Source organism: Paenibacillus polymyxa (assembly GCF_018614975.1).
GTDB lineage: Bacteria > Bacillota > Bacilli > Paenibacillales > Paenibacillaceae > Paenibacillus > Paenibacillus polymyxa_E.
In genome coordinates this window covers 173015-288357 of record NZ_JAGGNR010000010.1, presented here as the reverse complement: position 1 = coordinate 288357, position 115343 = coordinate 173015, and the positions used below count along the sequence as shown (strand labels likewise).

Annotated in this window: 107 protein-coding genes, 2 tRNA genes, 2 pseudogenes and 2 other annotated features (1 of these 113 cut by a window edge); of the genes and pseudogenes, 12 read left to right on the top strand and 99 right to left on the bottom strand. The window is 47.1% G+C overall.

The annotated features are described in order from the left end of the window. Window positions 1–102 precede the first annotated feature (102 nt). The 41 genes from J7E78_RS08660 to J7E78_RS08460 all read right to left on the bottom strand — a co-directional run bounded on the left by J7E78_RS08660 (window position 103) and on the right by J7E78_RS08460 (window position 45770). Window positions 103–1389 (bottom strand): homoserine dehydrogenase, encoded by a 1287-nt coding sequence (locus J7E78_RS08660; RefSeq protein WP_215075817.1) that lies wholly within the window; start codon window positions 1387–1389, stop codon window positions 103–105. 58 nt (window positions 1390–1447) lie between these two features. Further along, window positions 1448–1885, bottom strand: a complete 438-nt coding sequence (locus J7E78_RS08655; RefSeq protein ID WP_017692625.1) for an ACT domain-containing protein — start codon at window positions 1883–1885, stop codon at window positions 1448–1450. Between the two features lie 226 nt (window positions 1886–2111). Next, window positions 2112–3422 (bottom strand): GTPase ObgE, encoded by a 1311-nt coding sequence (gene obgE / locus J7E78_RS08650; protein ID WP_076216952.1) that lies wholly within the window; start codon window positions 3420–3422, stop codon window positions 2112–2114. A 17-nt stretch (window positions 3423–3439) separates the two neighbouring features. Further along, on the bottom strand, window positions 3440–4177 hold the full coding sequence (locus J7E78_RS08645) for a Spo0B domain-containing protein (RefSeq protein WP_215075816.1): 738 nt from the start codon (window positions 4175–4177) through the stop codon (window positions 3440–3442). Between the two features lie 150 nt (window positions 4178–4327). Beyond that, window positions 4328–4639, bottom strand: coding sequence for a 50S ribosomal protein L27 (gene rpmA / locus J7E78_RS08640; protein WP_017692622.1), 312 nt, complete (start codon window positions 4637–4639; stop codon window positions 4328–4330). Window positions 4640–4662: 23 nt separating this feature from the next. After that, window positions 4663–4992, bottom strand: a complete 330-nt coding sequence (locus tag J7E78_RS08635; protein WP_036605912.1) for a ribosomal-processing cysteine protease Prp — start codon at window positions 4990–4992, stop codon at window positions 4663–4665. Between the two features lie 14 nt (window positions 4993–5006). Next, window positions 5007–5318: a 50S ribosomal protein L21 gene (gene rplU / locus J7E78_RS08630; RefSeq protein ID WP_091037543.1), complete on the bottom strand. Its 312-nt coding sequence runs from the start codon at window positions 5316–5318 to the stop codon at window positions 5007–5009. A gap of 14 nt (window positions 5319–5332) precedes the next feature. After that, window positions 5333–5417: a sequence feature (ribosomal protein L21 leader region), on the bottom strand. 56 nt (window positions 5418–5473) lie between these two features. Then, window positions 5474–6724 (bottom strand): Rne/Rng family ribonuclease, encoded by a 1251-nt coding sequence (locus J7E78_RS08625; protein WP_091037546.1) that lies wholly within the window; start codon window positions 6722–6724, stop codon window positions 5474–5476. Window positions 6725–6830: 106 nt separating this feature from the next. Next, on the bottom strand, window positions 6831–7691 hold the full coding sequence (locus J7E78_RS08620) for a M50 family metallopeptidase (RefSeq protein ID WP_215075815.1): 861 nt from the start codon (window positions 7689–7691) through the stop codon (window positions 6831–6833). Further along, the gene (locus J7E78_RS08615) at window positions 7684–8532 is read right to left on the bottom strand and encodes a M23 family metallopeptidase (RefSeq protein ID WP_215075814.1); all 849 of its coding nucleotides are present in this window, start codon (window positions 8530–8532) and stop codon (window positions 7684–7686) included. Before J7E78_RS08615 ends, J7E78_RS08620 begins: the two co-directional genes overlap by 8 nt. Before the next feature lie 149 nt (window positions 8533–8681). Next, window positions 8682–9476 (bottom strand): septum site-determining protein MinD, encoded by a 795-nt coding sequence (minD, locus tag J7E78_RS08610; RefSeq protein ID WP_110001376.1) that lies wholly within the window; start codon window positions 9474–9476, stop codon window positions 8682–8684. A gap of 3 nt (window positions 9477–9479) precedes the next feature. Continuing rightward, window positions 9480–10142: a septum site-determining protein MinC gene (minC, locus tag J7E78_RS08605; RefSeq protein WP_215075813.1), complete on the bottom strand. Its 663-nt coding sequence runs from the start codon at window positions 10140–10142 to the stop codon at window positions 9480–9482. A gap of 74 nt (window positions 10143–10216) precedes the next feature. Then, a complete protein-coding gene (gene mreD / locus J7E78_RS08600; protein WP_036605906.1) occupies window positions 10217–10750 on the bottom strand; it encodes a rod shape-determining protein MreD in 534 nt (177 codons plus the stop codon). Continuing rightward, window positions 10750–11622, bottom strand: coding sequence for a rod shape-determining protein MreC (mreC, locus tag J7E78_RS08595; RefSeq protein WP_215075812.1), 873 nt, complete (start codon window positions 11620–11622; stop codon window positions 10750–10752). Before mreC ends, mreD begins: the two co-directional genes overlap by 1 nt. Window positions 11623–11807: 185 nt before the next feature. Continuing rightward, entirely contained in the window at window positions 11808–12842 is a 1035-nt protein-coding gene (locus tag J7E78_RS08590) for a rod shape-determining protein (protein ID WP_017692612.1), read from the bottom strand. Window positions 12843–13025: 183 nt separating this feature from the next. Next, the gene (radC, locus tag J7E78_RS08585) at window positions 13026–13715 is read right to left on the bottom strand and encodes a RadC family protein (RefSeq protein WP_036673540.1); all 690 of its coding nucleotides are present in this window, start codon (window positions 13713–13715) and stop codon (window positions 13026–13028) included. A 37-nt stretch (window positions 13716–13752) separates the two neighbouring features. Further along, window positions 13753–14364 (bottom strand): Maf family protein, encoded by a 612-nt coding sequence (locus J7E78_RS08580; protein ID WP_251034904.1) that lies wholly within the window; start codon window positions 14362–14364, stop codon window positions 13753–13755. Window positions 14365–14458: 94 nt separating this feature from the next. After that, the gene (locus J7E78_RS08575; RefSeq protein ID WP_047841183.1) at window positions 14459–14701 is read right to left on the bottom strand and encodes a DUF4321 domain-containing protein; all 243 of its coding nucleotides are present in this window, start codon (window positions 14699–14701) and stop codon (window positions 14459–14461) included. Between the two features lie 145 nt (window positions 14702–14846). Further along, a complete protein-coding gene (locus tag J7E78_RS29800; protein WP_215075810.1) occupies window positions 14847–16076 on the bottom strand; it encodes an SPOR domain-containing protein in 1230 nt (409 codons plus the stop codon). Window positions 16077–16192: 116 nt separating this feature from the next. Continuing rightward, on the bottom strand, window positions 16193–17512 hold the full coding sequence (murC, locus tag J7E78_RS08565; protein ID WP_062837803.1) for a UDP-N-acetylmuramate--L-alanine ligase: 1320 nt from the start codon (window positions 17510–17512) through the stop codon (window positions 16193–16195). A 56-nt stretch (window positions 17513–17568) separates the two neighbouring features. Further along, on the bottom strand, window positions 17569–18945 hold the full coding sequence (locus J7E78_RS08560; RefSeq protein WP_215075809.1) for a bifunctional folylpolyglutamate synthase/dihydrofolate synthase: 1377 nt from the start codon (window positions 18943–18945) through the stop codon (window positions 17569–17571). A 78-nt stretch (window positions 18946–19023) separates the two neighbouring features. Beyond that, complete coding sequence (locus tag J7E78_RS08555) at window positions 19024–21690, bottom strand: valine--tRNA ligase (RefSeq protein ID WP_215075808.1); 2667 nt, start codon at window positions 21688–21690, stop codon at window positions 19024–19026. Window positions 21691–21751: 61 nt separating this feature from the next. Then, window positions 21752–22033 (bottom strand) — a binding site (T-box leader). A gap of 155 nt (window positions 22034–22188) precedes the next feature. Next, on the bottom strand, window positions 22189–23724 hold the full coding sequence (locus J7E78_RS08550) for a LysM peptidoglycan-binding domain-containing protein (protein WP_215075807.1): 1536 nt from the start codon (window positions 23722–23724) through the stop codon (window positions 22189–22191). A gap of 355 nt (window positions 23725–24079) precedes the next feature. Next, window positions 24080–24985 carry an RluA family pseudouridine synthase gene (locus J7E78_RS08545; RefSeq protein WP_215075806.1) on the bottom strand — a complete coding sequence of 302 codons (906 nt, stop codon included), beginning with the start codon at window positions 24983–24985 and terminating at the stop codon, window positions 24080–24082. Then, window positions 24982–26286, bottom strand: a complete 1305-nt coding sequence (hemL, locus tag J7E78_RS08540; RefSeq protein ID WP_215075805.1) for a glutamate-1-semialdehyde 2,1-aminomutase — start codon at window positions 26284–26286, stop codon at window positions 24982–24984. The genes J7E78_RS08545 and hemL overlap by 4 nt, the downstream gene beginning before the upstream one ends. A gap of 26 nt (window positions 26287–26312) precedes the next feature. Beyond that, complete coding sequence (gene hemB / locus J7E78_RS08535; RefSeq protein ID WP_215075804.1) at window positions 26313–27314, bottom strand: porphobilinogen synthase; 1002 nt, start codon at window positions 27312–27314, stop codon at window positions 26313–26315. 105 nt (window positions 27315–27419) lie between these two features. After that, the gene (cobA, locus tag J7E78_RS08530) at window positions 27420–28982 is read right to left on the bottom strand and encodes a uroporphyrinogen-III C-methyltransferase (RefSeq protein ID WP_215075803.1); all 1563 of its coding nucleotides are present in this window, start codon (window positions 28980–28982) and stop codon (window positions 27420–27422) included. Window positions 28983–28986: 4 nt separating this feature from the next. Further along, window positions 28987–29943, bottom strand: coding sequence for a hydroxymethylbilane synthase (gene hemC, locus J7E78_RS08525; RefSeq protein WP_215075802.1), 957 nt, complete (start codon window positions 29941–29943; stop codon window positions 28987–28989). Window positions 29944–29945: 2 nt separating this feature from the next. Further along, a complete protein-coding gene (locus J7E78_RS08520; RefSeq protein WP_215075801.1) occupies window positions 29946–30596 on the bottom strand; it encodes a precorrin-2 dehydrogenase/sirohydrochlorin ferrochelatase family protein in 651 nt (216 codons plus the stop codon). A gap of 5 nt (window positions 30597–30601) precedes the next feature. After that, on the bottom strand, window positions 30602–31429 hold the full coding sequence (ccsA, locus tag J7E78_RS08515; RefSeq protein WP_397330523.1) for a cytochrome c biogenesis protein CcsA: 828 nt from the start codon (window positions 31427–31429) through the stop codon (window positions 30602–30604). 14 nt (window positions 31430–31443) lie between these two features. After that, a complete protein-coding gene (gene hemA / locus J7E78_RS08510) occupies window positions 31444–32829 on the bottom strand; it encodes a glutamyl-tRNA reductase (RefSeq protein WP_215075800.1) in 1386 nt (461 codons plus the stop codon). 341 nt (window positions 32830–33170) lie between these two features. Then, complete coding sequence (gene speD / locus J7E78_RS08505; RefSeq protein ID WP_215075799.1) at window positions 33171–33572, bottom strand: adenosylmethionine decarboxylase; 402 nt, start codon at window positions 33570–33572, stop codon at window positions 33171–33173. Between the two features lie 325 nt (window positions 33573–33897). Continuing rightward, window positions 33898–34485, bottom strand: coding sequence for a non-ribosomal peptide synthetase module (locus J7E78_RS08500; protein WP_215075798.1), 588 nt, complete (start codon window positions 34483–34485; stop codon window positions 33898–33900). Between the two features lie 266 nt (window positions 34486–34751). Further along, a complete protein-coding gene (gene yihA / locus J7E78_RS08495; RefSeq protein ID WP_215075797.1) occupies window positions 34752–35408 on the bottom strand; it encodes a ribosome biogenesis GTP-binding protein YihA/YsxC in 657 nt (218 codons plus the stop codon). A 156-nt stretch (window positions 35409–35564) separates the two neighbouring features. Further along, window positions 35565–37904, bottom strand: a complete 2340-nt coding sequence (gene lon / locus J7E78_RS08490) for an endopeptidase La (protein WP_215075796.1) — start codon at window positions 37902–37904, stop codon at window positions 35565–35567. Window positions 37905–37990: 86 nt separating this feature from the next. Continuing rightward, entirely contained in the window at window positions 37991–39748 is a 1758-nt protein-coding gene (gene lonB / locus J7E78_RS08485) for an ATP-dependent protease LonB (protein ID WP_215075795.1), read from the bottom strand. Window positions 39749–39913: 165 nt separating this feature from the next. Beyond that, a complete protein-coding gene (ispG, locus tag J7E78_RS08480) occupies window positions 39914–41011 on the bottom strand; it encodes a flavodoxin-dependent (E)-4-hydroxy-3-methylbut-2-enyl-diphosphate synthase (RefSeq protein ID WP_017692591.1) in 1098 nt (365 codons plus the stop codon). Window positions 41012–41131: 120 nt separating this feature from the next. Then, a complete protein-coding gene (gene clpX / locus J7E78_RS08475) occupies window positions 41132–42385 on the bottom strand; it encodes an ATP-dependent protease ATP-binding subunit ClpX (RefSeq protein WP_036605887.1) in 1254 nt (417 codons plus the stop codon). Window positions 42386–42397: 12 nt separating this feature from the next. Beyond that, window positions 42398–42988, bottom strand: coding sequence for an ATP-dependent Clp endopeptidase proteolytic subunit ClpP (gene clpP, locus J7E78_RS08470; protein WP_215075794.1), 591 nt, complete (start codon window positions 42986–42988; stop codon window positions 42398–42400). 367 nt (window positions 42989–43355) lie between these two features. Continuing rightward, complete coding sequence (tig, locus tag J7E78_RS08465; RefSeq protein WP_215075793.1) at window positions 43356–44696, bottom strand: trigger factor; 1341 nt, start codon at window positions 44694–44696, stop codon at window positions 43356–43358. A 138-nt stretch (window positions 44697–44834) separates the two neighbouring features. After that, the gene (locus J7E78_RS08460) at window positions 44835–45770 is read right to left on the bottom strand and encodes a hypothetical protein (RefSeq protein WP_215075836.1); all 936 of its coding nucleotides are present in this window, start codon (window positions 45768–45770) and stop codon (window positions 44835–44837) included. Between the two features lie 233 nt (window positions 45771–46003). On the opposite strand from J7E78_RS08460, the gene J7E78_RS08455 reads away from it, so the two are divergent. Both J7E78_RS08455 and J7E78_RS08450 read left to right on the top strand, forming a co-directional pair. Next, a tRNA-Arg gene (locus J7E78_RS08455) sits at window positions 46004–46077 on the top strand. A gap of 373 nt (window positions 46078–46450) precedes the next feature. Further along, window positions 46451–47680, top strand: a complete 1230-nt coding sequence (locus J7E78_RS08450) for a CynX/NimT family MFS transporter (RefSeq protein WP_215075792.1) — start codon at window positions 46451–46453, stop codon at window positions 47678–47680. 117 nt (window positions 47681–47797) lie between these two features. Here the strand turns inward: J7E78_RS08450 and J7E78_RS08445 are convergent, their stop codons facing one another. From J7E78_RS08445 to J7E78_RS08435, 3 genes are all read right to left on the bottom strand, one after another. Continuing rightward, entirely contained in the window at window positions 47798–51811 is a 4014-nt protein-coding gene (locus J7E78_RS08445) for a S8 family serine peptidase (protein WP_215075791.1), read from the bottom strand. 273 nt (window positions 51812–52084) lie between these two features. Then, entirely contained in the window at window positions 52085–52855 is a 771-nt protein-coding gene (locus tag J7E78_RS08440; RefSeq protein ID WP_215075790.1) for a class I SAM-dependent methyltransferase, read from the bottom strand. A gap of 433 nt (window positions 52856–53288) precedes the next feature. Continuing rightward, window positions 53289–53362, bottom strand: a tRNA-Arg gene (locus tag J7E78_RS08435). A 291-nt stretch (window positions 53363–53653) separates the two neighbouring features. Between J7E78_RS08435 and J7E78_RS08430 the strand changes: the two genes are divergently transcribed. Beyond that, a complete protein-coding gene (locus tag J7E78_RS08430) occupies window positions 53654–53947 on the top strand; it encodes a magnetosome magnetite crystal formation protein family (RefSeq protein ID WP_017692583.1) in 294 nt (97 codons plus the stop codon). A 178-nt stretch (window positions 53948–54125) separates the two neighbouring features. Here the strand turns inward: J7E78_RS08430 and J7E78_RS08425 are convergent, their stop codons facing one another. Together J7E78_RS08425 and J7E78_RS08420 are read right to left on the bottom strand one after the other, a co-directional pair. Beyond that, window positions 54126–54482 carry a hypothetical protein gene (locus J7E78_RS08425; RefSeq protein ID WP_215075789.1) on the bottom strand — a complete coding sequence of 119 codons (357 nt, stop codon included), beginning with the start codon at window positions 54480–54482 and terminating at the stop codon, window positions 54126–54128. 31 nt (window positions 54483–54513) lie between these two features. Next, window positions 54514–54813 carry a hypothetical protein gene (locus J7E78_RS08420; protein WP_215075788.1) on the bottom strand — a complete coding sequence of 100 codons (300 nt, stop codon included), beginning with the start codon at window positions 54811–54813 and terminating at the stop codon, window positions 54514–54516. 193 nt (window positions 54814–55006) lie between these two features. On the opposite strand from J7E78_RS08420, the gene asnB reads away from it, so the two are divergent. Continuing rightward, window positions 55007–56851: an asparagine synthase (glutamine-hydrolyzing) gene (gene asnB, locus J7E78_RS08415; RefSeq protein WP_215075787.1), complete on the top strand. Its 1845-nt coding sequence runs from the start codon at window positions 55007–55009 to the stop codon at window positions 56849–56851. Between the two features lie 141 nt (window positions 56852–56992). Here the strand turns inward: asnB and J7E78_RS08410 are convergent, their stop codons facing one another. The 9 genes from J7E78_RS08410 to J7E78_RS08370 all read right to left on the bottom strand — a co-directional run bounded on the left by J7E78_RS08410 (window position 56993) and on the right by J7E78_RS08370 (window position 67260). Next, a complete protein-coding gene (locus J7E78_RS08410) occupies window positions 56993–58687 on the bottom strand; it encodes a methyl-accepting chemotaxis protein (RefSeq protein ID WP_215075786.1) in 1695 nt (564 codons plus the stop codon). Between the two features lie 335 nt (window positions 58688–59022). After that, entirely contained in the window at window positions 59023–59886 is an 864-nt protein-coding gene (locus tag J7E78_RS08405) for an STM4011 family radical SAM protein (RefSeq protein ID WP_215075785.1), read from the bottom strand. Continuing rightward, window positions 59883–61271 carry an STM4012 family radical SAM protein gene (locus J7E78_RS08400; protein ID WP_215075784.1) on the bottom strand — a complete coding sequence of 463 codons (1389 nt, stop codon included), beginning with the start codon at window positions 61269–61271 and terminating at the stop codon, window positions 59883–59885. The genes J7E78_RS08405 and J7E78_RS08400 overlap by 4 nt, the downstream gene beginning before the upstream one ends. 47 nt (window positions 61272–61318) lie before the next feature. Beyond that, entirely contained in the window at window positions 61319–62104 is a 786-nt protein-coding gene (locus J7E78_RS08395; protein WP_215075783.1) for an STM4013/SEN3800 family hydrolase, read from the bottom strand. A 1-nt stretch (window position 62105) separates the two neighbouring features. Continuing rightward, the gene (locus J7E78_RS08390; RefSeq protein WP_285229352.1) at window positions 62106–63362 is read right to left on the bottom strand and encodes an STM4014 family protein; all 1257 of its coding nucleotides are present in this window, start codon (window positions 63360–63362) and stop codon (window positions 62106–62108) included. Window positions 63363–63364: 2 nt separating this feature from the next. Beyond that, the gene (locus J7E78_RS08385; protein WP_215075782.1) at window positions 63365–64207 is read right to left on the bottom strand and encodes an STM4015 family protein; all 843 of its coding nucleotides are present in this window, start codon (window positions 64205–64207) and stop codon (window positions 63365–63367) included. A 315-nt stretch (window positions 64208–64522) separates the two neighbouring features. Then, entirely contained in the window at window positions 64523–65146 is a 624-nt protein-coding gene (locus tag J7E78_RS08380) for an XTP/dITP diphosphatase (protein WP_215075781.1), read from the bottom strand. A gap of 1 nt (window position 65147) precedes the next feature. Next, window positions 65148–65903: a ribonuclease PH gene (rph, locus tag J7E78_RS08375; RefSeq protein WP_017692572.1), complete on the bottom strand. Its 756-nt coding sequence runs from the start codon at window positions 65901–65903 to the stop codon at window positions 65148–65150. 301 nt (window positions 65904–66204) lie between these two features. Continuing rightward, complete coding sequence (locus J7E78_RS08370) at window positions 66205–67260, bottom strand: GerMN domain-containing protein (protein ID WP_215075780.1); 1056 nt, start codon at window positions 67258–67260, stop codon at window positions 66205–66207. A 158-nt stretch (window positions 67261–67418) separates the two neighbouring features. On the opposite strand from J7E78_RS08370, the gene J7E78_RS08365 reads away from it, so the two are divergent. Next, window positions 67419–67985 (top strand): phosphatidylglycerophosphatase A family protein, encoded by a 567-nt coding sequence (locus J7E78_RS08365; RefSeq protein WP_215075779.1) that lies wholly within the window; start codon window positions 67419–67421, stop codon window positions 67983–67985. A 161-nt stretch (window positions 67986–68146) separates the two neighbouring features. Here J7E78_RS08365 and J7E78_RS08360 read toward each other — a convergent pair whose 3' ends face one another. The 5 genes from J7E78_RS08360 to J7E78_RS08340 all read right to left on the bottom strand — a co-directional run bounded on the left by J7E78_RS08360 (window position 68147) and on the right by J7E78_RS08340 (window position 72221). Next, on the bottom strand, window positions 68147–68800 hold the full coding sequence (locus J7E78_RS08360; RefSeq protein ID WP_215075778.1) for a ferric reductase-like transmembrane domain-containing protein: 654 nt from the start codon (window positions 68798–68800) through the stop codon (window positions 68147–68149). 37 nt (window positions 68801–68837) lie between these two features. After that, window positions 68838–69881: an FAD:protein FMN transferase gene (locus tag J7E78_RS08355; protein WP_215075777.1), complete on the bottom strand. Its 1044-nt coding sequence runs from the start codon at window positions 69879–69881 to the stop codon at window positions 68838–68840. Then, complete coding sequence (locus J7E78_RS08350; protein WP_215075776.1) at window positions 69878–70294, bottom strand: hypothetical protein; 417 nt, start codon at window positions 70292–70294, stop codon at window positions 69878–69880. Before J7E78_RS08350 ends, J7E78_RS08355 begins: the two co-directional genes overlap by 4 nt. Window positions 70295–70466: 172 nt before the next feature. Beyond that, the gene (locus J7E78_RS08345) at window positions 70467–71450 is read right to left on the bottom strand and encodes an MBL fold metallo-hydrolase (RefSeq protein ID WP_215075775.1); all 984 of its coding nucleotides are present in this window, start codon (window positions 71448–71450) and stop codon (window positions 70467–70469) included. 27 nt (window positions 71451–71477) lie between these two features. Next, entirely contained in the window at window positions 71478–72221 is a 744-nt protein-coding gene (locus tag J7E78_RS08340) for a class I SAM-dependent methyltransferase (protein WP_215075774.1), read from the bottom strand. 280 nt (window positions 72222–72501) lie between these two features. Here J7E78_RS08340 and J7E78_RS08335 point away from each other — a divergent pair, with 280 nt between their 5' ends. Continuing rightward, window positions 72502–73377, top strand: coding sequence for a DUF72 domain-containing protein (locus J7E78_RS08335; protein ID WP_215075773.1), 876 nt, complete (start codon window positions 72502–72504; stop codon window positions 73375–73377). A 246-nt stretch (window positions 73378–73623) separates the two neighbouring features. Here J7E78_RS08335 and J7E78_RS08330 read toward each other — a convergent pair whose 3' ends face one another. After that, on the bottom strand, window positions 73624–74976 hold the full coding sequence (locus tag J7E78_RS08330) for a cache domain-containing protein (protein WP_215075772.1): 1353 nt from the start codon (window positions 74974–74976) through the stop codon (window positions 73624–73626). Window positions 74977–75191: 215 nt separating this feature from the next. On the opposite strand from J7E78_RS08330, the gene J7E78_RS08325 reads away from it, so the two are divergent. Beyond that, window positions 75192–76547 (top strand): dipeptidase, encoded by a 1356-nt coding sequence (locus tag J7E78_RS08325; protein ID WP_215075771.1) that lies wholly within the window; start codon window positions 75192–75194, stop codon window positions 76545–76547. 457 nt (window positions 76548–77004) lie between these two features. Here J7E78_RS08325 and J7E78_RS08320 read toward each other — a convergent pair whose 3' ends face one another. The 11 genes from J7E78_RS08320 to J7E78_RS08270 all read right to left on the bottom strand — a co-directional run bounded on the left by J7E78_RS08320 (window position 77005) and on the right by J7E78_RS08270 (window position 87542). Beyond that, complete coding sequence (locus J7E78_RS08320) at window positions 77005–77376, bottom strand: hypothetical protein (protein WP_215075770.1); 372 nt, start codon at window positions 77374–77376, stop codon at window positions 77005–77007. Window positions 77377–77540: 164 nt separating this feature from the next. Next, on the bottom strand, window positions 77541–78764 hold the full coding sequence (nagA, locus tag J7E78_RS08315) for an N-acetylglucosamine-6-phosphate deacetylase (protein ID WP_215075769.1): 1224 nt from the start codon (window positions 78762–78764) through the stop codon (window positions 77541–77543). Beyond that, window positions 78761–79489: a glucosamine-6-phosphate deaminase gene (gene nagB, locus J7E78_RS08310; RefSeq protein WP_215075768.1), complete on the bottom strand. Its 729-nt coding sequence runs from the start codon at window positions 79487–79489 to the stop codon at window positions 78761–78763. The genes nagA and nagB overlap by 4 nt, the downstream gene beginning before the upstream one ends. Before the next feature lie 3 nt (window positions 79490–79492). Beyond that, complete coding sequence (locus J7E78_RS08305; protein WP_215075767.1) at window positions 79493–80359, bottom strand: MurR/RpiR family transcriptional regulator; 867 nt, start codon at window positions 80357–80359, stop codon at window positions 79493–79495. Between the two features lie 482 nt (window positions 80360–80841). Next, window positions 80842–81372 (bottom strand): DUF4303 domain-containing protein, encoded by a 531-nt coding sequence (locus tag J7E78_RS08300; RefSeq protein ID WP_215075766.1) that lies wholly within the window; start codon window positions 81370–81372, stop codon window positions 80842–80844. A 231-nt stretch (window positions 81373–81603) separates the two neighbouring features. Continuing rightward, window positions 81604–81828 (bottom strand): helix-turn-helix domain-containing protein, encoded by a 225-nt coding sequence (locus J7E78_RS08295; RefSeq protein WP_017692532.1) that lies wholly within the window; start codon window positions 81826–81828, stop codon window positions 81604–81606. Window positions 81829–82074: 246 nt separating this feature from the next. Further along, window positions 82075–83067, bottom strand: a complete 993-nt coding sequence (locus tag J7E78_RS08290) for a YhcN/YlaJ family sporulation lipoprotein (protein ID WP_215075765.1) — start codon at window positions 83065–83067, stop codon at window positions 82075–82077. Between the two features lie 261 nt (window positions 83068–83328). Next, the gene (locus tag J7E78_RS08285; RefSeq protein WP_215075764.1) at window positions 83329–84297 is read right to left on the bottom strand and encodes a DUF4340 domain-containing protein; all 969 of its coding nucleotides are present in this window, start codon (window positions 84295–84297) and stop codon (window positions 83329–83331) included. Beyond that, window positions 84294–85688, bottom strand: a complete 1395-nt coding sequence (locus J7E78_RS08280) for a GldG family protein (RefSeq protein ID WP_215075763.1) — start codon at window positions 85686–85688, stop codon at window positions 84294–84296. The genes J7E78_RS08285 and J7E78_RS08280 overlap by 4 nt, the downstream gene beginning before the upstream one ends. A 4-nt stretch (window positions 85689–85692) precedes the next feature. Further along, on the bottom strand, window positions 85693–86409 hold the full coding sequence (locus J7E78_RS08275; RefSeq protein ID WP_215075762.1) for an ABC transporter permease subunit: 717 nt from the start codon (window positions 86407–86409) through the stop codon (window positions 85693–85695). Further along, window positions 86406–87542, bottom strand: a complete 1137-nt coding sequence (locus tag J7E78_RS08270) for an ABC transporter ATP-binding protein (protein ID WP_215075761.1) — start codon at window positions 87540–87542, stop codon at window positions 86406–86408. The genes J7E78_RS08275 and J7E78_RS08270 overlap by 4 nt, the downstream gene beginning before the upstream one ends. A 435-nt stretch (window positions 87543–87977) precedes the next feature. Here J7E78_RS08270 and J7E78_RS08265 point away from each other — a divergent pair, with 435 nt between their 5' ends. Continuing rightward, window positions 87978–89051 carry a glycosyltransferase family 4 protein gene (locus tag J7E78_RS08265; RefSeq protein ID WP_311516959.1) on the top strand — a complete coding sequence of 358 codons (1074 nt, stop codon included), beginning with the start codon at window positions 87978–87980 and terminating at the stop codon, window positions 89049–89051. Between the two features lie 84 nt (window positions 89052–89135). Here J7E78_RS08265 and J7E78_RS08260 read toward each other — a convergent pair. After that, window positions 89136–89564: pseudogene (locus tag J7E78_RS08260) on the bottom strand (MFS transporter); the annotation flags it as partial. Between the two features lie 242 nt (window positions 89565–89806). Then, on the bottom strand, window positions 89807–90166 hold the full coding sequence (locus J7E78_RS08255; RefSeq protein ID WP_215075759.1) for a hypothetical protein: 360 nt from the start codon (window positions 90164–90166) through the stop codon (window positions 89807–89809). 184 nt (window positions 90167–90350) lie between these two features. On the opposite strand from J7E78_RS08255, the gene J7E78_RS08250 reads away from it, so the two are divergent. Both J7E78_RS08250 and J7E78_RS08245 read left to right on the top strand, forming a co-directional pair. Continuing rightward, window positions 90351–91586, top strand: coding sequence for a glycosyltransferase family 4 protein (locus J7E78_RS08250; protein ID WP_215075758.1), 1236 nt, complete (start codon window positions 90351–90353; stop codon window positions 91584–91586). Beyond that, entirely contained in the window at window positions 91583–91753 is a 171-nt protein-coding gene (locus J7E78_RS08245) for a hypothetical protein (RefSeq protein WP_167483784.1), read from the top strand. Before J7E78_RS08250 ends, J7E78_RS08245 begins: the two co-directional genes overlap by 4 nt. A 140-nt stretch (window positions 91754–91893) precedes the next feature. Here J7E78_RS08245 and J7E78_RS08240 read toward each other — a convergent pair whose 3' ends face one another. The 20 genes from J7E78_RS08240 to modA all read right to left on the bottom strand — a co-directional run bounded on the left by J7E78_RS08240 (window position 91894) and on the right by modA (window position 107048). Beyond that, on the bottom strand, window positions 91894–92427 hold the full coding sequence (locus tag J7E78_RS08240) for a GNAT family N-acetyltransferase (RefSeq protein ID WP_215075757.1): 534 nt from the start codon (window positions 92425–92427) through the stop codon (window positions 91894–91896). Window positions 92428–92674: 247 nt separating this feature from the next. Then, window positions 92675–93424 carry a glycosyltransferase gene (locus tag J7E78_RS08235; RefSeq protein WP_251034902.1) on the bottom strand — a complete coding sequence of 250 codons (750 nt, stop codon included), beginning with the start codon at window positions 93422–93424 and terminating at the stop codon, window positions 92675–92677. Between the two features lie 174 nt (window positions 93425–93598). Then, window positions 93599–94315, bottom strand: coding sequence for a glycosyltransferase (locus tag J7E78_RS08230; protein WP_215075756.1), 717 nt, complete (start codon window positions 94313–94315; stop codon window positions 93599–93601). Then, the gene (locus tag J7E78_RS08225; protein WP_215075755.1) at window positions 94312–95253 is read right to left on the bottom strand and encodes an NAD-dependent epimerase/dehydratase family protein; all 942 of its coding nucleotides are present in this window, start codon (window positions 95251–95253) and stop codon (window positions 94312–94314) included. Before J7E78_RS08225 ends, J7E78_RS08230 begins: the two co-directional genes overlap by 4 nt. Then, entirely contained in the window at window positions 95235–96062 is an 828-nt protein-coding gene (locus tag J7E78_RS08220; RefSeq protein WP_215075754.1) for a dTDP-4-dehydrorhamnose reductase family protein, read from the bottom strand. The genes J7E78_RS08225 and J7E78_RS08220 overlap by 19 nt, the downstream gene beginning before the upstream one ends. Continuing rightward, a complete protein-coding gene (locus tag J7E78_RS08215; RefSeq protein WP_017692517.1) occupies window positions 96059–97045 on the bottom strand; it encodes a polysaccharide biosynthesis protein in 987 nt (328 codons plus the stop codon). Before J7E78_RS08215 ends, J7E78_RS08220 begins: the two co-directional genes overlap by 4 nt. Next, window positions 97038–98129, bottom strand: coding sequence for a non-hydrolyzing UDP-N-acetylglucosamine 2-epimerase (gene wecB, locus J7E78_RS08210; RefSeq protein ID WP_215075833.1), 1092 nt, complete (start codon window positions 98127–98129; stop codon window positions 97038–97040). Before wecB ends, J7E78_RS08215 begins: the two co-directional genes overlap by 8 nt. Before the next feature lie 14 nt (window positions 98130–98143). After that, complete coding sequence (locus tag J7E78_RS08205) at window positions 98144–99769, bottom strand: glycosyltransferase (protein WP_215075753.1); 1626 nt, start codon at window positions 99767–99769, stop codon at window positions 98144–98146. A 67-nt stretch (window positions 99770–99836) separates the two neighbouring features. Then, window positions 99837–100976 carry a CgeB family protein gene (locus J7E78_RS08200; RefSeq protein ID WP_215075752.1) on the bottom strand — a complete coding sequence of 380 codons (1140 nt, stop codon included), beginning with the start codon at window positions 100974–100976 and terminating at the stop codon, window positions 99837–99839. Window positions 100977–101036: 60 nt separating this feature from the next. Then, window positions 101037–102131 carry a CgeB family protein gene (locus J7E78_RS08195; protein WP_215075751.1) on the bottom strand — a complete coding sequence of 365 codons (1095 nt, stop codon included), beginning with the start codon at window positions 102129–102131 and terminating at the stop codon, window positions 101037–101039. Window positions 102132–102383: 252 nt separating this feature from the next. Further along, window positions 102384–102725, bottom strand: coding sequence for a FliH/SctL family protein (locus J7E78_RS08190; protein ID WP_215075840.1), 342 nt, complete (start codon window positions 102723–102725; stop codon window positions 102384–102386). Between the two features lies 1 nt (window position 102726). Then, entirely contained in the window at window positions 102727–103026 is a 300-nt protein-coding gene (locus tag J7E78_RS08185; protein ID WP_076211204.1) for a hypothetical protein, read from the bottom strand. Further along, window positions 103023–103364: a restriction endonuclease subunit S gene (locus J7E78_RS08180; RefSeq protein ID WP_215075750.1), complete on the bottom strand. Its 342-nt coding sequence runs from the start codon at window positions 103362–103364 to the stop codon at window positions 103023–103025. Before J7E78_RS08180 ends, J7E78_RS08185 begins: the two co-directional genes overlap by 4 nt. A 23-nt stretch (window positions 103365–103387) precedes the next feature. Continuing rightward, window positions 103388–103675, bottom strand: coding sequence for a hypothetical protein (locus tag J7E78_RS08175; protein WP_017692509.1), 288 nt, complete (start codon window positions 103673–103675; stop codon window positions 103388–103390). Between the two features lie 121 nt (window positions 103676–103796). Next, a complete protein-coding gene (locus tag J7E78_RS08170; RefSeq protein ID WP_215075839.1) occupies window positions 103797–103940 on the bottom strand; it encodes a hypothetical protein in 144 nt (47 codons plus the stop codon). 4 nt (window positions 103941–103944) lie between these two features. Next, window positions 103945–104394 carry an ABC transporter permease subunit gene (locus J7E78_RS08165; protein WP_311516958.1) on the bottom strand — a complete coding sequence of 150 codons (450 nt, stop codon included), beginning with the start codon at window positions 104392–104394 and terminating at the stop codon, window positions 103945–103947. Between the two features lie 5 nt (window positions 104395–104399). After that, entirely contained in the window at window positions 104400–104558 is a 159-nt protein-coding gene (locus J7E78_RS29315; protein WP_251034901.1) for a hypothetical protein, read from the bottom strand. A gap of 338 nt (window positions 104559–104896) precedes the next feature. Then, a complete protein-coding gene (locus J7E78_RS08160) occupies window positions 104897–105229 on the bottom strand; it encodes a hypothetical protein (RefSeq protein ID WP_124117622.1) in 333 nt (110 codons plus the stop codon). A 263-nt stretch (window positions 105230–105492) separates the two neighbouring features. Continuing rightward, entirely contained in the window at window positions 105493–106179 is a 687-nt protein-coding gene (gene modB / locus J7E78_RS08155; RefSeq protein WP_215075749.1) for a molybdate ABC transporter permease subunit, read from the bottom strand. Then, complete coding sequence (gene modA / locus J7E78_RS08150; protein WP_215075748.1) at window positions 106176–107048, bottom strand: molybdate ABC transporter substrate-binding protein; 873 nt, start codon at window positions 107046–107048, stop codon at window positions 106176–106178. The genes modB and modA overlap by 4 nt, the downstream gene beginning before the upstream one ends. 237 nt (window positions 107049–107285) lie before the next feature. Between modA and J7E78_RS08145 the strand changes: the two genes are divergently transcribed. Continuing rightward, window positions 107286–108329: a substrate-binding domain-containing protein gene (locus J7E78_RS08145; protein WP_215075747.1), complete on the top strand. Its 1044-nt coding sequence runs from the start codon at window positions 107286–107288 to the stop codon at window positions 108327–108329. 174 nt (window positions 108330–108503) lie between these two features. Here J7E78_RS08145 and J7E78_RS08140 read toward each other — a convergent pair whose 3' ends face one another. After that, complete coding sequence (locus J7E78_RS08140) at window positions 108504–109163, bottom strand: ArdC family protein (RefSeq protein ID WP_215075746.1); 660 nt, start codon at window positions 109161–109163, stop codon at window positions 108504–108506. A 963-nt stretch (window positions 109164–110126) separates the two neighbouring features. Here J7E78_RS08140 and J7E78_RS08135 point away from each other — a divergent pair. Beyond that, window positions 110127–111224 (top strand): amidase domain-containing protein, encoded by a 1098-nt coding sequence (locus J7E78_RS08135; RefSeq protein ID WP_215075745.1) that lies wholly within the window; start codon window positions 110127–110129, stop codon window positions 111222–111224. A 46-nt stretch (window positions 111225–111270) separates the two neighbouring features. Here the strand turns inward: J7E78_RS08135 and J7E78_RS08130 are convergent, their stop codons facing one another. From J7E78_RS08130 to J7E78_RS08115, 4 genes and pseudogenes are all read right to left on the bottom strand, one after another. After that, window positions 111271–111639: a hypothetical protein gene (locus J7E78_RS08130; protein ID WP_215075744.1), complete on the bottom strand. Its 369-nt coding sequence runs from the start codon at window positions 111637–111639 to the stop codon at window positions 111271–111273. A 616-nt stretch (window positions 111640–112255) separates the two neighbouring features. Then, window positions 112256–113559: pseudogene (locus tag J7E78_RS08125) on the bottom strand (IS3 family transposase). Window positions 113560–113683: 124 nt separating this feature from the next. Beyond that, the gene (locus tag J7E78_RS08120; RefSeq protein ID WP_215075743.1) at window positions 113684–113875 is read right to left on the bottom strand and encodes a hypothetical protein; all 192 of its coding nucleotides are present in this window, start codon (window positions 113873–113875) and stop codon (window positions 113684–113686) included. A gap of 298 nt (window positions 113876–114173) precedes the next feature. After that, on the bottom strand, window positions 114174–115343 hold the 3' portion of the coding sequence (locus J7E78_RS08115; protein WP_215075742.1) for a beta-galactosidase. 903 nt of this gene lie beyond the right edge of the window; only the last 1170 of its 2073 coding nucleotides appear in the window; its start codon lies off the right edge, out of view — the gene reads right to left on this strand; the stop codon is at window positions 114174–114176.

Below are 115343 nucleotides of genomic sequence, written 5' to 3'. Positions count from 1 at the left end.
CTTTATGTTTTAATAATCTGAAATGATGACCTGTTGAACCGGATATGATTAACTTGTACGTTATAACTGAAATAATTGAGATGCCGTGTGGGATACGGACATTTATCCTTCGACCCGGTAAACACTCTTAATGCGGCGAATGACGCTGAGTGATTCAAAATGTTTTAACACTTTATCCACGCTTGCCTTACTTGCATTATGTGTAACGATAATGATCTCGGCATCCGGGTTGTGCTCATTCGGCTGTTGAACAACCGACGCCAGACTGACATCATATTCTGCGAAAATTTGTGTAATTTGTGCTAATACACCGGCTTTGTCGTCTACGTGTAGTAAAATAAAGTTTTTCGACACGATCTGCTCGTCGCTTTGCAGTCGCTTAATCTTATAAGGCACAATGGCTTTGAGACCGTTCACCCCAAGTTTAAGGTTTTTGGTAACTGCCACAATGTCAGCTACAACCGAAGTTGCCGTTGGGAGTTCTCCCGCACCCGCACCGTAGAACATCGTCTCCCCTACAGCTTCACCGTGTACATATACTGCGTTGAACACACCGTTGACTGAAGCAATCGGGTGATTCTGTCTAACCATTGTCGGCTGAACGCTGATCGTGATCTCATCGCCAATTCGGTCCGCAATACCAAGTAACTTCATCTCATAACCCAGTCTTTTGGCATACATAATGTCTTCACGAGTTACGGAGGATATTCCTTTAACGGTTACATCCTTCAACTCCACATTGGTACGGAAACCGAGTGTACTCAAGATCGCCATTTTGCGAGCTGCGTCAAGTCCCTCCACATCGGAAGTTGGATCCGATTCGGCATATCCCAGAGCCTGTGCTTCAGCCAGTACTTCTTCATAGGATGCACCTTCCTGGCTCATTTTGGTCAGAATAAAGTTCGTTGTTCCGTTCACAATTCCCATAATGCGGGTAATCCGGTCAGAAGAGAAACCTTCAATCAGCGTACGAATGATCGGAATCCCTCCAGCAACACTCGCCTCATAGAACACGTCACATTGTTTTTCCTGTGCCTTCGCCAAAATCTCTGTACCATGCAGTGCCATGAGATCTTTGTTTGCTGTTACGATATGTTTCCCACGTTCCAACGCTTCAAGAATATACTCCTTCGTCTGATCAATGCCGCCCATGACCTCAACGATGACATCAATATCCGGATGACGAATGACTTCCCAAGGATCTTCCGTAAGCTTGGCACGGTCTACAGCAATAACACGGTCTTTCTCTGTATTTTTCACTGCGATCTTCTCGATGACAATCGGCGATCCAACCTGACTACTCAGATCTTCCTGATTCCCTTCCAAAATGCGAACGACTCCCGTTCCAACAGTTCCCAGACCCAACAATCCGACTTTTACTGGCTTCACTAACGATCTACCCCCTAATGTCTATTCTTGTCTGTCAGTCCTGTATGTTAAAGCCTAATTACCCTTGGCCTACAATACGCGTACGTCTTACTCCAGGCATATCTTGCATTCGATCCAGCATTTCACCAATTTCGCCATGAAGATGTGTCGTTTCCACTGAAATGACAACATTGGCTCTTCCCTGAAGCGGGATACTCTGATTAATCGTGAGTACATTAGCTCCATAACCAGCTACATGTCCAAGCACACGAGACAAGATACCCGACTGATGCTCCAGATCAATGGAGATCGTTACAATTCTCTCGCGCTCAAGCTGGTTGATCAGATGAATTCCATCCTTGTACTTGTAAAAGGCACTCCGGCTTAATCCGACCTGTTCAACCGCCTCATGCACTGTTTTAACATCACCAGAAGCCAGTAGTTCTTTTACCTGCATGGTCTTCACCACAGCCTCTGGTAAAATATCTTCCCGTACTAAGTAATAGCGTTCGTTCACAGAACGTCCTCTCCTCAAAGACTCATGTATTCATATAGTGGACATTATATAGGATCTACGCCAAAAGGGCAATACATGACACGCCTATTTTTTGAAATACGTTCCTCACAGTATACAAGTTTATCCCTCTCCCATGTCAGGAAAAAACAAAAAAACGCAGAGTTGTGGGTCAACTTCCCACTTCTCTGCGTTCATATATCTATCTGTCTCCATAGAAGACGGCTACTTAGTAGTAACTGCTGCCTTCCACGAATTCGAATTCAAAGTCTCCGATGCGCACGATGGTGCCTTCTACAGCTCCGCGCTTACGCAACTCAGCATCCACACCCATATAACGCAGTGTACGTGCGAGTTTCAATATAGCTTCATGTGAGTTCAGTTGCATCCGTTTCATCATTCGGTCAATCTTGGCACTTTCGACAACGAACATTTCATTCTCACGCACAATTTTGAAACCATCGTCTTCTTTTTTGTCCAGACTGTATACTTTGCGTTCAGATACATCTGCTACCTCTTCAACCACTCGTTCGTCTGGAACCTGATCCAGCAGATCAGCTGCACGATACAGAAGTTCTTGAATCCCTTTTCGGGTCAAGGATGAAATTGGCATCACTTCAATATCAGGTTGAACTTCACGAACTTGCTGTAAAAATTGCTCCAGGTTCGCTTCAGAGTCTGGCATATCCATCTTGTTAGCTGCTACAATTTGCGTTCTTTCGGCGAGAAGCGGATTGTACAACTTCAATTCGTCATTGATTTTCTGCCAGTCTTCAAAAGGATCGCGTCCTTCCGAACCCGACATATCTACGACATGAACAATAATACGAGTACGCTCGACATGACGCAGGAACTCATGTCCCAGTCCGACCCCTTCATGTGCACCTTCAATAAGTCCAGGCAAATCAGCCATGACGAAGCTTCGGCCTTCTCCTACACCAACTACACCCAGATTCGGTGTAATGGTTGTGAAATGGTATGCCCCGATCTTTGGCTTGGCTGACGAAACGACAGAAAGCAATGTAGATTTCCCGACACTCGGGAAACCAACCAGACCAACATCTGCCATAACCTTCAGTTCGAGTACGATGTAACGCTCCTGGCCTTCTTCACCATTCTCGGCAAGTTCAGGTGCAGGATTGTTCGGTGTAGCAAATCGGATGTTACCCCGTCCGCCCCGACCACCACGAGCAATAACAACCTGTTGACCGTGACGGGTCATATCCGCCAGTACTTCTCCACTGTCTTCATCCAAGATAATAGTTCCTGGTGGAATGCGCACAATCATGTTCTCCGCGTTTGCACCATGCTGACTTTTATTACGTCCCTTCTCACCACGTGGGGCCTTGAAGTGACGTTGGTAACGGAAGTCCATCAACGTCCGCAAACCTTCATCCACACGGAAGATGATGTCAGCTCCTCTGCCTCCATCGCCCCCGGCAGGTCCGCCGTTTGGTACATACTTCTCACGACGGAACGAAATAATTCCGTCCCCTCCGTCTCCGGCCTTTACATAAATCTTCGCTTTATCTACAAACATTGGTTAACCCCTTCTTCCTATATTCCACACGGCATTCTGAATTGTATAAACGTATCCTCAGACGGAAACTGCTCCGTTCTGACTTTTTTTCCTTGGAGTACGGCAGTAAGCTGCCGCAGTGTTTCCGGATCGGGTGTTTGATCCCCGTCCAGTCGGACAACCACATCTCCATGATCCTGTCCGAAGTTCAAGGTCAGTTTGCGAACCTCTCCCCAAGAAGACCGGCCGCCGCCATATTGATAGGCCCTGATTGCATCCGCAATCGCCCCGGTAAGTGACTCGCCATCCTCGGGAGAGACCAGAGCACTAAGCTGCAACTCATCTTCTATTTCCACATGCAAGTCCAGTGCACTTCCACTGGCGCGAAAAGACTGAAGATAAAATACAAGGGAAGGAATGCCTAATCTAGAGATTCGGCTTTCTTCTGTAACCCGCTCTTTTATTCTTTCCACACATTGCAAGGATTTATCAAGTTTGCCCAGCCTAAGATATCCATATAACACCTGAAGGTCGTTCATCCAGTCGTGTCGATGATGATTTAATGAAGCAATTGCTGTTTTTTCCATGGATTGTATGATGGCTCTGCGTTCCGCCTCCGCCTGTTTCTTCATCGCATTCACAGAAATGAGCAATACTGCGACGGACCACAATGCGCACACGACGCTTGAGATCATCGCCGGATACAACATAACGAAAACCAAAGGAATCAGAAGTGAACATGCCGCAATCCACGGCACTCTTTTCCAAGATTTCATGGCTTCTCCCCGTTCTACAAAACTCGGTTGGTCTACACCCACCGTAACCAAGTATAACATGTCTTTTCTGCCAGTTCATTATCGAATAACCGTTGAATACAAAAAACCTTCGGCAAAAATGCCGAAGGCTCCTTAGGCGGAATGCCGATATTACGCTTCTACTGCTGCTGCTACAGGAGCAACATTAACAGGATAGATGCTTACTTTTTTGCGATCGCGTCCCCAACGTTCGAATTTTACAACGCCGTCGATTTTCGCGAACAAAGTGTCATCTTTACCGATGCCAACGTTAGTTCCTGGGTGAATTTTCGTTCCGCGTTGGCGAACGAGAATGCTACCACCAGTTACAGTTTGACCATCAGCACGTTTAACACCCAGACGTTGAGCATTACTGTCACGTCCGTTCTTCGTGGAACCTACACCTTTTTTCGATGCGAATAACTGAAGATTTAATTTCAACATGATTGGTTGTCCTCCTTCTTTGCTTATTTGAATTGCTGTATTTTAATATACTTCCCGTATGACTCTGCAATATTAGAGAGCATAACCACCATGGATTCGAGTAACAATTGTACCTGGGACCAGGTTTCCCCTCTCTCTAACAAAGGTAAAGAACCGCTTAAAAAACCATTCTTCATCTTGGCATCCATTTCGACACCTGTCAATGTTTCAATCGAGTTCACCGTACCCACTGTAACAGCGGATACCCCGGCACATACGATGTCTTCTCCCCGCTTGGCAAAATTAGCATGCCCTTCGATGGAAAAACGTTCGATGTTCCCGTCCTCATCACGAAAGATTTGAACGATAATCACTTATCGCACCTTCTTTACGCTTTGATTTTTTCGATAGTTACTTTAGTGTACGGTTGACGGTGACCTTGCTTCACATGGTAGTTCTTTTTAGGTTTGTATTTGTATACGATAACCTTTTGTCCTTTGCCATGTTTCTCCACTTTAGCCGTTACAGTAGCTCCGGAAATCAATGGTGTACCTGCTGTCAAACCTTGATCGTTAGATACAGCCAGGACACGGTCGAACGTTACGCTTTCGCCATCGTTCGCAGTCAATTTCTCGATGAACAGAACATCGCCCTCTTGGACTTTGTACTGTTTGCCGCCTGTTTCAATAATTGCGTACATTTGCCTTGCACCTCCTCATGTCTCAGACTCGCCCGTTCTCAGGTGACAGTATCCTTGCGGAACTGTTCTTATACCCGGCCAGTGCGGTTACAGCATGTGCAAGACCATTAGGCTAAACACATACTTGAAGATTATATCACGCAATATATCAAAAATCAATGTAAAGGTGAAATATATCTTTTTCCCGTTCCATGGCAGGAAGAACACGGCTCCACATAGGGCAGCGTACTTTCTTCCCGCACTTTCTTACGGGTAAGTTCGAGCAAGCCCAGCTTGGTCCAACCCATTACAAACGCTTTGGTCCGATCCTTCTTGAGCTCGCCCTCCAAGGTTGCTGCGACTTCATGCCGATTCGAGGCTTCCTCCATATCAATGAAGTCGACAATAATCATGCCACCGATATCTCGCAGGCGCATTAAACGGGCAATCTCCACTGCTGCCTGTATGTTGGTCTCTGTCACGGTCTCTTCCAGACTGTCACCGCCAGCTCCCGTATATTTACCTGTGTTCACATCCACTACAGTCAGAGCTTCGGTATGATCAATAACAATGTATCCGCCTCCGGGCAACCACACTTTCCGGGCAAAATCCTTATTCAACTGTTCCTGTACACCATAGGCAGCAAAGATGGATTCTGTTCCCCGGTACACCTGTACTTTGGGTTGATGACCAGGACTAATCTCTTCGAGCAATGCTTTTACCTCACGGGCTTGTCCTTCACTATCAGTGATGACTTCGTCACTCCCTGGCGTATACACATCTCTGATGATTCGCTGTACCATGCTATGATCCCGATGCAAGAGGCTTGGTGAAGGCAAACTGTCCGCTTTTTCACGAATCAGATACCACTGCGCACGTAATGTCTCCAAGTCCGACTTAATGGCTTCATGCTGCTCTTCTCCAGATACGGTCCGAATAATAAGTCCTTCTTCATCCCGCCTCAGTTGCTCCCCAAGTGCCTTAAGACGAGAACGATCCCCTTCACGGGCAATTTTCTTGGATACCGCTACATAGTCAGCAACAGGCATGTAGACAAGCCAACGGCCCGGGAGTGAATAATGAGTCGTCACCCGAGCTCCCTTGCCTCCTACCGGTTCTTTCAGAACCTGAACAATGACTTCCTGACCCGGACGAAGCAACTCCGAGATGGAAGGCTTCACCTTGGGCTGTTTCTCCAGATGGGGATGCAACACATCATCCACGTAGAGAAACGCATTCTTTTTCTGACCAATATCCACAAAAGCAGCCTGCATACCTGGTAACACATTCACGACCCGTCCCTTGAAAAAGGAACCCAGCAGTCCACGCTCGCGTGTACGCTCTGCCGTAAATTCCACAGCTTTGCCTTCTTCCAGAAGCGCCATTTGCATGAGGTTATGTTCATTATGTACTATCATTTGTTTCATGGCTTCACCTCTAGAAGACAATTCAATTCATCCACATCCATTTCAGTATCTTTTCAATTCTCATTGTACATGTATTAACCCATTTCAGAACAGGTCCACCAGAACACTACAATTTATCATCATTTTGCCTAAAATAGGAACCGATAATCCGTTGCTCAGGCAAGACGGCCATAATTCGACCCTGTCTGTTCATCACGTATACCATATGGTATCTTTCTCTCTTTAATAGACGCAAAATAGTGTCCAAAGGTTTCGCCGGAAATGAGATTATTGGCTGCGCCAAACTGCCAGTAGCCGCGTGACGAGCGAACACACCCTCTCGATTCATGAGGAAACGGATAAAGCGATAAGGCACATTTCGGTAATCTGTTAAGTTGGAATAGAACAAAAAAAGGCCGATTAACAGAATGTTGAGCGGTAGGCCGTAGTCTCCAGTAAACCATCGGCTGATAGCATATAAAATAACCCCTACGCTACACAGGATGCTAATTCTGTAAGTCCACATTAATGTTGTATAGTAGGGTGCCCACAGACTGACAAGCGCCTGAACAATTTTACCTCCGTCCAGAGGAAGTACAGGGAGCAGATTGAAGAGGGCAATAAGTAGGTTCCCCTGAATGATATAATTGAGAAAAACCGGATCGCCCAGATTTCCATACTGCAACAGCAAAACCACACCAACCATCAGCATGTTTTGTAATGGACCTGCCAGAGCAATGATGATTTCCCGGTATGCCGTGATCGTACCTCCATCTTCGATAACCGCTACTCCTCCAAAAGGAAGCATCTGGATTGACAAGACACGATAACCCAGAAGGGCAGCAGCCGAAGCATGTCCACATTCATGAATGAATACGATGGCAAACAACGTAATAAGTTCAATAAAATGTCCAGTCAGAAGGGAAGCCATCATGATAATTACAAAAAACGGATGAAACGTAATTCGGACTCCCCACACCCTAATCAAGGGCAACAACTTCCGCCGGGTCTACGTACTCCTCACCCTCTTTGACCGCAAAATAGAGCGTGGCCGGTTGTTCACCACCCGTAGCCTTGAGGCTCCCTACTGGATTCCCCGCTTCCACCCAATCATTCACGTTCACTTCACTTTCGTTCAACCGACCGTATATTGCCGTGACATTGCCTGTATGCTGGATGACAACTGTGAACCCACTTGCTGCATCGCCGATAACCTCCATGACACGCCCTGCATCAGAACTTGCGACCTGTATAAGTTCTGCACCTGCGGCATCCGGAACGATCTCAATTCCCTTCATGCTCAGCGCGAATGGCTGAACCACTGTGCCTGAGATTGGTTTGTCCAGTAACTGCCTTACTTTCAATCCGTTCACGGCATCTGTCGTATGTCCGAGGACCGGAAGAAACGAAGGCGTTCCTCCAAAATGCCGTTCATACCAGGCCGCTGCTGAGGCAAAATCCATATCCCGATGGAGTGCATCCGCAATTACTGTTTTGGGTGATGTCGTCCACGATGTATCCAACTGAAATAAACCCCATACTCCGCCAAATATCAAAGCGCTAATAACCGTCCGTTTGAGAAGTGACTTGAACAGGTTGAATCTCGAATGCCCCCCTGGAACGAAATGACCATTCTCTTTTTTCCACAACCATTCCGGATCTCTTTCCTGTATCCCCTCACTAGGCGTAAATGGTTTTGGGTGTATGATCTCATTCTTGTCCAATATTGAACCTACTTTTTGCTCCTGTAAAACTTCAACAGTCGCACCGCCCATCAGTCGCCGAATGCGTTCTTCTCGTCTCTGCTTGATTCTGAGTTTCGTGTTCATGGAATGTCCTCCCGCCGAGGCTTGTTTACTACATCCTATGAAGAGGCGGTTGATAATATGAACAAGCCTGCCCGCAGGTAACAAAAAAAGCCGGGCTATAAGCCACGGCTGTCATGTAATCAGATAATGAATAAGTCCATTTTAATGAATTAACCCATTCCGAAGAACTTTTTGAAACGAGTAAAAGCGCCCTTTTTCTGCTCCAGCTGCATCAATGGAACCGTATCTCCCAGAATGCGTCGTGCGATATTGCGATAGGCAATCGCCGCAAGTGAATCCGGATTCATGACCGTAGGTTCTCCTGAATTGGCCGCTTTGATGACCAGTTCATCATCAGGCACGATGCCAATCAGGTCAATATTAAGTACTTGTAAAATACCATCGATATCTAACATGTCACCCGATTTAACCATATTATTGCGAATTCGATTCACCACCAGCTTTGGTGATTGAATGTGTGAACTCTCCAGCAGGCCGATGACACGATCGGCATCACGCACTGCAGCATTTTCCGGTGTAGTGACCACGATGGCCTGATCTGCTCCTGCTACCGCATTTTTGAAACCCTGCTCTATACCGGCTGGGCAATCAATAATGACATACTCAAAATCTTTTTTCAATTCAAGGATAATATCTCTCACCTGTTCTGGCGACACTGAGTTTTTGTCTCTCGTCTGCGCCGCAGGCAACATGTATAATTCTTCGAAACGCTTGTCTTTGACCAAAGCCTGATTTAGACGGCAGCGGCCGTCCGCAACGTCGCACAGATCGTAAATAATACGGTTTTCGAGTCCCATCACGACATCCAAATTACGAAGGCCGATATCGGTATCTACCAGACAAACCTTTTTGCCGAGCAGCGCCAGCGCTGTCCCGATGTTTGCCGAGGTGGTTGTTTTACCCACGCCGCCTTTACCCGAAGTGATCACGATCGCCTCTCCCATGAGCTACACTCCTTTAAACACATTAAAATCTCGGCGTAACCGAACGATATTGCTCATTTTGTCTATCTGCATCTGATTGTCCTGTAAGTAAGCAAATTCCATTCCGGTCTCTCGGCTCTCCCATTCATCGGGAGGACGACTGATGATATCCGCAATCCGCAGCTGCGTCGGTGCAAATACCGAAGCGGCAATAATCGCTTCCTCGTCCCCGCCAATTCCGGCATGAGCCATACCTCTGAGTGAACCCAACACATATATATCTCCGGTACACGTCACTGTGCCCCCCGGATTGATATCCCCAAGAAACAGGAGATTTCCTTCATGATGAAGCACCTGACCTGAACGCACCATACCACACATGGTTACAATCGGCGGTGGTCCTTTAACCTCCGGTTGGAGTGCAGGTGAGTCGATGGATCGAATAAGCAAATTCCCTTTTTGCTTCAATATATCGAGGATTGCTTCTTTCTGGTCCTCTGTCACTTTGCGGGCACCCAACTTGATATCCACATGAACAATCGGTCCGGTCAAAATATTTTGATGGCTGTGTTCCAGCTTATAGCGGAGCTCATAGAGCAATTCCTCGAATTCACATTGATCGTCCAACAGGAAAACCAGGCCGTCTCGGATGCCTTTAATCGTTACGTGATTCGATTTTACCGTCATAAGCCTGTCCCTCCCATCTCATTACATTTCGTGCCCGGGGCCCCAAGTTCCTGCTTTGCGCTCCATAAATGTATTTAGGAAGCTTCTTCTGTCTTGCTCCGTCTCTTGCCGATCCGCTCCAGTTGTTTCCGAAGCGGGACATATATGATCAAGGCAAACACAAAATGAATGAACAAATTAGGAATCATGTATTCAATCAACGCCCAGTCAAAGGTCACGTGGTTAAGTTGGAAGAGCTTGTACAGGAAAAATAGCATGGTGTCATTAAGCAGACTTCCCAAAATGACAACCGATACCATAACCGGCAAGGGTGCACGAGGTGCTTGAAAAATGAGTCCCATCATGTATGCCGATAATCCCATCGAGAATCCATAAGGTCCAATCATCTCGCCGTAGAATACGACGTCATGCAATAGTCCAAAAAATATACCAAGCACTAGTGCTGTGTGCCGATGATGATATACAGCGATAAACAAAATTACGATATAGACCAGATTGGCAGAGATACGCATCTGCCAGCCGGAAGGAATGAGCAGCGGCAAAATCGTGCCTTCCGCAATGAACAAAACGAATAGTAACAGGAACAAAACTTGCTTGCGCGTCACCATTACTCTTTTACCTCAGGCGGGATAATGATAATCAGTTCTTTCCAGTCCAAAAAGCTTGCATATGGCTCAATTGTAGCTGTTTTTGTTAAACCATACTCACTTTTCTCAACACTCTTCACTTTACCAATCCGCATGTACTTCGGAAAATTGTTAATAATTCCGGAGGAGATAATCTCATCATCCTCTTGGATATTAGAATCTTCTGAGATTTTGGTCATCTTGAGCATGCCCGTCTTCGGATCGTAGCTCTCAATCATACCAAATACTTTCTCCTTACCTACTGCCGTTGCTGCAATGGCATTGGATGTCGGATCATTGGCGTCCATGGAGGTTAACAGATTAACCGTTGATGTATATGAGCTGACATGACTGATCACGCCGACCAGCCCTTCCTGGGAGGTCACGGCCATCCCCGGCTTAATTCCAGCATTTTCACCAATATCAATGTTAATGGTTCTGCTATTGGGATCCGAATTGGCACTGATAACCTGAGCAATTCGTGAACCGTAATTATAGCGATTCTTCTGTTCTTCTGTGAAATTGAGCGCTTTCTGAAGCTGCTCATTCACTTGCTCCATATCATTGTACTTCAATCGGTCACGAGTATAGTGACCCATTGCGATGCGAAGCTCTTCATTCTCATCATATACCGTACGCATGTTCGCTACATCTTTGAAAAAGCCCGCTACATAGGAAGCGGGCTTGTAAAATACGTATTGTACAAATCCAACTGAATCCTTCAGGAATTTCTCCGGCCAGGATAGAGTGGTTCGCGGACTGAGCGTAAAGCCCATTAACGCGATAAATGTAACAAGGCCCACCAGCAAAACAAAAAGTCTTTTGTTGCCTAGCAGTTTAAACAGTTCGAACACCCTCTAACATCCATATTCTCTTCCGAGCCATGCCCGGCGGGGAGACTGTCAGACCTGTAGTCCCTGCGAGAATATCAGCTGATCCTCCCCTGTTAAGCGGGTAATAGCTCATCCCCGGGGTTAACCGGGTACTCTATAACGATACCTTGCCACTTAGTCGCAATGCCAAGTTGGGCAAATACCAATTAACGTTTGGAACGAACTGCCGAACTACTTCTGCTTTTGAACAAATGAATATTCTCTAGCGCTTTACCTGTTCCGATCGCTACACAATCCAGCGGGTTCTCAGCCACAATGACAGGCATTCCTGTCTCACCAGCCAGAAGCTTGTCCAGGTTGCGAAGCAGCGCTCCACCACCTGTAAGAACGATACCCCGATCCATGATATCGGCTGCAAGTTCAGGCGGGCATTTTTCCAGTGTTACCTTTACCGCTTCAACAATCGCATTCACCGTATCAGCCAGCGCTTCACTGATCTCGTCCGAAGTAATCGTAATTGTCTTCGGCAGACCTGTTACAAGGTCACGTCCACGAATTTCCATCGTTTCTACTTGTTCCAATGGCATAGCTGATCCGATGTCCATCTTCAATTGTTCCGATGTACGCTCACCGATCATGAGATTGTATTGACGTTTGATGTACTGGATAACGGATTCATCCATCTCGTCACCTGCTACACGGACCGAACGGCTCGTTACAATACCACCAAGAGAGATAACGGCCACTTCCGTTGTACCGCCACCAATATCTACAACCATACTACCCGTTGGTTCCCATACAGGCAGGTCTGCACCGATTGCAGCAGCAAAAGGCTCTTCAATTGTATAGGCTTCACGTGCCCCAGCCTGTTTGGTTGCATCTTCAACCGCACGTTGTTCTACTGCCGTGATCCCGGATGGTACACATACCATCACGTTTGGATGACGCTGGAACATGGAGCGTTGTTTCTGCGCCTCACGGATGAAATATTTGATCATCGTTGCCGTTGTATCAAAATCGGCAATAACGCCATCTTTCATTGGACGAATGGCACGAATGTTACCTGGTGTACGTCCAATCATTTTTTTGGCGGCTTCACCTACTGCCTCGATGCTATTTGTATCTGTCCGTATAGCGACAACCGAAGGTTCTCGCACCACAATTCCTTTTCCTCGTACATAAACCAACGTATTTGCTGTCCCCAAGTCAATACCCAAATCTTTCGTAAAACCACCAAACATAACATAATCTCCTTTTCTGCCTCATATAGCCGCTCCATTCTGATCCAGAGCATAATAATTTCATTCCCACGTAACACGTGGAGCTAATATTCGCATTTGTTTTTTTGCATTTGTAAAGTGAACCTATCTTTTACGGACAACGCCGTTAACATTCATAGGAAAACATCAACGCCAACCATTATATTATACTAAGCCCTTCTCCTTCAAACTTACGTACGTTCCATCTCCGATAATAATATGATCAAGCACGTCAATGCCAACAATAGCGCCTGCTTCAATCAGTCTCTTGGTTATTTGGATATCCTCCGGACTGGGCGTAGGATCACCACTCGGATGGTTGTGTGCGCACACAATCGATGCGCTGCTACATTTGATGGCAGCCCGGAACACTTCACGTGGATGTACAATCGAAGCGTTAAGGCTGCCCATGGAGAGTGTTTCCTGGGCAATAATATGATTTTTGCTATTCAGAAAGAGACACACAAAATGTTCTTTTTGCAAGTAACGCAATTGTTCCATCAGGATATCAGCTGCATCACGCGGTGTACGAATTGAAGTCGACTGCGTGAGTCTGCTCTTGGCAATCCGATGACCCAGCTCAATGCCAGCTTTCAATTGCACAGCCTTGGCATTGCCAATCCCTTTCATCGCAGTCAATTCTTCCAGACTCAGATCCATCAACGAGCGGATACCACCCGCTTCGGCCAGAATCCGCTGTGCCATATGCACCGCGGATTCCTGTCTTGTGCCTGTTCGAAGTAAAATTGCCAGCAATTCAGCATGGCTTAAGGCGCCCGCCCCATATTCCATCATGCGTTCTCTCGGGCGTTCTTCCTGGGGGATGTCGCGCATCATGTATTGAGGCGACTCCATATGTTCCCTCTTTTCATTTCACAACATTTGGCTTCATTCATATTCGTGGCAACACATGCACGCCGAACCCGTCCAACATATCACTTAGCAAGGATAGCGGCAAACCAACCACATTAAAATAACATCCTTCAATGCGGTCGATCAGTGAAGCACCAATGCCCTGAATGGCATATGATCCTGCCTTGTCTGAAGGCTCACCTGTCTGCACATAAGCACGGATGGTCGCATCCGACAGTTCTTTCATCGTTACATCGGTCTGGCGGTAATGAACTAACGACTGTCCATTGCCCGCATCAATACAAGCGACGCCCGTAAACACCCGATGTACACGGCCCTGCAGCCGGAATAACATACGTTCAGCATCGGCTTCGTCTACAGGTTTGCCTAGAATCTCACCATCCAGAACAACAACGGTGTCACTACCAACAATAATGGCTTCCTGCTCGCGTCCTTCAAGCCCGCGATACACGGCAAGCGCCTTGCGCAAAGCAAGCTCCTGTACAGTCTGTTCAGGTGTCCACTCTGGTGGTGTATCTTCATTGGCATGACTTGGTATTACATCAAACGCTAGGTGGAGTGATGCGATCAGTTCTTTGCGCCGAGGCGATGTGGAGGCCAGAATAATAGGGCGCTGTTGTGTGTTATCCAAAATGAACGGCTCCTTATGCCACGGCAACATCCTGTCCGGATCACGATAATAGATGTCACTGGTTTATTTTTTTTCGTCATAACTCGTCATTCTCCTACAGTCTGCGATACAGCCACACAGCGGCAATCATACCGATCAGACTCAGAAGGCTCATTTGAAATTGAAGTGAAATATCATAACTGATAATATCCAGATCAGCCTGCGGCGACCAACGTATGGTCGTGGCTTTCGTAAGAAAGGCTACTGCCTTTACAGGCTGCAGTGCCTTGGCGATCCACGCTCCGGCCATCCAGCCGAGCAGCAGAAACAGCAATAACATGCCGAAGTTTTTTTTCATCGGTAATCTTCCCTCGCCATTTTTTGACACCCACATTATTATACGGGGTTTTGTACGTCAATACAAACACAAATCCGGCAAGGGGAACTATTTCCAGTTCCTTGCCGGATGGGTATTTCCAAGCGTTGTTATGGGAAAGAGCATGTTACTGCTTAATCGCTTCGAGCCATTTTTTCTGCTGCAGTACATATTCCATCAGATCGGACTGCACGGACCACATGTGCACATCATCCGGGTTTTTGTTGTACTCCGCGATAGCCGTAATTGCACTGTTCATTGATTTCTCCATTCCACCAATAATAGGTTGTACATCTGCGGTCAGGCCGGGTGAGAGGCTATTCAAACCAGTTAACCATGACTGATGCTTATTCTGAATCGCGGTCATCGTTTCTGTAGAAACCGCTGCCGGAGCAGATTGTCCCAACTGCTGAATGGATAAGGTAGATAATTGTTCGACCAGTGCAGAACTGTTTGTGAAGAAAAGCTGTACATCCTCTTGCTTGCCGCCGAATATAGCCGGATTGATCTCAGGGTTCACAATCTCCTTGACATACAGTTCAACTCCCTGGGCTTTTAGCCTGGAGCTAAGTAGCTTGGCCTCTTCACGATCAGCCGAGATGCCTGCATATACTCGATTGCCATCTTCGGGATCAGAACCTGCGGCTATACCTGCTTGAGCCAGCTCAAGTTTGGCCTGCTCAGCTCGTTCAGGAGAACTGAATACGCCATATTGAAGTGCATAATACGTGCTGCCAGTCGTAGCTGTCTTAAGCTGCTGCTCTGTCCCTGCAGCCCCCTCCTGACCCGTCACGGTGGAAACCGCCTGATTGACTGGCAGAAGATCGCCTGGCTTCGCGGCTCCTTCTTTATTGAAAAATGAAAGAATAACCATACCAAAGAGTGCTCCGGTAACAAGTGCCCCAGTAACAGAACCAATCATTTTCCATCCCCTTGGAGGGCGATTGCGTTTATAGGAATAATTCTCCGAATCTGCAAGCCAGTCGTGGCCTTGATCATCATGGGTATTGGACAAGTCACGACGCTCTTCCTCCGGATTATCGGTGTGATTAACATAACCGTAACCGGAACGGTTCCCAGAATAATGGGCCCCATCCCAGTTCAAGTTCGAATCATGACTCACCCGCTCGTCAGGTGCAGGTACAGTAGAGCTTGTCAGCACCGTCTCTCCCCAGTCTCCGGGGATATCCTCAGGCATCCATGACGGGGTCGTATCCATCTGTTTAGGCGTTAGCGGTTGATGATGCGGTAATTCTTCACTTAACGTAACCAATGGACTGGACGCGGATATCCTCTTGTTTTCAGGCTTGTCCGACTCATGATCCCCGAAGCGAAACGTCATTCTAGCATTGCTCACCCGTACCCTCTCCTTTGTCCCATTTATATCAGCTATATGCAGAGACTGGAGAAAACATTCCATATAACGCAAAAAACGCCTGCTTCGTATCGAAGACAGGCGTTTTCTCAATTGATTTATTTCAAACCTTTGGCAAGTGTATCGCCGACTTTCCAAATATCACCTGCACCCATCGTAATCACAAGATCTCCTGGCTGCAGACGATGCTGCAGATCAGCGACAACTTCTTCTTTTGTAGGAAGGTAACGTGCAGAAGCATTACTGTTTTGAACGATTAGTTCAACCAGTCTGGCTGAGGTTACTCCTTCGATCTGTTTTTCCCCCGCAGGAGAATAGATATCCGTAATAAGTACCTCATCCGCTTCCGCGAAAGCACGACTGAACGCATCCAGCAGGAAGAATGTCCGCGTATAACGCTGTGGCTGGAATACCGCAATAATGCGTTTGCCCGTTGCTTTGGCTGCACTAATGGTAGCTTCAATCTCAGTTGGGTGATGAGCATAATCATCGATGATCAGCATATCACGCGCCTCGCCCAATACCTGGAATCTGCGTTTGGCTCCGTGGAACTGGATGATAGCTGCCACAATCTTCTCAAATGGAATGCCTGCTTCCAGACAGGTAATCACAGTAGCCATCGCATTATAAACGTTATGCTTACCCGGCACTGATAATTCCACCGTGCCCATAGCAGCACCCTGATGATTCATCGTAAAGGAGATACGGCGATCGCCCAATACAATATCCGTTGCCGTATAATCTGCAGCACGATCAATACCATAGGTTGTAATCCGTGACTTGAGCTCTGGCAAAATCGCTTGAACATTCTCGTCGTCAGAACATACAATCGCTGTTCCTTCTGGACGAATCTGACTCAGGAACTGCACATAAGCCTTTTTGAGCTCCTCAAAATCACTGTTGTAATTCTCCAGATGATCTGCCTCAATATTCGTTACAATACCGAGCCATGGATGGTACTGCAAAAATGAACCATCGCTCTCATCCGCCTCAGCGACAACCCAGTCTCCCTGGCCTGCCTTGGCGTTGGTACCCACATTCATGATTTCTCCGCCAATGATATATGTCGGGTCCGTATCACATTTATCCATAACAAGTGCAATCATGGATGAGGTGGTTGTCTTACCGTGAGCTCCAGCCACAGCCACACCTTTACGTTCGTTCAACAAACGTGCAAGCATCTGGGAACGATGCAGAATCGGAATGTTCAGCTCTGCAGCTGCTACCCGTTCCACATTATCAGCAGGCGCTGCCGTAGAGTAGACAACCAGGTCTGCTCCAGTAACGTGCTCTGCCGTATGTCCGATATATATTTTCGCTCCCTTGGCTGCCAACTTCTCGGTCAACTCCTGTGAAGCGACATCCGATCCGGTAACGGTGTATCCCATTTCCAACATAACTCTTGCGATGGCACTCATGCCATATCCGCCAATCCCTATAAAATGAACGTGTTCCGATGTATTTAACAAAACTTTCACCAACCTTTTTCAGAATCGGTTTGATGCAAAAGGGCTGCCCGCACATCCGCAATCAGGTACAGTGTGCCGGAGACCACCCCCAGATCTTCCGCTTCCGTCCGTGACTTCAATAGATCAAGTGCCTTTGCCCATTCGGGCTCGACGATGATTTCCAGTTCCTGCTTCGCAATGGCGGGACGTACCCGTTCGACAATCTGCAGCAATTCGGCTGCATCCATTTTGCGTCGGAAATCTGGCTCGGTCAGGATCAGCGTATCCACTAGTGGCAGTATATGCTGCAAATACGCTTCGTGATGCTTATTTGCCAACATACCCATCATCAAAATTAACTTGTTGTGCGGATAGACATCCATAATGCTCTTGGCCAGTGACTCTGCCCCTTCCGGATTATGTGCTCCATCGAGCACAATTCGGGGTTCATCGACGACTTTTTCGAATCTCCCTGCCCAGAAAGCATTCTCCAGTCCAAGTGTAATATCGTTGTTATCCAGCATAAATGCCATGTATTGTCTGAGCAATTCAAGCACCATAAGTGCAGCCGCTGCATTGTCACATTGATGTGAGCCCTGCATGCGTATGCGAACGTCCAGATCACGGAACGGGCCTGTAAAATGAAAAGATTGTCCGTTCTCATTGCTGTCCAGTCTATGATAAGAGAATTGATCTCCAGCCAAATACACGCTTGATTGAAGCTGCTGTGCTTTCTCCTGAATCACCTTCACAGCTTCGGGTTGAGTTGCGCAAGTCACAACGGGTACTCCCGGCTTGATAATGCCTGCCTTTTCCCAGGCAATCTGCTCAATCGTATCTCCAAGCACATCCGTATGATCCATACCAATGTTGGTGATGACGGACACAACAGGTGTGACAATATTCGTTACGTCCATCCTTCCCCCTAGCCCCGTCTCCCATACCACAACGTCAGGGTAACACTCTTCTGCATAGTACAGAAGCGCCAGAGCCGTGGACACCTCAAACATCGTGGGTGATCCAAGCGGAGTAGAGGCCATTTCCATGACCAGTGGATGTAATCGGTTCGAGAGCTTAAGCAGGATTTCTTCAGGAATATCCTCACCGTTGTATTGAAAACGGTTTGTAAACTTGGTGATATAAGGCGACGTAAAGGTACCCACATCATATCCAGCCTGAAGAAGCACTGACGTCAAAAAAGCGCAAGTCGAACCTTTGCCGTTCGTTCCCGCGACATGAATAAATTTGAGACGTTGGTGTGGATTGCCTAACATGGACATCAGATTCTCGATTCGTTCCAATCCAGGTCGGATGCCAAAAGGAATAAGGCCATTGATCCAGTCCACGGCCTCGTTATACGTAAGTAAAGGAGCTGCTGCATCTGTCCCGTCTAATTCCGTCATCTGATTCACCTTCGGTCCCGAGTTTGAGTGAAAAAAGCGGCCGGATGGCATAATAGCTCTCCATCCGACCCAAATATATTAACCTTTAAGTTCCTTGATTCGTGCAATCACTTTATCCCGTTTATCGGAATAATCTGCTTGCTTGGCGCGCTCTTCCTCAATAACTTTGGCAGGAGCTTTGGCAACAAAGCCTTCGTTCGCCAGCTTTTTCTCTACACGGAGAACTTCGCCCTCAAGGTTCTGCAACTCTTTCTCCAAACGAGCCACTTCCTGCTCGATATCAATAAGACCTGCGAGCGGCAAGTATAGTTCTGCCCCCGTAATGATCGCAGTCATTGCCTTGTCCGGTGAGCTTAGATCCAGCCCACTATCGAACTCGGACGTATTGCAGAAACGTTTGATGTAGTGACTGTTACGCTCAATGATGCTGGACGTCTCAGGACTGTTTGCTTTGACCATCAACTCGATCTTTTTGCTCATCGGCACGTTCACTTCTGCACGAATGTTTCGAACTGCACGAATGGTATCCATGAGCAGGTTCATCTCGGCAACAGCCTCTGGGTTCTCCAGAGCAGGATCATATACCGGCCATGATGCCAACGTAATCGTCTCACCTTCATGCGGCAGATGCTGCCAGATCTCTTCCGAGATGTATGGCATAAACGGATGAATCAGGCGCATGGTCTGATCCAGCACATAAGCAAGCACAGATTGTGTTTTCTTCTTGGCAACCGGATCTTCCCCATAGAAGGACAGCTTGGCAAACTCGATGTACCAGTCACACAGGTCATCCCAGATAAAGTTATACAACACACGACCCGTTTCCCCAAATTCATACGCTTCGATTAGACGCGTAATATCGCGGGAAGTTTCGTTCAGACGGTGCAAAATCCAATAATCGGCTGTACCAAGCTCTCCGCTGATGTCACGTTCCTCATAGGTGAATCCTTCCAGATTCATCAATGCAAAGCGCGAAGCATTCCAGATCTTGTTGGCAAAATTACGGGCCTGCTCCACCCGTTCCCAACGGAAACGCAGATCCTGACCTGGCGTGCTGCTGGTTGAGATCATGTAACGCATTGCATCTGCGCCGTATTTCTCAATTACATCCAGCGGATCTACACCGTTGCCCAGTGATTTGGACATTTTGCGTCCATCTGCATCACGAACAAGACCATGCATCAGCACATCCTTGAACGGAATCTCATCGGTGAATTCCAATGCAGTGAAAATCATGCGTGCAACCCAGAAATATATGATGTCATACCCTGTCACAAGTACACTTGTCGGATAATAACGCTTCAGGTCTTCGGTATCTTCCGGCCAGCCTAGTGTGGAGAATGGCCATAAGCCGGAGCTAAACCAAGTATCGAGTACGTCTTCGTCCTGTCTGAGCTTGCGTCCAGCATACTCTGGCAGCGTTGTTGGATCTTCAGCAGATACGATGATTTCACCCGTTTCTTCATCATACCAGGCAGGAATACGATGTCCCCACCACAATTGACGGGAAATACACCAGTCACGAACGTTCTCGATCCAGTTCAGATAGGTTTTCTCAAAACGATCTGGAACAAAATTAACCCCTTCGCCGCTCTGTTGTTTCTTAATCGCTCTCTCTGCAAGTGGCTTCATCTCAACGAACCACTGTGTAGACAGATACGGCTCAACAACAGCTCCGGTACGTTCACTGTGTCCAACCTGATGCGTGTGATCTTCAATGTTGATCAATACGCCCTGCTCTTTCAAGTCAGCAACAATCTGCTTGCGGCAGTCACTGCGATCCAGTCCCTGATACTTGCCTGCCTCAGCATTCATTGTGCCGCTCTCATCCATTACCGTAATTTGAGGCAGATCATGACGAAGACCTACTTCAAAGTCATTTGGATCATGCGCAGGTGTGATTTTAACAGCACCACTTCCAAACTCTTTATCCACATAATCATCAGCGATAATTGGAATTTCGCGTCCAATGATAGGCAGTACAAGTACTTTACCAATCATATCTGCATAACGCTCATCCTTGGGATGAACAGCAACCGCTGTATCACCCAGCATCGTTTCAGGACGTGTTGTTGCCACTGTAACGTAGCCACTTCCATCTTTGAGCGGGTAACGCAGATGGTACAAGTGACCCTGTACCTCTTTATATTCAACCTCAATGTCGGACAGCGCTGTCCGGTTCACCGGGTCCCAGTTAATGATGCGTTTGCCTCGGTAAATAAGGCCTTTTTCATACAGTTGAACAAATACTTTACGAACCGCTTGGGACAGACCTTCATCCAGCGTAAAACGTTCACGTGAGTAATCAAGAGACAATCCCATTTTGCCCCATTGCTGACGAATGGTAGTTGCATATTGATCTTTCCAGTCCCATACTTTCTCCAGAAACTTCTCACGTCCCAGATCATAACGAGTCAGACCTTCTTCACGCAGCTTCTGCTCCACTTTGGTTTGGGTAGCAATACCTGCATGGTCAGAACCCGGCAGCCACAGTGCATCATAACCTTGCATCCGTTTGGTGCGGATCAGAATATCCTGCAGTGTAAAATCAAGCGCATGCCCAATGTGCAGCATCCCGGTCACATTTGGGGGTGGAATTACAATCGTATACGGCTCGGCATCTTTACGTTGACCGGCTTTGAAATATCCACGCTCCATCCAGGTGGAGTACCATTTATCCTCTGCCGCCTTAGGATCGTAAGTGGTCGGCATTTCTGTTGCAGCTGATTTTTTTTCCTCAGACATGTGTCATTCCTCCGTTACTTCATCATCTTCGCCAAAAAAAACAAAAAAAACCTTTCATCCATCAAAGGACGAAAGGTTAGCTTTCGCGGTACCACCTTTGTTTCACGCCGACAGCAAGATAGACTTCACCCTCTGCACATGACGTGACACTTCAAGCAGATAACGGCTGCTACCGGCCCATCCTACCTCAGAAATAAATGACGATACATCTCATTCATCCCTTGTATTCAAACAGGCAACTCCCGGGCGACTTCGATCAGTTGGTTCCTGCGGAATCTCACAGCGCTGCAATTCCACTCTCTGAAAGGTCATACTGTCTACTACTCCCGTTCCACGTTGTTCTTCAAAAAACCTACACACATCATACCTTGCTCGTGCGCGATAGTCAACCTGACAACAGCGGATAAAGAGCGCCGGAATGCAGGTTTAGGACAAATCATGCAAAAACCCGCAATCCTCAAGGGGATCACGGGTTCTAACGAAGGCTTTAACTACGGATTAAGGGATGTACAATATCTGACCTTCTTCCACAACCTGCTCAGATAATCGGTTATACAACTGAAGTTCCCTCGTGCTCAATTGGTATCGATCTGCAATGGCATCCAGTGTATCTTCTCGCTGAACAATGCACAGTTTCACCTTGCGGAAAGGGGTCTGGTCCACGATCGTTTTCAGGAACAGGTTCTTCCATTCCACATCATCAGCTGGATACGTTTCTTCCTGTACCACACCCGCAGGAACCTCATCGCCTCGCTCCACTTCAGCATCGCGTGCCGCTCTGCCGGAGGATAACAAGGAAGAGATACCTACACCCTCTTCTTGCCGTGGTGCGGATTCTTTTTTGCTGCCAAAAGCAACCTTCAGCTCCGGCTTGTCTTCCGTCTCAGCCACAGGTTCAGGAACAAATGCTTCGTTCTGCACGAACTCGTCTACCCCAGTCGCTTCAAAAGACGGCCGGTCTTCCTCAGCGTTGCCTGGTTCGGACGAAGCAAATACACCTTGCCAGTTCTCCGCCTGTGATTCGCCCGGGACATCGGCAACTGCCTGATTCTCCTGCTGAGGTACAGATCTCGCTGATTCGAAGTGCCATACCTCTGGTGCGTCCGGTACATCCGGTGCTGCCAACTCATTAGATGATTGAGCAGCAGGCTCTGAGACTGCTTGATCTGCACTTCTCGAGTTCGCAGGCAATGCATCCACGGAAGGCTCGGACCAACCCGAAGACTCATCTTCCAGAGGCAGCAATGGTTCCGACTCAGGGTAAGAAGCTAACCGATCAGCGGTCTCAGCCATAAATGACGAGATCGGAGAAGGTTCGCTGTATTGCTCATGAGATGCCAATTCATCTCCATTCACTGTCAGAGATGCGGGATCTTCGTTTGTATCAGGTTGTCTGTTTTCATTAGTGTACTCCGCACTTTGCTCCTCAGATTGAAGTGGCTCGGCCGATGACGTATTCGCATATTCCTGATGATATTCCGGAGCACCATATGCAAGTTCTGCTGCATTCGCAAGTCTCTCTTCCTCATTCCGGTGGAGCAGGTACTCTTGTGAAAATGTGTTGGGGTCGTTGCCTGTCTGTACTGCTTCATCGGAACGGTTGGATTGCTGAGCATCAGGTGAATGAACAACTGTAAACTCATCTGCTGACCACACTTGTGGCTCTTCAACAGGAAAACCCTCGATGCCTCGCAGCGACAACACGCCTGTAATGTTCAGACTGCGATTGGATAACAGATCCACGTCAAAATTTTCGATCTCAATGGAAATATCCTCAATCGATCTGACCCGGTTCAGCGGCACTGTGATCTCCACGGGAATGAAGTGTTTGAGTTCCTCTGAAGCCTCATTTTCTCCTCTGTACGCACCTGTAAGTAAAAGATGCCCTCTTAACGTGGCATGATCATCCTGCCCTATGACTTGAATGCGCGGGTATAGTTCAATCTCCTCCAATTCCTCAATCGCAGGGACTCCCTCAGACAAATGAACGCGCTCATAAATATCGAACCGCAAACCATAAGGTTGATTCAACAAAGGTGGCGTCCTCCTTTCGGCATATGTTCACCATGATCCTTCTCATGGGACTGATCCATGGTCCAAATCCTTCATTACCCCATCTATATGCCTTAAATGGGATGGGCATGCCACCTTTTGTGAAACCTTGCTATATAAAGCGAAATAGAGAATGTTGCACCTAGCCACTTCGATGACAGAATAACCTTCCGATCACTGTTATCCCCAGATTTTTTTGATTCCCTTCTTCAAAGGGAAAATCCGGGGATAGCTTATGCTTCCGAAGCAGCTTTCTTTCAGAAAGCTTTTAGGCGAACGCTTTGCTTCTTCTCGTTGTTTCTGTCCTCTCCGTTTTCGTGTAAATAGTTAGTCGAACTTATATAAAACTCTCTCGCTCTGCCAATTGTGTAAAATCAGACGGCCAAGGGTCATTCACTTCAATCATGGCTCCCGTTAGCGGATGGCTAAACTTAAGCATCTCTCCATGAAGTGCCTGCCGCCCAATGACATCGGCTCTTCCACCATACAGCTGATCACCGATAAGTGGATGCCCCACGTAACTCAGATGTACACGAATTTGGTGCGTTCGCCCTGTGTCCAATTTCAAACGTACAAGGGTTGCTCGTTCCCACATTTGGACGACCTTCAGATGGGTAACAGCTTCCTGCCCACCGTCCGACACACGTCTGCGCTGCTTGTGATGTCTGTCCTTGCCAATCGGAGCATCAATTTTGTGGAGTTCAGAGGATAATTGCCCCCCTGCAATGGCTAAATAATGCCGACCAATCTCTTTACGCCGCATCGCTTCATCCAGTTTGGCGAGAGCAAAAGCATTTTTGGCATACAGGACAGGTCCCGTTGTATCCTCATCCAGTCGATGAACATGGCGTACGCTCGCCTGAATACCGTTCATTTCATAATAAGAGGCAACCACATGATCCAGCGTGATGGCCTGATCAGCACGGCTTCCATCTGGATGCAGTTTCATGCCTGCCGGTTTGTGCATAACCAGACAGAAATCATCCTCATACAGTACATCCACATCAGCCCAGCGTGGCTCAACATCGATCGGCTGGGACGCAAAAAGGGCCAGCCGAAGCCGGTCCCCTGCAAGTTGTATTCCTTGGTTTGCTTTCAGCTGACGGAGCAATTTCTCCGGAAACTGAAGTTCAGACAATAGCCATTGCTCAGCAGCCATCTGTTTGTCCAAACTGCTTGTTACGGCTTTCCCTGGCATCAGCTCCAGCCATTCCCCGCGGCGTTTCCAACTTTTGATGGTCATAGCGATTGAAGAGCTTTACGATTCGCCTCAATCGTATCGTCAATATCCTGCTCTGTGTGCACACCAGAGACAAACATGCCTTCGTATTGTGAAGGCGCAACACTCACACCTTGATCAATCATGGCCGCAAAATAACGACGGAATTGATCCAGATTGCTTTCTTTGGCAATATCATAATTGGTTACTGGAACGGCACTGAAGAATGGACAAACCATGGAACCCACACGGTTAATGGTTATCGCAATACCCGTCTCAGCTGCATTTTTCTCGAATCCGGCTTGCAAACGTGCAGACAATGTCTCCAGACGGTCATAGACCTCTGGTGTTAACAATTTGAGCGTTGTATACCCTGCTGCCATAGCCAGCGGGTTCCCGCTAAGTGTACCTGCCTGATAGATCGGTCCCGTAGGAGCAATCTGTTCCATCAGATCCCGGCGACCACCATAAGCACCAACGGGGAGTCCGCCACCGATAACTTTCCCCAGACAAGTCAGGTCAGGTGTAACCCCATACCGTCCCTGAGCACAGTTCAACCCTACGCGGAAACCGGTCATGACTTCGTCAAAAATAAGCAGGCTGCCATATTGCGTTGTCAAACTGCGCAAGCCTTCAAGGAAACCGGAAGCCGGAGGTACAACCCCCATGTTACCCGCCACAGGTTCCACAATAACAGCGGCCAGTTCTTCACCATAACGTTCAAAAGCAAGCTTCACGGACTCCAGATCGTTATAAGGTACCGTAATTGTATTCACAGCTACACCTTCAGGTACGCCTGGGCTATCTGGCAGCCCCAGTGTTGCAACACCTGAACCCGCCTTGATCAGCAAGCTGTCTGCATGTCCATGATATGATCCTTCAAATTTCAGAATTTTACTGCGTCCGGTTACCCCGCGTGCCAGTCGAATGGCACTCATGGTTGCTTCCGTGCCGGAATTAACCATCCGCACGATATCGATAGAAGGTACACGCTCACAGACCAGTTTTGCCATCTCGGTCTCCAGCAAGGTAGGCGCACCAAAACTTGTTCCTTTAAGGGCTGTCTCACGCAAAGCTTCTACAACGTCAGGGTATGCATGTCCCATAATGAGTGGGCCCCATGATCCCACATAGTCAATAAAAACATTGCCATCAATATCGTAAATTTTGGACCCTTCGCCGCGCTCAGCATAGATCGGAGTAAGTCCAACCGATTTGAATGCGCGTACAGGGCTGTTCACACCCCCGGGTATGTACTGCTTGGCTTCCTCAAACGCGCTGCGTGAGCGCTCATCATTGCGACGATTACCTTGTTGTGCAGTCATGAATATCCACCTCCATGTAATTTATTTTATTTCTCAGCCAACCAGCGTGAAGCGTCTTTTCCGTAGTAGGTAATGATCATATCTGCACCTGCGCGTTTCATGCTCAGCAGGATTTCCATGGCAACTTTTTTCTCATCGATCCAGCCTTGAATCGCCGCCGCCTTCACCATGGCATACTCGCCACTTACATTATAGGCAACAAGCGGAAGATCAAATTGATCCTTGATGGTGCGCATAATATCCAGATAGGAAAGGGATGGTTTGACCATTAGCATATCCGCTCCTTCCAGCACATCCGTTTCGGCTTCACGCAAGGCTTCACGCGCGTTTGCCGGGTCCATCTGATACGACTTGCGGTCCCCGAATTGTGGTGTGGAATCCGCTGCTTCGCGGAACGGGCCATAAAATGCGGATGCATATTTAACAGAGTAGGACATGATCGGAATGTGACTGAATCCATTCTCATCCAGCCCAGCGCGGATCGCTTGTACAAATCCATCCATCATGTTGGATGGTGCAATAATGTCCGCTCCTGCTTTGGCTTGGGACACTGCCGTTTGCACAAGCAGATCAAGTGATTCGTCATTTAACACATCTCCGCAGATGTGACCGTCAATCTCCACGGTGTGTACCATACCGCAGTGACCGTGATCCGTGAATTCACACAGACAAGTATCTGCAATAACCAGCAGTTCCGGATACCAGGATTTGATTAATCTCGTTGCTTCCTGCACAATACCATCTTCTGCAAAACCAGACGAACCCACACTGTCTTTGGTCTCAGGAATACCGAACAATAGTACAGCTGGAATTCCAAGCTCGGCAATTTCCCTTACTTCCTCCTGAAGACGATCCAGCGAGAAGCGGAATACGCCAGGCATGGATTTAATTTCAGATTTTACATTTTCTCCATACGTAACATAGATCGGTTGAATAAAATCATCCACGGTTAGATGGGTCTCTCTGACCATATTACGAATACCTGTGGATTGACGTAAACGGCGATGCCGTACAATTGGAAAACTCATACGAGTAAAACCTCCTTGAAAAAAGTTAAATAGAGCAAAAAGGGAAGCGCGCTGGTATCCTATCGAATTCAGCACGCTTCATATGTTGACATGATTACATGTGTATTAATTTCGAAGCGCGCCTTCTTTGGTGCCTGTCCGTTTCCAGTCGCATAGCACTGTGATCAAGCTATCCATCGTTGCTTCCTCTGCCATCAGTGTAACCTTTAGTCCTGCGGCTTCTGCCGTCTTCGCTGTAACAGGCCCAATACACGCAACCTCCACATCTTTCAATAAAGGCAGTGGATCTTGCACCCCCATACGTTTCAACATACTCATGAAGTTGGTAACCGTCGATGAACTTGTAAAGGTCACCGCATGAATTCCACCTTCTTCAAGCAGCTTGAGCAGTTCATCATCATCCTGACCAGCGAGGATCGTATCGTAGGTGATAGCTTCGGTGACTTGAAGCCCTCGTTCTCTCAGCTGGTCACGTAACCACGTACGTGCCAGATCACCGTGCGGAAGCAATACGCTCTGACCTTCCTTTAATTCGCTCTCAAAAGCCTCAAGCATGCCTTCGGCCTGGAAAGGACCTTTGACAACTTCAGCTACAATGCCATGTTTGCGCAAAGCGTCTGCTGTGGAAGGTCCTACGGCAGCAATTCTCGCTTGATGAATCGAACGAATGTCCTTTCCTTCCTGTTCCAGATGGCGGAAGAAAAACTCCACGCCGTTCACACTTGTGAAAAACACCCAGTCATAGGTATTTAAAGCACTGAAGGCGTCTTTGACACTTTGCTGCGCAGATTCACTGGACGGCATGACCGTCTCAATGACCGGAAACTCATACGGTTCCCCGCCAAGTTCCTCAATGCGATTCACCAGTTCACTCGCCTGACTGCGAGCACGGGTTACCAGAATTCGTTTGCCAAACAGCGGGAGCGCTTCTGCCCATTTCAATTGTTCCCTTTGATTGACGACATCCCCTACCACAATAACAGCTGGTGGTTGGAAATTGGCTGCGATCACTTTCGCTTCTATATCTTCAAGGGTACCTGTAAGGGTATCCTGTTCCGCTCGTGTTCCCCAACGAATCAGAGCCACCGGTGTTTGCGCTGGACGACCATGACGAATCAATTGATCGCTGATATATCCAATTTTGGCAACCCCCATCATAAACACCAGTGTGCCCGTTGCATTCGTCACTTTATCCCAATGGATACTGCGATCAAGCTTGTCCGGACTCTCGTGCCCCGTAATAATAGAGATGGAAGATGCATAGTCACGGTGAGTGACGGGAATTCCGGCATAAGCAGGTACACTTATTGCAGCGGTAACCCCAGGTACAATCTCAAACGGAATTCCGTTTTTGTGCAGCAAACCCGCCTCTTCGCCCACGCGTCCAAAGATTGTTGGATCGCCACCCTTAAGCCGAACTACAACCTTGCCTTCAAGAGCCAGATCAACCAACAGTTGATTGATCTCTTCCTGTTTCATCGTATGCCGATCCGGGCGCTTGCCCACGTAAATCTTGACTGCGCCGGGTTTCATTTGTTTCAACAATCTCGGACTTGCCAAACGATCATAGACTACAGCATCAGCTTTACCGATGGATTCCCACCCTTTTACCGTAATCAGCTTTGCATCCCCAGGACCTGCCCCTACCAAAAAGACCTTTCCCACCATGTCTTCATCCCCTAACTTCTGCCAGTATCTGCTCTGCTCCCCGTTCAATCAATCGCCAAGCCACTTCTTCACCCAGACGAACCGGGTCCTTGCCGATCAGAGCTTCCTTAAGAATCAGTCCACCATCCGGCGTGCCGACCATACCTGTTAATTGTAACGTGTTTTCACCATTCAGGGAATCTGCATCTTGCTGAGGCACCCACACCGCATGAGCACCGATCGGAACCTGGCAGCCCCCATTCAATACACTGAGAAAACGGCGTTCCGCCTGTACAGGAAATGCTGTCTCTGGATCGTTATACAGCTGTAACAAATGTAATAGTTCATCATCATCTTCACGACATTCGATACCAAGTGCGCCCTGACCCACTGCCGGAAGACAAGCTGTTTCGGTTAAATACTCTGTAATCCGGTCTTCCCACCCCATTCGGTACAATCCTGCAGCAGCCAGAATAATCGCATCGAATCCTTCGGTCTCCAGCTTCCGCAGACGGGAATCAATATTGCCGCGAATCGATTCCAATTGTAAATCTGGACGATAGGCCTTTAATTGACTCGACCGGCGTAGACTGCTTGTTCCGACTCTAGCTCCTTCTGGCAGTTGATCCAGAGTAAGTCCACCATTGGAGATCAGCGCATCACGTGGATCTGCACGACGGGGAATAGCACCATTGATTAATCCTTCAGGTAACTCGGAGGGCATATCCTTCATACTATGAACAGCCATATCAATGGTACGATCAAGCATCGCCTGTTCGATCTCTTTGACAAACAAACCTTTGCCTCCCACTTTTGACAACGTTACATCCAGAATGAGATCTCCCTTGGTAACAATCTTATGTACTTCAAAGTCAAAAGCTAATCCTTCCCGCTCACAAATATCGCGTAAATCCTGAATGACATGGCCTGTCTGGGTTAGCGCAAGCGCGCTCTGTCTACTTCCAACTTTAATTGTACGCATATCTACACTTCCTCCTGATTACGGGATATCCAGTCCCCGATTTCTTCTTCGGTCCACCACCGAAAATGGCCTGTACGAATATCTTCTAATATGTGCATTTCAGTTAACTGCCGAAGTAACGTACTTCTGAGACTTGAAGAAGATACGCGTGACTTCACCTCGGTCCTCATCTGGTGCAAAAACTCAAGGTACGTCTCATACTCATCACCGAACTGTCGTTCGAGTGTGGCACGTATCTCCGCAGCTGCTGCCGGTCCCGCTCCTGCTGTGGATATCGCTATGCTTAATCTCCCACGCCTTACCACACTTGGCGTAATAAAGCTGCTGTACTCCGAAGACATTGCGTCATTCACCAATATGCCCGCGGCCTCAGCATCCCGAACCACAGTTGAATTCACCTCTGAATGGTCAGTCGCTGCATATACGAGAAAGGCCCCCCGCAAATCTCCATTGCGGTAGGACCGGTCTATCCATTGAATTCGGGATTCATGATGCAGTTGTTTTAATACGGGAGTAAGCTCCGGACTAATGACCGTAATCTGTGCCTCGGCAGGCAGTAATCCCTTAATTTTACGTTCGGCAACACGCCCACCACCAACCACGCAGCACTTCTTGCCTGAAGTATTCACAAATATCGGCGTGTAACGGTCCATCCCCTTCACTCTCCCGTCCAACGATGAAACGCTGAATACGCATTGGATAAAAAACTCATAATGACAAATCCGTACCCGATCAGTGTCCATCTTGCCATAATAATCGTAGAGAACTGTTTCCTTCTTTTGGATACGAAGTAACCGACATAGATAGCTATAGCAAGACCTGTCGCGATAACTTTGAGATCCAAGAGCAGAATCCAGCGTGTTTCCGCCACAATCGATAATACGGCAAGCATCACAGAAACACCAAGGAGCGGTGTCCCAATAAAATTAGCACCATCCATGTATTTGCCAATCACTTCCAGGCTGGGCAACCGCCGCATCGTATCATTCCACTTTTTTTTCTTCAGCTTATGGTGCAAGAACAGATATAACAAGGCAAATACCGTAGCAACGGTTAACGCCGCAAAACCGAGATTCGCCAAGGTAATATGCATAATGAGTAATCCATGTACGGTTTGCCAGTTATGCAATGATATCTCTCCGGCCGTAAACCAAAGTCGGTTTAATACCGTAACGGAAAAACCAACAACATTCAGCAACAGAATCACAAATTCAGAACGCTGGATGCGTGTCATGACGAGAGACATTAGCACAATACTGAATGAAAATATAAACAAAAAATCAAAAGTCGTGTAAATGGGGAAATGGCCTTCGGTCCACATGCGCAAAATGACATGTGTTACCTGTAGCCCCCAGACAACAACAAGAAACCCTGTGCCTGTCCGCTTCGCCCCCGCATTGCGTCGAATGCAGTCCGAGAAATAGAACAGTAGGCTCAGGGCATACATATAAATTAGAGCTTCATAGACTTGTTCAGCAAGGGTCAAGCTACCCACCTGCCTTATACGCCTGCCGGAGCAAAAGCCGGCACGGGGTCTTGCCGGTTTTCGTTAAGGTGAGCGGCTGGTTTGCGCAGAGCCGTAGCATCACTCTGATTAACTTTCTCAGCGGCAATCTCTACTGTATCCTCCAGAGCAAAAATCTGAGTAAACATGCGCAGAGCTTCATCACCGTGCTTCGTACCTGCCATTTCCTTGATCCGATTAATAGGATCTGTCGTCATTTGATTCACGATGCTCTTGGTCAGACGACGGATGACTTTACGTTGGTGTTCATTCAGATCAGGCAACTTATTGAACAGACTATCCATTGTTTCTTCATGAATGGAAGCACCTTTCTCCTGCAAAGCCCGAATGACGGGACGAACGCCCAATGTTTTGAGCCATTGATAATACTCTTCCATCTCAAGCTCAATCATTTTCTCAATCTTGGCTGCCTCCACCTTACGCATCTCCAGATTGCTCTCTACAATTCCCTCCAGATCATCAATATCATAAAGGAATACGTTGGATATCTCCCCAATCGCCGGATCTATATCCCTTGGAACAGCAATATCAATCAGGAACAATGGACGGGATTGACGACGCTTCATGCTCTCACGAACAACGGTGGCATTCAGCACATAACGTTCAGCCCCAGTTGAACTGATAACAATATCAACTTCGTTTAATCGTTCAATTGCCTGTTCCATTGTACAAGGCGTGCCTCGGAACTTGGCAGCCAATTCCTCGGCTCGTGCAAGCGTTCGATTCGCCACGATGACCTCGGATGCCCCATTGGCATAGAGATGTTTCACGGTTAGTTCACTCATCTTGCCGGCACCCAAAATGAGCACCTTCTTGTCTGTGAACATGCCAAATATCCTCTTACCCAACTCAACAGCAGCATAACTGACCGATACAGCACTTTCACCGATCGAAGTTTCCGAATGGGCTCGTTTACCTAAAGTAACAGCCTGCTTGAACAGCATGTTAAACCAAGTGCCAGTCGACTTCTCTTCCTGAGCTTTGAAAAAAGCCTGCTTCACCTGTCCAAGAATCTGAGTCTCACCAATGACCATAGAGTCCAGTCCGCAAATGACACGGAATAAATGGCGCATAGCTTGATCATCTTCATATATATATAAGTGTTGCGTGAATTCTTCTCGTGGTACATTAAACCATTGTTCCATGAATGTCCGAATAAAATAACCACACATGTGAAGACGGTCCACCACAACATACAACTCGGTACGGTTACATGTGGCTACGATTACACCTTCCAATACACTCTTGGTCAGCTTGAGCTGCTGCAGCGCTTCAGACAAATCCTTTTCTGCAAACGTGAATCGTTCCCTAACCTCTACAGGCGCCGTGCGATAATTCAAACCAACAACAACGATGTGCATTGCAAGTTCACCTGCCTAATAAATTTCCAATCAAAGTGCTTACTGCATATGTCTATCCATTTATGATTGACATGGTTAATTATATCACACATCATAGCCGTGACCGGGTCATTTTTATGAAATGTTTATGAAATCCCCATGTTCATCATCATATGCACTGTCATTTATTGTAGTGTCTCACCAAAGTTCACCGTTATGCGTTAAAAAGTGTCGATTATGAATATTCATAACGATACGCATATTAAAACAAATAGTCATGGAATTTTCCATGACTATTTGAGTTTGGGAGGTTATGTGTCCATCCCGATATGTGAACATTGTGTATGCAATATACTTTTTATTTAAACCCGTTCCGTCTGGTTGTTCATCTCTGGTGTTTCAACTTGCAATTCGCCCAATCCACGTACCAGCTTCTTTGCATACGTTTTTTCAGGCTTTAATACGGATACCAGGTAGTCAATAGCAAGCTGTGGATCTACAGTCTCCCCACAAGTGTAACAATCAATCGCTGCAAAACCTCTCTCAGGATACGTATGAATGGAGAGATGGCTCTCAGACAATAGTACAAGTACGGTCGCTCCCTGTGGGTCAAACTGCTTGGACTGCACGGACATTACTGTCGCGCCACATGCCTCCGCTGCTTCAACCATTTGAGCTTCCAGATACTCTGCATTGTTCAGTAGATTAAAGTTGACACCCCAAGTATCAACAGCAACGTGTCTTCCGAAAGTTGAATATTCCATCCTTCGGTTCCCCCTTCCTAGGAATAAAATGTGAGTAAAATTTCATCCGCTAGGACCTACGTCATTCACTTCCCGAGGGAAAAATCTCTCGCAACATATAATGTCCTGAGTGAATCCTGGTTCCTATATTGTTTTCAACGAGATTAAAAATAACATTGAATCAGCGTGAAATCAACCCTTTTCCAGAAGATTGTAAAATAAATATTTTCAATTCGGAATATTCGATCTCACATCAAAAAATCCCCCTGAAACTTCCACATTGGCGAGTGCCACTGTCCGGAAGATACAAGGGAATTCATTACGTTCATATACATACAATTTTAAGTTAATAAGCTTCAAGCTCAAACAACCGTTTTTGATGACGAGCAAGGGTCTCATCAATCTGAAGAAGCTGATCAGCAGTCGCATCTTTTCTAGTGTCCAGCAGTGAATCGATCTCGGCATACACACGGTTGATTTCGCGTTCTACATCTCTGGCCTGAAACAGATGTTGCAATTCAAGCAACGTATTTTTGTATTCATAGATCACTCGGGTGTTCTCCCCGGTCTTCTCCACAATTTTGCGGACAGTGCCTTGAGCATAAACATACGTCATGGTGAACCCTTTATAGATCCGATGAACGACCCCGTCACCTTTAAAAGTCACAAAGAGCTTCCGGACAACGTTGGTCAGATGCAGATTCACCAGGCGGCAAGATAACTCACAGATATAAAACCCTTCTATGCGGTCAAAAGGGAAATGCACTTCTTCTCCACTTACATCCCCCAGCACAACCTCCTGACAACCATTGTCCAACACCTTAACCCGATGATGAAGCCTGCCGTCTTCTGTCATGCGCAAAAACTGATGCATCTGGGGTTCTGACAATTTCATAGTGGCCTTAACATACTCTGTGGCTAACCGCTGAGCCATACAAATCCCTCAATTCTTTCCCGATTGTTTTGTCTTCCTGCACATGTAGCAGTAATTTCAAAATTCTTCAGGCCGGCAAGGCCGGTATTTTGGTACTGTTGGTAATATGCACTTATGCTCATTATACACTACCCTAACGCTATTTTTCTCCAGACCCAGATGATGAATTCTTACGAAATCTCATAAAAAACCGGATTAATCTGGATCTCATTAATGATTCACTCAGCATGCTCACTTTCCTGCACTAAAACGGTATACTATCTCGGTTATCCGTTAATTTCGTTGGTTTCTTCCTCATCAGAAGCACCCTCTGCATCCAGAACTGGTGCATACTTATCTATGCGGGCATGGCGGGTAATAATGTCCCATAACTCTTCTTTTCCCAATCCCTCTTCCGATGAAAAAGGTACAAACAAGTCCCCTGAGCGAAGACCCAGTGATTCCTTTATAACTTTGATATGTTTCGCTCTGCGCGTTTTTGGAATCTTGTCCATCTTGGTTGCTACGACAACCAAAGGCAATCCATTATGACGAAGCCATTCATTCATCATCTTGTCATCCTTGGATGGCTCATGTCTCATATCCACCATCTGCATGACCAGTTTCAATTCCTCACGTCCGAGCAAGTATTTCTCCATCATTTTGCCCCAGGCAAAACGTTGCTCTTTGGAAACTTTAGCGTAGCCATAACCCGGGAAATCGACGAAGTAGAGATCCTGATTAATTTTATAATAGTTCAGCTGCTGTGTCTTACCCGGTGTTGAACTCGTCCGAGCCAAATTTTTACGATTGATCAAACGGTTGATCAGGGAAGATTTCCCCACATTGGAGCGTCCGGCCAAAGCAATCTCTGGCAGACCGTCCTCGGGGTATTGTTCAGGCCGAACGGCACTGATAATAAATTCAGATTGATTTACTTTCATATTGTATCTTTCCTCTCTTGAACGCCTGTGCTATGCATCACCTGTTGAAGGTATTATGCCATGGATTGTTCTATCATACCAAAAAAACCGTTCCAGCGGACGCCGAAGCCTCCGCAGAACGGTCTACTCTTCATACGAACCTTTTGGATGCGTGGATTACAGGTGAATTCCTGTCTGCTCTACAAGTGCATGTTTCAGCACCTGATCCATATGGGCTACAGGGACAAATTCCACATCTTTCTTGATGCTGTCTGGAATGTCACGCAGGTCCCGTTCGTTATCCTTGGGCAATAATATTTTTTTATAGCCGGCACGATGGGCTGCCAGTGATTTTTCCTTCAGACCACCAATCGGCAGTACACGTCCACGCAGCGTTATTTCACCGGTCATGGCGATATCCTTGGAGACATGTTTGTTCGTCAAGGCTGAGATTAACGCTGTTGCCATCGTAATCCCGGCAGATGGGCCATCCTTCGGAATTGCTCCTTCCGGAACGTGGATATGAATATCGTTCTTCTCATGGAAGTCAGGCGCGATCCCGAGCTGTGTAGCTTTGGAACGGGTGTAACTGAATGCGGCTTGCGCCGACTCCTTCATGACATCCCCCAGTTTACCCGTAAGAGTCAATTTACCTGTTCCTGGTACAACAGTCACTTCAATAACAAGGGTATCTCCACCCACTTCAGTCCACGCCAGACCTGTTACGGTACCAATCTGATCTTCCAGTTCGGCCATGCCATAACGGAATTTACCAGGTCCAAGGTAGTCTTTGAGTTCATCTGATGTGATGTTGATCTGACCTTCCACACCGGATACGATGTTCTTCGCAGCTTTCCGGCACAAGGATGCCATCTGCTGTTCCAGATTACGCACACCGGACTCCCGTGTATATTCACGAATTACACGCAACAGCACGTCATCCGGGATTTCCAGTTGCTCTTCTTCCAGACCATGGTCCTTCTTCTGCTTGGGCAACAAATAGTTTTTCGCAATTTGCAGCTTCTCCAGCTCCGTGTAACCTGGGATGTTGAGCATTTCCATCCGATCCAGCAATGGACGCGGAATATTGTGCACCGTGTTGGCAGTTGTTATAAACATAACGTTGGATAAGTCAAACGGTAATTCTACAAAGTGATCACTAAACGTATTATTCTGTTCCGGATCAAGCACCTCAAGTAACGCTGCGGAAGGATCTCCGCGGAAGTCTGAAGCCATCTTATCAATCTCGTCCAGCAGGAATACCGGATTCAGTGAACCTGCCGTTTTCATCCCCTGGATGATACGCCCAGGCATGGCGCCTACATAGGTGCGTCGGTGACCACGAATCTCGGCTTCATCACGCACGCCGCCAAGAGATATTCTTACAAACTCCCGGCCTAGCGATCTGGCGATTGAACGAGCAAGTGATGTTTTGCCGACCCCTGGAGGTCCAACCAGACAGAGAATTGGCCCTTTAAGCTTCTTGACGAGCTTCTGGACAGCCAGATATTCAAGCACACGCTCTTTGGGCTTTTCCAATCCGTAATGATCTGCATTGAGCACATCTTCGGCTTTTTGGATATCCAGATCATCCGCTGTCATCTGACTCCAAGGAAGGCCAAGCAGCCAATCCACGTAGTTGCGAATGACTCCGCCCTCGGCTGAACTTGCAGGCATTTTCTCCAGTCGATCAATTTCTTTCTCGACCTTTTCTTTCACCTTATCCGGCAAGCCGAGTTCTTCCATCTGAGTGCGAAGTTCCTCGACCTCACCCGCACGGCCTTCTTTTTCACCCAGTTCTTTCTGGATCGCTTTCATCTGCTCGCGCAAATAATATTCCTTCTGCGTTTTCTCCATCTGTTTCTTCACACGTTGGCTGATCTTGCGTTCAAGCTCCAGCACTTCGCGCTCATTGTTCAGGATATCCAGCAATTTCTCCAGACGTTCCCGAACGTCGATGGTCTCCAGAATTTCCTGTTTATCCTTAATCTTCAAGGACAGGTGACTCGTGATAACATCAGCCAGCCGCCCTGGTTCTTCAATGTCAGACACCGCTGCAAGTGTCTCTGGTGTCACTTTTTTGGACAGATTAATATAATTCTCGAACTGGTTCAGAACAGTACGCATCAAGGCATCCGTCTCCGGATGAGTATTCTCCTCTTCAGGCAGTTCCCGTGCCAGCACTTCGTAATATTCCTCGTTGTCCGTATATTCAATAATTTCAGCCCGTTCCAAGCCTTCCACAAGTACACGAATCGTACCGTTCGGAAGCTTCAGCATCTGTCTGACCTTGGCCACGGTTCCGATTCTGAAAATGTCTTCTTGTGTTGGTTCTTCAATATTTACTTCGGCTTGGGAACATAGGAGAATCAGATGTTCTTCTACCATCGCTTTTTCTAAAGCCTTGACCGATTTCTCCCGGCCCACATCGAGATGCAGTACCATACTCGGGTAGACGAGAAGTCCTCTTAAAGGCAGTAAAGGAAAACGACGACCTTTCGCTTTGCTCGGTCCCATCGCTTTCGCACCTCCAATGGCTCTCAGGTTGTAGTCATTCATTATTCTATCAAATGTTCACATAAAAAACCAATGAAGGGAAGCGCTTAGCAGCTTCCCGAATCTGTAACCTGTCCTGTACGAGGCACGTCCGCACGCAAATAGGAAGCGGATGCCGGTGGAAAAATCTCCGGTGCAGGTGCAACTGTCTCCTCTGCAAGCTTCGTTTGTTCCATCTGTTGTGATTCCGGAACCCAGGCGAACACTTCACGGAATACGTCCTCTACCGTATCTACCGGGATAACGCGCAAGCCATCCAGATTCTCAAAAATGGACTGCCAATTCTCCGCGGGAATTATAACGGTCTTCGCTCCTGCCTGAAAGGCAGCCTCCACCTTGGCCAGCACGCCACCAATAGGCTTAACCCGACCATGAATACTGATCTCGCCAGTCATCGCTGTCTCATGATCCACAGGGCGTCCCTGAATGGCTGATGTAATGGCAGTCGCCATCGCAATCCCGGCGGATGGACCATCAATAGGCGTCCCGCCTGGGAAATTCACGTGTAAATCGTAATCATTCGGACGAATACCCATGGCTTTTAATACGGTTAACACATTTTCAACCGAGCCTTTGGCCATACTTTTTCGCCGGAGTGTACGCGAACCGCCTCCAATCTCTTCTTCATCCACAACGCCTGTAATGTTGATTCGGCCTTGATCTTTAAGAGCCGGAACAGCAGACACTTCGATCTCCAAAATGGTTCCCATATTCGGTCCATATACCGCCAAGCCGTTAACAAACCCCACCTGCGGCTGTGAAGGGACCTTCCGATCAGGCCGTGGCTGGATCTGGCTGCTACCCGCCACCCACTCCACATCGGACGCCTGAAGCGTCTCACGCTTCTCTGTCAGCGCAAGTCCAGCAGCCAGCTGGATGATATTGACCGCTTCACGTCCATTGGTTGCATATCGCTTGACCACATCAACGGCATCCGGACATGGACTGAACCCTATTTTCTGCACAGCATCTTCGGCAATTCGCCCAATCTCCTCAGGCAACAAAGGACGGAAATAAACTTCCATGCAGCGTGAACGCAAAGCTGGTGGCAATTCATGAGGCGAACGTGTCGTTGCTCCAACAAGGCGGAAATCGGCCGGCAGGCCATTTTGAAAAATATCGTGGATATAAGCAGGAGTATGCGTGTCTTCCGAGTTATAGTACGCACTCTCCAAAAACACCTTGCGATCCTCCAACACTTTCAACAGCTTATTCATCTGAATCGAATGTAATTCACCAATTTCATCAATAAAAAGCATTCCTCCATGCGCTTTCGTCACAGCGCCCGGTTTTGGTTGGGGAATACCAGCAACGCCCATGGCTCCTGCTCCCTGATATATCGGATCATGAACCGAACCAATTAAGGGGTCCGCAATCCCACGCTCATCAAAACGGGCTGTTGTTGCATCCAGCTCCGTGAATTTTGCGTCTGGTTTGAAAGGAGAAGATGGATTCTTCTTGGCCTCTTCCAACACAACTCTTGCAGCAGCTGTCTTCCCAACTCCGGGCGGGCCATAAATGATAACATGTTGCGGATTCGCACTGCATAATGCAGCTTTAAGGGCACGTAGCCCATCTTTTTGCCCAACAATATCGTTAATGGTTGCGGGACGCGTCTTCTCCGACAGCGGCTTGGTGAGTGAGATCGAACGCAGCTTGCGCAGCTTCTCCAGTTCCTTGCGAGATTCTCGCTCAACGGCACTGCGGTTTGTTTTCTGACCACGCAGCAGGTTCCAGAAATACAAACCAATCACCACTCCAAAAAATAACTGAATCAACATTATGAACATTCCGAAATCACCCATGTCTCAACATCCTCCTTCTGTCCCTATTCTCATATGAGATCATGCTAATACTTGGTAGTATAGCCTTTTCAACGAGACGTAAACGGGCAATGTGGAATTTGTATACGAGAATATAAAAAGCCCGCCATCGCTGGCGAGCTTTTGGTGTAACAAGATATGAATCAATCAGTGCGAACGACCAGGAATAACACCTGTCTCTTCGTAAGCTTCGACGATTTTGTCGATCTCTTTTTTTAATTCCTCAACCATGATTTCTTCAGGCACTTTACGAATCATCTTGCCGTGACGGAACAAGAGACCTTCTCCACGAGCACCGGCAATTCCGATATCCGCTTCTTTGGCCTCACCTGGACCATTAACCGCACAACCCAACACCGATACTTTAATCGGCACCTTCAGTTTGGAGATATACTCTTCCACTTCGTTGGCAATGGAGAACAGGTCGATATCCAAACGTCCACACGTTGGGCAGGAGATCAATGTGGCTGCATTTGTGATGAGTCCAAATGTTTTGAGCAGATCACGAGCAACCTTGATTTCTTCTACCGGGTCCGCACTCAGTGAGATCCGCATCGTAGAACCAATACCCATGGACAATAAAGCGCCCATACCTGCGGAGCTTTTGATCGTACCGGAGAACAGTGTACCTGCTTCGGTAATTCCGAGATGCAACGGATACGGAATGATTTGAGCTGCTTTGGTATACGCCTCAATCGCCATCGGTACATCTGATGCTTTGAGAGACACGATGATATCATGGAAATCAAGCTCTTCCAAAATACCAATGTGATACAATGCACTTTCTACCATAGCATCTGCCGTAGGATACCCATACTTCTCAAGGAGATGGTTTTCCAGAGACCCTGCATTTACTCCAATCCGAATCGGAATGCCGCGGTCTTTACAAGCCTTAACCACTTCTTCCACTTTCGCACGTTTACCAATGTTACCTGGATTAATCCGAACTTTATCGATGCCGTTCTCAATCGCAAGTAAAGCCAGCTTATAGTTGAAATGAATGTCCGCTACGAGCGGTATATTAATGCGTTTTTTGATTTCCTTGATGGCTGCGGCAGCTTCCTCATTATTCACCGTGACACGTACCACTTGACAGCCCGCTTCTTCGAGTCGCAGAATCTCTGCAACCGTTGCTTCAACGTCTGCCGTTTTGGTTGTACACATACTTTGGATAATGACTTCGTTACTGCCACCAATCGTTACGTTTCCCACTTTCACGGGACGTGTATCCTGTCTTAAATACATGAGTGATTTCTCTCCCCACAACGTCAAAGCTCCACCCTGACAGAGACATGAATTCGCCTTCTGCCAAAGTGGAGAACTGACAAGTCTATATTTCAGAGTTCAACGGGATTCAGGCCATTATTAGGCGCTCTCTTCCTGCTTATCGTCCTTCGATTGGCTTAGTTCAGGCACGACTCTTTTCTCAACAACTTCTTCGGTAATGACACAGTTCGTAACATCTTCACGTGAAGGCACTTCATACATGATTTCCAGCATGATACCTTCAATGATGGCACGTAATCCACGTGCACCTGTGTTACGTTTAATTGCTTCTTTTGCAATCGCGAGCAATGCAGCTGGTTCAAATACCAGATTCACATTATCCAGCTCAAGCAGTTTTTGGTACTGTTTGGTAAGCGCGTTTTTTGGTTCGGAAAGAATCCGTACCAACGTATCTTCATCCAGCGGCTCCAATGTGGAGATGACTGGCAGACGGCCTACAAATTCCGGAATCAGACCAAATTTCAGCAAATCTTCCGGCAATACCATACCCAGGTATTCACCTGGTTTCAGATCTTTTTGCTCAGAAACAGTATTAAAGCCAATGACTTTTTTACCGATCCGGCGTTTGATCATTTGCTCCAGACCATCAAAGGCACCGCCGCAAATGAACAGGATATTCGTTGTATCGATCTGAATGAATTCTTGATGAGGATGTTTACGACCACCTTGTGGTGGTACAGAAGCCACAGTTCCTTCAAGAATTTTCAAGAGAGCCTGTTGTACACCTTCGCCCGATACATCACGAGTAATGGATGGGTTTTCGGATTTACGCGCTACTTTATCAATCTCATCGATATAAATAATGCCACGCTCTGCTTTTTCCACATCATAGTCAGCAGCTTGAATCAGTTTGAGCAGGATATTCTCTACATCCTCACCCACATAACCCGCTTCTGTTAATGACGTAGCATCAGCAATAGCAAAAGGAACATTCAGAATTTTTGCCATCGTTTGCGCAAGCAACGTTTTACCAGAACCTGTTGGTCCTAACAGCAAAATGTTACTCTTTGACAATTCAACGTCTTCAATTTTGCTTTGTGTGTTGATCCGTTTGTAGTGATTATACACCGCAACAGACAATGATTTTTTCGCTTGTTCCTGTCCAATAACATATTGATCCAGAATATTACGAATTTCTTTTGGTTTCGGAATATCTTTCAGGTCTACTTCTTCATCATGACCGAGTTCTTCCTCAACGATTTCGGTGCAAAGTTCGATACATTCATCACAAATGTACACACCTGGTCCAGCGACCAACTTACGTACCTGCTCCTGAGATTTACCGCAAAAAGAGCATTTCAGTTGCCCTTTCTCATCGTTAAATTTAAACATGAAACCACCCCTTTAGGAATTGATCGGTCTACTGAGCACCTGGTCAATAATGCCGTACGTCTTAGCTTCTTCAGCGCCCATGAAGAAGTCACGGTCTGTATCCCGCTCAATTTTCTCAAGAGGCTGACCCGTACGATCGACGTATATTTGATTCAGTTTCTGACGTGTTTTAATAATCCATTCTGCGTGTATCTTAATATCCGCAGCCTGTCCTTGAATGCCGCCAAGCGGCTGATGAATCATTACTTCGCTGTTTGTCAGCGCATATCTCTTGCCAGGTGCACCGGCTGTCAGCAATAACGAGCCCATGCTTGCTGCCATCCCTACGCAAATGGTAGATACATCCGGCTTGATAAATTGCATCGTATCGTATATACCCATCCCTGCGGTCACAGAACCACCAGGTGAGTTAATGTACAAGCTGATATCCTTCTCAGGATCGTCGGCTGCCAAAAACAAAAGCTGTGCTATGACAAGATTGGCTACATCGTCATCAATCGCACTGGTTAGAAAGATAATGCGATCTTTCAGCAAACGTGAATATATATCGTAAGACCGCTCGCCTCGATTGGTTTGTTCTATAACCATTGGCACCAGACTCATGAGACCAACCTCTTTTCTACATGTAATTAGACATAGGCCACTTCTAAAGCAAACCCAAATTCATTCTAACACTTTCCTGTGACAATGTCATTTTTCACAAGAAGGGTCAAACATCCGTTTGTTTACTTTTTTAGCCTGATCATATTTAACCATGTTTTCTATGTATGTGCAAATTGAAGCCATCCTATGCCGTCTTGCCGTTTTTTATTTGCATGGAGTCCATAGGTATGTAAAAAGTGTACACAGATCAATAAAATTATTTTTCATCCATATAATCACTTCATTTTCTATAAAATGGATGTCGTAATTTAAAAATAAGGCACGCAATAATTCACGTGCCTTATCGTTTATTCAACTACAGCTTGTCTTATTTTTCGTTAGCTTCGGCAACAATTTCTTCAGCTGGAGCTTCAACTGGTTCAACAACTGTGCTGTTCTCAACAAGAACGTCAATCGTTTTACGCAGTTTCACTTCATCGCGAAGGCTGTCCAGGGAACCATTACCTTCGAGGATGCCACGGATCTCATCAGCAGGACGCTTGTAAGATTCAGCCATTTTCTCGAGTTCTTGATTCACTTCTTCATCAGATACTTCAATGTTTTCCGCTTTTCCTACAGCTTCAAGCACCAGGTTGTTGCGAACACGTTTGGAAGCATCTTCTTGCATTTGTCCTCTCAGGTCAGCTTGAGTCTGGCCAGAGAAGCTCAGGAACATTTCAAGGTTCATACCTTGGTTACGCAGACGGTTGTCGAAATCACGCATCATGTTTTGTACTTCGCTGTCAACCATTGCAGCTGGAATGTCCACTTCAGCGTTCTCAGCCACTTTTTCTACAACTGCATTTTCTTGTGCAGCTTTGGCTTCGTCAGCTTTACGGGATTCCAATTGTGTTTTCAGGTCAGCTTTGTACTCTTCAAGTGTGTCGAATTCGCTAACATCTTTAGCAAACTCATCATCCAATGCAGGAAGCTGTTTGCGTTTGATTTCGTGAATCTTCACTTTAAATACCGCTTGTTTGCCAGCAAGTTCTGCTGCATGGTAGCTCTCTGGGAAAGTCACTTCTACGTCTTTGAAGTCACCTGTGGACAGACCCACAACTTGCTCTTCAAATCCAGGAATGAATGTGTTGGAACCCAGTTCCAGAGAATAACGCTCAGCTTGTCCACCTTCGAAAGGTACACCATCAACGGAACCGTCGAAGTCGATTACTGCAACGTCGCCGTTAGCAGCGGAACCTTCGTCGATTACAACGAGTTCAGCGTGACGTTGTTGAAGACGCTCAAGTTCTTCAGTCACTTCTGCGTCAGTTACTTCACCTTTTGCTACAGCAACTTCGATTCCTTTGTACTCACCAAGAGTAACTTCAGGTTTCACAGTTACTTTTGCTTTGAACTTGAATGTTTGTCCTTTAGCGAATTGTTCAACATCTACGTCAGGACGATCAACCGGGAAAATATCCGTTTGGTCGATTGCTTCTGTATAAGCTTCAGGAAGCAAAATGTCGATTGCTTCTTGATAAAGGCTCTCTACACCAAAACGTGCTTCGAAGATGGAACGTGGTACTTTACCTTTACGGAATCCAGGTACGTTTGCTTGTTTAACCACTTTATTAAAAGCTTTGTCGAGTGCTGCAGTTACACGATCCGCATCCACTTCAACCTCAAGAACCCCAAGGTTCTTCTCTATCTTTTCCCAAGTTGCTTTCATTGTATACTTTCCCCTCCAAAATTCACATGTTCACGTAGGCAATCACGTACAAAATAACCATTTTAGTATAAACAAGATTAGATTCTTTTTCAAGGGGAATCCCTTGATACAGTTTAAGGAAAACGTTTCCGGCCTCGATTAACCATCCAAACCGGCAGATACAAATTGTTTCATGGAACGATAAGCTTGCTCCAGTCGAAAGCGCATCGCGCCTGTCACAGCATACATTGAGCGGGTATTTTCCTCATCATGCGAACCACCCAAACTGTCTGCAACGGTCATATGTAGAGCTGCTGCCCATATATCTGTCATGGAATCATTTTCTTCCAGCATCGATACATAATCACGGGTTCCATACACCGCCATGACATATTGTATCCACAGTTCCTGTGCAAAATAAAAGAGCGTAGGTTCATGAACCTCCGTCTGATCTGCCACTCGTTCCAGAATCTGAACGATTTGGAGCGGAAATTCCTCTGGTCTAAGAGGCACGGTGTCGATCTCAACTTCAACCTGCTCTTCGCCTCTCGTAAACAGGATCATACCTTGAACACCTCGGCGACGCAAGGTTTGCAGCACCCGGAATTGAAGCAGTGGGTGAAGCGACTTATCTTTTAACCAACTGGTAAGTGCCTCGTCAATCTTCGGTAGATCAAGATAGGCCAGTTGCTCCAGAGCCAGCATCGTCTGTTCAGACAGCGGCTCCTCCATTACTGTGCGAAGCATCTTATCTGCATAGCCATCATCCTGTTCAAGCTTCATTCGGGCATGCTGGCGTGCCATGTCTTCCTCACTAATCTCTTCTTCCTCTTCTCGTTCTTCAACAACGGCAGGCGAGGTTTCTTCATATTGAGGGAACGCAGCCTGAAGCCATTCTAGCAGGGCCCGCCATTCATCATAGTGGCGCTCTTCCTGTCCCTGACATTGCAGCAAAAAGTGAAGCAATTTCATCGCTTCACCATACCGTTCATTTTCAAGCATAACTGTCAATTGAATCTGGTAATAGTCCAGCGTCTTAGGAAACAGCACAATATTGTTGTTATGCTCGGTTTCCCGGGTCGTGGATTCCTTAATGGGAGCACCTCCTCTATATCCTGAATCTCCAGTTGGGATCAACCTAAATAGATGTATATATTAAAACGATTGTTGATCTATTTTTGAGTTCTCCTGATATTCTAACATAACCTTAAATATAATGAAAAAAACGTTACTGCCGCCAAATATCATATACGAAAAACAGTTTAAAATAAAATGCTTGATATTCCTGTATGCATATGATAAAATCAATTTTGCTTGAAAAAATCCATGTCTCAGTAGCTCAGCTGGATAGAGCAACGCCCTTCTAAGGCGTCGGTCGGGGGTTCGAATCCCTCCTGGGACGTAAAAAAAGAAAACTTCCTTCGGGGAGTTTTTTTTGCGTTCTGGGGATAAGAACCCCAACGGTTCGTCGAAGCATTCACTTCGTGAGCACTACTTCGCAGTCTCGACTGCATTGAGAGTATCCCTCCTGGGACGTAAAAAAAGAAAACTTCCTTCGGGGAGTTTTTTTGCGTTCTAGGGATAAGAACCCCAACGGTTCGTCGAAGCATTCGCTTCGTTAGCACTACTTCGCAGTCTCGACTGCAGGGAGAGTATGGTCCATTGGGTGTTTTTTCATTTCATTGCTCAATATTGACATAGAATGTTATGCTTACGGAGTGGATTATGTAACAATCCATACATATTAACTTCTTAGAAAACAGGAGATTTTATCAATGTCATCTTCAATACAGCAGCACTCATCTATCCATACCGAGGAAGAACATTCTTCGACATCCAAAAGAGTCGGCCTGTTATTAGCAGGCATTATCGTCATCGCAGCTACCATGAGGTCACCGATTACAGCAACTGGACCTGTCGTGGAGATGATCCGCTCAGATACAGGTATCGGCCATACGATGGTCGGGCTTCTGACCTCACTTCCTTTGCTCGCCTTTGCAGCAGTCTCCCCCTTTGCACCACGTCTTGCCAAACGGTTAGGACTCGAATCTGCTCTGCTATTGGCTGTTATCATCGTAACCATCGGGGTGGCCTTACGCTTGTTGCCTTCCGTTCTTTCCTTATATACAGGTACCGCAATATTGGGTTGCGGCATTGCATTAAGCAACGTGCTTTTGCCAAGTTTGATCAAACGTGATTTTCCATTGCGGGTAGGTATCGTCACCGGATTATATTCTGTATCCATGAACATATTTGGCGCCATCGCCTCAGGTGTGAGTGTGCCAGTAGCAGAAGCCACATCTATGGGTTGGCGCGCTTCGTTAGGCATGTGGGCACTGTTGTCCATACTGGCGCTTCTCTTGTGGCTCCCCCAGATCGCCGCAGGACGTCAGCGAATGTTATTCATAGCCACACAGAGTGAAGGGACGCCTGTACGTCTACGGACCTCTTCCCTGGCCTGGTTCATCACTTTATTTATGGGTCTGCAATCTCTAATATTTTATACAACGATTACCTGGCTTCCCGAGATTCTCGCTGAGCAAGGATTCAGCCCCACCTCAGCAGGGTGGATGCTCTCCCTGATGCAGATGGTCAGTGTACCGGCTACCTTTATCGTTCCAATCCTCGCCGGCCGAACGCGAGACCAGCGTGTTCTAACCGTGATAACATGCTCTTCTTTAATTGTCGGGTATGCTTTATTGTTAACTGGTATCGCTTCGCTCGTTACCATCGGTGTCACGTTGGCAGGAATAAGTGCTGGAGCTTCATTTGGAATGGTAACGATGTTCTTCGTCCTTCGCACAAAAGATGCCAGACAAGCTGCCAGCCTGTCCGGTATGGCCCAGTCCTTCGGATATATGCTTGCGGCAGTGGGACCTCTACTGTTCGGCATGCTTCATGACTGGACAAAAGGATGGACCCTTCCGTTGCTAATACAGGTCATTCTGGCCATCGCTTTGCTAATCGCAGGGATTCAGGCCAGCAAAAATAGAATGATCGGTTAGTCATATAATTCATTTATAAAAAAAACAAAACGGCCTCCATCCTGCAAATCAGGATGGAGGCCGTTTATGCATAGAACAATTCCTTCATTAATTTAATCAATTTCAATGAGGAAGAACTTACTTCACTTTTACCTTAATCGTGTCTGTGCTGGTAACTCCGGCTGCATTAATTAACTCTGCCCGATACGTATACGTTCCCGATGCTTTCCCGGACAGTGTAGTCACAGCACTTTGCGCAAGCGGTGATACCGCACGGAGTTCTTGCGTGTCGATCAACTTATCATTTTCATAGAGACGATACTCTGTAGCGTTGGTCCCCCACCACAGGTTCATAGTCAACTTATAATTGCCATCGCCATCCCAGTTATCGTGAGAAAGAACTGCTTTGCCTGGCGTTGCGTTGGTAACCCGAACAGTCAACGTCTGACTCCGCGTTGTTCCCTTGTCGTTGGTCAGCTCGGCCACATACGTATACGTGCCATTGGCTTTGCCCGTGATCTTCGTCTGAGCAAACTGCGCCCAAGGCGCGTTGTAAGTCAACTTCTGCGTATCAACCAAAACCCCGCCCTCATATAACTTGTAGCTAGTTCCGTTCTCGCCCCACCACAGGTTCATTGTGACCATATACGCGCCCTCTGGTAAGCCGTTGCCTACCCAGTTATTGTGAGACAATACAGGCGTACCTGGGGCCTTGGTTGCCGGAGTTTCAGGTTCGGTCTCCACGGCTTGCAATTTCAGTGCCGTATTGGCTGTGCCCGAAAGCCCCTGTTGGTCTTTTACCGTAAGTTCAACAGCATAATCACCTGCTTCAATTCCCTCCAAAGGAAGGCTGAAGGTACCATCAGGTTGTACTTCAAAGACTCCTTCTTTATAAACCGATCCATCCTCTTTTTTCACAACATACGTTGCTTCCAGGGAAGCGGCCGGATCAAACGTGATGTTCCATCCGCTGGCAAGCGCAGGAGCAACACGGAAGTACAAGTCTTCCACGCTACCATTAAGGACAGCAGACTCATCCTCTTTGAACTCCAATGCTTCTGGTGCAGTTACAGCCGGAGCTGTCTTTTTCACCAAAAATGGCGAAGTGTCTTCCTTATAAGTTTTGCCGTCCGTACCAATAGTAGTGATGTCTACCGTATATAAACCATCTGGAATCTCAGTCACTTCATCGGTTGTGTAATCTGCATATGAACCGTCCCAAGCAAGGTTGTATCTTGCATTGGCATTGAAGTTAAAATAGTTACCAAAGATGGAGCCGATATAACCATCTTGATAATATCCACCTTCCGGATTAAGACCATCATAAATCTCAATCAGGGCAAATGTCATTGGATTATAGAATTCCATCGCTACATTAAGGGTATCCAACGTACCATCAGCCTTCAATGGATAGTGGAATGGATTTTTTTCAGTGCCTTTTACGGTTTCAATATACTTAACTCCACTCAACGTAACATTAAAATGAGCAACATATGGCACCGTAAAAGTATTGGTTCCGTTCGAGAACTCAATGTATCCTTGTGCTTCTGTAGTCGCAGTAACCCCTCGCGGAACGGTGATTGTCACTGCAAGTTCTTCCTCACCATTCAGTGTGAAGGAACTCTTGTCTACCGCAACGGATACACCAGCGACATTACGAGTTGGATTCACATTTACGGTATAATCCCCACCACTACCATTCAGCGCTTCAACTTTAATCGTTTTGGTAATCGTCTTTTCATCTGTGCTCAGGAAATTGCCGTAGTTGATGCTTCCAGTGATATTTTCCTTTTCAACAACTGCGCCACTTTCTGTGTATTGAGTTACATCAAGCACTTTGACAAAAGCAGCAGGATCGATGGTGTTCACAGCCTGAATGCGGCCTGCACCTTGATCAAATACATCAAACTTGGCTGTATCCAGTACTTTACTATTGTTCATCAGCGCAACTTTGATATCAAATGGCGTCCATTCCGGATGCTTCTCGATCAGCAGCGCAATCAAACCTGCTACATGAGGTGTAGCCATACTTGTACCTGATTTACGATCATAAGCTTGTGCGTAATCTGCGTCTGGCTCATCCTTGCCGTAGGCAGGAATCGTAGACAGAATGCTTGTGCCTGGTGCAACAATATCCGGTTTAATGTCCAGCGTTACCTTTGCAGGTCCACGTGAACTGGATGAATTCATTTCATCGCCCGGAGTTTGGGAACGTTCAAAATCACTAAAGCTCACTTCAACGGCTTGTCCTGCGTCCAGCTCAGCCTTGATCACATCTCCATCTTCCTTGGACATGCTCAGTGTTGGAATGAGTTCAAAGTTATCGCCCAGACTTACACCGATTGGGCCCGGAATGTTGTTATATACAATAACAGCCACGGCTCCAGCCGCTTTAGCATTGGCGATTTTCTCTACAAATGCGAGTTCACCACGCTGTATTAATGCCACTTTACCTGTAAAATCCTTACCTTCAAAATCAGTTGGCTTACCCAGTGCTGCAAATTCAAGCTCATATTTCCCTGTCAAAACAGTTTCAGGGTCTGCCGACAAGCTCCAGCCCATCAGATCCAGACGGTAAACCGACTCTGTAATAGCCAGTGGAGCTTCAGTTGGAGCAATTACAGACTCTTCTTCCACAGGGGCAGCTTCAGGAGAAGCTTCAACTGGTGCAGAAGGTGATACAGATGGAGTACTTTCTTCCGTTGTAGCTTCTTCTACATTCGGAACTTCAGCGTCGACAGGCGTTTCAGCTGTAATTCCATCTTGTTCTGATCCAGCAACTAAAGTTTCATCAGAAACCGCTTCCTCCACAGCTGCTGCACTTTCCTCAATAGCAGTTGCGGGTACACCTTGCTCTGAAGTTTGTGGCTCCTCTGTTCCAGGTGCTGTACCCAGTTCAGGAGATTGTTCAACCTCTGGCAACGGTTGTTGTTCAGGTTGTGTCTCTTCGCCTTCCTCACCAATCCAGAAGTGAGTATCAGCTGTAATCAGCTGGCTAGGTCCTGTGGAGTTACCTACCGTAATGGCCATTGCAGACGCACCCGGGGAGCCCAGTGTATAACGGTTAGGTCCGTCATTGCCACTTGCAACTACTGCTGTCACACCAGACAGCATCGCATTATTCAAGGCTACCGAAGTAATATAACTTGGATCGTTGGCGGCGTTACCCAACGAGAGATTGATTACATCCATGCCATCTTCAACAGAACGATCAATTCCGCCGAGTACCCATGAGGTTTGACCATTGCCATACGGTCCAAGTACACGGTAAGCATAGATATCTGCTTCAGGAGCAACGCCAACAATTCCGTAATCCCCTGCTTCGCGAGCAGCAACGGTACCTGCTACGTGTGTACCGTGGGATGTGTAATAGGCGCTTCCATTAGCGTTGAACTCTGGTTCGCCCGATACCTTCCATTCTTGATATGTTGTTTCATACGGATCATTGTCGTTTCCAACAAAATCCCATCCGCCTTTGTAGGCTTCTTGCAAATTGGGATGTTCGTAGTCAATCCCTGTATCAATGACACCCACTTTGACACCATTTCCTTTGTAACCCAGATCCCATACTTCAGGTGCACCAATAAAAGGTGCTGTGTCTTTCATGTACGGATTCACTTCATCTGTCTCGGGCGCTATGGTAACTTCAAGGTCAGGATATACGCTGACTACGCCTGGTATCTGAAGCAATTGTCCTATTTGGTTTCCTTTAAGCTCAATCGCTACACCATTCAGGGCATAAGCATAATTTTCCAATACTTCATGTTTGATTTTCTTCTGAGTGAGGCTATGTACAAATGACTGTTGTTGTTGCTCAACTTGAGTCACAGCCTTTGTTTCCATAGAGGAGGTAAAAGATTTTCCGGAGAGGGTTGATTCACCTTGCACTACTGCAACAGGTTTATTGGAAAGTTCAACGATCACTCGGGTGCTTTCTCCACCCAGGCCTTCCAAGCTTTTATCCAAAAATGGATCTGCGGCAAGTTTTGTTTCTTGCCCTGCAAGAATCTCTCTCCATTGTTTGGCTTCGGCCGTACTGGGTATGTTCTCAAGCTGAATAGCTGAATCTGCGGGAGCGGCTCCAGCCGCGGGGAGAATAATGGAAAAGACCATCAGAACACTCAATAACGTGGATAAGAATCGTTTACTCAAGGCTATGCCCCTCCTTTTAAATGTGAATACCTCACCAAATGATGGGTTCCTGCCGTTTGTGCGTATCTGCAATATGCACTCCAAATTCACCACCTATCTGCAAGAAGTTTGACCCTTGGTAAATTATTCTATCAAAATACCACATTTTCCTTCTAAATACTTACAAATATGATATAGAAATTACTTATATGGGTCTTGAGTATGATAAAACTATCCATTTGTAATTATTTGTCGTTTGAATATTTCATTTTTAAAATAATGCAAAATCCTACTTTATTCTGGCTTCACAGCTTCAATACGCAGACGCTTATAATCGGCATACAGAGCATCATCTTTCCAAAGGCGAGGCATCACGATCTGACTGGTTTCCTTGCATATTTGTTGTATCTCTTCATGACTGAGACCCTCAAAATAGTCCCCTCCAAAATGAGTCAACCAGCCTACTATACCTTGCTCACCATCTTCCAATCTGGTAGGACGGTCATAGTGATAGGCATGACGCACCACAAATCCACATTGCTCTAAAATATGGCTATATTCTCCGATCGAAGGAAAATACCAAGGATTGCGTTCTGAAGCACGAATGCCTGTGTTTCGCTCCATAACCTCCTCCAATGCATTCACAATGGTCTGCACATTCCCTTTACCACCGAATTCTGCGACAAAACGCCCTCCGGACTTCAAAGATTTCGATATACTATCCACCACTAATCGCGGACTTTGCATCCAGTGCAGGGCTGCATTAGAAAAGACGGCATCATACAGTCTATTCGTCTCAAACCGATGACCGTCTCCTTCCACGAACTCAAGTTCAGGGAATTTCTCCCTCGCACGGCGAATCATGTCTGGCGATGCATCCATGCCAATAACTTCAGCTTCAGCCAGAGAAATTTCATACGTCAAATCCCCCGTCCCGCAACCCAGATCAAGAATGTATTCCCCTTTTTGGGGTTGCAGCCAAGAGATCAGGTTTTTGCCGTATCCGGACACAAAAGCCAGTTTGTTGTCATACTCATCTGCTTGCCATTGATTTAATGATTTCATGGATACCACCGTCGCTTTCGTTATTGATATCCTCATTGTTGCATAGAATTGTTTATTCTTTAAATATATAAATTCTATATTATTTATAGGTATAACCAATAGAACACTTCCTCTGAACGCAAAAAAACTTCCCGAAGGAAGTTTCTTTTAATACGTCCCAGGAGGGATACTCTCCTTCCAGTCGAGACTGCGAAGTAGTACTAACGAAGCGGATGCTCCGACGAACCATTGGGGGTTCTCTTCCCCTGAACGAAAAACAAGAAGCTTCGCGAAGGAAGCTTCTTTGTTTTTTACGTCCCAGGAGGGATACTCTCCTTCCAGTCGAGACTGCGAAGTAGTGCTAACGAAGCGGATGCTCCGACGAACCATTGGGGGTTCTCTTCCCCTGAACGAAAAACAAGAAGCTTCCCGAAGGAAGCTTCTTTGTTTTTTACGTCCCAGGAGGGATTCGAACCCCCGACCGACGCCTTAGAAGGGCGTTGCTCTATCCAGCTGAGCTACTGAGACAAATATGTATAAAAAATTTTCGGCGCGGTTCTTATTATACTCTGATTTCTATATTTTTCAATAGTTTTATAAAAAAATTAATAATTATACTTAAACACGGGTTCAAAAATGTACTTTTCGGTGTTATTCTCATACTCTAGTCCCTTTGAGAATATGATAGCTTGAACCAGGTTATATTGAGGAGAGTGGGACATTAGAGTAAGATTAACATCAGACATGTTCAATGTCAGAATTGTTGGGTAATCTTTTGCATACATACATTTCAATGATCCATTGAAGGAGAGAATCGACATGAGACAACTTTTATCAGCCCTATCCTATTTTAGTATTTTCTTTGCCCCGTTCCTGTTTCCGATCATTATATGGATTGTTGCCAAGGATGATTATATTGAGGGACATGCGAAACGCGCCTTATTCTCACATGTATTCCCCTTTCTCGCTGCCATTCCGTTATTTTATTTCTTCGTGACTGCGCATAGCCTGGGTTCCGCCGTCGGGTTTGTCATTCTATTCTTTGTCATTTACGGATTAAGCTTTGTGTACAACGTGGTCAAAGGGATTCAAGTGCTGCGCGAGTATGCTTGATCACATCTCCACCTAATCTGACCATCGCATGACAAAACCCGCCGTTCAACAACGGCGGGTTTTTCCAGTTACAGATGCAGTCAGAGCAACCAGCAACAGCAATAGATCACTATCTACGTATAACTCAACATTGAACCCTATCCCGCTATCGCCACATGTGTTGCTGGAGCATTACCTGTTAAGCCTGCCCGATCAGATATCGCTGAAGGGTTGGACCAAGCAAACCAAATGCAAACAACTCACTTTGAAACCGAGCCTTATCTTCTTCAACTGTCATGCCTTCACTGTTCTCAAATGCGGTATCTGTTGCCTCTTCAAACGCGGTATGCATATTATTGTTATACCAGTCGATCGCCGAATCGGAGTGATTGCGTACAATTCGAACAACTTCCAGCGAATTTCCGGGCTGTGTTGAGGCCACATATACAAGTAATGTTGGGTCTCCGGCATTTCCAGGCTGCACTTCCACTTCTGCACAGGATAATCCGTCTACCTCGGTTAATCTGCGTATTTTGGCATCTTGAATGGCATACATTCGTCATCGCGCTCCTTTTCCTTTGTGCTTATCATGTAGTTTGTTCAATCTGGTATCGTGTCTCTGGTGTGCCTAATCGGTAAATCTCCCGATACACCTGTTGTAATACCGTTTCATACGCTCGGTTTACGGACTCCTCCGGTGTATCTGGCCATGGGAATACCATGCCAGGAAAGGCTTCTTCCTCCTTTTCCTGCATGAGGTTAAGCAGTCCAAGTAAATGCTCCGCTTCCTGCGGCGTTGCCTGAATGATCCATTCATATGATGTTACCGACGGATCCGGAATAACGGAGCGGCCCATGACAGACACATAATACTTCATACTGTCCATTGCATGTTCTCTCCTTCACAGGCATGTTGAGGTCGTTGTTCCTAGAACTAGTTTCCGAAAAGGACAGACATTTTATGCCTGCTTTCGGCATATATTTGTTACGACCTCTGACGAAAAAGACAACATTTGCAGGTTGCCAGTAATTAAGCAGCCATACGGATGAATGACTCGACCAAGAAAGGATGAACAAATCATGTGCGGTATTACCGGCTTCATACAGTGGAATCGGGATTTGACCCAGGAATCAGAGCTGCTGGTCCGTATGACGGATAGCTTGTCGAACCGGGGGCCCGACGCTTCAGGTACATGGATCTCCAATCCTTGTGCCTTTGGACATCGGCGTCTTAGTGTAATGGACCCCGAAAACGGCGCACAGCCCATGCATGCGTTACAAGGAGATACCTCCTATACCGTCGTGTATAACGGAGAACTATACAATGCACCCGAGTTGAAAAAGGAATTGCTCCAGCGAGGGCATCCGTTCCGCACGCAATGTGATACGGAAGTGTTGCTCGCCTCTTATATTGAGTGGGGACCGGCATGTGTAGACCGGTTTAACGGTATTTTTGCTTTTGCCATATGGGATGGGGGACGCGAACAGGTTTTTATCGCACGAGATCGCCTTGGCGTGAAACCTCTGTTCTACAGTAATGCCAAAGACACACTCGTATTTGGATCAGAGCCCAAAGCTCTGCTCATTCACCCGGATGTGGAAGCTGCTGTTGGCCCAGAAGGATTGGCCGAAGTGTTTATCGTAGGACCTGCACGGACACCAGGACACGGCGTATACTCTTCACTAAGCGAACTCAAGCCTGCGCACGCGCTGATCTATAACCGAAACGGGATCCGAACCTATGCCTACTGGAAACTGGAAAGCCAGAATCACGAACATAACCTGGAAGAGACGGCAGCCGAGGTGCGAACGCTCTTGCAAGATACACTGGAGCGCCAGTTGGCTTCGGATGTTCCGGTATGCTCTCTTTTATCAGGAGGACTGGACTCCAGTGCCTTGTCTGCATTAGCCGTGGATTATTACAACCGGACCGGGCAAGGCCAAGTCAGTACGTATTCTGTCGATTATGTCGATAATGCCAAGCATTTTCAAGCGCATTCCTTTCAGCCGGGTGCAGATGGTCCCTGGATTAAGCGAATGGTAGATGAACTCAAGACCGACCATCACTGGATTGAGATCGAGAACGGAGAACTGGTTCATGCACTGACACAGGCCATGCTAGTAAGGGACCTTCCAGGTATGGCGGATGTAGATTCCTCGCTCTATTTGTTCTGTAAAGAAATCAAAAAAGGGGCCACCGTTGCCATCTCAGGCGAAGCAGCGGATGAAGTGTTTGGCGGTTACCCCTGGTTCCATCGAGAAGATATGCTGAACTCCGGTACGTTTCCGTGGTCTGTAGCGCCTGATATGCGAGCAGCTTTGTTATCCCCGGACATTCGGGAATGGATTCGCCCACTCGATTATTTGGCAGACCGCTATTCGGATGCAGTGGCTGAAGTGCCTCTGTTGGATGGGGAAACAGGTAAAGCTGCGCAAATGCGGGTGATGTCCTACCTGAATATTACACGTTTCATGCCTACACTTCTGGATCGCAAAGACCGGATGAGCATGGGGGCAGGATTGGAAGTACGGGTACCTTACTGTGACCATCGTCTGATCCAGTATGTGTTTAACATCCCGTGGGAAATGAAAATAACCGGCGGGCGGGAAAAAGGTATTCTGCGTAAAGCACTCGAAGGTGTCCTGCCTGACGATGTGTTATATCGCAAAAAGAGTCCGTACCCGAAAACACATAATCCGCAATATCTGGCCGCTGTCAAACAACAGGTACTTGATATCCTGGATGACCCCACTTCGCCGATTTTGCCTTTGATCGACAAAGCTCAGATCCGTAATCTTGCGTCTTCACCAGATGCAGCTTCCAATCTTCCTTGGTTCGGGCAGCTCATGTCGGGTCCCCAGCTATTTGCTTATCTGACTCAGATCAATACCTGGTTGCGAACATATAAAGTCGCTATCCGTTAGAATGACCCACTGATCGCTACTTCATCAAAAAAGAGTGCCCGGAGAACAGCATAACTGTTGTTCTCTCGGGCACCCACTTGTTTTACATACACGATATGATCATTCATCAATATTGAACTTCATCCAGAAGTATATCCATGATTACACCTTAAATCGACTGACGGACTCCTGTAACTCTTCCGCCATAGAGGAAAGATCATTGGCCGCCGAAGCGATCTCCTGCATCGCAGACAGTTGTTCCTCTGACGTTGCACTAACTTCCTCTGTTCCGGCAGCCGCATTCTCTGTTACTTCCATGATGGTCTTCATGGACACATTGATCTGCTCGACACCCGCCGCCATTTGTTCAATGGATGCAGATACCTCCTGAGTCTGACCTGCGACATTGCTGACAGCTTCACGAATCTCCTCAAAAGTACCTCCTGCTTTACGGACAAGTTCTATGCCTTCCTGAACCTCAGCGTTTACTTCTCCCATGGATTGTGATGCATTATCCATCCCTTTGCGTACAGCAGCTACGAGTACACTGATCTGTTCCGCTGATTTCGCAGATTGATCAGACAGCTTGCGCACCTCGGTAGCAACCACTTCGAATCCACGACCATGCTCACCTGCTCTTGCAGCTTCAATAGCCGCATTAAGAGACAACAGATTCGTTTGCGCCGATATTTCGGAGATACTTTCAACCATAGATTCAATCTCATCTGAATGATTTCCCAGTTCTTCAATAACCGTAGCGAGTACACGTACAGTCTGATGAATCGAGTTCATCTGCCCAACAGCCAACTGAACCGCATCCTTACCAGATATGGTTTTCGCTGACGCATTGGTTGCTTCATCCGACATATTTTGTGTATTCACTGTCATCTGCTGAAAGCCTGTGGACAATTCATTAATCGTATGAAACCCGTCTCCAACCATACTCACTTGCGTATCCATACCCGTAGCAATCTCTTCCATCGTTGTAGCTACCTGTTCGGTCGCTGTCGCCGTCTGCTCTGTACTTGCCGTTAACTCCTCAGAAGAAGCAGCTACCCGATCTGCATTATGACCCACCTGATGGATTAAATGACGCAAGTTATCCATCATCTTGTTGAAGGATTCCGCCAGTTCTCCGATCTCATCCCGATTACGAACAACAATCGCCTCACCCGTCAGATCCCCATCAGCTATTCGGCTCGCAGCCCTTGCCACATGTGCAACCGGTTTGGATATGATTCTCCCCATGATCAAAGCAATGACCACGCCTAAAACGATCGAGATGATACCAATGATCATGATCAAACGTAGTACTTTTTGAATGAGTTGATTGGAATTTACAATACCAGTGTCCAATGAATTTTGCTGATGCTGTTCCATGGCAGTTACCGTTTCTTCAAATCCGGATATGATCGTTGGACCTGTATCTAACAGCATCCTTGTGATCTCGCTAGTTCTGCCTTGTTTTTTCAATTCAATGACACTCTGTCCAAAGGCATAATATTCCTCCGCACTGCGGTCTGAACGATCCAGAAAATCAATCATCGTTGGGGTTTGAATCCCTGATCTTAATTCTTCGCTTGTTTTACGGTAATTTTCATAAAAAGACTTGAATTGTTGCTCGCTTTGATCATTCTCATCCGTCACAAAATTCCGTAAAGCAACCTGTTGGGATTTCACATCAATGATCATGTTTTTGATCGTGAGCAGTTTCGCGGTACGCTCCCGGATTAAATCTGTAAACGTTTTCTCAACCGAGACAAACTGAGTATATGAGATGACTACAACGGCTACCAATAAAAGAAGTACAGAACCAAAACCTAATAGTAATTTCCTGCTAATGGATACTCTTTTCATTTCATTTCCCCCATGCGTTTTCAATGTATTTCAATCATGAATTATGTAGTCAGTCTGAATGCTAAAATCTCCCCTCCTTTTACTTTAAATAAAAATGGATACATATGTGAGACTACTTAAAGTAGGTTAGCATATTTACGCATTCAAATATAGGTATATAGCATCTACCTATACTATCATTTAGGTTTTTATGCACATCTAACCGACAATATACTACATCTCTTTTATCCTAAATTACACATTTTGAATCGTTAGATCAAAATAAAAAAAAGACTTTACCCAGCAGTCTTACTGGTCTAAAGTCTTTATCGATTTCAGCGCATTTCAATTCAACGTTAACGATTGATCAATACCGGATTTCGTTCAAGCAGCCCGCTGCCAAACGTTTCCCTGAACGGGGAATCCTCCATATGGATATAACCGATGTAACAGCCACATTTTTTCATGCGACAAGGTCGATCCGCGGCCAAAGCCTGCAAACCATCGCGATATAGATGTCCAATGATTCGGCGATCCTTGTAACACCGCTTCACATGCCCGGACCCCTGTACATAAAATACTTCCGAACCAGCAGCACATCGTTTGCCCAAGCTCTCATAATCCTGCAGATTACCTTCAAAAAGCGGATCAAGCCCACGTAAAAACTGAATCTCTTCCGGCGTGTAATACTTGGGCCGATCTTTGAAGGCATTTACCCACATATATACATCATCCGGCAAAGCCTGTCTCATAGACTCAATTGCAGGGAAAGCACTCCGGAGTCCGACAGTACCGACACTAAAAGCAAGTCCCATCTGACGCAAGGTCAGACATTGTTTTACAAAAGAAGCCTCTTTTGTCTCTCGAGGATGATACGTCGCCCAAAAGGCTGCTGTGTTCGCATCCAGCTCCCTCGCCCAATCCAGCTTGACGGACAGGTTGGTTTGGATCGCAACTTTATCCACATGTGGCATATGTGACAGCTCAACCATCGCTCCCCGGTACCAACGACGCACCAAAGCTTCACCGTAGGGATTGAAGAAAATCGAAAATTGATGCCCGGCACTCTCCTGCTCCCTGACCCAATTCACAAATTGACGCAATTGTTGTTCATCCACTTCCAACGTCTCTTTGGAATCCACCGTTTTGCTAAAAGGGCAGTATGGACAGTCGTAATTACAGGAAGACAACTTCCCCCGATAATACAAAGTCGCTCTCATGAGAAAACAAACCCTTCCATCTGTTCACGAATTTCGGCAGATATAAGCCAATCTCCAATCGCATCGGAGTAACCCAGCCCTTCTTCTGTCAGACGCAGCACCTGCTTGCCCTCATCACTCTCTAACTCCGCCATGCCCTCTGTCAACAGTTCAGCCAACCAGACATAGTCGGACATCACATCGGTACCGAAGCGCTGTTGGTAGTCAGACACCGTCAATCCCTCCCGATGCAGCAAGGCTTTCAGAATAAAGCGACGTCTCTGTTCCTCACGGCTTAACACGATGCCATAATCCGCCACATCGTAGCGCTCAGTTGCCACATAATCGGCAATGATGCTTTGTGTGGCCTTGTAACTCACGCCGTACTTGGAAGCATAATGTACTTCACTCGTATAAGAGCGTGCGCCACATCCCAGACCAACCATGCCCTCCTCCTGACAGCTATAAGGCAGAAGCACTTTGGAGGACGACTGTTCCTTGGCAAATCTGCGCATCGAATATTGCACATAACCTTTACTTTTTAAAGTCTCACGTGCAGCTTTATACAGCTCCATCCGAATATCAGGTCCCTGACGGCGAATGTCATCAGGCTTCACGATTGTATTCTCCCGTGTATACAAGGGATAGATAAAGATTTCGCCTGGCTCGTAGGCCAACACTCTTTCCAGTGAATAAATCCAAGACTCCACCGTTTGACCCGGTAAACCATAGATCAGATCCAGATTCAGCAAGGGGAAATCATACCGAGTAAGCTTCTCAAGCGCTCGTTCGACTTCCTGCGGTTTTTGTGGACGATAGATGGCGGATGCTTCAGCTTCAATAAAACTCTGGATACCCATACTGACACGATCCACACTTCGTTCCTTCATAATGGCCAGCTTGGCTTCCGTAACTGTATCCGGCGATGTTTCTACCGAAATCGACGCTTGCGCAGGGTCCAGCCCCATCACATGTTCAGCAATATCAAACAGACGATTCAACTGAACCTCATTTAATAATGTAGGCGTTCCTCCACCAATCGCAAACCGCGAATACGGTCTTCGAGATGTAATAGGTGCCCATTGCTTCGCCTGACGTTCCATCGCATCCACATAGCGTTCATGCGTATCATCCCGTCGATCCGGCAGCGTGAATAGATTACAGAATCCGCAACGAGCAGCGCAAAAGGGAATGTGCATATATAAAAAATACGTATCGGTATTCTCTCGTTCCCACAGTGGGCCCAACGGCAGCGGTGGGTCCAGCTCCCGATATGCGGTCTTGTGAGGGTATGAGTATAAGTAAGAACGATAAGGGAATGCCAGTACTTCACTGAGACCTGTAGCTATATCGGATCCGGACTGTGTGGAATGGCCTTTTGTTGTATGTTGTGATTGTTTGTCCATCGGTTTCCTCCTGTCTCCGGTTGTTGTCATCATAAGAGCAATACATTCTATACTAAAAATTCACGGTAAGGCACCGTCCAGACGACATCATGCGCGAGCCGGTGTCCTTGATACCCGTCTTCACCATAAGCTGTACCATGATCTGAAAAAGCTAAACAAAAGGCAGGCCGGGCGCGTTTCCTCATCGCCTCGAACAATGGCCCAAGACCCTCGTCTACATATCGGAGTGCAGCTCGCTGAGTCTCCACCGAGTCCTCCTTGGCTCCTTCTACAAAGTAACGATTGGGGCCATGAATGGCAGACACGTTCAAAAACATAAATATCTTTTCATCCGGCGGCGTCTGTTCCAGCAGCTTTAATGCATGCTGTACCTGATGTTCTGTCGATTTAGGGTTGGTTACCCCAAAGTTCATACGCCAGTAGCTCTGTTGGAAATAACCGGGCAATACTTTCGCAAGCGGGTTTTTTTTCGTAAAAAAAATGACGCCACCAATACAGATGGTACGGTAACCTTCAGCTGCGAACCCGGATACGATATCCGGTGTATCAAACAGCCAGGTATGCGGATGTGTCTTGAGTCCGGTATTCCTCGAATGGAACAATCTTACATGAGATGCCTTATCCGTATTGGCAGGAGTGGGCATAAAACCACCAAAAAAAGCGTGGTGCGCCGCATAGGTAAAACTGCCCGGGGTATGACGCTTCTCCCATGGACCCGAACCACACAGATTGGGACAATTCTCCTCTTCCAGCTTGGCTACGTCATATCGTAACGTATCCAGCGTAATCATTAACAGATCATGGGAGCCCACGATGGTGTTCATATCAGGCATGTTAAATAGGCTCCTTTCGCAAAAGTTCCATTTCCCATTCGTAGGTTCCAAGCCCATGATGCTCGACCCTGTATAACAGATCTCCAAACGGATTCACATCCAGCACATAGGCACGCGGATTCGAACCATTAGTTAACATCACATCAATCCCGGCTGACCACGAGTTGGGAAATGCAGACATGGCTGCTTGCGCTGCCGTCCGAACCAGCGACATCCGCTGTTCATCCAGCCCTGCTTCAGCAGGCAGCATACGTTCATTGCGCAGATGCAGATTGGTAATCGGCGTATGGCTCAACCGCATAATCGCATGACCTGCCTGTCCACCCGCAACCAGTTGGCGAATATCGTATGCCCGCTGATCAAGCGTGGCTTTGGGCATCCATCGTTCAATCTGTGCACCTTCTGCACATAACCAGTTCATTAGCGTAGCAATCTCTTCACTGCGGGTATACTTGCGTAGACGTCCTTCATTGAAGAAAATCGTCTTGGCCTGTGTCTGTTCCATCCCCATCGTTGTTACAGCGATTTCGTCACCTGTACGTGGGTTAACCTGATACGCGACAACACCCGAAGCACCCGAGCCACAGGCGAGCTTTACAAACACACGATGCATCTCGGCAGCCTTCATTGAAGCACACAGGTCCGTATAATTGCGGATTGGCTGCGAAGATGGAAGCGCCGGAGGTACATCAACTCCAAGTGAAGATAGATGTTGCTGACATATTCTCTTGTCAAACATCAATTGGATCTCAGCAGGATCATTCATGAATCGGACTTCAGGCCATATTACCCGAGTCTCACTGCCGATTCGATCCAGACATGCTTTCCAGCCGTGGAACCACTGGGCAGGGGCGTAGATTCTTCCCCACTCCTGTCCCAGCGCAAGTGCCTGTTCTGCGGAGAAAGCTTCTGCACCCATTCTATCCGTTAATGTTGACGAATCGTTCATAGCCCCAAGGAATAGCAGCTCACGCTCCACTTCCCACTCCTCACCAGGAGCATCAATTCGAATCAGGGGTACAGGCAGATTGGAATCAACTGTATCAGCGATCGTTCGTCCGTGTCTCCAATTCTGGAGCAATTGGACATATGGCAGTACAACCGCAGGTTTCAAGCCCAATCTACGCCTAGCCGCTTGCAGCCCTTGCGTTCGTCGGTTATCAGGGTTTCCGATCAATAATAAAGGCTGATCTTGTGTTAGATCATGCACATCTATGGGTTGATGCAGGCTGTCTTTCATTTCATTTAAGCCTGACATCACTATTCCGTTAATGATGGATAGCGCCAGTCATCCTCATCACTCTGTTGCTGATCGCTAACATCTACAGATATACCCGATTGATTCCAGCGACTGATCATTTCATTGGTCATGTAATGGTAACTTAGATCAAGATGTTTCAGTTTCTTGATTTTGTCACTGGCAAGCAACGCCTCAGCCCCTTCATCGGACAACGTTCCTTGCGATAGATCCAATACTTCAAGTTGATCCAGAATAGGTGCTTCAGCTGCTGCTTTGGCAATCTCATCCTGAATTTCACTGTCTTTCAGACCCAAGTAAACCAGCTTTGGAAATAATCCTTTTTCTAGCAAAGGGAGTACATCTTCAAGTGATCCATTAAAACCATAATTATCCACACCCAGGTACAGTTCCAGTTTACGCAATTCAGGCAACTTGGCATGGGTGATTGAAGATAACACTTCTTTCGGGAGACCACCACAAATAATAATCAATTCTTCAAGCTTGGCATGCTGGAGTGGTTCCAGACTGAGGCCGCTACTACCCATGACAGAGAATGATTTTAATTCTGGAAAGGCACCCAGCAACGGGGTAAGATTCGTCTGTATAATCCACGACACCTCACACTCTTCGCATCCCATATCCCCGATGAACAGTTTCTTCAATGACGGAAAGCTTGGAGCCGACTCGATGAGTGTGCTCATGAACTCATCAGGTGAGTTCTCATAAGCTTGTCCCCAATCTCCGATGACCAGACTTTCCAATGAGCTGGCCTCCGGTTTAGCCGCCAGTTCCTTTATTAATTTTTCCATACGAATGCCGTCCTCATAATCATCGTAAGATACAACAAGCTTCACTTCTTGCATGAGTAGATCCCTCCGTTTAAGGTTCATATATGATTCGTTAGTTTGAATGTTAACCCATACCACACAAGGCTTGCAACTTCTTCCAACTCCAGTCCCAATGGGATTCCCAATCGTGCAATGTAAACCAATTTTTATGTAGGTATAAGAACATACGTTCTTTTACATAGTCACAGAAATAGCTCTCAACATTAGGTATATGGATGGACTTTCGCCAAACCCGATCAAACACTTCATTTCATACAAAAAGCGTTAATGGCGGATGAACCATCCCATCGGAATGCTTCTGCCCCTCCATTAACGCTTTGATGTTCATTCTTATCCTTTAAGTCTGGATACAAGCGCTCTCAGCGCATGACCGCGGTGGCTGATCGCTTGCTTTTGCTCAAGCGTCAGCTCTGCCATCGTCAGCTCGTATTCAGGTACATAGAAGAGTGGGTCATATCCAAAACCGCCAGCACCTGCAGCTTGGGCCGTGATCCAGCCTTCCGCAGTGCCTTCCGATTCATACTTATCACCTGTTGTCGGATCGTACAGTACCAACGCACAGACAAAACGAGCCGGACTTAGTAGCGGCTGCTCGGTGTCCTCACCGGATTTCAACGATTCCAGCGTCTCTAGCAACTTCGCATTATTCTGTGCATCCGTTGCTCCTTCGCCTGCATATCTCGCTGAATATACTCCTGGCTCGCCGTCCAACAGATCTACACAAAGTCCTGAATCGTCTGCCAGAACGGGCAAACCAAGCGCATCACCAACCGCTTTGGCTTTCTTCCAGGCATTCTCCGCAAACGTTACACCGTCTTCCACCACATCAGGCAGCTCCGGGTAGTCAAACATGCTCTTGACCTCTTTGCCAAGCGGTGCGAAAGCATGAGCGAATTCACGAACTTTACCCGCATTGCGGGTTGCAACAATGAGGATTTGGCTGTCCAAACTCATCTTACGCTTCCCCTAATCCACGTGCGCCAATCTTGAGCGCAATCGGTCCAAGCACTTCTTTTTGACGCTCGATCATCTCCAGAATTCCCTGTTCGCCCAGTTCCAACATTGCGTTCAGCTCACGGCGATCAAATGGTGCTTCCTCGCCTGTTCCCTGCAACTCAACGTATTTACCCCCACCTGTCATCACCAGGTTCATATCCACCTTGGCTTTGGAATCTTCATCATAGTTCAGATCCAGTACAGGCTGTTCACCCACAACACCCACACTTACCGCTGCAATGAAATCCGTAATCGGGAACACTTGCAGCTTGTGTTGTTGGGAAATCTTGTTCACAGCAAGCGCTAGCGCTACAAACGCACCCGTAATTGACGTTGTGCGTGTGCCTCCGTCGGCTTGAATAACATCACAGTCCAGCGTAATCGTACGCTCACCAAGAGCCTGCAGATTGACCACCGATCGTAGTGCCCGACCAATCAGACGCTGGATTTCCATGGTGCGTCCAGTTAATTTGCCGCGATTGGCTTCACGTTGATTCCGAGTATGTGTTGCACGTGGCAGCATGGAATATTCAGCCGTTACCCAGCCTTTCCCTTGCCCTTTCATAAAGGGAGGAACACGTTCCTCCACTGTAGCTGTACAGATCACCTTTGTATCTCCAACTTCAATCAGTACAGAGCCCTCGGCGTATTTATTCGTGTTCACTGTTAAATTCAGCGGGCGCAGCTGTTCGCTGGTTCGTCCGTTTGATCTCATATTTTCTGCCTCCTACGACTTAAGCATCCTGTAATGTTGAACTTATTCACACTTTTAGAGATTGTTCAAAAAGCTCGCTTTTGATTACGAAAGATGCCTTAAGGCATCATCAGCATCGAATATGGAATTCAGCCGAAATGTCCGTTGCTCACGTAGTTTGCCTACGCTCCGCTACTCCATTTCTAGCTTCATCCCATCTTCTCGGTACTGAAAACCGATCTTTTTGAACACGTATTTTTACGAATCCCTTATATTTTACCAAAGAGTTCGGTTAAAAGCATCCTTAAGCATTCCTTGCTCATTAAATCGGAATTTCGTTGATATATTCAGGCTTGGAAACCGGCGCACTGTAATCCCTATTGTCGTCACCCATGACCGTTTTTTGTCCGTTCCATTCGATCTGCACTTTGGCATCCTTGCTTGCTGTGTTCTCCGCAGTGGTTAATACGACAGACTGTAACAGCTCGCTTGGCACAATATCCCCTTCGGCAAACATATCATCTTTCAAGGCAACCGTTACCGTGCCATCCTCTGCCGTTTTGACCGATTGCAGCTCCGTTCCGCCTGTCATGACTTCTTCCAGTTCGCCACCTTTGTCAGGTCCCTTGATCAGCTCATTCAATGCTGCCTGCACCCGATCTTCACCAGGTGTAACCAGACGTGTCACCGGAACATAATATTGGATGCCTGCTGGCGAAGCAGCGGAGAAATAGACCGTGACCGGGCTGCTGTTCGTCACAAACGTATCACCCAAATCCAGATTGATTCCCACAGCCCGATTCAACGGTTCAGGCAGCGGCGTGCTGTTCACCGGCATTTGTGTTAACTTTTTGCCATCCACCCAGATCTGCACATTCTCCACATCAGGAGTTCCCGTTAAGGTCCACGTGACAGCTTCTAGCATTTTCCGTTCTTCCTTCGCATCATACTTGGAAAAATTACCCGAGAACTCCACGACCGCCAGCTTATCATCCGCGTGAATCGTTACATTCTGCACAACCGTTCCCTGCGGGAGAACGCCCTGGAATCCTTCAGGCAGCATGCCCGCATAGGCCCCGCCTGTGACAAGTGTATCCAGTGCTGTCTTTGGACTGCTGGCGTCTGTTCCAGAAGGAAGTGTCAGGGATACCGGAGCGAGCAGCCCCTGCTGGTCTTGCAGATATACTGTCGTTAATGGGAGCGTTGCGAGTGCACCATTTCCTTCGGCTGCCTGAATCATGGCTGCTTCCTGGATGGGCGGTGGTGGATCAACAGCTTCGGAAGACTGTGCTCCAAACATGCCGCAGCCTGACAATACCATAGGAATACTCAGCAGCGCAGCTGCCGATACCGTACGCAAAGATTGGATCTTTCTCATGATCACGTTCCCCCTCATCATTTTTACAGTTTGTACTACCATGTATACGAGCCATTGTCCAAAAAATAACTAAAAGATAATAAAGAAACGTAAAACAGGTTAATACGTATTAGGAAGCAAGAGTAGGGACATTGCTAACTTCAGAGGAGGAATCGCCCATGGAACATCCTGAGCAAGAAAAAATCCCTTATAGCCTCAATAGCCGCAAAGTCGCGGAGGCAACAAGGGAATGGCTGCATAAGCGGGGCGTCACGATCCCTGAGATCGCAGAACTGGTCATGTTATTGCAGAAAAAGTACTATCCTGATCTGACGATGGAAGAATGTATCGACAATGTGGAGATGGTTCTCCGTAAACGCGAGGTACAGAACGCTGTCCTGACCGGGATTCAGCTTGATATCCTGGCTGAACAGGGGCAGCTCCTATCTCCTTTGCAGGAGATGATTGAGAACGATGAAGGACTATATGGCGTGGATGAGATTTTGGCATTCTCCATCGTCAATGTGTATGGCAGCATTGGCTTCACCAACTACGGGTACGTGGACAAGTTGAAGCCAGGAGTGCTGGAACGACTGAATGACAAGACCCACGGTCCTATTCATACGTTCCTTGATGATATTGTCGGTGCGATTGCATCGGCAGCGAGCAGTCGGATCGCCCATCGCAAACAATCCGAGCTTGAAGAAGCACTGGGAGAAAAACCTGTCAGTGATGACGCTGTATAATACGTAACTCGTTTCATATCTGAAGCCATGTGGAACATTGGACATGTGTGTGGATGCTTAGTGAAATAACTGTTTGAGGAAATAACTATTTATGAAAAAAGCGGCCTGATGGCCGCTTCTTTTGCATGTATAACGATACATATTGGATAATCCACATGTTATTATTTCAGATGTTTAGGTCGTACCGTTCCCACCAAACCAAAACCTTCAACCCAATTCAGCTCGGAAGGTGAACCAGATGTTGCCCGTTTCGGTCCAATCGTAATTTCCGGGCCTTTGCGCTCTCTCAACATGCCACGCAACACCGTAATACCCAGAATGCTGAGTCCCGTAAATACATACATCATCCGCATGATGATATTGCCAGAATCCGTTCCGGTAACCATGCCGTGAACCAGCAGACCAATGAACACCGGGTAGGACAGTATGTGGAACATGAACCACCATTTGCTGCCAAGCTTGTTCCGCAGATCACTGGATAACAGGACAATCACTAATCCGTAGAAGGCTAACGTTCCCAGACCACTGCCGATCGGATGAACGGAGGCGGTAAATGGAATCAGAAGTTCTCCCCAGGTAAACGGGCTATAGTGATCAATATATAACGTTAATGCATGCACGAGTCCAAGTCCAAAGGCGAGCCAGGTCGTTCGGGTATGCCATTTGAACATGGCTGCTTGTGGTTTGCCTTTGGCCATAGGCATCCCTTGAGCAATACCCAGAAATACACCTGTAAAGAGCAGCACATAAGCAGCAATCCCACTCATTCGAATGATATTCCACGTCGGCAGGTAATCTACAATCCATTGTGCCATAAACCGCTCCCCCATATCTGTTAGACTTGTCCTCTTTTTATATCAGACTGAAGCGATGATCCGGATCAAAACCGGGCCAGTGCTCAGCAAGCGTATCCGTATTCCCTCTAAAATAAGTAATCCCATCCCGTGTCATCCACAGAACGTCATGCCGGTCGTAATGTCGGTTTAACCAGCCCACGGCTTCGGCACTCCCAAGAATGCAGACCGTCTTGGCAATGATCTCGCATTGTGACGCATGCTGTCCCAGAACGGTACACTGTAGCACATCCGTATCCGCCGGTTCCATCGTCCGGGGATCAATGAGATGGTGCGCAAGGCTTCCGTCTGAATTTTGCCATTGTCTATGCGAAATACCCGAAGTGGCAACAGCTCCTCGCTGTAAACGGATCGCTCCCGACACATCACCCTGATTCTGCAAGGGATCTGCTACTTGCAAGGTCCACTGGGAATGGTCTGGTGAACCCCATACTTGGATATCTCCACCCGCATTAATCAACCCCGCCGGAATATGCAATGTTCGCTGCAACCAGTCTGCAATGCGCTCCACTGCCCAGCCCTTAACAATACCTCCCAGGTCCAACTCAGCTCCGGGGTCCAGATGAACCATCCGGCTACCTTCCCGCTGAATCCAGCTCGGACGACTGTGGTCATATCGATCTTCCATCATCGCTGATGATTCAGGTGTTTTCGTTCGCAATATGCGTTCAAGCAATGGGCGTTGCGGTTGTCGTTGTTGCACCTTCTCAAAAGATAGATCGTATCCCGAAGCCTGAAGGGCCTGCGAGATTCCAGGTTGAAAAATCCCTTCGGTCAGTCCAATATAACCGTAGGCCAGACTCAAAACTTCATCCATCGCAGCGGAGATGGGTATCCATCCGGTCGAACCATTCAGACGATTCAGTTCACTGTCTGCCACAAATCGGCTGAAACGCTGCTCCTGCGTCTCAAACCAATTCTTCACCAAGGTTGTTGCATGTTCAGCTTCTTCCCGCCCAGCGGACAGTTGCACTTCAACATCCGTGTTCATTGCACGGAATTGAAATCGGAGCGGACGAGCAACTTGCTCCGTGCGGCTCATGATGCACCTGTGCGTGACTGATAGTTGCCACTGCTGTATCCGGAGTCGGGACCCTGGTTATTTTGCCCGATACGCTGAGAATCTGAATAATTCCCCTTGTTACTCGCGCTCTGATCTGGCCCAGCTGCTTGTGTACTATCAGATGTTCCAATATATTGACTATCATTATTGTCATTGTCCTGCGTGTTCCAGTTGTTGTTGTCCGTTGTACTGCTGATCCGTTCATCCATCACATCATCATGCGTATCCACCTGGCTTGAAGCAGTAACACTTGTATCTGTGCCATTCGCTGCTGCATAGGCCACATCAAAGGCATCTGAAGTTCTTACATATTGAAAGAGTGCAGCCACAGTCAATGTTGCTGCCGCTGAAGCTTGCCATTTTCTCCATTGATTCCGTTTTCTTCTGGTCATCGCTCTTCCCTGCTTTCTTTAGCGAAGTTCATAGATGTATCATAGGCGCGCTGGCTTAAAAATAGATGAATGAACCGTTAAGAGAGGCTAAAAAGGCCCAGAACAGGTGAATTTCCTGTCCCGAGCCTCTATATAGATCGTATTATCATTTCATATGCATATCATCATACCGTTAAAATCGAAAATAGAACGTGCCATCCGGTGTTTGCTCTTGCTTCACTACTTCACGTCGAATTAACTCCTGCAAATGAGCCAACGTCTCACTCATGGCAAACCGCAGTTGATGGGTACCCAGCCGATTGCCAAACATGTGTACACAGATATCATACGCATTCGCTGGTGACTCCTCAATTCGCTCCGCCAGCTTCTGAAGTCGTCCCTCATGGTGTGCCAGCAGTTGAACGGTCCGTTCGTTGAATGTGGAAAAAGGATTTCGATGCCCCGGATACGCCTGCTTGACGTTCAGCTCTCCGAGACGGTGCAATCCTTCCATATAAGACAATAATGGCTGAGGGTCACTGCCGGGTTGCAGACTGATATTCGGTGAAATCTGTGGCAAAACTGCATCTCCGCAAAGAATCTCCATGGACTCCGGCGCATAAAAGCATAAATGGCCTGGGGCATGTCCACCCGTCTCGACAGCAACCCAACGTCTCCCGCCCATATTAAGCCCCTCGCCATCTTCAACAGGTGTGACATTCGGAAGTGGCGTGATCTGCGAAGTAAATGCCTTCATATGTTCATGTATCTGCTCCGTCTTGTCTTCCGGCATACCGTGGCTTCCATAATAATCAGGTAATATTGTATTGATGTGTGAATCAGGTCCCCACATGTAATCTGCCTCTTGGCGGGATCGTGTGGACATTCGAACGGGTGCGCCCGTCATCTGTTGCATCCACCCCGACAACCCCAGATGATCGGGGTGATGGTGGGTCAGTACAATTTGATGAATATCGCCAAAGGTCAGGCCGAGATCTGCCAGCGCTTCATTCCACTCCTGTTCTGTTTCCGAATTACGTGGTCCCGGGTCTATAATGGTCATCTTCCCATCCGATTCTGACAACACGTAACTGTTCACCCATCGCAAGGGAAACGACATACTGATCTTGACCCGGTGCATACCTTCTGTCATGGGCATCTCTTCTGTTCGCTTCATGTTATCCCCCCTCCTGCCGCTCTCTGTTCACTCCACAGGACGACGACCAACAAAAATCATGCGCGGAGAAGTCTGCTCGTCATATTTCTCTTCATCATAGCCCCCGTGAACCTGATCTACCTGAAGTCCAGCTTCACTTAACATCTGACTCAGTTGATCCCGTGTGTACAGCTTCACACGCTCCTGATATACCCTCGGTTCATGTCGGGATGTGGTGTCCATAATGCGAATTTCCTTTTGCACAAATCCATCCTCAATCTTGCGGAATTCCTCAATTCGCTGTCCTTCATCCTCTCGGACGGAGTGCGGTACCAGATGACGAGTCACATACGCCGTATTCATAAAATCAATAATATAGCTGCCACCCGGCCGAAGCATGCGATGAATGGCATGTAATACTTTCAGTTGTTCTCCGTCCTCAAGGAAATAACCAAACGATGTAAACAGATTGACTACGGCGTCAAAGCCACCTTTAAGCGGAAGTTCACGCATGTCCGCATGACACCAAGATACTCGGTGTTCGGTGTCCATTAGGCGTGCTTCGCGCAGGAGTACATCGGACAGATCAACTCCGGTCACTCGTAATCCCGCATCAGCAAGTGCCAGTGAGTGCCGTCCCATACCGCAGCATAAATCCAATACTTCAGAGTTAGGCTCAAGCTTCAACCAACTGATCATTTTATGTACTTCCTGATAGGCACCCTGTACATCCCGGTGCTTGTATACAAGCAGATAATCTTCTCCAAAACTCTTTTCATACCATTCCGTCATCAACTCTCGCCCTCCACATGGTCATTGGCCCTCTGTCTGTAGTACGCTGTAGTACGCTGTTGTACAGGCCTGATCATTTCCCCTAAGCTTTAAGTTATTGTAACGTCTTTATTCTGCAAACTCAAAAAAATTCAGTAATCGGCCGCATTGAAGACCCAAAATGCACACGATATAATGTTAATCAACGCATCCCCCTGCGAATCGGTTAAGTATATGAGGTTGTTCAAAAAGGAAAACCGGTCTTTTTGAACACGTACTATAAGCAACAGGAGGTGTTCCTATGATTCACATTGGACTTACCGGATGGGGAGATCAGGAAGATCTCTATCCGAACCGCACCAAAGCCAAAGACAAGCTCAGTCTGTACGGACAATACTTCTCCACTGTGGAGGTGGATAGTTCCTTCTACGCCGTTCAGCCGCGGGATCGAATGGCACGATGGGTTGCCGAGACGCCAGAATCCTTTGCTTTTATCATCAAAGCCTATCAGGGGATGACCGGACATCTGCGAGGCAAACCCTACTTTACCAGCACGTCGGAGATGTATAAGGCTTTTCGGGAATCACTGGAACCCGTTATTGAAGCTGGCAAAATGCAGGCAGCTTTGTTTCAATATCCGCCCTGGTTTGAGTGCAATAAGGACAACGTGAAAGAGCTTCGTGAAGTGAAACTGAGAATGGAAGGCATTCCGTGTGCCCTGGAATTCCGTCATCGCAGTTGGTATGAAGGTAGTATGCGAGAGCGCACGCTTGCGTTCCTGAAAGAGCAAGGCTGGATTCACAGCGTCTGTGACGAACCTCAGGCCGGTCCAGGTTCCATTCCCATCGTGCCACAGGCCACGGATTCGGAGATGACGCTGGTGCGCATGCATGGACGCAATGTGTCTGGCTGGCATCAGAATGGTGCGCCAAATTGGCGCGAGACCCGTTATTTATACCGTTACAACAAGGAAGAACTGTTGGAGTGGAAAGGATATCTGGAGCAGTTGCAGGAGCAGAGCAAGGATGTCTATGTTATTTTTAATAACAACTCCGGTGGCGATGCAGCGGCGAATGCACAGATGATGATGGACCTGCTGGACCTGCCGGTGAAGCCTTTTCCAGATCGTACGGAACCGGATAAGGAAGATGGACCGGAGCAGCTGGAGTTATTTTGATCCGAGCTAATGATGCAGTTATTCATATTATTGGGTGAAGGTAAGTGTATTTATCATTGCTGTCCTGCAGATCAGATTCGGGATTGGAATCAAACTAAAAGCGGCAAGCCTGAGGGCATTGCCGCTTTCTTTAGCTGGTATTCTATCTATAGAAGGCTATCCACATACATCCGTTTCGTTGCGTCAAACATCATCGCTGCACGGCTGTAACCGAAGAATCGATAGACGCCTCGCGTAGCTGCTGGTTCATTTTATACACTTCAATGCCTGCCACTGACCCTCCAGCTCAAATCCGAGATGACGCATCCGTTGCTGAAGATCCTGCTCGTTATAGGCATATAGATGTCCCTGTACAAGTTGTAAGACAAAGCTGTCGCGCAGATGAGGAAGCTGCTCCTGCAACTGGCGATGTGCCGTTACACTGCGGGAGGTCAGTTCGTTCCACTGTTGCTCCAGCAGCTCAAACTCGTCCAGCCTGGCATCCGTTGGTGTTGTTTCGTTTTTGCCGGGCGTAAGCAGATGCAGCATCCGTGCTACAGGCGAATAGATACGGCGGGAGGCAAACCAGGATAACAACAATCCCAGGATGAGACTGCCTGCACTCGCAATGACGATGATTTTGGATACCAGCTTGACTGGCGAAGTGACTGAGGTCAGAGGTGCTGCGGAGACGTAAGTCCAGTCTGAATCGATTCGACTCAATGAGCCGTATGAGACAGAATAGGTCTCCTCCTCATATCGGAACAGGAATGAGCGGCTGCCCGCATGCAGGGCCACTTCTTCTTTTAGCTGCTGCTCAAAAGCAGAAGTCTCTCCCGCCGTTCCCGGATCTCCGGTAACCAGTGTGTTTCCTTCCTGATCCATAAGGAACGTTAACCCTTCGTCATAAGGAGTAAGCGTTTTCAATAAACTGGCGACTTTCTCGTTATCCAGCGTGATGATCAGTGCACCAAACGGATTAATGCTCTCCCCCGGTATCTTATGTACTAGAACAAGTGCATTTCCTGCATCCGTATGCAACGGACTATCGTTGGTCAAAGGTTCGGTATCTCTGTTGATGCTGGAAACCCAGTCTGTCCAGTTCACGTGGTTACCCATGGAAAGGTATCGATCATATGCTTGTACTTTGGCTTCATCGTTCAACTCGGTGTAATCCCGATTAAACAAGATTGGCTTAGGCTCCTGCAAATACAGCTGTGCTGACTTGATCAATGGATGGGAACCTTGTAATACGTATAAGGTAGTCACAATCTCCTGCGTTTCATTAAAATAATACACAAAATCCAGCGTTCGCAGTGCATTGCCAAACCTCGGTTCAAAAGCCCAATGGGATAAGTTCATCTCCAGATAAGCCAGCTGGTCATCCACATTACGTGCCCGGTTCTCAATCTGGTTCTGGTGCATCCGATTGAATTCAGTCTCCATCCGGCCAACGACCTGTTGATACATTACGATACCTGTGATTAGCCCGGGAATGCTGGCAATGAGTAAAATAAGCATGAGGCTGTTTCGATAAAATCGCCCCTTATGCCTTCCAGCCTTCAAATCGGATAAACGCTTGAATCTGCCAAATATTCGATCGCTCCTAGTCGGTTCCATCGCTGCTCACCTGCCTGCTCGCATCCGGTCTGACTGTCATGGAAACTTCCTCAACTCCCCTGAGAATATATGGATGAAATCCTTTTCTTGTATTATACGCACAATCCTCAGGTGAATGAAACGATCTCTAACCGATCATTTTTTTAACCAATGTTTTATTAACATGACAAAATGGATTACAATGAGATAAAGCAAACTTGAAGGAGGCCTTTTTAATGAAAGAACAGACTTATTTTGAACAAAATAGAGAAAAACACCTGGCAGAGCTGAATGAATGGTTGTCCATTCCGAGTATCTCCGCCATTTCAGCGCATAAAGAGGATATTAATCGTGCAGCACAATGGGCAGCAGATGCGCTCACACGGGCAGGCATGGAAAACGTAGAGGTCATTCAAACGGCTGGACATCCGATTGTCTATGCAGATCACCTGCATGCACCGGGCAAACCTACGGCTCTGATCTATGGACACTATGATGTACAACCTGTCGATCCCCTTAACCTGTGGGACACGCCTCCTTTCGAACCGACCGTTCGTGATGGCAAGCTGTATGCCCGTGGTGCAACGGATGACAAAGGACAGATCTTCATACATATCAAGGCAGTAGAAGCGATGCTTGCCGAAAACAAGGAACTTCCGGTTAACATCAAGTTCTGTATCGAAGGCGAAGAGGAAATCTCCAGCCCGAACCTGCCCATCTATCTGAATGAACATACAGACAAGCTGCGTGCAGACATGATACTGATCTCAGATACATCCCTGCTTGAAAAAGGAAAACCGGCGATCTCTACTGGCCTGCGTGGCCTATGCTCGCTTCACGTGGATCTGAACACAGCCAATACCGACTTGCACTCCGGTTCATTTGGCGGCGGTGTACCCAACGCACTGCATGCACTCGTGTCCCTGCTTGCTTCGCTGCATGATGAGCAAGGCCGTGTGAGTGTAGACGGTTTCTATGACGGCGTTCTGCCGCTATCTCCTGAGATGCGAGAAGAATTCGCGAAACAGGGCTTCAATGAAGAACAGCTTCGTCAAGACCTCGGGCTGGAGCAATTGTACGGCGAAGAAGGCTACTCGTTCGTGGAACGTGTTGGCGCTCGTCCAACGCTGGAACTGAACGGCGTATGGGGTGGTTTCCAAGGCGAAGGCAGCAAAACCGTTATTCCGAAAGAAGCTCATGCCAAAATTACGTGCCGTCTCGTGGCGGATCAAGATCCACAACATGTATTGGATCGTATCGAAGCACATCTGCGCGCTCACGTTCAACCAGGTGCAACGCTGCATGTGAAACAGATCGAGAAAGCTTTTGCTTTCAATACCGATCCTTCCAATCCAATCATGCAAAAAGCAGCAGATGCATATGAGCACGTGTATGGCGTTCGTGCCCTCTTTACCAAAGATGGCGGCTCCATTCCGATTGTTGAGAAACTCTCACGTGTACTCGAAATCCCTGCTGTCATGATGGGCTTTGGCTTGCCGGATGAGAATCTGCATGCACCGAATGAGCACTTCAACCTGGAGAACTTTGATAAAGGGTTGTTGACGATTGTTCAGTTCTTGAAGAGTTTGTAAACACTCTTACACGGAGGTCACTACGCGGGGAGAATAAGCTTCCGATCGCTGTTATCCCCCGATTTCTTTGATTCCCTTTTCTAAAGGGAGAAATTCGGGTGATAAAGGCGAACGCTCCGCTTCTTCAGCTTTTTTCTCCCCACTCCGTTAACGTGTAAATTATTTACTCAACTTCATAGAGTAGGGGCAGATAGATATTACAAATACGGTGGCCTACGGGTCATCGTTTTTGTTTGAATCGATTTCGTCCCCTTCACTACGTTGCAGCTTTTCGCATGACTGATTTTAGAATTGAGCCTACTTTACAAATGAAGGGTAGTAGGTAGGTATATAAGTATATAAAGGGGTGTGCCGTCCAACTTCATGACGGCACACCCCTTTTGTAACGGAATAACGTGGCTGACGTTCGTTAGCCCTGTAACTAGAAGGAGTAACCCACTTTCGGGATATCCTCCATTTATGTGCGGAAAGTCGTAAACTTCAGCATATGCACAAGCTTGGATAAGTGTGCGATTTCCTGCTGGACTCCAGAAGTATCTGTCCCCGCCATGGCCTGGTTCGCTCGCAGCGTTCTACGTGTGTTCACCATACCTTCGATCAGTTTCATGACGGTGTTGCGTCCACGATGATCGACGATCATATACTTTTTGCGTGCGTCCAGTTCTACCCATACGATGTTGCTGAATGATGTGAACAGATGCCTGCGGTACAGCTCCATATCGGTCTCATTGTAATGCTCACCATAAAAGGCATAATATCCGTGTATGTGCAACTTCTCCGCCAACACTGTGATGAACGGATCATGTTCGAGCATAGCGTTACGTTCCATGTTTCACGCCTCCGTTATGCGTGATCCGCAGATCCCGTCTTTTTGAGATCTATTTTAACATATTGCGCAAGGTGTTGCTTCTCCACAGATAAAAGCCAAGTTTTAACTCCGAAGACCGATGCATCACAAATGAGAGTTATTAGCGCAATACTAATTTTCTAAATCTAATATGACTCGCCGACCCGTCTGCCCTTCACCCATACACCCTCAATATCCAGCTCCGCATTCAGCAAAACGATATCTGCCTGTTTTCCTTGAGCCAGGGAACCTGTCCGGTGATCAATGCCCAGCAGGCGTGCCGGGGTCAGACTTGCTGCACGTGATGCAGCGTTCAGGCTCAAGCCCACTTCCTGTACCAGGTAACGGAAACCGCGAATCATCGTCAGTGTACTTCCCGCCAATGCGCCGCCGTCCTTCAGTCTAGCCTCACCATGCTTCACGATTACGGGCAGGTCGCCGATCTTGTATTCTCCGTCATCCAATCCCGCAGCAGACATGGCATCCGTGATCAACACGAGTTGATCATCATGTTGCTTCAGCTGAGCGAGGATCGAGATCGCCGCAGGGTGTACGTGAATACCATCGGCAATCACCTCAGCACTGATGCGTGAATCACTCAGCACGGCTCCGGCAGCCCCGGGTAGCCGGTGATGCAGCGGTGTCATGGCATTGAACGTATGTACTGCATGATGTAGTCCTGCCTCAACTGCCCGCTCCACCTCTTCATAGGTCGCATCTGTATGGCCGAGTGCCGCTGTAATTCGCTGTTCACGCAGCCACGAGATGACCTCCAGAGCACCTTCACGTTCCGGTGCCAGCGTGACTTGACGGATCAGGCCTGGATATTGCTTCTCCCATGCTTCGAGCCAGGATACATCAGGCAGAATGATGTGTTCCGGATTTTGCGCACCAGGCCATTTCGGACTGAAAAACGGGCCTTCCAAGTGCACACCTTCAAGCTGTGCATAAGGCATTTCACCAGAACGGTAGCGGTCCACTTCAGCAAGCACGCTGTCCAGTCGCTCTTTCGGAGCGGTCATGGAAGTTGCAAGCATCGCTGTTGTGCCCTGCGTACTATGGAAAGAAGTGATCTTGTCCAACACCTCCGGGCTTGCGTCCATAAAGTCTTCTCCGTTCCCACCATGCACATGGATATCAATGAATCCAGGCACAATGAGACCACGATCCGGTACAGACAGCAGCGGCAAAGCCTCTCGCCGAATCTGTTCAGGAAGACCTTCCGGTATCCCAGCATAGAGGATTTTCTCATCCCTCCAGGCTATAACACCGTCTTCCAATATTTCATCTGCAAGGAGCAGCTTGCCTCGAAGAAGAGAAATTTTTTCATGACGCTGGCTCCCACTAACACGGCTATTCTCCTCGGTCATCTCACCAGCCTCCCTGCCGCACGGTCCAGCAATACCACCACATTTGGATGACATTGCAACAGCGATGCAGGACAGGCCGTTGTGATTGGTCCCAAGAAGGCTTCGCGAATAATCTCGGCTTTTTCCTCGCTACGGGCAATGAGCAGGATTTGTTTAGCTTTCAAAATGGTACTAACACCCATCGTAATCGCCTGAGCCGGAACTTCATCGATGCTGTCAAAGAAACGTGCGTTTGCCTTTCTGGTCTCTTCTTTCAAATCCACGACATGCGTCCGCCCAGTCAGCTCGGTTCCCGGTTCATTGAAGCCAATATGACCATTATGTCCAATGCCCAGTAGTTGCAGATCTACCGGTCCACGATCGTCCAGCCGTTGTTCATAGGAATTACATTCCTGTTCCAGATCGGCAGCCTGACCATCAGGCACATGCGTTCTGGCAAGATCCATATCAATATGATGGAATAATTGTTCGTTCATGAAACTGCGATAACTTTCGCGATGTTCTGTTGGAAGTCCAACATACTCATCGAGATTAAAAGAGGAAGCCTGTGAGAAGCTAACCAGTCCCTTCTGGTACAACGTGATAAGCTGTTTATATATGCCTACAGGTGAACTTCCTGTCGCAAGCCCCAATACAGCCCGTGGTTTGGTTTGCAACAAGCTGGCAATGAGGCCAGCACCCGTGGCGTTTAAATCTTCTTCATTTTCAAAAATGCGTATATTCATCTGTCAGGCACCTCCGTTGTTGTGTTGGAATCGATAGGACTGCACGTTGTGATAGGATTGTTCCAGTCTCGGGATAAAACGGTCGAAGTCGGCACTTACCATGCCTGTGAACAAAATATCGACCACATGCAGCAGTGCAATACGTGAAGCCATATCTCCACGCCTCATGCCCTCTTCCAGAGAAGAGGTGAACAGTGGAATGTCCGATACCGTTGCGAGTGTGTTACTTCCGTAGGAAGTCAGTGAAATCGTAGAAGCTCCGGCCTGTTTGGCACAATGCAAGGCATCAATGGTCTCTGGTGTTTCGCCTGAATAGGATACGGCCATCGCCACATCTCCCTCGGCGAGCGAAGATGCGGATGTAATCTGCATGTGTGAGTCGGAAAAAGCCGTACAGCTCTTGCCGATCCGCACCAGTTTCTGATAGAAATCCTGTGTAACAATCGAAGAGGTCGCCACACCGTACAGATCGATGCGGCGAGCCTGGCACAATAATTGAACGGCTTGCTCCAATCTGCCCAAATCCAGCAAACGGGTGGTATCTGCAATCGACGCGAGGTGGTTGGCTTCGATAGCTTCAACAATTTTGGATAGTGAATTGCCCGCTACAATATCCTGATACGCCGTTTCATCAGATGCGTGGGACAATTCTGCGGCGAGTTTCATTTTGAAATCGGGGAAGCCTTTAAAATGAAACGACTTGCAAAAGCGGGTTACCGTCGCAGCACTTGTGCCACTCTGCTCTGCCAGATGACTAATCGTCCATCCGGGAATGTCCGATGGAGATTGCATAATGACTTCGGCAATACGTCGCTCCTGAGACGGAAGGTTATTGAGTTCTTGCTGCAACGCACGTAATATGGCTGCCATGAGGACCTCACTTCATGAAAATTATTTTTGTTTATTTTTAATAAATTAAGAAAATCATTTTTATAACTTCATTTTAATCAAGACGATCCTGCAAATCAAGAGGAATTTAACATGACTTTTGCAATATCAAAAGAAGGAGCAATCTAATGAATCGAAAACAACGGAAAAAGTTCATTCCTTGCACCTGGATTATTGCTACCAAACAAACAGAAGCACGTGCCTATTATGCCCTCTATTCCATCGACCGAAGCGCGGAGGTAGGCTGAGTTGGGAAGGCTGGAATCACTTTGGAGACCTGCTGCAATTTCATATTCCGATCAAACGAAAAGCTGGAGGACGTTCATTCAAACAAATAGGAATCTATAAGTGATATGTAATCGATTGTTTCATTTTTTCACGCTAAAACAAAAAAAGCCTCATCCCTTCTTTGGATGAAAGAATAGGAAAGACTTTCGTGGTACTAAGATTCAATTCAATTTAATTCATTCATATCGTTTTAAGAACTTGCTAGCTAAGCTGGGGCCTGTCATTTGATGAACCGATTGATTTTCAATCTCCTCCGCCAGATCGTCATCTGTTAGAGAAACAAAGAACGTAATGTCTGCTTTTGCTTGTCCATACCGGGCAAAAACGTTATCTGCTGTCTCATTCACAACTTTGGCAATGATTCGAATGATCTCATCTTTGTACTTCTGGACCTCCTCTGTTGCATACAACAATCGGCTGATGTGGTTAAAGTGCGTATCCTCGCCATATTGATATTCGGAGCAGCCCCATCTGTAATAGATCTCGTCCTCCTCAGTATCACACAGCCCCTGTTCCTTCATGCTTGAAATATGCCTAGCCAGGGATTCCTCTGTATTTACCGCCAAAAACAGGGTAATCCAATCACTGTCCGTTCCAAATGCACAAGCATATACTTTCTCATGCTGCACCTTAGCCAGCGTTTGTTCCAGATCGGGTAGAAAACCCGCTCGAAATTGATTTTCAAATTCATTTAAGAAACGGTCCATTTAGCTCATCCTTTCTACCATTGATTTAATTTCAAGCCCTACCTACTGCCTTATCTGTTTTATATATGTAATCATTATGGTCTACTAAAATAATGAAAACAAGCGATGCTACGTTTCGGATCTTCCCTAAATTCATGATCCAGCACAGCAAAAAAGCCTTGCCCCATTCTTCATGACAAAGAATAGAGAAAGGCTTTCATGCTGCTACTTCATCCTAACTGTAATTCGCAACTAAATCTTCAGTTCTCCAAGCTTAATCAGCTCGACAACTGCCTGCGAACGACCCTTAACATTGAGTTTCTGCATCACATTCGAAATATGGTTACGCACCGTTTTCTCGCTGATGAATAACTGCCCTGCGATGTCACGCGTTGTTTTGTCTTGAACCAGTAATTCGAATACTTCGCGTTCACGGTGGGTCAACAAAAATTTGCTTTTATGATCGATACCCTTCAATGTTCACCCCTCCTTGCTCGGGTTGTGTTGGTGTAACAAGGTTAAGGGGATACAGTCAACTCATCTTATGTCAGGTCAAGGGCGTTGGTTCAGTTTTATAATAAAAATGGGCAGTAAACATGTGATTCATTGTCCAAAGAGAACGTGAGCAGTTGTCTATATATTGGAGATTATGTAAGACAAACATGCCCCTGCAGCAGATGTTGCCATCTGCGCAAAGGCATACTTGTTCATCTGTCTTCAGAACTACCGATTCATTCGGTTCATCATGCCGCCACCGTTGTGATTACGGTTCATCAGGCCATCGTCAAGGATGCCATCACGGTTATTCGTATCTGTTCCGTTCGTCGGGAAGATACGCTCTACCATTGATTGGAAGGTATCGATCATGCCACTGACGGGCTTACCATTACGAATATCTGTGGCATAGTTCTCGACATGCTCCACAAAGTCCGGATTGGCTGATACATATACATTCTCGATGTTTGGTGCAAACTGCTTAATTTTGGCTGAAATCTTACCCTTGATCTCCTCGGAAGTGTTGTCATCCGTACTATCCATCCGTGGACGTTCACTTCTTGTTCCATACTGACTTTCGTTCATAGGGCGTGCTTTGCCACTATTTGTCAGACCACGCATCATACCAATTGTGCCTGTGCCCATGGTTCCATAGATGCTGCGGTCATTCCCCATATGGCTGCGATCGGTTGCTGAATTCGTGTTCAGTCCGGGAGCAATTCCGCTAGTGCTGTACGGAGACATTGTGCCCGTACCGCCATTCACACGCATCCCCCCCATATCGTGATTCATGTTGCCCCCACGCATGGTATCACTGGCATGATTACGCATTGTTCCATTCAGCATGCTCGTACGACCGTTGGACTTGCTCTCCAACTTGCCTGCATGACCATCTGCCAAACGAACAGCGACATAAGCATTACGATCCGTTAACATGACACGGGCAGATTGAACTTCCTTCATCTCCGTGATGCGTTTTGCCAGCTCTTCACTGGATTTCAGATCAGTCACATTATGCATGCGATAACTTTTCGCACGGATGCCATCCATGCCATTTGTTTCCACACCATAACGGTTAATCCCGCTCGCTTGCTGACGAACACTTTGCGTATGCATATTGTTGGTGTCCCGATTCGTGCCACATCCTGTCAAACCGGCCATTACAAAGATTGCAGTAGATAATGATAACGTAATAGCTGTTGCCTTTTTGACTGCTGGCATGTACTCATCCTCCAATGTTTGTTGGTTTTGGTCACAAAGATAGGATGCGCTTCTGTACGTGTCGATATGCTGAAAGGATATGGTACCTTACCCTGTAAGTTTGGGTGTTCGGGTTTTGGTCTTTGCTAATTGCTAATGCTCTTTGGGTTCTAATCTGTGGACAGTAAAGTTCTCGCTCTAAAATAAAAAAACAGTGCCGCTTTGATCGCAGCACTGTTTCCATATAACAGTAACTTAAAATTCATTTCAAGTTAGTTCATATCACTTATCTTCCGCCGAAGTTGTTGATGCTTTAATGGTATCCGGGAATTTCTCGGCTTCTGTTAGACTCGTCGCATCCATGGCATATGCCCATTGACCATCCGGCGTAATGACCCAGATCTGATCCGGTTCAGATGGCATCGTAAGTCCGCGATACACATCTCGAACTTGTTGCCCATTGACCGTCTGTTCCACAGACAAGGTGAATCGGGGAACTGAATTCTTCAGCTCGGACGCTTTGCGCACATCATCTGCTGTCGACAGGTTTTTGATTTTGCCGATAAGAGATACGGCGTCTGTGGCTTCAATCGTTTTTCCATTCAGTGTCCAGGTCTGCTCTGCAGCACCGTTCTCGGATGTCGATGTTAACATCCAGGTAGCTGCTTCACCCTCCCATTCCAGAGACCCAACATTTGTCTCATCCATGTTGAAAGGTGTAGTGTCCAATACATCACGCCGAGACAAGGCTATGCTGGTAATCGCCTCTGTCTGCACGGCAACCACAGGGCCCGAATCAACACGCACATAACGTGCATCATCTGCTGGAAGTTGGCCGCCAATAGCCAGTTTGATCTCCCGATTATCTTTGAGTTTGATATCCATACGTGTAGCATCTTTTCCTAATCCGTACTTATCCACATCCGTCGGCGCTTCTTCCACTACCAGTTCCTGATTCGCACCACTCAGTGCATCCAGCCAACTGCTTACACTATAACCGTTCAGAGGATAGGCTTTTGGCTCAACCATCTGCCATACGCCATTTTTAAGTGTCAGGGTTGAAGATGCTGCTGTACCGGATGTCTCTTCCGTTGTGTCATGTATTGTGATGGATTGAATATCCCCGGATTGAATATCGAGCAACTTGGCTTGCGCCGCTTCTTCTTCCCGAAAATAATTTTGACTGTCCGCGTACGCCCAGCCCACAATTAGTACAATGACCACCAGAATCGTTGGGATCCATTTTCTCATACCCGTCTGCGCCTCCACCATAAGAGTACACCGATAATAACAAAGATGAGCGGGAACGCCACAATCGCCACGAAGAAGATCGTTCTGGCCTGTTCACCGTTCAGGTATGCCATCTCATACCCGGCTTGTACCCGTGGGCGAATCGTCAATCCATTTTCTTTCTCACTCAAATAGTTCACCGTATTCAAAATAAAGTCCCGATTGCCGCCATTTGCAATTTCCGAATCCTGCATGAAAATGGACGAGCCCAGAATAACCGCCTTCGGTTTGCCATCCGTCGTATCGGCTGCATATCCTAATTCAACGGGTCCTTGAATATCCTCTTCGGCATCATTGGTTGTTTCATTCTGCAATAAGCCGCCGATATTTGTCTCCCCATAACTGTCATTCGAAGAATGAATTAACGATGAAAGGGTATATTTATCCTGTTCTTTGCTGGTCAACGCAATCGACAGCGACAACATCGGATACAATTGGCTTGCAGCAAGTTTGTCGGTAATTGCATGTGTACCATACTCCGGCACCACCCAGAGTGGTCCCATCGTACTGGCTTGCTGATTATCCACCATGACCGCATGCTCATCAACGACCCCATAGTCAGCCATGAGGGCATCAATGTTTTTCCAACTGGATTGCATATCTTCCACAAATCCGAGGGATAATAACAGCTTGCCTCCATTACTCAGATAAGTACGAATAGCTTTCATTTCCGTATCACTGAGATCACGTTGTGGTCCAATAATCGCCAGCACATCTGCATCTTCCGGAACCTTCCCGGCTTGATTCAGCTGCAATTCTTCCGTCTGCACATTATTTTGTTCCAAGGAGGATTGCAGCGTAGTCATCTGATCGAGACTCAACTCTTCATGCCCAGTCAAAAACACCATTTTGTGCATCTCCGTGGATGACATATTCATGAGCGCCTGCGTAAGTTTTTCCTCACCTGTAAATTGATATGATCCGTCACTGCCATCACCTGTCGCGGTGAACAGACTGGCGATATCAATCACTTTGTGTTGATCTCCCTGCTCCAGCACAATGGAGCTGCCTGTTATGCCGTATTTGGATGCAAGCGCAGGTTCCTGCGTCAGATTATACTGTTTTAGCTTCAACTTGCTGCTTCGTTTCGTGTATTCCTCGACCATATCCGTGACCTCACGGTTCAGGACGGTGTTGTTGGCATTTTCGACAGTTAACACCAGAATGTTGACGTCATCCTTCACATTTTTAATCGCAGTAAGGGACTGGTCAGACAATGTGTATTGTTTGTTCGAGGTCAAATCCAGCTGGAAGCCGCCAAGTGAATTCAGGAACAGTGTTAGCAAAATAAAGATGCCAATCACCGCTACGGACAGCACGGTACTGTTGGTATGACTTAACCATTTTTTCATCTTCTCACCTCCACCGCTTCCGTTCAACAATTTGAATGCTTAACAGCAGAAATACTCCTGAAAGTGTGACATAATACAAGATATCCGGTCCACTAAGCACACCTTTCATGAAGCTGTCGAACCGGTTAGTCAGGGCAAACGGGTCCAACCACTGCTGCAAAGCAGAACCTGTATTGCCTGCGAATGAATTAAGCATCCACAAAACGAGCAAAATAATAAAACCCGCTACCGCAGACACCATCTGATGCTGAGATAATGTAGAAGCGAACAGTCCAATCGCCATCATGCTTCCGCCCAGGAAAAATAAACCCAGCGCAGACATCCATACGGTCGTCATATCCAATGTCCCATAGAACGACATGATGAAAGGGTACACCAGACTGCACAGGATGAGCACAACCAGAATGGCCAGAGAAGCAAGATATTTGCCAAAAATAATTTCTGTTACACGTGCTGGAGAAGTCAGCAACAACTCATCCGTTCCTTGTCTAAATTCCTCTGCAACGAGTCGCATTGTTAACAATGGGATTACAAAAAGCAGCATAGATAACGTGTCCCCCAGTACGAGACGGTAATCAACAATGCTCGGCTGGTAATATACAAAGCTTGAATAGAACAACAGACTGGTCATCAGTACATATACGGCAAAAGCAAAATAGGACGTTGGTGACAGAAAATAAGCTTGCAGCTCTTTATTGCATACCGCCATCATTCGTCTCATTTGGAGTCCTCCCCTTTGCGAGCTTGGGGCGAAGCATCGGTTGCTGTACTAACTGATGTTCCCGATATACTCGACGAGTCGTTGTCCGAAGTTACATCCTCTTGATCCATCACTGCCCCAGCAACCTTATCCACATCTGCCGAATTTTCGTCTATGTCTGTCGCCTCGGTTGTGGTCAGCTTCAGGAAAATCTGTTCCAGACTCAGGTTCTCCTTCTTCATCTCCAGTATCGGTAATCCTGCACCTGACAAAAGGTAGAACAACTCCTCCCGGAAATCTTCCGAGTTTTCTCCAGTAAGCAGCATTTTAACCGTATCCGCTGAATTTGAATGAAGTGAAGCATCTTTGCTGGTATTCGCATCCGATGCTTGAATGACTTCACTCCGCACCTTCTCCCATGGTGTCAGCACATTATGTAATTGCTCCGCAGTGGCCTTCACTTCAATCGACACCTTGAACTGCTCCCCCATTGATGATCCAAAATGCTGAGGTGAACCATCCAGAACGAGCTGTCCCTGATTGATGATCAACATTCGATTACAGAGCGTGCTCACTTCAGGCAAAATATGCGTACTGAGTAGTACCGTATGGTTCTCTCCCAGTTCTCGGATCAGATCTCTGATCTCGATAATCTGATTTGGATCAAGTCCCGATGTGGGCTCATCCAGGACTAGCAGATCCGGCTTGTGAATAATGGCTCCTGCCAGTCCAAGGCGTTGTTTGTATCCTTTGGATAACCCGCGTACCAGTTGTTTCTCCCGACCCTGAAGTCCCAGTCTGCTAACCATCTCACTGACCCGCAGCTTAATCTCACGTGCCGGGACATCTCGCAAATTGGCTACGAATTTAAGATAGGACTGCACCGTCATATCCGGATACAGTGGCGGCGTTTCAGGCAAATACCCAATCTTGGAACGAACACGCTGACCCTGCTCATGCACCGATACTCCATCCACCATAATGGAACCCGCGGTTGGATGCAGATATCCGGTAATCATACGCATCGTTGTTGTTTTCCCGGCACCATTGGGCCCGAGAAAGCCAACAATCTCACCACGTTCCATGGTGAAATCCAGTTGATGTACGCCGCGTTGCCCTTCGTAAACTTTGCTGACCTGTTTCACTTCGAGCACATCATTCATCCTTTCCCGTTAAAATACCCGTGCACCATCGTTCGTTATATAAATTCAACTGAAAATATTACACTTGCACTCCGATGACAGAATAACCTTCCGATCACTGTTATCCCCAGATTTTTTTGATTCCTTCATTCAGAAGGAAAAATCCGGGGATAAAGGCGAACGCTTCGCTTCTTCAAGTTATTTCTGCCCTCTCCGTTATCGTGTAAATGTTATGTTGAACTTATGTAATAGATGATAGACACGGGAAGTTCCTTGTATATTACGTGAGCTAGCCTAGCCTCAGCTTAATGACACTTAAAAGGCAGCTTAAAAATATTTGTCCAAAATGTGAACTTCCTGACCAACACCCACACCCTGCGCTTAAAGCCAACGTAACATAGAGTACAGGAGAATGTGCTCCTGACCAAAAGTCAGAGGGTGAATCGTGTGAAAGTATTATTCACGTTTTATGTTCCGAGCGGTGGCGTGGATACGTTAAATCGACTGCGCACCGCTGTTCTGAAACGCCATGGCGTTGAAGCGCACCTATTGTATCTCAACACAGGCTCGGGATTGCAGAACAACAGTGATACGCCCGTTTTCACCGCGTCCAGTGACGAGGATATTCATCATATCATTCATACTCATCATTATGATGCCATCATTGCCACTTCAGACATCGCTATGCCCGGCCGCTTGAGAGGACTTGGTTATACCGGACGAATTATTTTTGAAGCGCAGGGACTCGGAACACGCGATCAAGCTCTGGAAACGATACAGATGGGTGTCCCTTACCTTCAAGCTCATTGTGATGCTGCCGTTATACCTCCCACAGACCACCTGCTGGATATGTTCATTCATATCTGTCCTTGGCTTCATCGGTTTGTTATTCCCAATATGCTGGATACGGACACCTTTGCACCAATCTTGGTGGATACCCCACCCTATCCGGTGCTGGCTTGGGTAGGACGACTTGAACACAACAAAAACTGGCGTGAATATTTAATCATATCGAGTGAAATCGTCAAAAAAAATCCGGAAGCCAGACTATGGTTATTCCACGATCCAACTTTGGCTAATCCAGAAGATGAAGTCATGTTCCGGCACATGCTGGCAGAATACGGACTTGAGGATCGGATTGGCATCTTTATCAATGTTCCTCATTCTCAGATGCCTGCATATTATTCCATGATTGCCGCTTCAGGGGGCATCATGTTATCCACTTCCCTGCTTGAAGGATTCGGTTATGCCGTCGCTGAAGCGATCAGTTGTGGCTGCCCGGTGCTCAGCACGGATTCGGATGGTGTGCGTTCATTTATCACACATAATAAGACTGGTAAGTTTTATCCAATTGGAAATGTAGAGGCAGCTGTAGCCGAAGCAAGAGACCTCATGAAAAACAAGAAACTGCGTGAGTATATTCGCATTCAGGGCAGACAGCATATGAGCCTGTCTTTTTCGCCAGATCGATATGCCATTTCTTTCCGTGAAATGATGACAGCACTGCGAATTTTCCATTAAGCATAGCAAAAAGGCAGTTCAGCAAAATTTCTCTGAACTGCCTTAGTATGATTTTAAAGAAGTCTTAGTGTCCCATCATCATCGCGGGATCAGGATCATCGCACCGAACAGCGCCACTTGTGACACCCATGCGAGAATAATTCCCCGTGAGAAATCAGATGATTTGAGTACCCGGAGTTCGAGCAATGGATTTTGATGACGAAGCTCCACAATAATGAACAAAATGAGCGCTACACCACCCACAATGACACCAGTCAGAGTTGTTGCGGACGTCCAACTCGTTCCACCCTCACTCACACCGTAAGCGAGCATCGAGAACGCAATTGGCGCCAGAATCATGCCGAGCAGATCCAGTGCAGGTGTGCGTCCACGATCTGTATCAGGCAAAAATTTGATACATAGAATGAAAGCTGCAATACCTATGGGCAAGTTAATCAGGAAAATCCAATGTCAGCTCAGTGATTCAATAAACCACCCAGACAAGACCGGACCCAATGCAGGGGCAAGCAGCATCCAGGAGATCACAGGCTTATCCATGCGTCTCACTCAGCCTATATTGACGACTAATTTCAAACTATCGTTTTAAATCGTCGTTTTAAACTTTCGTTTAATACTGATCTAATTCTAATGAAAACACCTTTGCTGTCATGCTATTTTTTCAGACATTTCTACTATGGATTCATTACAAAAAAATGGAACAGGCACCTTCCCTGCTCCACACGTTGGTTATTCATGACTATTTAATTATGTCCATATCAATCTGCAATCTTCATCATCTGATGTTCTGATAGTATGCCCAATGTCTGACCGTGAATACTTCTGCAATATATTCGAATAACCAGATAATTCGGTGAAGAACTGTTGCTGATGATCCTCAGTTCATAAGGCTCGGATGACACATCCAGATTATGAATGACCTGATTACCGCCCGCTCCCCCCGAATTTGACGTTAGGTGAAAAAGATGTCGGTACAGTTCTCCGTGAATGCTGGCTCCACCAACAAATACATCCGTCCCTTCCTCACCGCCCACATAAGCCAACTCCACATCTATATACTTGACGGGAACAAAAGTCTGTAACAGATTCTCATGAATCTCAAGTAAATATACTGCCACTGTAGATCCCTCCTTCGGAGCATGAACCTTCCTGTACATAGGATATGCGTCCTCTCGTCCATTGCCATTTGCATTCACCCATTTTCGATCAATTACACGGAAATGCCCGACCTTCCGGTTCTCTTTTTTCATAGAATATAAGGATAGAAGCTCGGCCGGTGCAGGCCGTGACAAGGAGGTAGCTATGAGAGTTCTGCTCGTTACGTATTGGGAGCTAACACATATGGGAGGCATATGGACATATGTTAAACAACTTGCCGACAGGCTGATCGCACTTGGTGTAGAGGTTGATATCATGGGCACAAATAGTGCCAATAACGAAGTATATGTTCGTAATCTGAACCGCGCTTTCTCCAAGGATAAGGTGTGGCCTATGCTGCAAGCCAAACTCAATCCGACTGATCTGCCACAATTCACTGCCGATCCTCTTCTCGCTTATTATGAACTGAATAGATATGCCTTCGAGATGGCGGTCGCTTATCTCGGGGTAAACCACTATGATGTTATTCATGCGCAAGATCCGGTAGCTGCCGTAGCCATAAAACGCATCTTGAACCGCAATATCCCACTGGTTACAAGCTATCATGGCGCTCTTGCACGTGAAGCCTTTTACGATCAAAATTCCAACCCGCAGTTTACCCTATCTTCATATTTGCAATCCAAACGTGGACGTTACTTTCTCTCATTGGAAGAGCGAAGTGCAGCACAGTCCGAGCTCATTCTCGTGTCAAGCCACTGGATCAAGAGTACGCTTACAGAGCTTGCCGTTCCTGAATCAAAGTTCAGACAGATTCCCTATGCTGTAGATCTGCCAGCCTATCGTGCCTCAGCAGCTGTGAAGTTCCGCCAGCGACCACCTGCGGGCAAAAAAGTCATTGCCTTTACCGGACGACTTGAATACATCAAGGGCGTTCATGTGTTAATCAAGGCCTTAGCCAGTCTGAAAAATAAACGTTCCGATTGGGTCTGCTGGATCGCAGGAGAAGGCAAACTAACCGATGAATTGCGGTCACAGGCTGCTTCAACGGGTATTGGAGCCGATGTTGTGTTCTGGGGCAAGCTGGACAATATTCCTTCATTCCTGCGCTATGCAGACATCTATGTCCAGCCCAGCCTGCAGGACACCCAGCCGTTCTCCGTTACCGAAGCGCAACTGGCGGGTGTACCTGTTATCGTCAGTGGTACAGCCGGCATGCCTGAGATGGTTGAACCCGGACGTACGGGATGGGTCGTTCCTCCGCAGGATGTCGATTCACTTCGTGAACTGTTGGATGCACTACTTGAGGATGATGTTACCCGGAGAACAGTGGGTGCGGCGGCGAAAGCTTGGGCTGAACAACATCGTTCACTGGAAGTGATGGGATTGCGTACATTTCAAGTCTACCAAGAAGCCATCTACAGAGGAGGACATACGATATGACGTTACTTGTACCGAGTGATCTATACAACCGCTGGTTTTCGACTCCAGTTTCCACACCTCACATCGACGTGGACTACGCTGTAATGAATGAATTGATGAAGAAGCTGCCTAAAGGGTATGTATTTCCCGATCCTGCATCGATGGCGATCATGAATTCAAAAGATTGACTCGTCCAATGACATACCGTCTTCATATAACATGCCGAAATATCGAACAAGGGGTGTCCCATCTGTCATATGAATGACTGAGGACACCCCTTGTCGCTTCAAAAGTGTTCTAACGAACCGAGAACACGCTATTACAGATCTTATTCATCTGTCGCCAACTTGGAATACATATTCAGATCACTGAACGTTTCGCCTGCCCTCTCGTATGCTCTGAGGGTACCTTCGTATGTGAAATTGAGATTTTTTAATAGCTTGATAGAATTCAAATTATCGGGATCAACCTTTGCTTCAATCCGATTCAGCTTCATAGTCGAGAATGCATGAGCTAACAAAGAAGAGATCGCTTCCGTAGCATAGCCTTTCCCCCAGTGTGATCTGGCAATGTCATACCCGATTTCTGCTTTAAGATTGTCAAAATCCAGTGAATTATAACCACAGGAACCTATGATTTCGTTAGACTCTTGCGCAATGATTGAGAACCGCATGGCCTTGTTTTCCTGAGCAAGATCATTCAGTAGATTAATCATTTCTATAGCTTGATTTTCATCCGTAAAATGACTGATATTCATAAATCTAGTCACATCCGGATCAGACCAAATTTCAAACAAGCTGGCCGAATCCAATACGTTCATTTTTCGCAAATATAACCGTTCTGTGTGTAACTCTGTAATCAATACTCTTACCTCCATTAGTATATAATAGTTAGGTTTAAAGATATTGATATCTGCGCATAGTCCAGTCCCTTCCGTGTATGAATCATTTCATTATACAGAGACTTCAGCAATCGTTCACCCTTTCTGTCCACGAATCTGTCCATAGAGCAAAAAAGAGCATCTCACTTATAACACTTAAAAAGTGCTTCATGAGGGTGCTCTCCTGTCCCTTTACACCTATTCCATTCGGCCATCATTGCCAAATCCATCAATTCCAGTACCCACCAACCTGAAGCAAGTTGAACAGAATAGGCCGATGCTTCGCGTGAACCCGTTCCATCTCGGCAACCAGCTCCCTGAAATGGCGTTTAGTCCCCATCGAGTCATGCAAACGGTAGCACATCAGAGGTTCATTGTAGTAGAACAGCTCATACATTGGAAACAGCCTCATCCACATCTCATAGTCATGGGTGTAGCGAAAATCGGTGTCGAACAAACCAAACCGCTCAAATGCATCCATCTCTAACATGACAGTACAGCCATTGATTGGACAACCTTCGAGCAATACCTGCAACATCTCCAGACGACTGCCGACTTCCGGCCGCATCGTATCCAACCATTCGCTTCTCTCATTCACATAATGGTATGCACCATGGCAGAACGAAGCCTTGACCTCACGCATAAATTTCAATTGTTTCTCCACCCGGTCCAGCAGCATCACATCATCTGAGCTGAGCCAGACAAAGTAATCCCCTGTTGCATGTTTGATGCCCTCATTTAATGCTGTCGCCGTTCCACCGTTTTCTTTGTGAATATAGCGGATGGAATCCATGAATGGTTGCAGCTTCTCCACGTGCTCGGTTGACCCATCATCTACCACGATGACTTCGATATGCGGATACGTCTGGTGAATGGCACTGTGAACAGCCTGCTCGATGTACGCGCAATTATAAAAAGGAATGACAATTGATACCTTCGGCTCCATTCGGTCCTCCCCTTCCCCCGTTTGTCTCTGCATAGCGATTGCTTTCCTCTATTATATGAAGATCCATTCGATCGGTATCGGACATCTGCGGTGCTGCGGAAGTATATTTGAATTATTAATCGACTTCCCCCATATCATCGGCAAAAATGCTGCGCAAAGAGGGCGTTAATCAGCCATCTTTTGGCTTTCATAACTACCCTCCCTACGCTACCCGCTAAGCGTCGCTATTCGCTGCAACAACGGTTCCCGATATCTGGACCATACCATGGATGCCTCTCTGCCGATGACATCGGCATGACGTACCGATCCCATTCCCCCATGCCAACGATAGGCAGTAAGCGGTTCATTCAGGTATGGGAACCGATGACCGTTCAGTACAATCCGCATCCAGAGATCCAGATCATGCGTGTAAGGAAGAAGTTCATCGAACAGCCCCACTCCGCTAAAGAGATCCTTGCGAATCATGACCGTGCAGCCATTCACCGGATTGCCGTTAACAAACCGCCCTAGTAAATCCATATCCGACATCTGTTCAGGCCCACCATGCATTCTGGTAACTGCCGAATGCTCGTTGATATAGTGAAAGTTTGTATGTGAGACGAGCACATTCTCACGCTGCATAAACTCCAGCTGATAACGAATTTTATCCGGGTACAGATAATCATCCGAACTGAGCCAGGCTACATAATCACCAGAGGCATGGCGGATGCCATGATTAAGTGCCGAAGCCGTCCCGCCATTGCTTTTGCCAAGCACATGAATATAAGGAAGATAGGGTTGAAGCAACTCTGCATGCCGGGTGGAACCATCATTCACAACAACGATCTCCACATCGGGATACGTCTGGTTCAGCGAACTCTGAATCGCCTGAGGCACATAGGGGCAGTTGTAGAATGGAATGACAATGGATACTCTCGGATTCAACTTGTCGTCCTCCCTTGCTGGACACGAACATCACTCAGGATATCCTGAAGCGAGGTGGCAAATGGAATCATCGGCTGCCAGCCAAGCTTGCGCAGCAGGGATAATTCCTCCTGTTTCCCCGAACCGTCCGGACCGGAAGATGCCCCATCCCAGCGAACAGGGACTTCAGCTTCTGTCATCGACAACAGCAGATCTGCAATTTCACCAAGACTGCGCTCCACTCCAGACACCACCGGGTATACTGTACCGCTGGACCCGTGTACCAGGAGGGTCGCATACGCTCTGACGGCATCCCGCACATCCAGAAAGTCACGGGTACTGTCCCGTCCGGACAGACGGAATGCCTCGGTTTTGCCCGTCTGCTCACAGGCAACAACATGGCGTGCAAGCAGTGAACAGATGCCTGTGGAAGGACCCGCACCAATCAGATTGCCTGACTCCGCCAGCATGACCTGTTGTCCGAAGAGCGACATCCACGACAAGGACACCATCTCTTCCAGAGCTTTACTAAGGCTGTATGGATGTGGAGGCTGGGGAATCCGGCCAGGTTCCAGCGTATATTTTAACCTCGATCCTACAATAACGGTTCGTGCTGTCGGGCAACTGCGAAGCGCATCCAGCAAATACAGCACAGCCATCACATTGGTCTCCAGGACCAGTAGCGGATCAGACCACGAATCAGGCACTGAGTTTTTGCCAGCGAGATGAAGCACATAGTCGGGCTGCACCTCGCCGATCAGATGACGCACTTGCTGTTTATCGTTCAGATCACAGACATGGACCTGAGTACCTTTACCAAATGAATACACATCCGGCCTCCGGACTACCGCCGCAACCACTGCACCAACTTCCCGAAAATAAGATACGGCATGTCGCCCGGTAAAACCGGAGGCGCCTGTAATCAGCACTTTCTTGCCTCTCAGCTCTGCTCCATCCATAATGCCAACTCCTTCAGCATTGTAGAATAATTCGGCAGGTCTGTCTTCACATCCTCGCGAGTGGACACCAGCGTACGGTCTTGCACTACACTGTCATCACGCACAATCGTCACATCCTGCTTATCCCAGGTCTGCTTGAACAATACAAGCAGGTCATGCTTGCTAACAGGTGCCGGATGAGCAAGGTGGATCAGACCACTAACCGATGAGGCCAGGTAATGGTCTACCCATTTGGCCAGCTCAAGTGTGGTCACACCGTTCCAGAATACGCGGGTATAACCCCCGACTTCACCTGTGCTGGACATAAACCATTGCATCAGACCAATGCCGCCCTGCCGAATCTCGGGTCCAATGATGGACGTACGGATCGTCAGATGACCTTCATCCTGAACTTCGCCAAGTGCTTTGGTGATGGCGTAAGCTGAAGTCCCATCCGTGACATCATCTTCCCGGTATGCTCCCCGCTCCCCGCTGAACACACAGTCTGTGCTGATATGAATCAGACGTGCACCAATCGTATCTGCAACCCGCCGCAGACGATGTGGCAGGAACCCGTTAATATGATAAGCCGTAATTTTGTCCTCATCTGCGAAGTTGTTCAACACACCTACAGCATTAATAATCACATCCGGGTGCACCGCTTCTACCAGTCGGTCAACCATGAAGCTGTCATTCACATCCAGGAGCAGACCATTCGGGTCCGTGACATCCCGAGTTGTGTAGAAGACGCTGTGCACACCTTGACGGCGGAAATAATCGACCAGAATATGGCCGGCCATTCCGTTCCCACCAAGTATCAGCAGTTTCATGACAAGAATCCTCCGCGTTTCAGAATTTCACGAATCTCCTCTTTGGTCATGAGTTGGTGTTCAGAACTGAAACTGTTAAAGGAGACCGGGGGACAATTGGTATAATGTTCACGCAGACCCGGTATACCCAGGGTAGGAAGAATAACCAGGTACTGCTCATCGTAGACAACGGTGGTCATGCTCTCGAATTCACTCATCAATATTTCATGGATTTTCTCCCCTGGACGAATGCCACGTTCCACAATGCTCACATTCTCCACACCGGAATCCTCAATAAGAACTTCCGCGAGATCAACGATTTTGCAGGTAGGCATCGTCATGACAAAGATCTCTCCGCCAACACTTTCCACCGAAGCTTTGAATAGCAAGGTAATTGCATCCTTCAGCGTAAGAAAGAATCGAGTCATACTCATATCCGTGATGGAGACCTGCCCTTTCTGGCGGATCTGATTCTTGAACAGATGTACCACACTGCCGTTTGTTCCCAGTACATTCCCGCCCCGTACCGTAACAAACTTGGTATCACTGTGTAACAAATTTGCATATACAATTAATTTCTCGCCGATCGCTTTTGTCATGCCATAAAAGTTGGACGGATTGGCAGCTTTGTCAGTCGAGATATAGATTACTTTTTCCACCTTGTTCTCAATAGCGGCCTCAATTACGTTCTGTGTACCAATCACATTGGTTTTGAGTGCTTCGTACGGTTGGTCTTCACACACCGGAACATGCTTGAGCGCAGCCAGATGAAATACATAGTCCACATGCTGGCAAGCCGCCGTCAAGGCGTCCTTGTCACGAATATCTCCAATCCGGAAATGAAGACGTGGGTCTTCAAATTCACGACTCATAGCCACTTGGCTGGACTCGTTCCGGGAATATACAATAATTTCTTTGGGCTGCTGGGGCAGTAGTTGAGCCACAAGTTCATAACCCCATGATCCCGTACCGCCAGTCACGAGTATACGCTTATTTTCAAACATGCATTTTCCCTCCAAGCAGAAATTTAACCACTTTACTGGATACATCTGTGGCTTTGTAACCTTGCGGGCAATCCCAGTCGCTAGACATCTTTGTCATGACTTTCACGCAATCAGCGATGCGCGCGGCATCCAGACCGGAGACCACATTGCTGCCGCAATCGACCGTTTCCGGCCGCTCGGTAGTTCGACGCATCGTTACGGTCGGTACACCCATAATGCAGCACTCCTCCTGCACGGTACCGCTATCCGTGAGTGCGCAGCGTGCATGACGTTCGAGCATCACAAAGTCGAAGAATCCAAACGGCTCGTGAAACTCCACCAGCGGATTCATCTCCAGCTGCAGATGCTCCGCAATCCGGATCGCTGTACGCGGATGAATGCTGCAGATCACACGCAACCCATGTTCTTCAGCGACCTGGTTCAGTCCTTTCATAATCTCCAGCAAATGAGGAGGGTGATCCACATTCTCGGCCCGATGGGCAGTAACCAAAAAATATTGCCCGGACTTCAGCTTGAGCTTCTTGAGTATTTTGCTGGAATTTACCTTTGCATCGTAATGCTGCATCACTTCATAGATGGGATTGCCCGTGAGCACGATCCGTCTGCTTGGCACCCCTTCGCTGACCAAATGTTTCTTGCTCTGTTCCGTGTAAGGCATATTAACGGTGGAGATGGCATCAATCACCTTCCGATTTTTCTCTTCAGGCACATCCAGGTCGAAGCAACGATTGCCTGCTTCCATATGAATAACAGGAACCCCCATGCGCTCAGCCAATACTGCACATAATGCGCTATTGGTATCGCCAAGCAGCAGCAATTTATCGGGCTTCTCCTGCAATATCAGATCTTCCATCTGCGTAAACATCGAGGACAGCTGTCGTCCCAGAGTGGCCGCTTCATCCTGAAGAACGTAATCCGGTGCGCGCAGGCCCATTTCCTTGAAAAAGAGACCGCTGAGACTTTCCGTGAAGTTCTGTCCCGTGTGCACCAGAATATGTTTGGACGCGTACTGGTCCAGCTTGGAGATGATCAGGCTGAGCCGTATGATCTCAGGTCTCGTACCCAGCACCGTCATGATCTTCATCGTAATCCCTGCCTTCATCTTGTATTGGAACCCCTGCGCCGTACTCGGCTACGTCCCGCCTTGGCAGATTTGCGTCTGCGACTAGCCGATTTCCCCATATGCGGACGCGGTCCCTTCGTTGTACGGGGTCTCCCCTTACGTCTGCCAGTTCCGGAAGTACGTTTCAGCCCCTCACGGTCTCGGCGAGAATGAGGTGCAAGTGGCTTGCGACGACGTTTCCGCGTTTTGCCCCTTTGTTGAATCAGCTTTGCAGCTGGGCGATTGCCTGAATCAACAGGAGCAACTTGACCCAATGCGATTGGAGGTAATGAGGAATGTGGCAACGCCTGTATGACGGTCAGCGGGAATAACAGTGCACGAACCGTAGCCGGCTCCAGAACCAGTACAGTGCGTAGTCCCCCCTCCCCATGGGTATACACAGGTCCATTCGGAGGTTGGATATAAGCAAACCATCCGGGAAAACGCAATAACCACTGTGTCACCATCGTATGCAGTTTCGTTCGGTAGGTTTCAACGCCGTAGAGCCTTTCCGCTTCTGTCCGATTGCGCCACCCCGTATTTGAGGCCAGCTCTGCATCATTCAGCAAGGTTGTTGCCAAGGTGATAAGCGCTTCGGTATCGCCCGGCGGGGCCAAAAATGCATCACTGCCTACGGATTCCATTAATTCCTTCAGTCCACCCTGAGCGAAAGCAATGACCGGTTTGGCAAAATAGAGACCCTCCAGTGCGGTCATGCCAAATCCTTCTTTGACCATGCTTGGGATGACCAGGAGATCCATCGCGGTATACGCCAGAGATACGTTCTCTTCAAATGTAGTGAAGGTAAACCGGCGTGAATATCCGGATTTTTTCACCCGGGATACACACTCGTCGTAATACTTTTTATCCGATGGTGCCCCGATGATCCAGAAGCGACAGCGCGAATGTGTTTCACAGATCCTCAAGGCCATATCCACAAAAGGTTTCAACCCTTTGGCATCATATATAAATGAAGAAATATAACCGATACAGGTCTGCGATGATTTGAAACCGAGCTCCTTGCGCTTACGTTCGCGCAGATGAACCCAGCGGTCCGGTGCTGGTAGCGCGGGTTCCCAGGTAGGGGAAATGATGGTTACTTTGTCACCCATGCCCGCTTGTTGGAATGGGGCCACCGCTGTCTCGGATATACCGATAATCCAATCTGCGTAACAACCAATCATCTGGATCGCCTCGGTTGTATGTTCATTCGAGTGAATGATCTCGGTTATCTTCCAGATGACCGGAATCTGAAGGGACTTTGCGGCTATAGCCGGCATCACATTAACGCAGGTGTTCGTTAACACCATATCGGGAGCAGTCTCCCGTATTAGAGAGACCGCTTCCTGATACGCTGGTGTATGGCGAAGATGCTCCGCATCATCTGCAATGCCCAGGTAAGGTGTGTACACACCGTGAAGCATCGGCAGAGTGCATATTTTGACCTGAATGCCGAATCTTCGCGCAAGCCCCGCAAGCTTCCCCTCCTGAGGGGCTACGAGCACACATTCAAAGATCGTACCGATCTCTCTCATAAAATGAAGCAGCAGCTTCTCGGCACCTGTAATGCTGCGGGTGTTGCACACATGGGAAAACAACATCAACTTTGGTTTCGTTGCCATGGCCGCACGGACCCTGTACGTGAATATCCCGATACAGGGTACAGTGCACACCTCCTCCCGGCCGATATTAAGGGAATATAATGGTTAACATTTCATTAATTCTTTTGCCATACGTGTGATCTTTCAATGTGCGTTCGAGCCCTCGAAGTGCAATCTCACGGCGTTCCTTCTCATGAGTAAGATAATATTCCACCTTATCGAGCAATTCCTGCGGGGAGGAATACGTCTCGATTTCCACACCCGGTTTGTAGAAACGGGCAATATCATCCCGTGCATCAGTTAGCTGTAGTGTTGTGGAGGAAGCAATTTCAAACGTTCTCGGGTTCGGTGAGGCTGGCAAAATTTTGAGGTGATTATTATTGACGGAATCATCTTCGTGGGATCGATGCAGGTTGATGACAATTTTGGTGCCATTATACACATCATTGGTCTCCTGCGGACTCATCCAGCGGCCGAGTTCGATCTTCTCTCCATAGGCGGTATAGTCAGGCAGACGGTCCCACCAGATACCGTTAAATACCGTATTGTGTGACATCAGCTGCGCCATGATCGGGTTGAAGAAGTACACCCGGTTCCAATAGGCAGAGCCGATAAAGCTGACATCTCGTTTTAATGGGGAAGGGGTTGTAATCGGGAAGTAATGATTCGTGAAGGCTGCAAAAGGAAGGTAGTGAACCGATGCACAACCGCTTTGGCGGTACAGTTCCACACAGTTCAGTTCGAGCGTAAAGATATGGTCAAAATGTTTCACGATCCCCAGCGTCATATCTGTATAGTACGGGTCATCCGTGAGCCAGATCGCTGTCTGAATGCCCGCTTGGCGAATTGCATCGATATGCTCGACGGGAATATCCATTCCATCCAACACAAGCACAAGATCAGGACGCGTCTGCAGCGCAATTTCAGAAACTGGTTGACGCGGATCAGTGAGGGTTACCTGAGCCACCATACCCTGTAGCGTGGCCATGATAGCCTCATCCAACGGGGAGTAAGGGAAGCCTTTACCCGAGGATACATACAGCACGTGAAGCTGCCGGAAAGGCAACGGTTCCTGTGCACAATTCACAATATAGTTGGCGCGACCGCGCAGATATCCTTCTTCCTTACCAGCGTCATATCCGGCATGTTGCCCATTTTTGCGTGCTTGATCAGCCAGGCTCAGTACGCGTGCATGAACCTTTTTGGTTTTACGGTGCTTGAGAGACATACCGCCACTCCTTTATTTTTTGGGATAGGTTTTTTGTTGATGCTGCACTTCAGATGGGGATTACAAATGTTCCAGCAACTGATCGATGCGGCGAGTGAATGTATGCTGGTTCATCGTGGTGAGAAGTCCCCGCCACGCCATCGCCTGTCGTTCTTCTTCATGCTTCAGATAATAGTGGATCTTGCGCTGAAGTTCTGCTGCGTTGGTGAACGTCTCGATGTCATATCCCGGCTTATAATAACGGGGTAAATCTGCACGTGCATCCGTAATCTGCATTGTGCCACATGCGCTGATCTCATACGTGCGTGGATTAATCGAGTGACCTTCAAGATGATGTGTGTTGCGATTGTCTTCCCCATTCTCGCAAGTCCGGTGAATGTTAATGACAATCTTGGCGCCATTGTAATAATCTACTGTCTCTCCAGGAGCAATCCATCCTTCGTGGATGAAACGGCCTAGTACATCAAAGCGTGCCAACCGGTTCCACTGGCTACCCGCAATGAATACCTTTTTGTCCGCAAGAAAAGGGGCCAGCTCATCAAACAAGGCAATCCGGTTCCAGAATCCGGTACCGATAAAACAAATGTCGTGCTGATGCTGCGGTGCCGCGCGCCGCGGTTGAAACATGCCTGGATTCACTGCGAGTGGCATATAGATGACCTGGTTCGCTCCATGTCCCAGATAGAGGGGTACGGCGGCCTCTTCATGCGTGAACACGACATCATAGTGCTGGCAAAGGGACGTTGTATCTTCGGTGAAATACGGATCATCCACAAACCACACGGCAGTTCGAATACCGAGTGCACGTATGCCCTTCACCTGCTCCACATGATCTGCAGGAAATACATGCAAACCATTCATGACAAGCACGACATCGGGCCGATGTTGACTGGCTTCCTGCAACATCGCTGCTGGCGATCCAACAACGCATTCACGTACAGACTGCTGCAGAGCCAAGGTGACACCTTCATCGATGGCATCGAATCCTTGCGGAATATACAGTACTTTCATGTCCCGCAGGGTCGGTTGAAACTTCTGCACCCGCTCCATCATGGCCTGACAGCCGCCAAATCTGCGGCCTTCTGCGTATCCGCCGCGGTAAGCCGTTTCCGCTTCGGTCAGCGGACGGTGTCTTCGTTTTGCCACATTCTTCACCCTGTCTTCCTTCAGGAGATCTTACTTCCAGACTCTCCCCGTGATTGGTCTTCCCTCTAAAGGATATGCCTCGGGGTCAGATGCATCATGGACGGGTGTCCTGCAAGGCGCAAAATTGGCGCTTGCCCTCATCATCCGCCTGTACGGGCATGTCCGCTTTTGCGGCGATGCAAATAGCCCGGAGGGATCTGTCTCCCCGGGCTAACTGTTATACAGATATCATTCCATGCAGGAATAATCGTGTCTACTCGGTTACTGTGCTTTGTACGCCAGCTGATGTCCGTCCTCGAATCCCTTGGCGAAACCCGCGTTGAATCCCTCGTTGTACGCCTCGTTGTATCCTTGGCTGTACGCACCGTCCGGGTTCGGATCGGTAGGGGTAGCCGGGACGACTGGTTGTACGGACTTCGGACTCCGGTGCCGCCGTACCGCACGTTTCTTTTTTTTGAGCCACGCACTGCGTCCTTTAAGTGGGCGTTTGTGAAGAACACGTTTAGCTCTGAGCGCACGCAGCTTGCGAATTTTGCGCAGACGGGCTCCACGGGTTAACAAAGCTCTTTTGGTTCTCAGTCGTATTTTTTTCTTCTTTAACATGTCAACATTCCTCCTGTATGTCCCGAACGATACGAATTGCACACCCGGGGTCTTTGAGCCACGGTAAACCAGGCTCCCCATGCTGGATTCGGGCCAGCCTGATTCCCGTAACCATACGAGACATTTCTTCCTGATAACGACTCAGCAAACGAATGTTCTCGGCCAGACTGCGGGCGGATACTTCCGAATGAGCGGTTACACTGGCTACACTGTCCAGAATGCGTGCCAGCGCCTGCTGACTGTGTGCAATGGATTCAATGAGTGCCAGTTTGGCTTCCTGCTCACGCCGCATCAGACTCATTTTCCCATGTCTCCCAGATCCATGCCGCCAAACATGCCACCGTCCATACCGCCGCCATCATCGCTATCGTTCTGTACCATCACCGCTTTGAGATTGTTGCACAGTCCGGTCTCCATCCGGGTTAATCCTTCCAGCAATTCCACCAGCTGATCATGCATTTTGAGCGGCTCCCCTACCTGATCCCCATGCGTCAGAAAGGTATCCCCATTCAGATGATTCAGCGTCCAGTTCCGTACCTTCTCGGCCTCAATCGCTTTTGCCTCCAGGATCAGGGCAATATTCCACTGCATTTTGGCTGCTGCGTCCAGCATCAGAATGAGGCTCTGTTCTCTACTCATGTTCCTTCACCCGCCTTCCGGGCTTATTCTTCCTCTTGAACCGCGATCTCCCGCATGACTTGGGTCAGCGTTTCGGCTACAGCCTCTTCCAGATCTGCAAGGCCCCCCAAGTAAGAGATAATGCTTTTGTTGATTTGCCCAGAGCTATCCAGCAGACCGTCAACGCCATCCAACTCCGGTTCGATATCTGGCAAATGATTGATGATTTCAGACATGCGTACAGCGACTTGGCGTTTGGCATCCAGCACACGTGCGATCTGCTGGTGAGAGTGTGCAATATGTGTGATGATTTCATCGATTTTGCTCTGCATGGTCCTCCTCCTTACCGTCACGGCCTGCTTCACCCATAGAAAAACCCGGCCTATCAGCATTTGCCTGTTACAGCATATGCCGGGCCGGGATCGTCAGTTACTACAGCTTGCGCCTATATCGTCAGATGACATAACTCCAGTCGGAAGAATATCGACTGAGGAATTGTCCTTTGCTGTACACGGCAACCTGACGCTCAAGCAGAGCAGTGATTCGCTCGGCAATGATGGTCAGCCCCCAGTAGATAAACTGGAGATCAATCGACATATGCTCACCCCGCTATTCGTTTCAGTGCGTTTGGCTCAAATTGCCGGTTTGTGTACAACCCTCTTGCGTTCATGACGCTGGAGTCTGCGTTCTGCATAGGCGAGTCCAACGAGGTATCCTTCAATGAACCAATTAACGTATTGGCCATGTTCGGAAAAGCAACAATCAGTGCCTGCGGAACAACAATCCGCCGAAACGACTGGAATGTGGTCATACCCGCAGCATAGGCAGCTTCCGTCTGACCTTTATCCACACTACGCACCGCTCCGCGAAAGATCTCGGCAAAGGATGCCGCGTCACTAAGCGCATAGGTCACAATGACAAATAACAACGGGTCGGTTCTCGACAGGTCGATGCCAATGGGTTTGAGCAACTCGGGAAGTCCGTAATACACCAGGAACAATTTGATGAGGATCGGTGTGCCCCGCATGAATGAGACGTACAGGGTAGCCACTTGGCTTAGTACCGGAATCCGATACAGCCGGGGACGGCCAGAAGCACGCCGCCCACCAGTCCAAGCGCGATGGAACCACTCAGTACAATCAGTGTTATATGCAAATATCGTAGCCGTTCCGGGATGAAATCCAGAACCAATGACAGATCAAATGATTTTCCCATTACCGCTGCACACCTTTCTCAGACTACCTGCATCCAGCCAGTACCGCCAGCATTGTAATGAACAGCAGTGCTGTCCGGAATTTTTGAATCCCCCGTTTTTTAACCATTCCCAATCTCCTCCACAGGCTGTTATCACAGCAAATATGATGTGTGCTCCCATTACAAGTCATCTGAGGGCAATAACTAAACTAATAGGACATCCTGATAAGGTTATAGAACTTCTCTATAGTACAAGAAAAAGCCATCCCCCATATCGATCGGCGGATGGCTTCTTCTTGTATGACTCTCACTAATTATACCATTTTGGCGGTGCATCACTTGGTGTGTACACTACTCATCTATCTGCGACTCGCCCATTTAATTTTACGTGCAACTTCCACTCGCTGTAATTGTAAGAGACCGATCCGTTCCTCAAACTTCTTGCGTTCATCCATGGAATGAGCGGCATGAATCTGGTGGCACAGACCTGTCAGTTTGCTGTTGATGTAATCAAACCGTGTCCATAATTCCTCTTCAGGTGTGCGTTGCTGCTCCGTCGCCGTCTGGAATATTTTGAGTTGGCGGATAAGGGATTGCTGCCATTCCTGATCCTGAATTTGGATGGCAAAATGCAAAAGATCCAGATAGTCATCGATCTGCAACGAAACGCCGCAATCAGGTTTAGTGTTCATCGTCGTCTCTCCTTATTTCAGTACTTGGCTGGAATCAATTACTTCTATCTTACAGGAACAAGCCCACTGAAAGCGAGTACTGAATGATTAATTTTTTTTATTTTTTATGTTAAAAAAGCTTTACATTTCCATAAGATCCAAATGGGCAAATCTTTGATATGGGTACATATGAAATTGGTAATAAAAACCCGCGTTAAGGAAAAAAGTTCTTTCCTCAAAACGGGTTTTTCATCATTTTATATATAATATTAACACATATTAAATCAGTCATTTTTTCCATCTCGCTGCTGTCTGGTCATCAGTAACATGAGAAACGAGATGATAATAATGGAAACAGTCCACGCCCAAGCCATGGTCTGATTGCCCGAATCCACAGCGACATAGATTGCCGTGGGTACCGTTTGTGTTTTGCCCGGAATATTGCCTGCAATCATCAGTGTCGCACCAAATTCCCCGAGAGCACGGGCAAAGCCCAGGATGAAAGCGGTCATCAATGCTCTGCCTGCGAGCGGCAGGGAGATGTAACGAAAGACCTGCCACTCATTCGCCCCAATCGAACGACCCGCATCCTCCAGATCACGATCCACACCACTGAATCCCGATTTCATCGTCTGATACACGAGTGGAAAAGCAACCACCATCGAAGCAATCACCGCAGCCCACCAGGTGAAAATAACCGGTGCGGAGAATATGGCTTCGATCCATTGTCCAAACAGACTTTTACGCCCCAGTATGACAAGTAACAGAAATCCAACCACCGTCGGAGGAAGGACTAGCGGCAGCATAAATGCTGTTTCCAACAGAATCTTCCCCCGAAATGAAGAACGTGACATCTTCCAGGCTATCGCAATTCCGAGCACAGTCGCCACTATGCTGGATAACAGCGCAACCTGAAGTGACAAGCGCACCGGTGACCAGAATACGGACCAGTCTATGGCGTTCACATTCATTCCGGAATTGTGAATCCGTATTTCGCGAAGATATTGAGCACTTCAGGGGTTTGTAAATACTCATAGAATTGTTCGGCCTCTGTACGATGTTTGGTTCCTTCAATAATGCCTATTGGATAATTGGTTGGTGTGTAGCTGTTCTTGTCCACCTCAAACGCAATTTTCACCTGATCCGAAGTAAGAGCATCCGTTTTATATACAAATCCTGCATCTGCATTACCTGTCTCTACATATTGAAGAACCTGTCTAACGTCTTTCCCCTGCACAAGCTTGCTTTCCAGTTCATCCCACAGCTTGGCATTGGTCAGAGCTTCCTTGGCATAGGTTCCCGCAGGAACACTTTCCGGAATCCCAATGGCTACCGTCTTGATGGAGTCGCTGGTGAGATCCGTTTCACTGGTTACTGTGTGGGTCCCATCTGCTGGCACTATGGCCACCAGTGAATTCAGTAGCAAATTCTTCTGATCGCCCGATGCAATCAGGTTTTCATCCACTAGCGCATTCATATTTTTTGTTGCCGCCGATACAAAGACATCAGCCGGAGCACCCTGTTCTATCTGCTGTTGCAAGGCACCCGAGGCGCCAAAGTTAAAATTAAGTTCTATATAAGGATTAGCTAGCTCATAATTGGTTTCAATCTCTTTCATCGCATCGGTCAGACTGGCCGCCGCAGAGATTGTCAGGTCTACCGTTTCCTGCGGATCGGTATTTCCTGCTGATGAGCTTTCACCTGATGCCGCTGGCGTTGAGGTCATTTGTTCTGCACCTGTGGATGTATCCGTAGTACCCGTGCTTGCGCCGCAACCAGCCAATACAAGAGCCAGTCCCAGTGACATACTTCCCAATACATATCCGATTCTCTTTCTCATTCTTTTCTCCCCCAACGTTATCTTTGGTTATAACTAGTTATAATTAATTATATCTAATTATACACAAGACAAAAAAAATGGGAAGGTGATTAAGATCACATTTGATTTTTGTTATCTGTCCTATGCGTTTATTGCTTGTTCTCAGGTTTATGGCATCCCTCAATTAATGATATAGTACAAGAAACATTCATAACAAAACCATCATTGCTCTATACCTTTGAAGGAGGATCTTCACTTATGACGGAGGAGCAATCCTACACAACCGAAGAAATATCCAAGCTGCTCAAAATATCGAAACTGACGGTCTATGACCTGATCAAAAAGGGAGACCTTGTCGCATACCGTGTGGGTAAACAAATGCGAATTGATGCAACCGATCTGGAGGCATATAAACGTCGCTCCAAGCAACTTCAGTCCTCAGGGCAGCGTATCCCGACTCCTCATCAAACCTCGGCATCAGGGACTCAGCCAGGTCAGGGTGATTTTCAGGGAACTTCCTTACAATCGACTACACCCGTTGGGTCTGCGCATGCGATTACTCCAGCGAGTTCTGCTCATGCAATGACTGCTGTACCACGGCATCTGGTCATAACAGGTCAGGATGTCAGTCTGGATATTCTAATGCGCCATATGGAAAAACAAACTCGGGACATTCGTCCGCTACGCTCGTTCATGGGTAGTCTGGATGGGCTTATCTCGATGTACCGCGGTGAGTCCGATCTGGTCAGCACCCATCTGCTCGACGGAGATACCGGTGAGTATAATCTTCCGTATATTCGCAAAATTCTGACAGGACGGTCCTATGTTGTGGTGAACCTGCTATCACGTCCTGCCGGACTGTATGTACAGCGTGGCAACCCGCAGAACTTGCAGAATTGGACCGATCTGAACAAGTCTGAACTTCGACTCGCTAACCGGGAGAAAGGTTCTGGCGCGAGAGTATTGCTGGATGAGCAACTTCGGCTACATGGAATTCCATCCACAGGTCTGAACGGATATGAAATGGAAGAAACCAGTCACATGGGCGTGGCTGCCAAAGTCAGTTCAGGTGAAGCTGATGTCGGAGTTGGTATTGAGAAAGCTGCACGACTTGTGGGTCAGGTTGATTTTATCCCGCTCATTCAGGAGCGCTATGATCTGGTCATGCTGAGGAAGCAAGGTAATGAAGCCTGGACAGAATCTGTACTGCGAATTCTCCAATCGCCGGAGTTCAGGCAGGAACTGCAATCATTCGAGGGATATGATGTATCCCGAACAGGTGAGATTTTGTACGAAGCATAGGTTTACGAAATACAGCCATGTCAATTCATGCTAAACGTATGTTGCACATCATGCATATAAGAAAAGCTTCTGATTGAAGCACTATCGATGATGAACCATTTGTGGTTTAAAGGTTGCTTTTCTTGCGATTATTGAATCCTTAAGCTCTGCTGAAAACGTATAAATTCTATAATCTTACAAAACGCCTTGCAATGGCTGCAAGGCATTTTTGGTATTTATTTCTATATATAACTCATTATTGTTATCCCGGCGATGCAGGGTAGCATGAACGATTTCATGAATAAGCGTTTTACATTTCTTGTGAACGCCAATGCCGCGTTTTATGGCGATGTAGTCTTCTACCGTGTGATAATAACCCTCGCTTCCATCCTTGATGGTCTTTTCTTTAACGGGAACCGGGCTGATGCTCAGAGCCAATTCGTAAAACTCACGTAACTTTTTCGTATCTCCTGCCAGTTCATCGTAGTTCAGGCGCGGCAGTTCCTCCCCTTCAGTGTCCGCGATATCGAATATGGATGCTTGGTGGAAAGAAAGTACTTCCTTTTCCTCGCCTGTTTCCTTGTCCTTTAGTTTGACCATATGTGGTGCGATAATCTTGATCGACTGTGCCCCTTTCACCACTTGCCGTCCTAGGTTCTTCCATAATCCGTAACTGGCCACTCGGTTAGCGGTCGGTCTTTGCATGCGAATCAACATGATATTCCGGAAAGAATAGTTATGGAATTTGGTCTGAAGGATCAGGATTTTTTCCAATCTTCCGATGAAATAATGTTTGCAACGCCCTTCAAAAAGTGCTTTTACCTTCGGTTCTTTTGTTGAAGTAGTTGTAGTCATGTGTCTAGTCTCCTTAGTGTTGGTTTATGTAAAGTCTTGGTGGAAGCAGAAATGAAGCATTACCACAAGATCTTTTGACAGCCGCATGTTAGATGGAACCCCGTAAGGGTATTTTTTTCCCTTTTGACGCCGAGCTTGGTAACAGGGGCATAGGCGGGTGGTCAAGGGATCAGCACAAAAAGTTTTTTCGACCCAGTCCTTCTTGAAAGAGAAAAAACTTTTTTGCCCCTTGAACGGCCGACTGTGAGACTTAGCTTCCAGTGGAGTGAGGGGCGTAGCCGGAGGCTCGGTCCGCCGGAAGGTTAGTCGAACTGCCACCTGTTAACATGCGGATGGCAAAAGGGGAAAAGAGTATCCAATATAAAAGAACCGGCCTATGTCGGTTCTCTCCATGCCTTATGTCCTTCTGATCCTGGTCTTCCTCTTTTCTCTTTCAAGAAGGTTTTACATTTCCTAATTCTTGGACTTTGGCTCCGTGGCGGATGTTAAGCGACAGCCAGGAACGTAGAGCGCCTTGAACCGGGTGTTCTTCCCGGTTTTAGGCGCACTGGTTATCGGGTGGAGTAAATCTGACAGCGGTGCGTAGTGGCTCTAAAGCGGCCGCTCTGGCCGCTTTAGAGCCACTAGCATGAGCCCCTCAATGCAACAAAAAAAGACCTTCTATGAAGAAGATCTTTATCTTGGTATCACACCTGTTTTTTGTTTTAAGAACTGCGCCGGTTCCGCCAGGCCAACTTCACCGACTGACGACCGGGTACCAAGAGCGCGATCACTATAGTACCCTATAATTTACATCAACTATAAATATTCGAAACAATCACTCCCCGAATTCTTCAGACGTTGCTAAAAACCCATTATTTATGATCATTTTACAAATTATTGATTTAATTAGTAACCTTTTTCCTTTTATAGCGTTTATACTTGTGAGGGAAACCTCAAAAACGATATAGGAGTGTGATTTTATTGAATTTTAAGAAGACTTTTCTAGTTTTTGGTACACTTGCTCTAAGTTTTAGTTTAATGGGGAGTGCGTCTGCTGAAACTAATGCAGAGACGACAATGGATTTACATGTACAGCAAAATGAAATTCGGTATTACGAAACATTATCTGATTCACCTGAAGAAGAAAAGAAAAAAGGTCTACTTGAGCATAAAGAAGCTATCGAACTGGTAACTCAACATATGAAGAAGCATGATAGTTTAATAGAAGTAGATTTTGATAATGTTGATTACCAAAAGTATGTTATTTCTTTGGCATTTGCCTTTGATTTTAATGATGAAGACATGAAGAAAGTTGTCAATTTTGCTAAGTTTATGGACTGGTACGAGAATCACGAAAAAAATGAAAAGATAGCAGGTTATGAAAACAAGCTTAGCAAGAAAGCGATACTTTCAACGGAAGAAATAATTGATTTAGAAGAACTCCTCCCGATACCAAACATTGCACCATCTACAGTTGATGATGGGCTCACATCCACAACATCATCGACTGTAGATGAAAATGTGTCTACGTTTGCTGTTTCCGCAAATGGATATAACAACATTGCAGCTCGTGATTATGCTTACAAATGGTGGAATGGAAGAAACCCAGTATATTCGACCTACTACGCTGAATATAACAAGTGTAATCTCGCTGATGGTCAAAGTTGTTGGAGTAAATGGAACGATTGTGCAAACTTCGTGTCACAAGCAATATACACTGGAGGAATGAAATTTAAATATGGGGCTAGTTTTGCAAGCGATCAGTCCTGGCATTTTGGTTCCCTTATCCCATCGCATACATGGGGTGGAGCTCATAACTTCTATAAACATTGGAGTGCCCGAGCAGGGGTAGCTTCTACTGTATCTGCATTGCAAACTGGAGATGCAATAAGCTTAAATACTAACTCCGATTCTGACATTGAACATACAGTTATTATCACGAAAAACACAGGTGACAGTAGTAGCAATAAGTATATATCACAGCACACTTGGGATCATAAGGAAGAAAGAACAGTTGCCGATATGTTTAGCCAAGGGTATGGCGTGTATGGCTATGAAATAGATAAAGCCACTAATTAAATAAAAACCAGCCTCCACATATATGTGGACAGGCTGGTTTTTTGCCTTATTTGTCGGCAATATTGACGATATTATCATCTACACGATAAAGGACATAATTACTATTCCATATTTTCGTAGAAACAACAGCCTTTTGATTGTCTTTCTCAAAGAAAAATGTAGACCCTTCCTGCTGCTTGAATTGCCAGCCTTTTTCCACCATTCGATCTTTAAGAATTTCATTACGGTTCTCACTTAATCCAAGATATTGCCCCTCTTCATCCATTTGAACAATTGATACTTCCGTTGTATTTAACTTATACATAAGTTTTAAATTGTTATAACCAATGCTGTTGACGTATGTTGCTCCAAATAAGACTAAAAGAATAATAAACCCAATAAAGCTAAATAAAATTATCTTCCATTTTTTCTTCATCCGTTCCCCCCCAGACAATATTTACACTTATTATTTAAACGGTCCTGAACATCAAATAGTTACCAATAAAAAAAATAATCCGACTAATATTTTCTTTCTATGCTTTATTTATCTACTCCCCGTATGTAAGATGCGAAGCCGCGGCAGTGTCGCCTGGCCAACTCACCGGCTGGCTATCAACTACCAGTAGTTTTATCACTACTGCACCTACAATTTACACCAATTACAAAAAAACTCTTGGCTCTTATTCCGAGAGATTAAACATTCAATCAATAACCGCCCCTGGAAATATCCCTCAATTGGTCTAATGATCCAGCATTATGTTGATCGGCTACCTGGACGCGGCGGTCATCGTGGATAGGTATCGCCGGCGCAGTTCCGCATCGATCCAGACAGAGATTCCGCACTCTGCCGATCCCACACCTGGGGGCAGTATGGAACCGGCAGCTCGCAGGTCCTTTGTAATGTGAGTTTTCATAATCTGATTCAATACAAAAAAGCAGCTATCATTTGGACTGCTGCTAATAAATATTATCTTACAAGCCTGTAGCATTAGATAAAAAAAAGACCTTCTCTAAATAAACTGTACCCTATGTAAAGGACATTTCTAAAAAAACTATATGGCTTCAAGAAGATGATCTCTGTATTGTACAGGGGTCATCCTTTTTAGGTTCCACTGGTATCTGTAGTGGTTGTAGTAGGTCATATCTGCTCTGATTTCACGTTTGACTTCGTCCAACGTGGTGCAGCTCTTTTAGGGAACTTCATCCTTAAAATGGCCAAAAAACGACTCCTGCGGAGCGTTATCCCAGCAGTTTCCTCGTCTGGACATGGATTGCCCAAGATCCATACTTTTCACTTTCTTCTGAAAATCCGGATGAGTGTAGTGGATGCCTTGATCCGAATGAATGAAGGCGTCTTCGGTCTTCTCGAATTTGCGATTCTTCTGTAAGTGAAGCAAGGTATTTGTCGCCAGATCCATGGTCCTTCGCTCCGACACATGATAAGCCAAAATTTCATTGGTCGAGCTGTCCTTAATGGTGGACAAATAAGCACGCTTCCCTTTTCCATAACTTAAATAGGTAATATCAGTTAGAAGTACCTTGCCCGGGACTCCCTGTTTAAAGTTACGTTGTAACAAGTTAGACACGGTCCGATGTTAGTGGGTTGCCTTCATCATTCGCTTATACGGATTGGCCTTTCGAATGGGGCACACGATATCATATTTTTTCATGATTCTTCGGATCCGCTTCAGGTTCCAGAAAATCCGATACTGTCCTTCCAGTGTAATCTTGATGGAGCGAGCTCCCTTGTTACGCTTTTTGAAATGGAAGGCGCGGTTGACATGAACCCTCAGCTCTTCATCAGCCTGTTCGTTCTGATAGCGTCTGTGGATGGAGGAAGGGCTCCAGTACTGGTAGTATCCGCTTTTGGAGACACCTGCAGCCTCACAAAGAACACTCACCATTCGCCTTAGATGGTATTTCTCAATCACGGTTCGGATCAACTTGTATCGAAGACCAAGCGCTAGATTTACTCGTGATCCCCCCTCCCGTTCGGCCATGCGAATCTTTTTTAAGAGTTCATTCTCTGCTTGGAGCAGGTGAATCTGCGCTTCGAGTCTCGCGTTCTTCTCTTCCGAGGTTGATTCTCGCTTTTCATGTAAACCTAATTCGCCTTGCTCTCTGTAACTGGCTCTCCACCGTTTCCCAGAGGATTCGATACGAGTCATCCCAATCATCTGTACGTTAATCCACAGACCTCAAATATGTCTCTGGGCAACCTCCCTTGCTGATTGGATGAAATAAAGAATTGTTTAAACTCGTCTGTATACGTAATTCCTTTCGTAGATACGGACTTTACATACGGGTTTGCAGAAAGTTGCTTCACTTCGCCTGCTGTAAACATTTTTTTACTCATTGATATATCTCCATTCCTATCTTTTTCGAGGCATAAAACAAAAATACCCTATAGATAGACTTTTTTAAAGTGCCTATTCTATAGGGTACAGTTAATTTATGCCAGGCTCGTTTTTTCTTTTCTTCTATGTTTTATTATGAATGTTGTAATATAGTCGATTATCTCTCTTCCGATTCGGAAGACTTCCGGACTGACTCACTCGACCCTGAGATACACCAAGCATTTCCGCCCATTTCTTTTGTGATGCAGAAGGGTACTCTTCCATAATCATAACAAGCCGCAGCGCTGTATCCTTAACGAGTATGTTTCCTTTCATAAGTAAGCTCTGCCGGGGGTTGTTTCAACGGAAAGAACCACTATCTTTCTGGAATCTCTCTGTCTCTCTGCCCCCGCTTCACTACTCTCTGAAGCCTCATTTATACACGAACTGCATATGAAATAATCTTTAAATTAGGTAAGTAGCTCCGTTGAGGAACAAAATATACATTCACATGTTCTATACTTCCGCAAAATTATGCGTGGATCATCAAAAAAATATTCAATTGGATCGCCATGCTCGTCCCTAGGTTACGCTTCAATTCAATAGGCAATACAATTAAGGATGAATGGATTCCTCATTGCGGTAAATCGATCTCCAGGATGAATACACCATACGCGGGCATGTTGATCTCATTCTGAAGTGTTGTACCTGACAGTAACTCTTTTGCTTGCTTCTTAATTTTAATGGGGACTTGTTGATCCGAGTAGTTGAGTAAAAATACATAAGCTTTATCCTTACCGGAACGGATACCAAGCTCAACTTCGGACGGTACCTCTACCAGGTCACCCACAGGTGAAGATAGCTCTATTTCATCCAGGAGAGCATCTACGACCGGTTCATTGTAAGCCGCTCCATAATACCATACTTGCCCCTGACCTACTGTACGTTTGGTCAATGCAGGACTACCTGCATAATATTCGGATGTATACTCAGCCATGACCTGCACGTCAGCATGCTCCACATGAAGAACTTCGTTAAATCCGGCCGTTGGCGTTCCTCCCTGAAGTCGCTCACTCGCCCCACTCCATTGCAGTTTGGCTGCTGGAACGGTTCCTTTGATTAAGGTAAAGTCCTCTACAGTTACACCGCACAACTCAGCGACAGCCCCAGGGAACGGTCTCATATAACAATGCCCCCTGAGATCCTTATATCCGGTGCGCGCACCGAAAAACAGAGTGCCTCCTTGACTGACATAGGCTTGCAGAAGTTCAGCTGTCTCGTCTGTCATGATGGCCGGGTGAGCATAGATGATCACCTTATATTCAGATAACTCTTCCAGTGTTGTCGTTGGTTGCAGTGTAACCATGTCCGTCGGAATATGACGATACTGGAGCTGCTTATACCAGGAGCGTACACTCTGTTGCTGAAGCGGACCGTGCCACTCGTCCAACTCTCCATCCCAGATGTTATCGTAATCCTGTAGGATCGCAACATTGGCTTGATATGTAGTGCCCGCAATAACACGCCCGATCTTGGCAAACTCTTCTCCTACTTGTGCAACCTCGCGTACTCTTCTGTTGGGTTGATTATGGTAATCATTGATGCCATGCCAGTACATCTCGGTGCCAAATGTTGCCGTCCGCCAGCGGAAGTAGACGAGCAGATCTGTTCCGTGAAGAACAGATTGATACGACCATAATCGGATCTGTCCCGGTCTTGGCGTACCCATGCCTATACTGTCGACCCAGCCTCCTGGCCCAGACTGTTGTTCCATGACGCAGAAGTTCGGTGACATGTTGCGTAC

Excerpts from the sequence above, each read along its gene's own strand:
- obgE (WP_076216952.1), bottom strand. The coding sequence starts at position 3,422 with ATGTTTGTAGATAAAGCGAAGATTTATGTAAAGGCCGGAGACGGAGGG.
- J7E78_RS08645 (WP_215075816.1), bottom strand. The coding sequence starts at position 4,177 with ATGAAATCTTGGAAAAGAGTGCCGTGGATTGCGGCATGTTCACTTCTG.
- rpmA (WP_017692622.1), bottom strand. The coding sequence starts at position 4,639 with ATGTTGAAATTAAATCTTCAGTTATTCGCATCGAAAAAAGGTGTAGGT.
- rplU (WP_091037543.1), bottom strand. The coding sequence starts at position 5,318 with ATGTACGCAATTATTGAAACAGGCGGCAAACAGTACAAAGTCCAAGAG.
- J7E78_RS08625 (WP_091037546.1), bottom strand. The coding sequence starts at position 6,724 with ATGAAACAAATGATAGTACATAATGAACATAACCTCATGCAAATGGCG.
- J7E78_RS08615 (WP_215075814.1), bottom strand. The coding sequence starts at position 8,532 with ATGAACACGAAACTCAGAATCAAGCAGAGACGAGAAGAACGCATTCGG.
- minD (WP_110001376.1), bottom strand. The coding sequence starts at position 9,476 with ATGGGAGAGGCGATCGTGATCACTTCGGGTAAAGGCGGCGTGGGTAAA.
- minC (WP_215075813.1), bottom strand. The coding sequence starts at position 10,142 with ATGACGGTAAAATCGAATCACGTAACGATTAAAGGCATCCGAGACGGC.
- mreD (WP_036605906.1), bottom strand. The coding sequence starts at position 10,750 with ATGGTGACGCGCAAGCAAGTTTTGTTCCTGTTACTATTCGTTTTGTTC.
- J7E78_RS08590 (WP_017692612.1), bottom strand. The coding sequence starts at position 12,842 with ATGTTTGGTGGTTTTACGAAAGATTTGGGTATTGACTTGGGGACAGCA.
- radC (WP_036673540.1), bottom strand. The coding sequence starts at position 13,715 with ATGGAGTCGCCTCAATACATGATGCGCGACATCCCCCAGGAAGAACGC.
- J7E78_RS08575 (WP_047841183.1), bottom strand. The coding sequence starts at position 14,701 with ATGAAAAAAAACTTCGGCATGTTATTGCTGTTTCTGCTGCTCGGCTGG.
- murC (WP_062837803.1), bottom strand. The coding sequence starts at position 17,512 with ATGAGTGCCATCGCAAGAGTTATGTTGGAAATGGGATACACCGTTACC.
- J7E78_RS08560 (WP_215075809.1), bottom strand. The coding sequence starts at position 18,945 with ATGACGGAATTAGACGGGACAGATGCAGCAGCTCCTTTACTTACGTAT.
- J7E78_RS08555 (WP_215075808.1), bottom strand. The coding sequence starts at position 21,690 with ATGTCTGAGGAAAAAAAATCAGCTGCAACAGAAATGCCGACCACTTAC.
- J7E78_RS08545 (WP_215075806.1), bottom strand. The coding sequence starts at position 24,985 with ATGACCATCAAAAGTTGGAAACGCCGCGGGGAATGGCTGGAGCTGATG.
- hemL (WP_215075805.1), bottom strand. The coding sequence starts at position 26,286 with ATGACTGCACAACAAGGTAATCGTCGCAATGATGAGCGCTCACGCAGC.
- hemB (WP_215075804.1), bottom strand. The coding sequence starts at position 27,314 with ATGAGTTTTCCAATTGTACGGCATCGCCGTTTACGTCAATCCACAGGT.
- cobA (WP_215075803.1), bottom strand. The coding sequence starts at position 28,982 with ATGGTGGGAAAGGTCTTTTTGGTAGGGGCAGGTCCTGGGGATGCAAAG.
- hemC (WP_215075802.1), bottom strand. The coding sequence starts at position 29,943 with ATGCGTACAATTAAAGTTGGAAGTAGACAGAGCGCGCTTGCGCTAACC.
- J7E78_RS08520 (WP_215075801.1), bottom strand. The coding sequence starts at position 30,596 with ATGGACCGTTACACGCCGATATTTGTGAATACTTCAGGCAAGAAGTGC.
- hemA (WP_215075800.1), bottom strand. The coding sequence starts at position 32,829 with ATGCACATCGTTGTTGTTGGTTTGAATTATCGCACGGCGCCTGTAGAG.
- speD (WP_215075799.1), bottom strand. The coding sequence starts at position 33,572 with ATGGAATATTCAACTTTCGGAAGACACGTTGCTGTTGATACTTGGGGT.
- J7E78_RS08500 (WP_215075798.1), bottom strand. The coding sequence starts at position 34,485 with ATGGCTCAGCGGTTAGCCACAGAGTATGTTAAGGCCACTATGAAATTG.
- yihA (WP_215075797.1), bottom strand. The coding sequence starts at position 35,408 with ATGAAAGTAAATCAATCTGAATTTATTATCAGTGCCGTTCGGCCTGAA.
- lon (WP_215075796.1), bottom strand. The coding sequence starts at position 37,904 with ATGGGACCGAGCAAAGCGAAAGGTCGTCGTTTTCCTTTACTGCCTTTA.
- lonB (WP_215075795.1), bottom strand. The coding sequence starts at position 39,748 with ATGGGTGATTTCGGAATGTTCATAATGTTGATTCAGTTATTTTTTGGA.
- ispG (WP_017692591.1), bottom strand. The coding sequence starts at position 41,011 with ATGTATTTAAGACAGGATACACGTCCCGTGAAAGTGGGAAACGTAACG.
- clpX (WP_036605887.1), bottom strand. The coding sequence starts at position 42,385 with ATGTTTAAATTTAACGATGAGAAAGGGCAACTGAAATGCTCTTTTTGC.
- clpP (WP_215075794.1), bottom strand. The coding sequence starts at position 42,988 with ATGAGTCTGGTGCCAATGGTTATAGAACAAACCAATCGAGGCGAGCGG.
- tig (WP_215075793.1), bottom strand. The coding sequence starts at position 44,696 with ATGAAAGCAACTTGGGAAAAGATAGAGAAGAACCTTGGGGTTCTTGAG.
- J7E78_RS08450 (WP_215075792.1), top strand. The coding sequence starts at position 46,451 with ATGTCATCTTCAATACAGCAGCACTCATCTATCCATACCGAGGAAGAA.
- J7E78_RS08440 (WP_215075790.1), bottom strand. The coding sequence starts at position 52,855 with ATGAAATCATTAAATCAATGGCAAGCAGATGAGTATGACAACAAACTG.
- J7E78_RS08430 (WP_017692583.1), top strand. The coding sequence starts at position 53,654 with ATGAGACAACTTTTATCAGCCCTATCCTATTTTAGTATTTTCTTTGCC.
- J7E78_RS08425 (WP_215075789.1), bottom strand. The coding sequence starts at position 54,482 with ATGTATGCCATTCAAGATGCCAAAATACGCAGATTAACCGAGGTAGAC.
- J7E78_RS08420 (WP_215075788.1), bottom strand. The coding sequence starts at position 54,813 with ATGGACAGTATGAAGTATTATGTGTCTGTCATGGGCCGCTCCGTTATT.
- asnB (WP_215075787.1), top strand. The coding sequence starts at position 55,007 with ATGTGCGGTATTACCGGCTTCATACAGTGGAATCGGGATTTGACCCAG.
- J7E78_RS08410 (WP_215075786.1), bottom strand. The coding sequence starts at position 58,687 with ATGAAAAGAGTATCCATTAGCAGGAAATTACTATTAGGTTTTGGTTCT.
- J7E78_RS08405 (WP_215075785.1), bottom strand. The coding sequence starts at position 59,886 with ATGAGAGCGACTTTGTATTATCGGGGGAAGTTGTCTTCCTGTAATTAC.
- J7E78_RS08400 (WP_215075784.1), bottom strand. The coding sequence starts at position 61,271 with ATGGACAAACAATCACAACATACAACAAAAGGCCATTCCACACAGTCC.
- J7E78_RS08395 (WP_215075783.1), bottom strand. The coding sequence starts at position 62,104 with ATGCCTGATATGAACACCATCGTGGGCTCCCATGATCTGTTAATGATT.
- J7E78_RS08390 (WP_285229352.1), bottom strand. The coding sequence starts at position 63,362 with ATGTCAGGCTTAAATGAAATGAAAGACAGCCTGCATCAACCCATAGAT.
- J7E78_RS08385 (WP_215075782.1), bottom strand. The coding sequence starts at position 64,207 with ATGCAAGAAGTGAAGCTTGTTGTATCTTACGATGATTATGAGGACGGC.
- J7E78_RS08380 (WP_215075781.1), bottom strand. The coding sequence starts at position 65,146 with ATGAGTTTGGACAGCCAAATCCTCATTGTTGCAACCCGCAATGCGGGT.
- rph (WP_017692572.1), bottom strand. The coding sequence starts at position 65,903 with ATGAGATCAAACGGACGAACCAGCGAACAGCTGCGCCCGCTGAATTTA.
- J7E78_RS08370 (WP_215075780.1), bottom strand. The coding sequence starts at position 67,260 with ATGAGAAAGATCCAATCTTTGCGTACGGTATCGGCAGCTGCGCTGCTG.
- J7E78_RS08365 (WP_215075779.1), top strand. The coding sequence starts at position 67,419 with ATGGAACATCCTGAGCAAGAAAAAATCCCTTATAGCCTCAATAGCCGC.
- J7E78_RS08360 (WP_215075778.1), bottom strand. The coding sequence starts at position 68,800 with ATGGCACAATGGATTGTAGATTACCTGCCGACGTGGAATATCATTCGA.
- J7E78_RS08355 (WP_215075777.1), bottom strand. The coding sequence starts at position 69,881 with ATGAGCCGCACGGAGCAAGTTGCTCGTCCGCTCCGATTTCAATTCCGT.
- J7E78_RS08350 (WP_215075776.1), bottom strand. The coding sequence starts at position 70,294 with ATGACCAGAAGAAAACGGAATCAATGGAGAAAATGGCAAGCTTCAGCG.
- J7E78_RS08345 (WP_215075775.1), bottom strand. The coding sequence starts at position 71,450 with ATGAAGCGAACAGAAGAGATGCCCATGACAGAAGGTATGCACCGGGTC.
- J7E78_RS08340 (WP_215075774.1), bottom strand. The coding sequence starts at position 72,221 with ATGACGGAATGGTATGAAAAGAGTTTTGGAGAAGATTATCTGCTTGTA.
- J7E78_RS08335 (WP_215075773.1), top strand. The coding sequence starts at position 72,502 with ATGATTCACATTGGACTTACCGGATGGGGAGATCAGGAAGATCTCTAT.
- J7E78_RS08330 (WP_215075772.1), bottom strand. The coding sequence starts at position 74,976 with ATGGAACCGACTAGGAGCGATCGAATATTTGGCAGATTCAAGCGTTTA.
- J7E78_RS08325 (WP_215075771.1), top strand. The coding sequence starts at position 75,192 with ATGAAAGAACAGACTTATTTTGAACAAAATAGAGAAAAACACCTGGCA.
- J7E78_RS08320 (WP_215075770.1), bottom strand. The coding sequence starts at position 77,376 with ATGGAACGTAACGCTATGCTCGAACATGATCCGTTCATCACAGTGTTG.
- nagA (WP_215075769.1), bottom strand. The coding sequence starts at position 78,764 with ATGACCGAGGAGAATAGCCGTGTTAGTGGGAGCCAGCGTCATGAAAAA.
- nagB (WP_215075768.1), bottom strand. The coding sequence starts at position 79,489 with ATGAATATACGCATTTTTGAAAATGAAGAAGATTTAAACGCCACGGGT.
- J7E78_RS08305 (WP_215075767.1), bottom strand. The coding sequence starts at position 80,359 with ATGGCAGCCATATTACGTGCGTTGCAGCAAGAACTCAATAACCTTCCG.
- J7E78_RS08300 (WP_215075766.1), bottom strand. The coding sequence starts at position 81,372 with ATGGACCGTTTCTTAAATGAATTTGAAAATCAATTTCGAGCGGGTTTT.
- J7E78_RS08290 (WP_215075765.1), bottom strand. The coding sequence starts at position 83,067 with ATGCCAGCAGTCAAAAAGGCAACAGCTATTACGTTATCATTATCTACT.
- J7E78_RS08285 (WP_215075764.1), bottom strand. The coding sequence starts at position 84,297 with ATGAGAAAATGGATCCCAACGATTCTGGTGGTCATTGTACTAATTGTG.
- J7E78_RS08280 (WP_215075763.1), bottom strand. The coding sequence starts at position 85,688 with ATGAAAAAATGGTTAAGTCATACCAACAGTACCGTGCTGTCCGTAGCG.
- J7E78_RS08275 (WP_215075762.1), bottom strand. The coding sequence starts at position 86,409 with ATGAGACGAATGATGGCGGTATGCAATAAAGAGCTGCAAGCTTATTTT.
- J7E78_RS08250 (WP_215075758.1), top strand. The coding sequence starts at position 90,351 with ATGAGAGTTCTGCTCGTTACGTATTGGGAGCTAACACATATGGGAGGC.
- J7E78_RS08245 (WP_167483784.1), top strand. The coding sequence starts at position 91,583 with ATGACGTTACTTGTACCGAGTGATCTATACAACCGCTGGTTTTCGACT.
- J7E78_RS08235 (WP_251034902.1), bottom strand. The coding sequence starts at position 93,424 with ATGCAGAGACAAACGGGGGAAGGGGAGGACCGAATGGAGCCGAAGGTA.
- J7E78_RS08225 (WP_215075755.1), bottom strand. The coding sequence starts at position 95,253 with ATGGATGGAGCAGAGCTGAGAGGCAAGAAAGTGCTGATTACAGGCGCC.
- J7E78_RS08220 (WP_215075754.1), bottom strand. The coding sequence starts at position 96,062 with ATGAAACTGCTGATACTTGGTGGGAACGGAATGGCCGGCCATATTCTG.
- J7E78_RS08215 (WP_017692517.1), bottom strand. The coding sequence starts at position 97,045 with ATGTTTGAAAATAAGCGTATACTCGTGACTGGCGGTACGGGATCATGG.
- wecB (WP_215075833.1), bottom strand. The coding sequence starts at position 98,129 with ATGAAGATCATGACGGTGCTGGGTACGAGACCTGAGATCATACGGCTC.
- J7E78_RS08205 (WP_215075753.1), bottom strand. The coding sequence starts at position 99,769 with ATGGCAACGAAACCAAAGTTGATGTTGTTTTCCCATGTGTGCAACACC.
- J7E78_RS08200 (WP_215075752.1), bottom strand. The coding sequence starts at position 100,976 with ATGTCTCTCAAGCACCGTAAAACCAAAAAGGTTCATGCACGCGTACTG.
- J7E78_RS08190 (WP_215075840.1), bottom strand. The coding sequence starts at position 102,725 with ATGTTAAAGAAGAAAAAAATACGACTGAGAACCAAAAGAGCTTTGTTA.
- J7E78_RS08185 (WP_076211204.1), bottom strand. The coding sequence starts at position 103,026 with ATGAGTCTGATGCGGCGTGAGCAGGAAGCCAAACTGGCACTCATTGAA.
- J7E78_RS08180 (WP_215075750.1), bottom strand. The coding sequence starts at position 103,364 with ATGAGTAGAGAACAGAGCCTCATTCTGATGCTGGACGCAGCAGCCAAA.
- J7E78_RS08175 (WP_017692509.1), bottom strand. The coding sequence starts at position 103,675 with ATGCAGAGCAAAATCGATGAAATCATCACACATATTGCACACTCTCAC.
- J7E78_RS08170 (WP_215075839.1), bottom strand. The coding sequence starts at position 103,940 with ATGTCGATTGATCTCCAGTTTATCTACTGGGGGCTGACCATCATTGCC.
- J7E78_RS29315 (WP_251034901.1), bottom strand. The coding sequence starts at position 104,558 with ATGGGAAAATCATTTGATCTGTCATTGGTTCTGGATTTCATCCCGGAA.
- J7E78_RS08160 (WP_124117622.1), bottom strand. The coding sequence starts at position 105,229 with ATGAACACTAAACCTGATTGCGGCGTTTCGTTGCAGATCGATGACTAT.
- modB (WP_215075749.1), bottom strand. The coding sequence starts at position 106,179 with ATGAATGTGAACGCCATAGACTGGTCCGTATTCTGGTCACCGGTGCGC.
- modA (WP_215075748.1), bottom strand. The coding sequence starts at position 107,048 with ATGAGAAAGAGAATCGGATATGTATTGGGAAGTATGTCACTGGGACTG.
- J7E78_RS08145 (WP_215075747.1), top strand. The coding sequence starts at position 107,286 with ATGACGGAGGAGCAATCCTACACAACCGAAGAAATATCCAAGCTGCTC.
- J7E78_RS08140 (WP_215075746.1), bottom strand. The coding sequence starts at position 109,163 with ATGACTACAACTACTTCAACAAAAGAACCGAAGGTAAAAGCACTTTTT.
- J7E78_RS08130 (WP_215075744.1), bottom strand. The coding sequence starts at position 111,639 with ATGAAGAAAAAATGGAAGATAATTTTATTTAGCTTTATTGGGTTTATT.
- J7E78_RS08120 (WP_215075743.1), bottom strand. The coding sequence starts at position 113,875 with ATGAAAGGAAACATACTCGTTAAGGATACAGCGCTGCGGCTTGTTATG.